This window comes from Paenibacillus sp. JT22N12, from assembly GCF_056269365.1.
In genome coordinates this window covers 1-115,343 of the sequence record NZ_JBWDNU010000014.1, presented here as the reverse complement: position 1 = coordinate 115,343, position 115,343 = coordinate 1, and the positions used below count along the sequence as shown (strand labels likewise).

The 115,343-nt window shown below is 51.8% G+C and carries 96 protein-coding genes, 1 tRNA gene and 2 pseudogenes (1 of these 99 running past the window's edge); 17 read left to right on the top strand and 82 right to left on the bottom strand.

The annotated features are described in order from the left end of the window. Positions 1-564, bottom strand: partial view of a response regulator transcription factor gene (locus AC0YOA_RS32125; protein WP_475790074.1) — the 5' portion only. The gene continues 84 nt to the left of window position 1, outside the view; only the first 564 of its 648 coding nucleotides appear in the window; the start codon lies at positions 562-564; its stop codon lies off the left edge, out of view. Between the two features lie 232 nt (positions 565-796). On the opposite strand from AC0YOA_RS32125, the gene AC0YOA_RS32120 reads away from it, so the two are divergent. Continuing rightward, positions 797-3,157, top strand: coding sequence for a glycoside hydrolase (locus AC0YOA_RS32120; protein ID WP_475790073.1), 2,361 nt, complete (start codon positions 797-799; stop codon positions 3,155-3,157). A 345-nt stretch (positions 3,158-3,502) separates the two neighbouring features. Here AC0YOA_RS32120 and AC0YOA_RS32115 read toward each other — a convergent pair whose 3' ends face one another. Next, on the bottom strand, positions 3,503-4,276 hold the full coding sequence (locus AC0YOA_RS32115) for a DUF3891 family protein (RefSeq protein WP_475790072.1): 774 nt from the start codon (positions 4,274-4,276) through the stop codon (positions 3,503-3,505). Positions 4,277-4,466: 190 nt separating this feature from the next. Here AC0YOA_RS32115 and AC0YOA_RS32110 point away from each other — a divergent pair, with 190 nt between their 5' ends. Then, on the top strand, positions 4,467-4,673 hold the full coding sequence (locus AC0YOA_RS32110; protein WP_475764951.1) for a YrzA family protein: 207 nt from the start codon (positions 4,467-4,469) through the stop codon (positions 4,671-4,673). 62 nt (positions 4,674-4,735) lie between these two features. Here AC0YOA_RS32110 and AC0YOA_RS32105 read toward each other — a convergent pair whose 3' ends face one another. Further along, positions 4,736-5,761: a dienelactone hydrolase family protein gene (locus tag AC0YOA_RS32105; protein ID WP_475790071.1), complete on the bottom strand. Its 1,026-nt coding sequence runs from the start codon at positions 5,759-5,761 to the stop codon at positions 4,736-4,738. A gap of 306 nt (positions 5,762-6,067) precedes the next feature. Here AC0YOA_RS32105 and AC0YOA_RS32100 point away from each other — a divergent pair, with 306 nt between their 5' ends. Beyond that, positions 6,068-6,292 carry a hypothetical protein gene (locus tag AC0YOA_RS32100; protein ID WP_475790070.1) on the top strand — a complete coding sequence of 75 codons (225 nt, stop codon included), beginning with the start codon at positions 6,068-6,070 and terminating at the stop codon, positions 6,290-6,292. Positions 6,293-6,643: 351 nt separating this feature from the next. Here the strand turns inward: AC0YOA_RS32100 and AC0YOA_RS32095 are convergent. The 3 genes and pseudogenes from AC0YOA_RS32095 to AC0YOA_RS32085 all read right to left on the bottom strand — a co-directional run. After that, positions 6,644-6,919, bottom strand: a pseudogene (locus AC0YOA_RS32095) (helix-turn-helix transcriptional regulator); the annotation flags it as partial. A 109-nt stretch (positions 6,920-7,028) separates the two neighbouring features. Further along, the gene (locus tag AC0YOA_RS32090) at positions 7,029-8,105 is read right to left on the bottom strand and encodes a Gfo/Idh/MocA family protein (protein WP_475790069.1); all 1,077 of its coding nucleotides are present in this window, start codon (positions 8,103-8,105) and stop codon (positions 7,029-7,031) included. A 207-nt stretch (positions 8,106-8,312) separates the two neighbouring features. Continuing rightward, a complete protein-coding gene (locus AC0YOA_RS32085) occupies positions 8,313-9,323 on the bottom strand; it encodes an AI-2E family transporter (protein WP_475790068.1) in 1,011 nt (336 codons plus the stop codon). Between the two features lie 432 nt (positions 9,324-9,755). Between AC0YOA_RS32085 and AC0YOA_RS32080 the strand changes: the two genes are divergently transcribed. Both AC0YOA_RS32080 and AC0YOA_RS32075 read left to right on the top strand, forming a co-directional pair. After that, the gene (locus AC0YOA_RS32080; protein WP_475790067.1) at positions 9,756-10,694 is read left to right on the top strand and encodes a macrolide 2'-phosphotransferase; all 939 of its coding nucleotides are present in this window, start codon (positions 9,756-9,758) and stop codon (positions 10,692-10,694) included. Between the two features lie 41 nt (positions 10,695-10,735). Next, positions 10,736-11,563, top strand: a complete 828-nt coding sequence (locus AC0YOA_RS32075; RefSeq protein WP_475790066.1) for a helix-turn-helix transcriptional regulator — start codon at positions 10,736-10,738, stop codon at positions 11,561-11,563. Between the two features lie 68 nt (positions 11,564-11,631). On the opposite strand, the gene AC0YOA_RS32070 is transcribed toward AC0YOA_RS32075, so the two are convergent. The 16 genes from AC0YOA_RS32070 to AC0YOA_RS31995 form a co-directional block, all read right to left on the bottom strand. Continuing rightward, on the bottom strand, positions 11,632-14,481 hold the full coding sequence (locus AC0YOA_RS32070; protein ID WP_475790065.1) for an AAA family ATPase: 2,850 nt from the start codon (positions 14,479-14,481) through the stop codon (positions 11,632-11,634). After that, positions 14,471-15,049, bottom strand: coding sequence for an ABC-three component system middle component 1 (locus AC0YOA_RS32065; RefSeq protein ID WP_475790064.1), 579 nt, complete (start codon positions 15,047-15,049; stop codon positions 14,471-14,473). Before AC0YOA_RS32065 ends, AC0YOA_RS32070 begins: the two co-directional genes overlap by 11 nt. Positions 15,050-15,053: 4 nt before the next feature. Next, positions 15,054-16,670, bottom strand: a complete 1,617-nt coding sequence (locus AC0YOA_RS32060; RefSeq protein ID WP_475790063.1) for an ABC-three component system protein — start codon at positions 16,668-16,670, stop codon at positions 15,054-15,056. A gap of 211 nt (positions 16,671-16,881) precedes the next feature. Then, a complete protein-coding gene (locus AC0YOA_RS32055) occupies positions 16,882-17,586 on the bottom strand; it encodes a phytanoyl-CoA dioxygenase family protein (protein ID WP_475790062.1) in 705 nt (234 codons plus the stop codon). A 139-nt stretch (positions 17,587-17,725) separates the two neighbouring features. Next, complete coding sequence (locus AC0YOA_RS32050) at positions 17,726-18,634, bottom strand: Gfo/Idh/MocA family protein (protein ID WP_475790061.1); 909 nt, start codon at positions 18,632-18,634, stop codon at positions 17,726-17,728. A gap of 10 nt (positions 18,635-18,644) precedes the next feature. After that, the gene (locus AC0YOA_RS32045; protein WP_475790060.1) at positions 18,645-19,721 is read right to left on the bottom strand and encodes a Gfo/Idh/MocA family protein; all 1,077 of its coding nucleotides are present in this window, start codon (positions 19,719-19,721) and stop codon (positions 18,645-18,647) included. Positions 19,722-19,741: 20 nt separating this feature from the next. Next, the gene (locus tag AC0YOA_RS32040; protein ID WP_475790059.1) at positions 19,742-20,746 is read right to left on the bottom strand and encodes a phytanoyl-CoA dioxygenase family protein; all 1,005 of its coding nucleotides are present in this window, start codon (positions 20,744-20,746) and stop codon (positions 19,742-19,744) included. A gap of 47 nt (positions 20,747-20,793) precedes the next feature. Continuing rightward, the gene (locus AC0YOA_RS32035) at positions 20,794-23,475 is read right to left on the bottom strand and encodes a right-handed parallel beta-helix repeat-containing protein (protein ID WP_475790058.1); all 2,682 of its coding nucleotides are present in this window, start codon (positions 23,473-23,475) and stop codon (positions 20,794-20,796) included. After that, on the bottom strand, positions 23,456-25,810 hold the full coding sequence (locus AC0YOA_RS32030; protein WP_475790057.1) for a hypothetical protein: 2,355 nt from the start codon (positions 25,808-25,810) through the stop codon (positions 23,456-23,458). Before AC0YOA_RS32030 ends, AC0YOA_RS32035 begins: the two co-directional genes overlap by 20 nt. 94 nt (positions 25,811-25,904) lie before the next feature. Further along, positions 25,905-27,518 (bottom strand): type 2 periplasmic-binding domain-containing protein, encoded by a 1,614-nt coding sequence (locus AC0YOA_RS32025; protein WP_475790056.1) that lies wholly within the window; start codon positions 27,516-27,518, stop codon positions 25,905-25,907. 89 nt (positions 27,519-27,607) lie between these two features. Further along, entirely contained in the window at positions 27,608-28,471 is an 864-nt protein-coding gene (locus AC0YOA_RS32020; RefSeq protein WP_475790055.1) for a carbohydrate ABC transporter permease, read from the bottom strand. A gap of 31 nt (positions 28,472-28,502) precedes the next feature. Continuing rightward, positions 28,503-29,426: an ABC transporter permease gene (locus AC0YOA_RS32015; RefSeq protein WP_475764918.1), complete on the bottom strand. Its 924-nt coding sequence runs from the start codon at positions 29,424-29,426 to the stop codon at positions 28,503-28,505. A 200-nt stretch (positions 29,427-29,626) separates the two neighbouring features. Continuing rightward, positions 29,627-31,843: an AraC family transcriptional regulator gene (locus AC0YOA_RS32010; protein ID WP_475790116.1), complete on the bottom strand. Its 2,217-nt coding sequence runs from the start codon at positions 31,841-31,843 to the stop codon at positions 29,627-29,629. A 115-nt stretch (positions 31,844-31,958) separates the two neighbouring features. After that, on the bottom strand, positions 31,959-32,861 hold the full coding sequence (locus AC0YOA_RS32005; protein WP_475790054.1) for an aldo/keto reductase: 903 nt from the start codon (positions 32,859-32,861) through the stop codon (positions 31,959-31,961). A 35-nt stretch (positions 32,862-32,896) separates the two neighbouring features. Further along, positions 32,897-34,678 (bottom strand): hypothetical protein, encoded by a 1,782-nt coding sequence (locus AC0YOA_RS32000; RefSeq protein ID WP_475790053.1) that lies wholly within the window; start codon positions 34,676-34,678, stop codon positions 32,897-32,899. A 95-nt stretch (positions 34,679-34,773) separates the two neighbouring features. Then, the gene (locus AC0YOA_RS31995; RefSeq protein ID WP_475790052.1) at positions 34,774-35,460 is read right to left on the bottom strand and encodes a phytanoyl-CoA dioxygenase family protein; all 687 of its coding nucleotides are present in this window, start codon (positions 35,458-35,460) and stop codon (positions 34,774-34,776) included. A gap of 118 nt (positions 35,461-35,578) precedes the next feature. Here AC0YOA_RS31995 and AC0YOA_RS31990 point away from each other — a divergent pair, with 118 nt between their 5' ends. Next, positions 35,579-36,487, top strand: a complete 909-nt coding sequence (locus AC0YOA_RS31990) for a helix-turn-helix domain-containing protein (RefSeq protein ID WP_475790051.1) — start codon at positions 35,579-35,581, stop codon at positions 36,485-36,487. Positions 36,488-36,522: 35 nt separating this feature from the next. On the opposite strand, the gene AC0YOA_RS31985 is transcribed toward AC0YOA_RS31990, so the two are convergent. From AC0YOA_RS31985 to AC0YOA_RS31970, 4 genes are all read right to left on the bottom strand, one after another. Next, positions 36,523-37,566, bottom strand: a complete 1,044-nt coding sequence (locus tag AC0YOA_RS31985) for a hypothetical protein (RefSeq protein WP_475790050.1) — start codon at positions 37,564-37,566, stop codon at positions 36,523-36,525. A 22-nt stretch (positions 37,567-37,588) separates the two neighbouring features. Beyond that, positions 37,589-37,927 (bottom strand): AAA family ATPase, encoded by a 339-nt coding sequence (locus AC0YOA_RS31980; protein ID WP_475790049.1) that lies wholly within the window; start codon positions 37,925-37,927, stop codon positions 37,589-37,591. A gap of 136 nt (positions 37,928-38,063) precedes the next feature. Next, positions 38,064-38,840, bottom strand: a complete 777-nt coding sequence (locus AC0YOA_RS31975) for a spermidine synthase (protein WP_475790048.1) — start codon at positions 38,838-38,840, stop codon at positions 38,064-38,066. A 37-nt stretch (positions 38,841-38,877) separates the two neighbouring features. Further along, positions 38,878-39,639, bottom strand: a complete 762-nt coding sequence (locus tag AC0YOA_RS31970) for a MerR family transcriptional regulator (protein WP_475790047.1) — start codon at positions 39,637-39,639, stop codon at positions 38,878-38,880. Positions 39,640-39,784: 145 nt separating this feature from the next. On the opposite strand from AC0YOA_RS31970, the gene AC0YOA_RS31965 reads away from it, so the two are divergent. The 3 genes from AC0YOA_RS31965 to AC0YOA_RS31955 all read left to right on the top strand — a co-directional run bounded on the left by AC0YOA_RS31965 (position 39,785) and on the right by AC0YOA_RS31955 (position 42,436). Beyond that, positions 39,785-40,993: an MFS transporter gene (locus tag AC0YOA_RS31965; RefSeq protein WP_475790046.1), complete on the top strand. Its 1,209-nt coding sequence runs from the start codon at positions 39,785-39,787 to the stop codon at positions 40,991-40,993. Between the two features lie 270 nt (positions 40,994-41,263). Continuing rightward, positions 41,264-41,818, top strand: a complete 555-nt coding sequence (locus tag AC0YOA_RS31960; protein WP_210037454.1) for an NADPH-dependent FMN reductase — start codon at positions 41,264-41,266, stop codon at positions 41,816-41,818. Between the two features lie 153 nt (positions 41,819-41,971). Next, positions 41,972-42,436, top strand: coding sequence for a MarR family winged helix-turn-helix transcriptional regulator (locus AC0YOA_RS31955; protein ID WP_475790045.1), 465 nt, complete (start codon positions 41,972-41,974; stop codon positions 42,434-42,436). Between the two features lie 36 nt (positions 42,437-42,472). On the opposite strand, the gene AC0YOA_RS31950 is transcribed toward AC0YOA_RS31955, so the two are convergent. From AC0YOA_RS31950 to AC0YOA_RS31910, 9 genes are all read right to left on the bottom strand, one after another. Further along, entirely contained in the window at positions 42,473-43,501 is a 1,029-nt protein-coding gene (locus tag AC0YOA_RS31950; protein ID WP_475790044.1) for an NAD-dependent epimerase/dehydratase family protein, read from the bottom strand. A 13-nt stretch (positions 43,502-43,514) separates the two neighbouring features. Further along, positions 43,515-44,144 carry an NAD(P)-dependent oxidoreductase gene (locus AC0YOA_RS31945; protein ID WP_475790043.1) on the bottom strand — a complete coding sequence of 210 codons (630 nt, stop codon included), beginning with the start codon at positions 44,142-44,144 and terminating at the stop codon, positions 43,515-43,517. A gap of 101 nt (positions 44,145-44,245) precedes the next feature. Further along, entirely contained in the window at positions 44,246-44,839 is a 594-nt protein-coding gene (locus tag AC0YOA_RS31940) for a TetR/AcrR family transcriptional regulator (RefSeq protein ID WP_475790042.1), read from the bottom strand. A gap of 74 nt (positions 44,840-44,913) precedes the next feature. Further along, the gene (locus AC0YOA_RS31935; protein ID WP_475790041.1) at positions 44,914-45,363 is read right to left on the bottom strand and encodes a VOC family protein; all 450 of its coding nucleotides are present in this window, start codon (positions 45,361-45,363) and stop codon (positions 44,914-44,916) included. A gap of 274 nt (positions 45,364-45,637) precedes the next feature. Next, complete coding sequence (locus AC0YOA_RS31930) at positions 45,638-46,636, bottom strand: oxidoreductase (RefSeq protein WP_475790040.1); 999 nt, start codon at positions 46,634-46,636, stop codon at positions 45,638-45,640. 134 nt (positions 46,637-46,770) lie between these two features. After that, positions 46,771-47,241, bottom strand: a complete 471-nt coding sequence (locus tag AC0YOA_RS31925; RefSeq protein WP_475790039.1) for a CcdC protein domain-containing protein — start codon at positions 47,239-47,241, stop codon at positions 46,771-46,773. A 145-nt stretch (positions 47,242-47,386) separates the two neighbouring features. After that, positions 47,387-48,127 carry an SDR family oxidoreductase gene (locus tag AC0YOA_RS31920; protein ID WP_475790038.1) on the bottom strand — a complete coding sequence of 247 codons (741 nt, stop codon included), beginning with the start codon at positions 48,125-48,127 and terminating at the stop codon, positions 47,387-47,389. Continuing rightward, the gene (locus AC0YOA_RS31915) at positions 48,120-48,380 is read right to left on the bottom strand and encodes an Atu4866 domain-containing protein (protein ID WP_475764874.1); all 261 of its coding nucleotides are present in this window, start codon (positions 48,378-48,380) and stop codon (positions 48,120-48,122) included. Before AC0YOA_RS31915 ends, AC0YOA_RS31920 begins: the two co-directional genes overlap by 8 nt. 234 nt (positions 48,381-48,614) lie before the next feature. Next, a complete protein-coding gene (locus AC0YOA_RS31910; RefSeq protein WP_475790037.1) occupies positions 48,615-48,842 on the bottom strand; it encodes a hypothetical protein in 228 nt (75 codons plus the stop codon). A gap of 313 nt (positions 48,843-49,155) precedes the next feature. On the opposite strand from AC0YOA_RS31910, the gene AC0YOA_RS31905 reads away from it, so the two are divergent. Together AC0YOA_RS31905 and AC0YOA_RS31900 are read left to right on the top strand one after the other, a co-directional pair. After that, positions 49,156-49,845, top strand: coding sequence for a response regulator transcription factor (locus AC0YOA_RS31905; protein WP_475790036.1), 690 nt, complete (start codon positions 49,156-49,158; stop codon positions 49,843-49,845). Continuing rightward, positions 49,826-51,325, top strand: coding sequence for a HAMP domain-containing sensor histidine kinase (locus tag AC0YOA_RS31900; RefSeq protein WP_475790035.1), 1,500 nt, complete (start codon positions 49,826-49,828; stop codon positions 51,323-51,325). Before AC0YOA_RS31905 ends, AC0YOA_RS31900 begins: the two co-directional genes overlap by 20 nt. Before the next feature lie 47 nt (positions 51,326-51,372). On the opposite strand, the gene AC0YOA_RS31895 is transcribed toward AC0YOA_RS31900, so the two are convergent. From AC0YOA_RS31895 to AC0YOA_RS31865, 7 genes are all read right to left on the bottom strand, one after another. After that, positions 51,373-51,744 (bottom strand): MerR family transcriptional regulator, encoded by a 372-nt coding sequence (locus AC0YOA_RS31895; protein WP_475790034.1) that lies wholly within the window; start codon positions 51,742-51,744, stop codon positions 51,373-51,375. 45 nt (positions 51,745-51,789) lie between these two features. Continuing rightward, on the bottom strand, positions 51,790-52,608 hold the full coding sequence (locus AC0YOA_RS31890) for an SDR family oxidoreductase (protein WP_475790033.1): 819 nt from the start codon (positions 52,606-52,608) through the stop codon (positions 51,790-51,792). A gap of 186 nt (positions 52,609-52,794) precedes the next feature. Continuing rightward, the gene (locus AC0YOA_RS31885) at positions 52,795-53,733 is read right to left on the bottom strand and encodes an SDR family oxidoreductase (RefSeq protein ID WP_475790032.1); all 939 of its coding nucleotides are present in this window, start codon (positions 53,731-53,733) and stop codon (positions 52,795-52,797) included. A gap of 123 nt (positions 53,734-53,856) precedes the next feature. Beyond that, entirely contained in the window at positions 53,857-55,746 is a 1,890-nt protein-coding gene (locus tag AC0YOA_RS31880; RefSeq protein ID WP_475790031.1) for a hypothetical protein, read from the bottom strand. After that, positions 55,731-56,516: an ABC transporter ATP-binding protein gene (locus AC0YOA_RS31875; RefSeq protein ID WP_475790030.1), complete on the bottom strand. Its 786-nt coding sequence runs from the start codon at positions 56,514-56,516 to the stop codon at positions 55,731-55,733. The genes AC0YOA_RS31880 and AC0YOA_RS31875 overlap by 16 nt, the downstream gene beginning before the upstream one ends. A 339-nt stretch (positions 56,517-56,855) precedes the next feature. Continuing rightward, positions 56,856-57,710: an NAD-dependent epimerase/dehydratase family protein gene (locus AC0YOA_RS31870; protein WP_475790029.1), complete on the bottom strand. Its 855-nt coding sequence runs from the start codon at positions 57,708-57,710 to the stop codon at positions 56,856-56,858. A 191-nt stretch (positions 57,711-57,901) separates the two neighbouring features. After that, on the bottom strand, positions 57,902-58,630 hold the full coding sequence (locus tag AC0YOA_RS31865; RefSeq protein WP_475790028.1) for a MerR family transcriptional regulator: 729 nt from the start codon (positions 58,628-58,630) through the stop codon (positions 57,902-57,904). A gap of 128 nt (positions 58,631-58,758) precedes the next feature. Here AC0YOA_RS31865 and AC0YOA_RS31860 point away from each other — a divergent pair, with 128 nt between their 5' ends. Together AC0YOA_RS31860 and AC0YOA_RS31855 are read left to right on the top strand one after the other, a co-directional pair. Then, a complete protein-coding gene (locus AC0YOA_RS31860) occupies positions 58,759-59,628 on the top strand; it encodes an Hsp33 family molecular chaperone HslO (RefSeq protein ID WP_475790027.1) in 870 nt (289 codons plus the stop codon). A 60-nt stretch (positions 59,629-59,688) separates the two neighbouring features. Further along, a complete protein-coding gene (locus AC0YOA_RS31855; protein WP_475790026.1) occupies positions 59,689-62,754 on the top strand; it encodes an ATP-binding protein in 3,066 nt (1,021 codons plus the stop codon). A 105-nt stretch (positions 62,755-62,859) separates the two neighbouring features. Here AC0YOA_RS31855 and AC0YOA_RS31850 read toward each other — a convergent pair whose 3' ends face one another. Further along, the gene (locus AC0YOA_RS31850) at positions 62,860-63,282 is read right to left on the bottom strand and encodes a MarR family winged helix-turn-helix transcriptional regulator (protein ID WP_210037438.1); all 423 of its coding nucleotides are present in this window, start codon (positions 63,280-63,282) and stop codon (positions 62,860-62,862) included. Between the two features lie 294 nt (positions 63,283-63,576). Here AC0YOA_RS31850 and AC0YOA_RS31845 point away from each other — a divergent pair, with 294 nt between their 5' ends. Next, positions 63,577-67,830: a sulfite reductase subunit alpha gene (locus AC0YOA_RS31845; RefSeq protein WP_475790025.1), complete on the top strand. Its 4,254-nt coding sequence runs from the start codon at positions 63,577-63,579 to the stop codon at positions 67,828-67,830. 166 nt (positions 67,831-67,996) lie between these two features. Here AC0YOA_RS31845 and AC0YOA_RS31840 read toward each other — a convergent pair whose 3' ends face one another. The 13 genes and pseudogenes from AC0YOA_RS31840 to nrdR all read right to left on the bottom strand — a co-directional run bounded on the left by AC0YOA_RS31840 (position 67,997) and on the right by nrdR (position 82,715). After that, positions 67,997-68,587, bottom strand: coding sequence for a TetR/AcrR family transcriptional regulator (locus AC0YOA_RS31840; RefSeq protein WP_475790024.1), 591 nt, complete (start codon positions 68,585-68,587; stop codon positions 67,997-67,999). Continuing rightward, positions 68,584-68,817, bottom strand: coding sequence for a hypothetical protein (locus AC0YOA_RS31835; protein WP_475790023.1), 234 nt, complete (start codon positions 68,815-68,817; stop codon positions 68,584-68,586). The genes AC0YOA_RS31840 and AC0YOA_RS31835 overlap by 4 nt, the downstream gene beginning before the upstream one ends. Positions 68,818-68,874: 57 nt before the next feature. After that, complete coding sequence (locus AC0YOA_RS31830) at positions 68,875-68,997, bottom strand: hypothetical protein (RefSeq protein WP_475790022.1); 123 nt, start codon at positions 68,995-68,997, stop codon at positions 68,875-68,877. Beyond that, positions 68,990-69,448 (bottom strand): VOC family protein, encoded by a 459-nt coding sequence (locus tag AC0YOA_RS31825; protein WP_475790021.1) that lies wholly within the window; start codon positions 69,446-69,448, stop codon positions 68,990-68,992. The genes AC0YOA_RS31830 and AC0YOA_RS31825 overlap by 8 nt, the downstream gene beginning before the upstream one ends. Positions 69,449-69,747: 299 nt before the next feature. Continuing rightward, positions 69,748-70,563: an ABC transporter permease gene (locus AC0YOA_RS31820; RefSeq protein WP_475790020.1), complete on the bottom strand. Its 816-nt coding sequence runs from the start codon at positions 70,561-70,563 to the stop codon at positions 69,748-69,750. Positions 70,564-70,565: 2 nt separating this feature from the next. Further along, on the bottom strand, positions 70,566-71,591 hold the full coding sequence (locus tag AC0YOA_RS31815) for an ATP-binding cassette domain-containing protein (RefSeq protein ID WP_475790019.1): 1,026 nt from the start codon (positions 71,589-71,591) through the stop codon (positions 70,566-70,568). A 358-nt stretch (positions 71,592-71,949) separates the two neighbouring features. Then, on the bottom strand, positions 71,950-72,876 hold the full coding sequence (locus AC0YOA_RS31810; protein WP_475790018.1) for an NAD(P)-dependent alcohol dehydrogenase: 927 nt from the start codon (positions 72,874-72,876) through the stop codon (positions 71,950-71,952). A gap of 109 nt (positions 72,877-72,985) precedes the next feature. Continuing rightward, on the bottom strand, positions 72,986-75,655 hold the full coding sequence (locus AC0YOA_RS31805; RefSeq protein WP_475790115.1) for a winged helix-turn-helix domain-containing protein: 2,670 nt from the start codon (positions 75,653-75,655) through the stop codon (positions 72,986-72,988). 573 nt (positions 75,656-76,228) lie between these two features. Continuing rightward, complete coding sequence (locus tag AC0YOA_RS31800; RefSeq protein ID WP_475790017.1) at positions 76,229-79,507, bottom strand: endo-1,4-beta-xylanase; 3,279 nt, start codon at positions 79,505-79,507, stop codon at positions 76,229-76,231. A 136-nt stretch (positions 79,508-79,643) separates the two neighbouring features. Further along, positions 79,644-80,027, bottom strand: a complete 384-nt coding sequence (locus AC0YOA_RS31795) for a hypothetical protein (RefSeq protein WP_475790016.1) — start codon at positions 80,025-80,027, stop codon at positions 79,644-79,646. A 150-nt stretch (positions 80,028-80,177) separates the two neighbouring features. Then, a pseudogene (locus AC0YOA_RS31790) lies at positions 80,178-80,546 on the bottom strand (sugar ABC transporter permease); the annotation flags it as partial. Positions 80,547-82,123: 1,577 nt separating this feature from the next. Continuing rightward, positions 82,124-82,196 (bottom strand) — tRNA-Ala (locus tag AC0YOA_RS31785). Positions 82,197-82,244: 48 nt separating this feature from the next. Beyond that, a complete protein-coding gene (gene nrdR / locus AC0YOA_RS31780) occupies positions 82,245-82,715 on the bottom strand; it encodes a transcriptional regulator NrdR (RefSeq protein ID WP_210037426.1) in 471 nt (156 codons plus the stop codon). Positions 82,716-82,823: 108 nt separating this feature from the next. Here nrdR and AC0YOA_RS31775 point away from each other — a divergent pair, with 108 nt between their 5' ends. Continuing rightward, entirely contained in the window at positions 82,824-83,042 is a 219-nt protein-coding gene (locus tag AC0YOA_RS31775) for an alpha/beta-type small acid-soluble spore protein (protein ID WP_210037425.1), read from the top strand. 67 nt (positions 83,043-83,109) lie between these two features. Here the strand turns inward: AC0YOA_RS31775 and AC0YOA_RS31770 are convergent, their stop codons facing one another. From AC0YOA_RS31770 to AC0YOA_RS31720, 11 genes are all read right to left on the bottom strand, one after another. After that, complete coding sequence (locus AC0YOA_RS31770; protein WP_475790015.1) at positions 83,110-83,688, bottom strand: lytic transglycosylase domain-containing protein; 579 nt, start codon at positions 83,686-83,688, stop codon at positions 83,110-83,112. Further along, positions 83,688-84,284: a dephospho-CoA kinase gene (coaE, locus tag AC0YOA_RS31765; RefSeq protein ID WP_475790014.1), complete on the bottom strand. Its 597-nt coding sequence runs from the start codon at positions 84,282-84,284 to the stop codon at positions 83,688-83,690. The genes AC0YOA_RS31770 and coaE overlap by 1 nt, the downstream gene beginning before the upstream one ends. 23 nt (positions 84,285-84,307) lie before the next feature. Then, the gene (gene ytaF / locus AC0YOA_RS31760; protein WP_475790013.1) at positions 84,308-85,000 is read right to left on the bottom strand and encodes a sporulation membrane protein YtaF; all 693 of its coding nucleotides are present in this window, start codon (positions 84,998-85,000) and stop codon (positions 84,308-84,310) included. A gap of 136 nt (positions 85,001-85,136) precedes the next feature. Beyond that, complete coding sequence (gene mutM, locus AC0YOA_RS31755; protein WP_475790012.1) at positions 85,137-86,000, bottom strand: DNA-formamidopyrimidine glycosylase; 864 nt, start codon at positions 85,998-86,000, stop codon at positions 85,137-85,139. A gap of 102 nt (positions 86,001-86,102) precedes the next feature. Beyond that, positions 86,103-88,754: a DNA polymerase I gene (gene polA / locus AC0YOA_RS31750; RefSeq protein ID WP_475790011.1), complete on the bottom strand. Its 2,652-nt coding sequence runs from the start codon at positions 88,752-88,754 to the stop codon at positions 86,103-86,105. A gap of 273 nt (positions 88,755-89,027) precedes the next feature. Further along, complete coding sequence (locus tag AC0YOA_RS31745) at positions 89,028-90,149, bottom strand: EAL domain-containing protein (RefSeq protein ID WP_475790010.1); 1,122 nt, start codon at positions 90,147-90,149, stop codon at positions 89,028-89,030. A gap of 77 nt (positions 90,150-90,226) precedes the next feature. Beyond that, positions 90,227-91,735 (bottom strand): GGDEF domain-containing protein, encoded by a 1,509-nt coding sequence (locus tag AC0YOA_RS31740; protein ID WP_475790009.1) that lies wholly within the window; start codon positions 91,733-91,735, stop codon positions 90,227-90,229. Positions 91,736-91,931: 196 nt separating this feature from the next. Then, on the bottom strand, positions 91,932-92,696 hold the full coding sequence (gene pstB, locus AC0YOA_RS31735) for a phosphate ABC transporter ATP-binding protein PstB (RefSeq protein ID WP_475790008.1): 765 nt from the start codon (positions 92,694-92,696) through the stop codon (positions 91,932-91,934). 31 nt (positions 92,697-92,727) lie between these two features. Then, entirely contained in the window at positions 92,728-93,615 is an 888-nt protein-coding gene (gene pstA / locus AC0YOA_RS31730) for a phosphate ABC transporter permease PstA (protein ID WP_210037417.1), read from the bottom strand. Beyond that, positions 93,612-94,472, bottom strand: coding sequence for a phosphate ABC transporter permease subunit PstC (gene pstC / locus AC0YOA_RS31725; protein ID WP_475769376.1), 861 nt, complete (start codon positions 94,470-94,472; stop codon positions 93,612-93,614). Before pstC (AC0YOA_RS31725) ends, pstA (AC0YOA_RS31730) begins: the two co-directional genes overlap by 4 nt. Positions 94,473-94,682: 210 nt before the next feature. After that, the gene (locus tag AC0YOA_RS31720) at positions 94,683-95,672 is read right to left on the bottom strand and encodes a phosphate ABC transporter substrate-binding protein (RefSeq protein WP_475790007.1); all 990 of its coding nucleotides are present in this window, start codon (positions 95,670-95,672) and stop codon (positions 94,683-94,685) included. Positions 95,673-95,856: 184 nt separating this feature from the next. Between AC0YOA_RS31720 and AC0YOA_RS31715 the strand changes: the two genes are divergently transcribed. Continuing rightward, positions 95,857-96,750, top strand: coding sequence for a LysR family transcriptional regulator (locus AC0YOA_RS31715; protein ID WP_475790006.1), 894 nt, complete (start codon positions 95,857-95,859; stop codon positions 96,748-96,750). A 108-nt stretch (positions 96,751-96,858) separates the two neighbouring features. On the opposite strand, the gene phoU is transcribed toward AC0YOA_RS31715, so the two are convergent. From phoU to fucU, 14 genes are all read right to left on the bottom strand, one after another. Further along, entirely contained in the window at positions 96,859-97,518 is a 660-nt protein-coding gene (gene phoU / locus AC0YOA_RS31710; RefSeq protein ID WP_475769375.1) for a phosphate signaling complex protein PhoU, read from the bottom strand. 24 nt (positions 97,519-97,542) lie between these two features. Further along, positions 97,543-98,298: a phosphate ABC transporter ATP-binding protein PstB gene (gene pstB, locus AC0YOA_RS31705; protein WP_379112820.1), complete on the bottom strand. Its 756-nt coding sequence runs from the start codon at positions 98,296-98,298 to the stop codon at positions 97,543-97,545. A 102-nt stretch (positions 98,299-98,400) separates the two neighbouring features. Then, positions 98,401-99,534 (bottom strand): methyl-accepting chemotaxis protein, encoded by a 1,134-nt coding sequence (locus tag AC0YOA_RS31700; RefSeq protein ID WP_475790005.1) that lies wholly within the window; start codon positions 99,532-99,534, stop codon positions 98,401-98,403. 329 nt (positions 99,535-99,863) lie between these two features. Continuing rightward, entirely contained in the window at positions 99,864-100,760 is an 897-nt protein-coding gene (gene pstA / locus AC0YOA_RS31695) for a phosphate ABC transporter permease PstA (RefSeq protein ID WP_210037411.1), read from the bottom strand. Then, complete coding sequence (pstC, locus tag AC0YOA_RS31690; RefSeq protein ID WP_475790004.1) at positions 100,760-101,719, bottom strand: phosphate ABC transporter permease subunit PstC; 960 nt, start codon at positions 101,717-101,719, stop codon at positions 100,760-100,762. Before pstC (AC0YOA_RS31690) ends, pstA (AC0YOA_RS31695) begins: the two co-directional genes overlap by 1 nt. Before the next feature lie 102 nt (positions 101,720-101,821). Then, positions 101,822-102,688 carry a phosphate ABC transporter substrate-binding protein gene (locus tag AC0YOA_RS31685; protein ID WP_210037409.1) on the bottom strand — a complete coding sequence of 289 codons (867 nt, stop codon included), beginning with the start codon at positions 102,686-102,688 and terminating at the stop codon, positions 101,822-101,824. A 40-nt stretch (positions 102,689-102,728) separates the two neighbouring features. Beyond that, on the bottom strand, positions 102,729-104,123 hold the full coding sequence (locus AC0YOA_RS31680; protein ID WP_475790003.1) for a stalk domain-containing protein: 1,395 nt from the start codon (positions 104,121-104,123) through the stop codon (positions 102,729-102,731). A gap of 818 nt (positions 104,124-104,941) precedes the next feature. Further along, on the bottom strand, positions 104,942-106,117 hold the full coding sequence (locus AC0YOA_RS31675; protein ID WP_475790002.1) for a GNAT family N-acetyltransferase: 1,176 nt from the start codon (positions 106,115-106,117) through the stop codon (positions 104,942-104,944). A gap of 310 nt (positions 106,118-106,427) precedes the next feature. Beyond that, on the bottom strand, positions 106,428-107,441 hold the full coding sequence (locus AC0YOA_RS31670) for a zinc-binding alcohol dehydrogenase family protein (protein ID WP_475790001.1): 1,014 nt from the start codon (positions 107,439-107,441) through the stop codon (positions 106,428-106,430). 61 nt (positions 107,442-107,502) lie between these two features. Further along, on the bottom strand, positions 107,503-108,447 hold the full coding sequence (locus AC0YOA_RS31665; RefSeq protein WP_475790000.1) for an aldo/keto reductase: 945 nt from the start codon (positions 108,445-108,447) through the stop codon (positions 107,503-107,505). A gap of 24 nt (positions 108,448-108,471) precedes the next feature. Then, the gene (locus tag AC0YOA_RS31660) at positions 108,472-109,983 is read right to left on the bottom strand and encodes a UxaA family hydrolase (protein ID WP_475789999.1); all 1,512 of its coding nucleotides are present in this window, start codon (positions 109,981-109,983) and stop codon (positions 108,472-108,474) included. Continuing rightward, positions 109,980-111,503 carry a tagaturonate reductase gene (locus AC0YOA_RS31655; protein WP_475789998.1) on the bottom strand — a complete coding sequence of 508 codons (1,524 nt, stop codon included), beginning with the start codon at positions 111,501-111,503 and terminating at the stop codon, positions 109,980-109,982. Before AC0YOA_RS31655 ends, AC0YOA_RS31660 begins: the two co-directional genes overlap by 4 nt. Before the next feature lie 123 nt (positions 111,504-111,626). Next, positions 111,627-112,463, bottom strand: coding sequence for an amidohydrolase family protein (locus AC0YOA_RS31650; RefSeq protein ID WP_475789997.1), 837 nt, complete (start codon positions 112,461-112,463; stop codon positions 111,627-111,629). After that, positions 112,450-112,890: an L-fucose mutarotase gene (gene fucU / locus AC0YOA_RS31645; RefSeq protein ID WP_475769374.1), complete on the bottom strand. Its 441-nt coding sequence runs from the start codon at positions 112,888-112,890 to the stop codon at positions 112,450-112,452. The genes AC0YOA_RS31650 and fucU overlap by 14 nt, the downstream gene beginning before the upstream one ends. A gap of 147 nt (positions 112,891-113,037) precedes the next feature. On the opposite strand from fucU, the gene AC0YOA_RS31640 reads away from it, so the two are divergent. Beyond that, positions 113,038-113,904, top strand: coding sequence for an AraC family transcriptional regulator (locus tag AC0YOA_RS31640; RefSeq protein ID WP_210037399.1), 867 nt, complete (start codon positions 113,038-113,040; stop codon positions 113,902-113,904). 108 nt (positions 113,905-114,012) lie between these two features. On the opposite strand, the gene AC0YOA_RS31635 is transcribed toward AC0YOA_RS31640, so the two are convergent. Next, positions 114,013-114,912, bottom strand: a complete 900-nt coding sequence (locus AC0YOA_RS31635; RefSeq protein WP_475789996.1) for a fumarylacetoacetate hydrolase family protein — start codon at positions 114,910-114,912, stop codon at positions 114,013-114,015. Positions 114,913-115,343 lie beyond the last annotated feature (431 nt).

Here is a 115,343-nt window from a genome sequence, read left to right as displayed (position 1 = left end):
GATATGGGTATCCACCGTGCGTTCTTCGCCGAAATAATCGAATCCCCACACTTGATCGAGCAGCATTTTGCGGGTCACAATCTGCCCCTTGTTGACAACCAGATATCTCATCAATTGAAATTCCCTCGAGGTAGCCAGCACATCGTGCCCGCCGCGATAAATCTTCTGTCCCTCCATATCAATGGTCAAATCGCCGAGCATAATCTTGTCAGTCAGCTGCAGCAGCTTGCGCGCGCGAATGAGCAGGATGCGCGGATCGAACGGTTTGCGCATATAATCGTCAGCCCCCGACTGCAGGGCGGCAAACTCATCTTCCTGATCGCCCTTGGCCGTCAGCAGCAGCACCTTCGTCCGGCCCGTCTTCTTGATTTCCCGGCAGACCTCGACACCGCTCCGCTTCGGCATCATCCAATCCAGAACCGCCAAATCCACCCCGTTGTTATAGAACAGATCCAATGCCTCCTCTCCGTCCTGCGCAAGAAGCGTATTGAACCCTTCTTTATGAAAATAAGCCTTTAATATTTGCAGCATAAGCGGTTCATCGTCAGCAAGCAGCAGCTTCATGCCCGCACCTCCTTCCTCCTGTGCCGCTGTATGGCAAAGGCAGCAGCAAGCCTCCCCACTATAAACTCCGTATGTTACACCAGTATGACAGAAGCGTCTGTCTCCGGACAAGCTGTCTCCTTACCGCTCCCGCTTCAGGTCAGGAGGACTTTTTTTGCCGGCATGCACTTTCCTGTAACAAAACTCTCTTACACTGACTCTGGCTGCAACGACAACAATTGGAGGAGATAACATGAAACAACGATTAGCTTTGATTTTGGCGGCAGGCATGCTGATGTCTGCCGCAACCGGATGCGGCAGCGGCGCTGACGCCCCCGCCTTACCCCACCCATCAGTGAAGAAGGAGGTTCCGGTTCTGCAGACGAACGGGGTCGTGAAGGTGAAGCCGGCGGAAAGCCATTTTGATTTCGAAGTGGATCCGGAGACCTTTGCCCTTGCGATTATCAAGGACGGCGTACGGCAGCAGGCATCGCAGCCGCTGCCCAAGGAAAAGGTAAGCGGTCTGGTCAAAAGCAAGGATTCGATCCAGTGGACTTACCCGGGCAAACTCAAGGTCAGCATCGCCAGGAAAGGCGATTATTTGGACATCCGTCTGAACAGTATCGGCGCTGCCCAATTTCAATGGCCGGCCGTCAAGGCGGACAGCTATATGCTTCCCATTGGGGAAGGGAAAAAAATCCCGGCGAACGATGCGAATTGGAAAACCTTCCTGAACGGCCAGGCCTACACCTGGAGCGAATCGTTCTCGATGGACTTCTTCGCTCTGAATGCCGCGCCGTTCTCCATGGTCTATGTCGTGACGAACAAGTTCAATAACGAGGTCCATTTTGACACATCCCCGTCCGTGCAATTTCAATTTACGCATCAATTCCCTGCTATAAATCCAGACAAAAGCTATGGCTTCCGTCTGTACGTGACCGGCAGCGAACCGCAGGAGGTCGTGCGCCCTTACAAGGATTACGTCAAAGAGAAGGGAGACTTCGTCACGCTGGAGGAAAAGGCCGGAGACAATCCAAACATCCGCAAGCTGTACGGAGCCCCCCAGATTTATCTGTGGAGCGGGTCCATTCTCACCGACGCCGACGTGAATTGGCCGAAGCTCCGCGCCCTGCTGCCAGGGCCGCTCGGTTCGTGGCTGGTTCGGCTGCTCGCAGGAACAGCCGACGGCAGCGGCGAGTACGAGGAAGTGCTGAAGCAGGTTCCCAAGCAGGATTATTTGGACAAGTACCAGAAAAGAATCGTGCTGGACGCACTGAACCAGGGAATGAGGATGAAAGGGTTCTACTCCCCTTCCGTGTTCCCGAACCCCGGTGAGGAGGCTGAGAAGCTCCTCGCTCAGGGACCCGGCAAGCTAAGCGAGGAAAAGCTGTATGATTTGAACAAGCTGCTGCTCAAAAGCGTGCTCAAGAACACTGCTGCCGATTTGTCTGAATGGGGCCAGTCGGACTCGACGAATCTGCTCAAGGATATGCACAGCTCCGGCATCGAGAACGCCTGGATCGGCTTATCCAATTGGGCCGACGGATTGATGAATCCCCAACTGGTGAGCGAAGCGGATCAGCTGGGCTATCTCATCGCTCCATATGATTCCTATCATTCCATTCAACAGAACGCGGATCCCTCCTGGAATACTGCTTCCTTCGCAGATTCTTCACTTTATGAGAACGCGACGATCACGCGCAAGGACGGGACAAAGGTTGCCGGATTTCTGCAGCGGGGGCGCAAGCTGAACCCTACCCTCGCGATGCCCAGCGTGAAGCAGCGCGCGGAAGGCATTTTGCAGGACGGAATCGACTTTAATTCCTGGTTCGTGGATTGCGACGCGACAGGAGAAATTTATGATGATTACTCGCCTGCTCATGTAACGACACAGCAGCAGGATCTGAACGCCCGGCTTGAACGGCTCGGCTATTTTGCCAAGGACCGCAAAATGGTGGTCGGCTCGGAAGGCGGCAACGACTATGCCAGCAGCGTAATCGCTTTCGCCCAAGGAATCGAGAGCCCGGTCATCGCCTGGGGCGATCCCGATATGCGCGACAATGAGGACAGCGAATATTATGTCGGCGGCTATTATTCTGCGGACGGCATACCCGACCGCTACGGCAAACCCGTGCCCATCAAACCGCTGTACGAGAAGGTCTATTCCGATCCGGCTTATACACTTCCCTTATATAAGCTGGTATATAACGACTCCATCATTACGACCAATCATTGGGAGTGGGGCAGTTACAAGATCAAAGGCGAAGAGGCGGACCGGATGCTTTACGGGCTGCTGTACAACGCGCCTCCCTTATATCATATGAATCGTCAGACATGGGAACAGTACAAGGCAAGCGTCGTCGATTACCTGAAGGTCTGGTCCCCGTTCAATCGCCAGGCCGTAACCAGGGAAATGAGCGGATTCTCCATTCTGACTGACGACCGGCTGGTGCAAAGCGCGCAGTACGGGGACAATCTGAAGGTTATTGTCAATTTCTCCACTCATGACGTTACATTGGACAAGGAAGTCGTCAAAGCGAAATCGGCCGTTATTTATGAGGGCAAGCAGCGTCTGGAATTCAACGCCGCTGCCAATATCAAGCTCATATCTTAATTCCCATGGTTTCGGACCGCGCGCAGCACCCAGCCCCCCTGTGGCGCTGGGCGACGGCTGCCGGCCGCATGCCCGGCCATGTCCCCGCCATGACTCAGCTGCCTGATAAGGCATCCCCTGCAGGCATAGAAGCGCCGCTGTGGACGGGGATGACTTTACCGGTAATCCAAAAAGGCTTCCGCATTCGTATCTGCGGAAGCCTTTTTCAGTATGCGTCTGCTCATGGCACATCAATTCTCTGCCTTTTTCATTCTTTCATTCAGCCCACCCGCAAGATCCGCCACCCTTTATTGGATGCTCGCCGCTGCGGGCGAAGAAAGCCTGTTCCATAGAAGCTTAAAAAAATCATGCCTTGGATGGCCCCATAAAAGTCACATTCAATACCTGCTGGGCTGCTTTGCGGTGGGCCTCAATAAGTCCTTCAGCCTGTATATCCAGTTTGCTGACTTCCTTGTAAGGAAGCGCCGCCGCAACATCCCGCCGAAACGGGAACAGGGACAGCTCAATTACATTTTTGTTTTGCCAATGGACCTGGATCTTTCGCTCGCTGCCCGGTTCAGCCGAATAATGAACACCGCTGCCAAACCATTCATATTCCTGCGCCGGTGTCCCCGGCTCCTCCATACACAAAAATAACGAAAGCTCGTCACACACCAGCATGATGCCCAGGTGGTGCTGAACCTTTGCATCCAAGGCGGATTCAATGCCGAGCAGCTCAAGCAGCTGCTTTTGCCTGATATATTCTTCGTTCAGATACCCTTGCGTCTCCTCATCCCTGATTCTTTCGAACAAGGTCGTATACAGAAGGCTGCACAGCAGAGCCGAATACGGGTTCTTGGCCGCAACCTCAGCGATTCCTTTCTTGTAAAATGCGAACCGCGGCTTAAGCGGAAAGTCGCGGAAGGAATACGGGCAGCGCCTCGCGTCATTCCAGAAGGGCGAGAAATCCAGATCGATCCAGCCCCGGTCATGCTGATAAGCCGCATAGATAAGATCCTCTTTCCTTTCCGGATCATGCAACCATTCATTATTCCACTCCGAGGCAAGAACTCCGGATATTTGTGCATGATCATGCTGGTTAATCATCACGAATGCATTCGCTTTCTCATAGACGATCATATCGGCAGCCCCTTTACATCCGTCAGATTTGTTATTCTTATTATAGGCATGAGCGGGGCAAAAAAGCATCATGAGAGCGCTTTATTTTCTATTGACCATCTCCCGTCCAGCCTCCATACCGCCGCATTGTTAAAGCGGTGCGTCTGTATTACAATGATGGGACGTATACAGAAGGAGGAGCTGCTTCATCATGGAATTTTCGCTTGAACGCATTGAGAACAAGATTGAATTTTTTGAGGCTTATGATTTGAAAACGCTGGAGATCAGAATCAATGATCAGATTGAGAACAATAAGGCTTTGCTGCTTGACGTGTTCTCTCTCAGCCACCAGGCGGTATTCAATCCTCTTGCCAATAAAATGCTTTACAGTGCCGTCGTCCACTTCAAAGCCAAGTAGAGCTTGCCCGGCGAAGGCCATAAAAGACAGCGACCATGCTCCCTTTTGCCTGCAGAGGGAGCTTACTCGCCTGTCAGACTGCGTCTCAGCCAGTCAAACGAAACGCGGCCGCTGACTTGGTGAGCCCCCGGAAACAAATCATAAGCCAACCGGTTCTCCGCCCCCTGCTGACGATAGATCTCCTGGAGCTCCCGGACCGCCCGCTTGAAGCCGTGCGCCGGAAAGATGGGATCGTTCTGGCCCGATTCAAGAAACAAGGGGCGCGGGGCCAGCAGGCCCATCAGCTCCGGAAGCTCCCCATGGGTGAGTATCCCGGGCGTAAAATTGCAGATACAGTGATGTACGGCCATAATGCTTTCCTGGAACGTATTCGGGAAGCCGATCAGCACTGAGGCTCTCAGGCGCTCATCCAGAGCCGCCGCAGCGAAGGCGATCAGGGATCCCCCGGAGAAGCCGGCGATGCCGATACTAGCCTTATCCACATCCTCACGCCCCGCAAAATAGTCCAGCGCCCCCAGCGTTTCATGAACGCGCAGCCCTGTCAGGGTCTTGCCCAGCATTAGCAGCTGCGTAGACATCCTGTAGCAGGAGCTCGGTGCGCCGGGATCTGCCGCCAGATCAGCCTGCATACGGCGCTCGCCGAAGCCGATCACATCCGGGGCGATGACAATCATTCCTTTGCCGGCCAGCTGTACGGCAAAATGATGATAGCCGTCCGGCGGGCCGTTGTCTGCTGTCCCGTCCTCGTTTAGACCGCAAATCTGCCTGCTGCCATAACCGTGTCCATGCAGCGCGATAACGCCCGGAAGCTTCCCGGAGGAGCCTTTGGGTACAAGAACATAAGCGCCGAAGGAAAGCCCCGGCACAACTGTCAGCTCCACCCTCTGACGGATATATCCGCCGCAGTCAACCTCTTCCAGCAGAACCGGATTCAAGGACGCAGCGCGTTCGAATTCGCCCAGTGATTCCTGAAGTGAGCGAATAAGCCGCTCCTTATGCTGCCCGCTGGTCTCCCCAAGAGCTTCCTCCCGGCGCCGATCAGTTGCCCGCTCATATAACTCCTTCAAATACCCATCGCCTGTCCACATTTGCATATCCCCGCTTTCATCATCATGATTTTCAGGATTTTCTGCATGGATTTCGTTCAGTCACAAGATGCGAAGCTCTTTATTACCTTTCTCCATGGTCTGCTTCAATCCCTGTTTCGAGACGGCCCAGACTATCGCCTGTTCATCTTTAAGTGAATGCCCGCCGCTCACCGAAGCCGAAAAACAGGTAATTCACCCGTTTAATAATAGATGTATTTAGCAGGAGCATACGTTATAATATAAGAATTAGCATCTGATGCCCGCAGTTGACTTTGAAAGACAAGACTTGGGATTGGAGATGAAGGTATGACGATTGGTAAAATTGCACGCAGTCTCTCCGTCGGAATTATCTTTGCTATCTTGGGTATTGCATTGCTGCCGTTTCTGCTTGTTTACAATTGGGCCGAAATGTTCGGTCTGATCGATCTGGACTCATCCCCGCTCATGCTGTTTATGGCGAAATGGCTCGGTAATTCCCCGAAAAAAGCATCCGTCCCCGCGGATCAAACCGAACCATCGGATCATTTATAGAACCTGAAACAACGCAGCCCGGGAACGGGCTGCGTTGTTTTTATGTATTCGGCTGCCACGGGAGAGCAAGAGCCGTTCATCACGTCCATGTATAGTTTTCAGCATTTCCAGTAAACATAAAAAAGACCGTCCGTAGACGGTCTCTTTACCCATGGCGCTTTTTTAAAAATTGATCCGCATCCCGCGCCTTCAACAGTAACGATTAATTGATGCTGCTGAATTGGGTAAGGGATACGTTCAACATGTGATTATGAATGTTGACGCACCTCCTTCCTTTGTGATTAGAGTTTAACACTGGTTCAAGCCAATTTCCAGCTTTTTTTTCTTCCAGTTCAGATAAATTTTAATCATTCACGAGGATTCGCGGAATTCGATTGGCGTCCTGCCGGTTGTTTTCTTGAATACCTGGGTAAAATATTTTGGATCCTGGTAGCCGACCAGAGGTGCCACCTGATACACCAGCACATCAGTATGAAGCAAAATATATTTGGCTTTCTCCATCCGGCATTGGGTCAGATATTCGAGGAAGGTATACCCGGAGATCTGCTTGAACAGCGCAAAAAAATGACTCGTGCTCAAATCCGCATACTCCGAAACCTCTTCAATGCCCAAATCTTTATGATAATGGCTTTCATCCAGTTTATCCCAGGTATCGTTTAACATGGCAAGATCATTCATGACATGATGGAAAGTCATAGATGTATTCCGGTCATTTGGCAAATAGGGATGGAGCCGTCTAGCTTTGTGCCCAGCACTGGGTTTCAGTCGTAACCGCTTCTCCTGATTTGACCGCCTTTTTTATCATAAGTCCCAGATAGTGATCCTGACAGGCTTCTGCCAGACTGTAGAAATCCGGTCCGCCATCCACATATTCCGCCATACGCGCCAGACAGGCCGCAACCGCAATCTCATCATCCGACAGGCGTCCGGGAATGAATTCATTCCGGTAGACGTAGGTGTCTCCGCATAGAACAGCCTTCAGATGATGGCCCTCCAGATCCCCGCCATGACCCGCGTGCACCCTTCTTAGCTCCGTATGTACGGGAGTACGGTAATCCTGGAGATAACGGACATCCGTATTGTTGATTTCCCCGTGATCTCCGCGAACAAGCACCTGCCGGGAGCGGATCCATGAGAAGTAGAGGTCGCCGGTAAAATCATAGACGCCCAGTTTTTCGCCGAAATCCAATGTTGCGATCGTTTGCTCGGAATCCACCAGACGGTAGGATTCAGGTCCTCCCGCCCGGCCGCGTCCCTCCACAATCGGGGAAGTAAACGACTGTCCGCGGATGACGGCATTCTCGAAGCCGATATCCAGAAATCTCCTTATCAGCACAAGTCCATGGTAATCATGAGCGACCGCTACTTCCGCAAGCGAAACCTTGCCAAGCTTACCCGAACGGACAACCTCCAATCTTGCCGCGTGGTCAGGCTGGTAGGGATACTGCTCCGCAATCTGGATTTTGGCTTTTCCTCCTACTGCCTGATACAAGGAGACAAGATCCTCAAACCTGTCAGCCGGGGGCGTTTCGCATAGAGCCGGAACTCCCGCGGCTGCAAGCTCGAGCATGATTTCAGGGGCGATCGTGCGGGGAACGCTTACAACAACAAATGCCGGGGGCGTCCGTCTGAGCATATCCTGGATGGTGCGGAAGGTCGGGACCTGCCACTGCCGCTCCAATTCCCGGCCTTTCTCTTCGCTGCGGACAACAATTCCTGCAACCTGGAAGCGCTCCGGCAGCTCTGCCGCAATCCGCAGAAAAAACTCCGCACGCCAGCCGCCGCCGATTATACCGAATGGGGTTATACTCATAGAAACCTCCCGTTTATATTCAAGATGCTTACGTTTGCAAGAAAGGCAGGATTCAAGTTCGTCTATGAATCGGATTGCCTTTCTTATCCTATCCTATCATAGCACAGGAAGATGTGATGGTACGCGCAACTTCTGCCCCTCCGGTCAGAAAAAAAAAGAACCCTTGATTGCTCAAGGGCTCTTGATGTCCAGCAGCTGCAGCAGTTCTCAACCCGATTTCTCCGTTTTCCCCACATCCAGCACATCCAGCAGAAACATGAAGATCGGAATCCCGATAATCAATCCCCATATGCCCATGTAATGCTGGGAAAAAATAAGAATGATAAACGTATAGAACATAGGCAGCTTTGTCTTGTGGGCGTACAATCTGGGATTCAGAAAATACGTTTCCAGCGAGTGGATAATCAAAATCAGCAGAATGGCCCACAGCACCAGCGAAAATCCGCCGATCTGATAGCCGATGATGCCGATGGGAATGAAAGAAATAATGACTCCTGCCACGGGAATCAGGCTCAGCAGGAATACCATGACCGTCAACGCGAACAAATACGGGAATCCCAAAATCCATAGACCGATGATGGTCAGAACCGTATTGAACAAAGCGATCAGCAGCTGCACTTCGATAACCTTGCCGAAAGAAGAAACGAATTTCGTACCGAAGTAATCAAACTCTCTGTAGATCCAGCCTATTTTGCTGTTCTCCAATTTCATCGTAAACTGAACAACCTTGTTTTTTTGCAGCAGATAGAAGAAACTGAGCAGGATGACGAACAAAATAATCTCCAGCCATTTTCCCAGCTTCATTATGTAATCCACTGCACTGCCCAGATATTTCTGATAGTCCACCTTCTCAAGCGCACTGTTTAATTGCTGGACCACCTCATCATTTTGCGAACTGCTCAGGAACTTGGAAATGTTGTTGATCATGTCCACGACCTGACTTACGATTTTGGGCGCATAGTTGAATATCCCGTACACCAGAGAAGATACCAGCAGCACATAAAGCGCCACGTTCACAACTATAGGGGAAACAGGGAAAAGGCGGTTGAGCTTCCTCGTTACGATGCCCTCCAATCTCCCCATAACGAATGTTACCAGGAAGAGCAGAAGCAGCAGGTTAAGCATGTGGCGGAGACTGTACAGCAGCAGCAGGGCCAGCAGAAGAAACACAATTCTCCTGGCAGAAGGCTGGGCAAAAAATTTGCGCAATGATTCCATTAGCTTCCCTCGTTTAATTTGATCTAATTTCACCCAACATTATACGGAAAATCAGTCGAAGCGTTTCATTTGTTTAGACAAAAAAAGCAACTTTTTATGCTACAAGAAACAGCGTATCCGACTTTGGAAGAAGATTCAAGTGGAACAAAGAGAAAGCGTTTCAAAACTGCTCTTTAGGGCCCTGCCTCTCCCCTTTTGTAAACATTTATGTTAACCCCCTGATTGAATCCGCAACAATCAAATGTTATATTCGGGAGGGGCACGGCGCCCACACTGAAATTTAATGGAGGAGTCCTCATATGTGCATCCATTACATGCGGATCAGGTAAGCTTGGCATTCTATCACAGGCTCAACCATTTTTTTAAAGACGAATGGCTTGAGTTTTTTTGTGTATGGTTCGTAGTTTCCTAATACAAATGAATGAGGTGTATATGGATATGATAGACAATCCCAATATCAACGATTTACTTGATCAGGCAAGCCGCTGCGGACTTCAGCTGGACCCTGCGAGTGCGAAGATCAACGAAGCAGGACTCGATTTCCAGGCTATGTTTGCCAATACGGCGGATGGAGTGCCCTGGGTCATACGCAGGCCAAGACGGCTTGATGTCATAGATTCCGCGGATTATGAGAGCAAGGTGCTGCATCTGATCCGCAATAAGCTTCCGGTACAGGTGCCGGATTGGAAAGTGCACACAGCGGACCTGATCGCATACCCCATGCTGGAGGGAGTTCCCGCTGCGAGCATCAATGCCCAGACCAAAAGCTACGATTGGGTTATCAACCCGCAATCCCTCTCTGCTGTTTTCGTCCAATCCCTGGCCGCGGCAATGGCAGCCCTGCACAGGATCAACCATGACGAAGCGGCAAGCGCAGGCATCCGTGTCCTGCAGCCTGACGAAGCACGCCGGACCCTTTCAATCAGAATGGACAGAGTCAAAGCCAATTTTGGCGTTTCCCACGCCTTATGGCAGCGTTGGCAAGCTTGGATGGCAGACGACTCGTTCTGGCCGGAGCATTCGTCGCTGGTCCATGGCGACCTGCACCCCGGGCATATCCTCATTAACCCGGATGAAAAAGTAACCGGACTGCTGGATTGGACCGAGGCGGAGGTTGCGGACCCTGCCGCTGATTTCGCCATTTACTGCGCATGCTTCGGCGAGCCGGCCCTGGAGGATCTTATTGAGCATTACCGGACCGCCGGCGGCCGGGTATGGCCAAGAATGCAGGAGCACATTGTCGAGACGCTGGCGGCCTATCCTGTTCTTATCGCGCTTTTTGCCTTGAAGTCGGGACTGCCAGATTATATGGAGATGGCGCGCGGCTCTCTCGGCGTGGATGAGAACGGAGAAGATCTCCCCGCACAGTAAACAATGATTAAGAAGCATTCGCAGCCCGGGAGTGGATAGCCTTGTATGATTCCAATATTCAGCTCGTCAACGGATATACGATCGAGGAGCGTCTGGCGCAGTACACCGAGCATGAATGGCATATGCACGATGCGCTGGAAATCAGCATTCCACTGGACGATGCCATGAAATATCCGCTTGGCAATGATATGTACAACGCCGTTCCCGGAGACGTATTCCTGCTCCGGCCGTTCGAGCCGCACTGGAATCTGATTCAGGAGGAAGGCAAGCCTGGACGCTGGATTATGCTGCTTTTCTCACCATCGATTGTCGGCCCTATGCCCGGCGGCTACAGCCTGCTCACTCCTTTCTACACCAAGGATGTCTCGCCTCTTATCCCTGCTGCTTCTCCATATGCCCAGTCTGTCTGCCGGCTCGTCATGGAGGCCATGGAAGAGCGGCGCAGGGCGCTGCCGGGATGGGAGCTTCAGCATTACGGCCTGCTGGTGCAGATTCTTGTGCACGTCCACCGATATTTCCGGGAGCAGATGGCTGAAAACACCGTGGATGCGGCAGCATTCTCCGGTATTATCGAAGCCGTTGAGTATATGATGGAGCATTGGTCCGAGGAGATCAATATGGATGAGCTGATCGGGCGCTCACAGCTGAAGAAAACCTGGTTTTATACCAAATTCAAGGAGGTTACCGGCCTTACGCCGCTGGCCTTTACCGTCAGGCTCCGTCTGCAGAATGCCAGCCGGCAGCTGCGGGGCACGAATGAATCCATTACCGATATTGCCCTGACCTGCGGCTTCGGCTCTTCCAGCTATTTCAATAAAGTGTTCCGGGATTTCCGGGGGATGACACCCGGCGAATACAGGAAGCAGTAAGCTTATATCTTTTTAAAATCGTGGGCCCATGCGCAATTGCGCATGGGCCTCTCATAGATCTGGACCTGTTACTGTTCCGGTTTGGCAAGGAGCAGGATTGTCTTCTTGGGACTTGCTTCAAAGAACCTTTGGCTGACAAGCGGTCCCTTTTCAGAATACGACTCATACTCGATTACACCGACATTTAACATACGGAATTTCTTTCGCATCAGCTGGTAGAAGGTAGCATCATGTGTGGATATAATGAACTGTTTTTTTGTCTTTGATTGCGGATCGGCAAGCATCCGTATAAGGTCGATTAAGGCAGCGACATTCAGATCATCCATGCTCTGGACGGGATCATCCATCGCTATGAATTCCAGAGGAGACCATTGCTGCCTTAATGCCATTGCCAGGAAGAAGGAAATTGCTGTGGCATTAACCTGGGCTGCGCTAAAAATATAAGCTGGATTGGCCTGTTTGCGCAATTCCGGTATGTCATCTGTCATGACAGTAAGAAACAGACGATTGTTGTTATATTTTTTATCCGTATCGTAATCCATTTCCGTAAATAAAGGATGTGAATTGACCCGGACAAAAATCGACCTCATCGTATCGAACATTTGATCCATGACTTTTTCATTCAAATCATTGACTGCTTCCGGCACTTTCTGCATGGCTTCGTGTGCTATTTCAATATAGCTGTTCCATCTATTCATTTCTTCGACAGTGTCCGATATCTCTTGCTGCTTGCCTTTCATCTGACCTTCCAGGGCTTGAAGCCTGCTGACAGAGGTATCGGTACGATAGGCTTCTTGTATTTGCAGAATCTTCGCTTCCCTCTCATTCAAACGGGATATTCTCTGTTCCTGCTCCTGCGCCATGAACTCCATTTGCTCCTGCAGAGCTTCAAAATTCGGCTCCTGGCCTTCCTCCATATCCAGTCCGGCATCCTTCAGCCTATTCTTGAAAAGAACCTGTTCATCTTGAAGCTTCGCCAATAAAGCTTCACATTCCGCCAACTTTCCAGGCAGTGCTTCCAATTCCATTCCAGGTAATTGGGAGAGCTTTTCTTCAATGGCCGCATTCAGGGTCTGATATATTTTATCCAATTCCTCCTGAACGGTCGGGTTCCCCGTTTCCAAGCCAAATTCACGCAGACGATTTCGAAATTCTTCATAGGACTGATCCATGATGTCCATTTCTTTCTGGTACAAATCTATTTGCTTAAGCGTTCTCAAATTAAACTGTCTGTTCTTTAACAGTTGTTCATCTTTTTGTTCAAGAAAATGTTCGGCTGCGCCCAAGGATAGTTGGAAATCGTTCTTAGCGATCATAAGAAAAGCTTCCTTGGCCTTAAGTTCATCATGAGCCTTTGACACTTCTTCTTCAGTCGCGGCCAATCCGGGATGAATGTCATTTCTCTTCTTTTCCACGTACGACAGCAAGTGTTCCGCATCGACACTTTGGGTTCCGCATGCAGGACACTCATATGTGTCTGGACGAATAGATGCATATTCAAAAACATGTTGCAGTAATTGCCTGTATTGTTCCTCCCGCATTTCGAGCTGGTGAGCGGTGTTTTGACATCGTTGATAATGATCATGCGCATCTTGAACCATTTGGGCTTGCTCGGCTCGAACATGATGTGAATCTTCAACCTGTCTCATGACGTCAAGAAAAGAAGTCCTGAGCTCTGAATCTAAATGATTGACTTCCCTTAGAAATGAAAGCTGCAAGGAAGAGTAGCGTTCGTCTTGTTCTCTGGCATCCTCAAGCGCCTTTCGAAAATGATCCCGCGCCAGCTCTAATTGTTCTGACTCTTTTTTCTCTTCTTCCACTTTCCTTGAAAGCTTCTGCATGAGCAAAATTATATTTTGTTTGGTTTCCTCTGAATTCTGGAATCTCTCGAGCTCATTGACAAGTCGAGCCAACCGTTTGAGTGTTCTGTCCATTCCTCGTAATATCTCCAAATTCGCCGTTTTCCTGGAGACATTCCTGTAATCAGGTTCGTTTTTCTTCCAGGAAAGCAAAGCCGCTTCTGCCAACTCCAGGTTTCTTTTTTCTTTTTGCCTTATACGCTCCCGTTCAACTTCCGATGAGCCTAGATGGCGGACCAGCTGCTTCATGATTTCCGGGAAGCGGGTACCATCATCCAGCTTCCAATCACAGCCATATTCATGGGCATAATGACTCAACATGGCCGATACATTTTTTCTTGTGCCCGACCCTTCATCCAACCGGATTTCTTCCCTGAGACGATTGTATTCCTGCTCCATGATCCCAAGCTGTTGATCTATTGCGGCTTTTCGGCCTTTGGCCTCTGTATGACGCTGTTCAAGCCTTTTTTTCGTCTCATGAAACAATTGCCTATAGCGCTGAAACTGATCGGTTCCAAAGAGAGCTGATACGGAATCATAGCGCTCATTTTCTTTCATCCCCCGCAAAATGCCGTTCATTCTTTCCTGACACAGCAAATGAGTTAAAAATAATGACTTGTTCAAATCCACATGTTTCTGCCAATCCTCGTTGATCAACAGGGAGTGCAGCTGGTTCTCAGCCTGATTATCAGCAATCTGGATACCATTAATAAAGATTTGCAGTTTACTGGACATACTGTCCGTTTTTGAACCGGATTCGGCTGTTCCCGTTCGGGTAATTTGAATATGCCGGTTTTCCCGGTCCCTAAGTTCGATTGTGACGGATGGTTTGGTCTCGCCGGAGAAGTGGTTTCCGATAAATCGATATTGTTTACGTTCTGTATCATCCTCAAATCTGTAAATTCTTCCTGTCAATCCCCATTCCATAGCATCAAAAAACGAGGTTTTTCCGAAGCCGTTAGGACCATAGAGCACAATTACATCCGCGCTTGGAAAGATGAATGTCCGCTTTTCCTGAACTCCCCTGAATGCTTCCATGGTAAGGGCTTCAATTCTCATGATTCATCCCCTCCGCTTGGCCTCGTGAAAATAAGGAAAGCATGTCTTCCACACTCTTCGCTCCTTTTGTAAAAAATAATTCTCCCAGTTGGTTCCTCGCTCCTTCACTTAAGCGATCCTTCAGTTCCTTAAGGAACTGCCCGTCGTTAAACAGCAGCCCATTGCCCGTATTGTCCTTGCCGGAAGGCAGCTCAAACCGCAGCGGAAGCTTCTCGCTCAACTTGCTCATATCCGAACGGGTGAGAACGATCTTGCGAAAATAAAACCGGTTATTCTCAATCAGCCTCTTCAGCTCGCTGCTGATCTTATCCTGATTAACGAAAATAATCAGATACATGTCCCAGCGCAAATCGTCCAGCTCAAGCGGCAGCCGATTTTGAATATTATGCGCCAGCTGATGCGCCGCCCGCTCCCAATGCTGTTCCATCTCCATTTCGTTCGGGTAGGAGGCTACCGCCATTAATTGCAGGGATGAAAAAAACAAAGCCTTGATATGACGCACTTCCAGTTCTTGAAGCCTCGTAAAACCGGGATGCTCTTCCAGAAAGCTGAAAAGTTGCTGTTCCATTCTCTTAGATCACCTTCCTTAGCCGCTCGCAGATCTCCGTAAAAGAGGTTTCATTTCTTGCCTGACGGATACATGACGCGCAGCTTATGCTCACTTCTTTGGCAAGGTAATTTGGCTCAAGTCCCTGGAATACGGAAAGATTCTCTGTTCGTCCGAATTGCACCAGGATTTTACTGAAGTCGGCTTTCCTGCCTTTGCAATGCTCGCATATATTTTCCTCGTTTTGAGGAATCATCGATTCCGCATTGACATTCTCCAGAATGAAGCGATGGGGAAAAATATCGCTTTGGCCCGGATGCATGAGAAACTGGCGGAAAGCCCCGTTGTACAGCTTGGACAAGAACCCGATTATGATCTCCGGCATCGTTTCTTTGTGCACCGAGTAGAGGAGGCGAACCCAGTAATGATCGTCGATCCGCAAATTAGGGAGTTGAAACAGATCATCAGGAGCGATGAAGTTCCAATTGGGATAGACCACATTAATTAAAGTCAGCAGCTCCCATAATTCCTGCAGACCCGAACCTTCCGTCTTCCTGTTTTGCGTCGAATAGCGGTAATGCGTCATGAATTTCTCAAGCCCAGTCTCATTCATGCCCTTAAGCTTCTGCAGCACCTGATCCATCGAATGGAGAAGCTGATCCTGCGCATCCCTGGAGAATCGCTCAATAAACTGAACTCTCAAGGTTTGACCGCATTGCTCGAACTGCCTGATCAACTGACGGGAATTGTCCGGTTGGACCGGGGCAGCAGCTGCATGGGAATCCGGCCGCACCGGTCTAACAGTTGAATCGCTTACATAAAACTGCCGCGGCTCGATCGTGCTGCTCACATCGAGAATCAAATCTTTCAACAACTCATAATTGGTGGAGTGGATTCCTGCAGACAGATCCAGCACCGTTCCATGATCGCCCGGGAGAGTCCTCATTTCGTTATAGGTGTGCGCTCTTCCCGTGTGCGGCACAGCGCTTTCCTTGACTACAAACGGATCCTTGTCTCCATAGCAGTAGTTAAACATCATTTGCTGCCGCAATGGATCCTGATGCTCCGAATAGGCACGGATCATGTCATCCAGAAATCCGCAGTTCGGCTCCAGCTGGACGATTTGATTATGCTTGTGCACGGGTTTAATCAGCTTGTGAAAATCCGCCATGCTCGAACCGTTAAAGGGTGTCGCATAGCTTATGTACCCGCCGATTCGATCTACGTTTTTGTGATTTTCAAACTCGTTCAGGATATACCTCATGCCAACCAGCCCTCCCATGCTGTGACCGGCGATAACAATCTTCTGATAGGACTTGAATCTGCCTGTGCTCAATTTGGTCTTGAGGTGCTGTGCCAGGTCTCCGACAGCAATCACATTGTTTTTCCGGACCGTAAAGTTTCTTCCCATTATGCTGTATGTTCCCGTGATTCCGAATAACCCGCTTATCAAATGCGCCGTTTCGTACTTGACAATACCGACATCTGCTTCTTCCAAACCTGGATCAGCAAGAAGCTGATTTCTCCAGTCACACCCCGGCATGACCCAGGTATCCGGAGCACCTAATCCATGGATGAGAAGAACCAATACACGCCCTTGTTTATTTGCATTTCTGCAGAACAATTCTATATTTAAAGACATCCGGCATGCCTCCATTCTATACCTCTCTATTCTACTTTAACTATCAGATATTTCCAATAGAGGGAGCCGGCCCACAGGCATTAAAAAGCCGCCATTTGATTAAATGGCGACTGTTAGTGATTATTATCGGAGCCCCATTGTCAATGCCAGGCGCAAAAAGAGGCTGACCCGCGTCCAATGACGCCAGATCAGCCTCTTTTTTCCACTGTCTTTATTTGCGGTATCCCGACAATAGCTCCCGATCCTCGAGCAGCTTGCCCGTTTGCGCGTAGCGGCAGGTCGCCGATGCCACCTGAAAGGCATAAGCCCGTCGTGGCTTGTCGGTGTGGTTCTGTTTGCTGTGATGCAGGGTTTCCCTATGGAAAAAAACCGCATCTCCAGGCAGCATGGGCTTGCAGGGCATGCCGTTCTCCGGATCTGCCGCTCGCCTGTGCGCGCCTTCCGCATTCAGATTCGGCTGCCGCCCCTTCAGATGGGAGCCAGGCGCAAGCCACAAACCGGCATTTTCCTGCGTAATGGAATCAAGTGCGATGAACCCGTTAAACATATGACCCAAAATATGTGTGTATTGGTTGTCCTGATGCCACTCCAGCCCGCTGCCATGCGGTGCGACGACCGCGTACATGCCCATCCATAACCTGACTTGATCCCCTACAATTCTTTCGAATATGCGGACTATATCAGGTTCGGTCAGAAATTCCGTTGTTCGCGGATATTCGCCCTGCTCCTTTGCAATATTCGTAATGCCTTTACTCTTCCATTGCCCGTCGCCTTTGGCATTGGCGAACTCCGCATTCTCCGCATTGATCGCATCCACAGTTTCCTGCGTGATAAAGCCGGGCGCATAGAAGTAGCCCTCGCGGTAGAACTGCTCGACCATTTCTTCTGTAAGCGTAAAATTCGTTACGTTGGACATCCGATATTCAACTCCCGCTGCTTGGAATATCTTTATTTTACAAAGACCCGACTTCCTTTTCTTTCGATCGCGGCATCGGATAATAGCAATTTTGTTCACTATTCCGATACCTGCAAGTACGAAACTGATGCAGGAACGGTTACAGCTTCACGGGCCGCCCTGTCTCCGCGCTCTCGTTGGACGCTTCGATAAACCGGATCAGCTCCAGCGATTCTTCAATCGAGATGGGCGCGACGCCCGTCTGAAACATCTCCATTACCCGCTCCAGCAGGCTGGCATAATACGGTTTGGGATGTGCGCTCACATCCGCATAGTGAATACAATTCTCGCGGTGAATTGTCGCACCGAAGCGGTAATTCCCCTTCCGGTTGCCGCGCACCGTCCCGATTCTGCCATCCTGCCATATCCCCACGGCAAGATCATAGTCGGCGTTGGAGCGTGTGTTCACCTCCACACATCCCGGTCCCATCGCGGCATAGAGCATTTCGACGGAATGTATCCCGTACGTGAACAACCCCGGCATAACCTCTTCAAGCGGCGTCGGACCGAAGCAGTCCACCCCGATAATCGGGCCGTCGGCTTCTTTTGCCACCTCAAGCGCTTCAGTCAGGCCTGCCGCATAACGCAGCGAGGAGCAGCTCATCAGCGGCACATTATGCTGCCTGGCCAACCGGACGATCTCTTTGGCGTCAGCCACTGTCGTGGCAAAAGGCTTGTCGACAAATACCGGCTTGCCATAAGGGGCGATACGCCGGAAAAGCTCTAGATGCGCCCGCCCGTCGACCGACTCCAGCAGAATCCCATCAGACCGCTCGGCAACCGCCTCCGGCGAATCGACGATAGCCACTCCGAATTGATCGCGCAGCTGATTCGTATACCCGTCCACGCGGGAGAAGCTGGAATGCATATCGGCGGAGCCGCCGGGATAACCGGCAATCACCTTGCCGCCCGGGACATGCCAGGGATGATCCTTATGATTGAGCAGCTCCGAAAATACAATGACGTGGGAGGTGTCCAGACTGATCATGCCAAGCTTGATTTCACTCATAGGAGGCTCCTTATCTTAGATCCAGTTTGGATAACGGATTTTGTCTGTGGCATTCTTCGATGACGGCGATCTGCTGCTTGACCTGCCGCGGCGTAATATCCAGCGGCTCTCCTTTCGTAAGGGCCGCATGCAGGTTCCCGTAAAAAGTCCGGCATACATAGCCTAAAATGTCCTTTTGTCCCTCCGGCAGCTCCCACTGCTCCTCTATCCACGGCAAGGTTTCCGACCCGTATGCCGGAGAGCCGTCCGCATGCTTCAGTGGTGTTCGGATCAGCTGCTGCGCGGGCGCCTGCCCGGGCCTGAAATACTTCCAGTTCAGCTTCGTACCCGTGCCGCTGATCCCGCCATACTGCGCTTGAATGCGATAGGTTGCGGTGGGATAGGCGTCACAGGAGGTGATTTCCAAATCCAGCAGCGGATGGTCCTTCTTGTGCATAATCAGCTTCACGTAATCCTCGGCATCCCCGAACGTATTAACCCGGTCCATAAAGCAGGTGATCTCCGGCATCGTCTCCGTCCCGAACAGCTGAAGCGCCTGATCGAGCGGATGCGGACCCGTGTTCAGCAAATTGCCGCCATTATTGGCCTGCAGCGTCTGCCAATCCCACCTCCGCGCAAATCCGTTAAATGAAATACTCACCTGCACGATACGCCCGAGCACGCCGGAGCGGATGACCTCCATAATCTGCTGGAAGGCCGGCGAATAGCGGGATTGCTGGAAAATGGTCAAAAGCCTGCCAGCCTCTTCTGAGGCCGCGATTAAAGCATCCACTTCCTCCCCGGTTCTCGCAAGCGGTTTCTCGCACAACACGTGAAAGCCGTTCGCCAGACATTCCATCGTGATCGGGACATGCAGGTGACTGGGCGAAGCATTGACGATCAGATCCAGATCCTTGCGCTCGAACAACTGCTTGTAATCCTCGTAAGCCTCACAGCCGAATTCCGCTTCTGCCCGCTTGCGGTAGGATGCCTCGTAATCCGAAACGGCGGCAATCCGGAACAGCTCCGGCAGACCTTTTAATGTTTTGGCATGTATGTCGTGCCCGCTTCTTCCCTGCCCGATAATGCCTACTTTTAACGGTTCCATGGAGCGCATCCCACCATCCTTTAGCATTCTGCATTCGTCATTTCATTGGTGAACATCATTTTGAATTCCTGCGGCGTCATTTTTCTGGACGACTCCGGGGAGTAGTGAAACTGGAGAGCCCGTCTGCGCTTGCTTGAGAAGTTAGGTGGCGTTCCATGATGGAGAAGTCCCGCAAAAAAGAGCGCCCCGCCCGGCTTCAGCGTCACGGCGACATCGCGTTCAACAGCAACGTTCGTATCGCACAGCTGCCAATCCCGAATCGCATAATGGGGAACGGGCCCATCCATATGGGAGCGCGGAATGACGTGCATGCAGCCATTGTCAAGGCCCGCTTCATCCAGGGCAATCCAGACTCCGCATACCATTTTATTCTGGGACAGATTGCCGTAGGCCATATCCTGATGCCATGGCTTCTCGCCGCCCGCCTCCGAGGAAGGCGGCTTCAGAATCGCCTGATCCTCCAGAAATTGCGCCTTCTCCCCGAATATCCGCTCCAGAATGCTCTGAACATCCTTATGAAAGCAAGCTTCATGGAGAGCAGGCGCATGATCGATAAATTTATGCAGCTTGCGCATCGCCCGGTCCCGGTCATCGGGAGTGAGCAGTTCACTCTCCTTCTTCATAAATTGCAGACGGGGTCCGACAATCCGCCCCTGGATAATATCCGTGATTGCCTCATTGGCCGCCGCAACCTCGGCCCCGGTCAGCAGCTGATCCACAACCAGATATCCCAGCTCCCAAAACTGCTTGATCCGGTAATCGTTCACATCCTCTGCCGTTGCCGCACGGTCAGACGCGATGTGATCGTACCTGTACATCAAATGCGCCACATCGGCCGGGGCATCCACCTCTTTCTCGTCATAAGTGTATGTGGGATGGCCGCCGTCCTGAGGCCAAACGACAACCCGCTTGCTGATGTCCGGCCGTTCCTCGGGGATAGGGAATTTATACCACTGGTTGTTGTCAGCCAATACAACCATCTGCTCCTCTGTAAAGCTGTGAACCATGCCTTTGATCGTCGCCATTACAGTCACCCTTTCTTTTGTCTTTACTGTTCAAATCATATAGAAGCTTATGATTCTTCAGGATCAGGCCGCCACATTCCGATATCGTCCAGATAGACGAAGTACCGGCTTTTATTCTCGAACGAAACCACCACTTCGGTTTCATCCGGCTTCGTCGTGAACGGAAGCTTCACCATCTTCGCTTCCCAATTCAGGCGGAATACGCCGCGTTCGATGATAGGACTTTGGGAGCCCTGGACAGCCATTGTTGCACCGCCGCCGAAGAAATTGTTATGGCCCAGCTTGAAGCCGCTTAGCAGCAGACGTCCCGGACCTTTGATTTTGAAATAGACATCATGTATGCCTGCCCGGATCGGAATAGGCGTGGAAAAGTAGCGCCATACATCGTCATAGTCCATTTCCTGGGAAATAGCGGCTATCCGCTCTCCCTCCAGACTGTCCAGATAAACTTCTACCGTCACCGAATCGAAGATTTTGGTCATACCGAGTGCAATATGATCATATTTGCCCGGACTTCCGAAGTCCACTGCCGCATATTTCAGCCAATCTCCCTCAGTCAGTTGGCCGATATAACGCAAATCGCGATAGACGGCATAACCGCCATCAAGCCTTTTATCAAGCGCGCCGTTCTTATGAATGTCATCAAATTGTTCCGCACTGCGGTATTCGCCGTCTATCTTGATTCCTGCCCATAATTCGTAGGCCGCGCCAGGTGCGACTCCCGTAATTCTCTGCTCGATCCGGTCGCCCGGGCCCAGCATGGCCCCATATTTGTTGCTGCGTACAATCGAAGGATAACCATCCCGGCTGAAATCCCATGCGCATTCATAAACGATCTTCGGCGTCCCCGCCGCTGCCTCCCATGGCTCCCAGGCGCCAGACTCAAAGCCCCCATTGCCGATTGCGCTCTTGCTGTTAAGCTCCGAATAGACAAGCTCCGCTTCAATGACCCTGTCAAAATCATATCCTGCCGTCCAATAAGGCTCGCTTGATTCGTAGGCGCCAAGATCCGGCTCCTTGCCGCCGGGAGACGCAACGCCGGCAATTCTCATCCCGGCCGACAGGGCTGGCGAATCTGCCCGCAGACGGAAATCGCCATGGTCGGCATCCTCAAACCCGCCATCCGCCCCGAGAAGATTGTGGGAAACCAGGCAATCCTCGCCCCACTTGACAATCTTGCCGTCCGAGAAAATATTGTTGATCATCTGCGTGCCGTACATATCATCCAGCAGAAATACAGCCGAGTCCGCATCCCCGCTGCGCAGGAACGTATTGTTGTAAATAAGCGTGCGCTGCAAAGGCCGGTTGAGATGAAGCCCATGATGCGGGATATTCCACACCACATTGCGGTAAAGGTTCACTCCGCTGGTCCAGGCATCCATGTAGAAGCCAAAGCTCAGATGGGGCGACTTGTTATCGTGCAGCCAATTATGATGAATATCCGTATTGTCAAAATCATGGTTAAACAAATAGATAATGCCGGAATCCTTCGTCAGACAATTGGCATGCGATATATCGCAATATTCAATTACGGATCGCGAGAAAACCCCGGAAATACAAGTCCGGGCCGATCTTGTGACTGTACAGTGGCTGATCAGATGCTGCGAGCCTGCTGCCCATATCAGACTGGCATAGGAAGCCTCCAGGTTGCCGTCATGGATGTGGCAGTTGACGACACGGTTCCGCTGTCCGGATAAATTGATGCCGATTCCTTCGAAGTAGCCGATATCACTTCCCGAGATGATATTGTCGCAGCCTCCCAGCTCGATTCCTTTTGTCCGTCCGTAGATGGATTGGCGGCTGCTGAAGCAGCGGTCAATGGCATGAATCCGCACATTATCGATGCTGCAATAAGATGCATTCTCCGTTGTGATGGACGCGGCGCGAATCTCGAAGCCCTTGATTTGGACATAGGAACACCCGCGCAGGTCAAACGCGTATTCGCGCCGCTTGGCCTCAACCTCGCGGTCTGTCGGGTCCCCGCCATCCGGCAGCCGTACCGTCAGCCGCCCCTTGACCGGGTCGATATACCAGCCTTCGCTTACGGCAAGCGTCCGGGGTGAGCGGGTGAGGAAATAAATATCCCCCGGAGTCGTCCGGTAATGAGCAGCCGAGCTTATCCAGCCATCGAAATACAATGTGCCCTCGCAGAAATCCGTAACGGCCGCAGTGGAAATAAAATAACCGGCACCGTTGACGCAGGCCACAACGGCCCCGGTCCAATGACCGTCGGCAAAGGCAAGCAAATCCTCATCATATATCGTGTACGTGGGCACTTCATTGGTGCATGAGTCTACCACCGCGTATTGAGTCCGGTCCAGACGGTCGGTAATTCGCGGCCACATGGCCTCATGGCTGAGCTCGCCGTCAATGAATACAATATTGCCGCTGTCTCCCTGCAGACTCCAATCCATTGCCGCCTCATATACGCCCGCGTTTGCGGTTGCGTCTTCCTGCCGCGCGGTCCAGCCGACAACGGGATCACAGCCGCTGATTACGACCCGTTCTCCCGGCTGCGCCTCATAACGGATAGGTGCGCCCTCGCGCCCCGAAGCTGCAGGAACAACGGTCTCGCGGTAAGTTCCCCCGCGCACGATGCAGCGGTCTCCCGCCGTCATCTCCGCAGCGGCGCGACCGATCGTCCGCCATGGACGCTGTGGATCCAGCCCGTCGCTTTCATTGCTACCGTTCACCGCAACATAATAAACATTACCGCTGATTGCCGTCATGTTCTTCCTCCTCATCTATACCTTCCTGATTTGCTCCGCTGCGCTCCAGCCTGAACCGGACGCTCAGCGTCCCCTGCATACCTTCCCGGCAGAAGGCAATCCTTGTCTGCACCGGACCAAGCCGCATATTGCCGCAGAGCATTTCCTTGCGCTGCTCAAGCAAAGCCTGATAGTCGGCGCCCAGCAGCGGCAGCGAATCGATTCTCGCCGTACAGCCTTCCGGTACCGTGATACGCGTTATGCCGCGCTTGCCTCGCAGTATCACCATTCCGTCCCTAACCTCCGCCGGCAGCGGCGTGGACCAATAGAATTCAACCCCTGTCCCGCGAATCAGCTCATAGCTGTCGGTGATCGTCCACTCGTCCGGAGCCGGCGAATCCCATATCCGGACCCAGGAGCGGTAATACTCCTCCCAGCCCGGAGAAACATTCATCTCCGCATGAAAAGAGGCTGCATCGCCCTGGCCCTTTGGTTTGATATCGGTCATGATCGGGTTCTGCGGCCGCGAACGCTCCTCCATTCCTACCGGCACCAGCATATTATGGCGTCCGCAATGCTTGAGCACTTCCGCCATAGGATGGCTGTAATCGCAGGTGCCCATCTCCATCGCCACCGTCTCCCCGGCATACTCCAGCACGAAATGCCCTTTGTCCTCATGGGTGTGGCTGGCCCCCGCCTGGTTGCCCACAATCAGCATTTTGACCGGCTCGCCCTCATGCCATCTGACCGAAGAGATCAGCCCCAGGTCCGGCAGCGAAATGAAGGGCGCAAGCTTAGGCGCTTCCTGCGGAATGGAAGATTCCAGCAGATAGGACGGCAGCGTATCCGGAATCCCTCCCGCTGTCTGCAGCGACTTGCGGAATATACGGACCCATTGGCTGTCTGGCATCATTGCAGCCAGATAAGCCACCGATTCCTGATTGATATACATCGCATCGCAGATCAGAATCATGAGCAGATCATCGCTCGTCGAGGCGAGCGCTTCCACAAAAGCGGCCGTCCGCTGCAGGGATTCAGGCAGTACCTGCCTGTAATCGATTCCCCGGTGACGCCCGTAATAATACAGGGAAATTGCGCATTGGCGCGCTGTCCAGGTGAAGTACATCGGCCCTTCGAGGAAGCCGCCATCCGGAAGGATGGTATGCTCCATGCTTTCAATCAAGTCGTTCAGGGCAAGCTCCGTATACGGCCTGGTCCGCGGCATGGCCTGCTCCAATACGGCATAGCCGAGCATGCGTCCCGGGGAGAACCAGGCCATTTGATTGCAATGAAAAATATATTCATGCCTCCAGGTGATATAATTGGCGTTCCCATGTCCGTCTTCTGCGATCCTGCGGAGGATCATTTCCCTGCCGTAGTCCGTAAACATCTCGCCAGCCATATCGAGTATCGCCGATGTCTCAAGCATGCATAACGACTGGACAAACGAGCGGTGCTCGAAGGAGCTGCCGGGGAAAAAGCAAATAAAGCCGCTGTCCCACCGCGTGCACATGGCCAGTGAAATCGCGTACCTTGCGGCCAGGCGAAGCAGCGCCTTGTCCTTCGTCAGCAGCGCAGCCGCAGCTGCATTGGGACCATGCGTCAGCAGATGCTTCCCGTAATCCCGGTCCCGGCAGTAACGGGTATCGTTCCAGAAATTGACGTACTCGCCGATCATCCGCTCCGGAACAAGCTGACGCGCATCTTCGGCCAGCTGCAGAAACGGGCTGGTTCCGTGTTCCGCCAGCCAATCTGCATGCTTGAGCCGCAGCTGCTCCAACTCCCCGCCGCTCACGACCAGGCCATAGAGCGGGTTAAAGGCCGGCTCGAAGCTCTCCGGCTGCAAATAGTCCTCCCACTGATCGTCGAACCGCTTCCACTGCCGGTCATACCGTTCTACCAGCCCGGAATGCTGCAGTCCGATCCAGTTGAACCATCCGACACCCTGTCCCTCGCTCTGCGGCCAGAGTTCCAAGGTAATGGACCGCACCAGCGATGCGCCTTCAAGAGGAACATAACATTCCCGCTTCAGCATCCCGAAGGGTTCCGATTCATACGTCAGCATTCCTTTATCCGTGTCCGCCTTCATCCTCAGCAGCGCGCCTTCCGGAGCAACCAGCGATATCATCAAATGATCGTAGTCTGCGCAATCGACCTGGAAATCGCGGGTCATTCTTACGGCAGGACCCTGCTCGGGCTTGACGGTCCATTCCACCTGCGCCAGCGCCCACCGCTGATGGACCTTCAGCCCGTGCTCCTTGCCTGGCTCGATCCGCCACTTCGCAAGACCGCTGAGCTTCGGATCGGTGAACAGCTCGAATATCGACTCTGCCATATTGATCGGCGTATTCCTCATTTTCCGTACCTCCATTCAAGCCGCATATGGACATGAAGCAAGACTGCCCTGCAGCCGACAGGACGTCGCTTGCAGGACAGCCGTGTCAGCTTGCCTATTTCTTCGTGCTTGCGTAGACCTCGTTTGCTTCTGCTGTCGCTTGCTCCAAGCCGGCTTTGTTCATTTCCGATATGAACGTATCGAAGCCCTTATCCGTGTCCGCCTCGCCGAGAATAAATTTCAACTCATATTCCTTCGCCATCTTTTGAAGCGCATCCTTGTTGGCATCCCAGGAAGGCAGCGTCTTCATCTGCATGGCATCCGTGATCGGCGTAATGCCTTTATCGTTAACCTGCGTACGGAAGGCTACCTTCTCGGCCGGATAATCGATTTTCAGCATAAGCGGATTGTTTCCCTTAATCGGGCTGAAGAAGTTGATGCCAAGCGCCGATGTCGCCTGAATAGGATCCGTAAATTCTGGCCTTGGCACTACGCCGCCGCCTTCGGCGATGTCATAATTGACGCCTTCTTCACCGTATGAGGTCATGAGATAGGCTTCTTCATCCGTTGCCAGCGTCTCCACCATTTTCAGAATGGCTTCCACCTTCTTGGGGTCCTTGGCGGCATCGGCTCCAATTGCGAATGGAACCTGCTTGAAGCCCTGCGCGATCCCCATCATTTTGCCAGCCTCGCCTACGACCGGCTTGCCGACGATCATGTCCATACCGGCCTTTGCCGCATCCTGACCGACTTGGCCGGAGCTGTGATAATGGTACCAGAGGGCCTGATCCATCATGCCTGCCTTGCCGCCGACGAATTTGGCGCGGTACGTATTCCAGTCATCGGTAACAAATTCCGGATCGATCAAGCCGGCTTTATACCATTTGTTCAGCAGCTTGAACGCCGCACGCGCCTGCTCGGTCACAAGACCGTACTGCACGCTGCCGTCAGCCTGGAGCACCCAGCCGGAGGGCGTGATGCCAAACGATGCGAATACGGTATTGAAGATCTGGTTGCTTCCCAAGGTATCCTTCCCCCGGGCTGTCAGGCCGTACGTATCCTTCTTGCCATTGCCGTCGGGATCGTCGTTGCGGAATTTGGTGAGCACGTCCTCCAGCTCTGCGATGGTTTTCGGCGGCTCGCTGTACCCGATCTTGGTCAGCCAGGCCTTGTTAAAGGCTGGAACGAACGGCGAATCGCCTTCGGCATAGATTTTGGGGATACCGTAATTCTTGCCGTCCACGACCGGAACGTCCCAGTCCGTCGGATCCGCGTCGTCAATCATTTGAGAATATTTAGGCGCGAATTCGCGGATCTTCTCGACCGGAATTTCGCCGACGATGCCTTGTTTCACCCAGCCTTTGAAATTATCCATTCTGGAATCCAGGTTGCCGAAGAAGTCCGGCTTCGTATTGGCGGCAAGCTTGATATTGAGCTGCTGCTCCCAGTTCGAGCGGTCAATCCCGATCGGATCGATTTTCATGTTGAACCGCTCCTCCACATACTTCTGGGCCATCGTATCCTTGCCCGGAATGTATGAGGCGATCCATGAGATCTCAATGGGCTTTTCCGCCTCCGCCTCCGACTCCGCCGCAGCGGGTGCGGGCGCGTCAGTTCCGGGCTCCGCAGCTGCAGCCGGACTGTTGTTATTCTCTTTACTGCTGCAGCCCGCCAGCACGATCATAAGCAGCAATGCAAAAGCAATGGCCTTGAAAGCTTTACCCTTCATATTGATAATCCTCCCTTTTATTGAACTGCATTTTATATCAAGGAGCGCTGGTCCGCCCGCTTAATAACGCCGCTGTCCATTCCAATTCTTCAGCCTTTGACCGATCCGATCAAAATGCCTTTGGTAAAGTACTTTTGCAGGAAAGGGTATACCAGCAAAATAGGCAATGTCGTAAATACGAGCACGGCGGCCTTGAGCGATTCCGCCGGAGGCGCGCTTAAACTCATCAGCGCCGATGTCAGCATGCTCTCATCCTGGCTGATGATCAGCCGCCTCAGGTAGATCTGCAGCACAATCTGGCTCTGATCCTGCAAATAGAGCAAGGCGTCGAACCAGGCGTTCCAATGGTACACCGCGCAGAACAGGGTCATCGTGGCGATTATCGGAAGCGACACCGGGAGCACAATCCCGATAAATATGCGGATATCATTGGCGCCGTCGATCCTGGCCGACTCCTCGATCTCTTCTGATAATTCCATAAAGAAATTGCGGATAATGATCAGCCAGAATGTATTGATCAGGCAGGGGAGGATAAGCGCCCAGCGGGATTCGATCAGACCCAGGTTCTGAACGAGCAGATAAGAAGGCAGCAGACCGCCGCTGAAGAACATCGTCACCACAATGAACATCGTATAAAATTTACGGTGCGGCAGTCCTCTTTTGGACAAGGCATAGGCGGCTGCAGACATAACGGACACCATCAGAATCGTGCCGACAACCGTCCGGAAGACAGAGTTGCCAAGAGCCGTCCAGATTTCTTCGGTTTTGAACAACTCTCTATAGGCTGAGACGGCAAAATTTTTCGGAATGAGGCTGACTCCGAGCCTTGGCGCGTCGGCGCTCAGCGACAGGGTGAGCTGGTACAGGAACGGGTACAGCATCGTTATACAAAGGAGCGATAGTCCGAGCACCAGGAAGGTCTGGAATATTTTCTCGGGAACCGTCATTTTCATGCTCTCCGCGCCTCCTCTTGGCAGGTTGGATTCATACCAGCCCCTCCTGTCCGGAACGCTTCACGATATAATTCGTGGTCAATACAAGCGCGAATGCGATGACGTTCTTGAACAGGCCGACTGCGGTAGCGAAGCTGAACTGCATCTGCTCCAGACCGATCCGGTATACATACGTATCCAGAATATCCGCTACGCTGTATGTGGCCGGGGTATACATGTTGAGCACCTGATCGAAGCCGGCGTCGAGGACCTGGCCGATGCGCAGAATGAACATAATCGAGATGACCGGCACAAGCGAAGGCAGCGTAATATAGAGCATCTGCTTGAATCTGCCGGCGCCATCCACGACGGCCGCTTCATACATCTGCGGATTGATGCCGGCCAGCGCCGCCAGGTAGATAATGGCGCCCCAGCCGATTTCCTTCCAGATGGCCGACATAACCAGCGTGAACCGGAAGTATTCCGCTTTGCCGACAAAATAAATGGGCTCCACGCCGAACCAGCCGATAATCATGTTCACAATGCCGCTGGAAGGAGACAGGACCGTGAACATAAACCCGGCCACGACAACCCATGAGAGAAAATGAGGCAGATATGAAAGCGTTTGCGAAACCCTTTTAAAAATTTCCCCGCGCACCTCGTTCAGCAGCAATGCCAGTACAATGGGAGCCGGAAATCCGAAGATCAGATGATAAAAGCTGAGTATGATCGTATTGCGGATAATCTGGTAGAAATCCTGGGAGCCCTCGATCATCTCCCGAAAATATTTGAGACCGACCCAGGGACTGCCCATAATGCCCTTGTTGATAATAAAATCCTTGAAGGCGAGCTGAATGCCGTAAAGCGGGCCGTACGCAAAGATCACATACCAGATCAGGGCCGGGGCCAGAAGCAGGAACATATATTTATAACGTTTATATGACTTCCAGGTTCTCCGCCAATACGTTAGCTGCATGGATGCACCATCCTTTCCCGTCTGATGAGTGTTGTCGCTTGAGACTAATGCTGCTTCAGGATGGCGCCAAAGTCTATTTCAATTCCCTCCAAATCATTGCATTTTTATCTTATTGGCTCTCCAATTGCAGATTCTTATAATCAAACAGCCGCATCCCGGGGCCACTACGGATGTGAGCCCGGGATGCGGCAGGCACTGGATCATTCCGCCACGCTCTCCCGCAGCTTTCCGGAGCCGCGGTATTGAAGCGGGGTAATGCCGAACCTGGCCTTGAACCTCGTGCAGAAATATTGGGAATTGCGGAAGCCGACGGACGCGGCTATATCCGCCACGGTCAGCTGCCGGTCCGCAACAAGGAGGGAGGCCGCCTGCTCCAGACGAATCCGGTTCAAATATTCGGTAAAGGATTCGCCCGAAATGGATCCGAACAGGGTCGACACATAATTGGCCGAGAGGTTCACCCTCCCTGCCACTTCATCAAGCGACAGATCCTCCGCCATATGCTGGGCGATAAAGGATTTCAAGTAAGCGATTTTCTCATGATGGGCGTCATTGCGGCTTTCATTGATATGCTGCGCGATGCTTGCCGCTTGCTGCTTGAGCACCGCCATCGTTTCGTCCAGCGTGCGCTGCTTGATCTTCTCGTTAATGCCGAACACCGGGAACAAGTCCTGCAGCTTTTGTTCAATGACGATCTGCGAGATGACCGTCGTGATCCGCAAATGGATCAGTTCCACCATCTCGACGCTCAGAGGCTCCGACTTCAGGGTGAATGTCATCTCGTCGATCCAGCGCTCCACTTCGCCGGCCTTTCCCGCCTGCACCCTGTTTTGCAGCATATCGTATTCGACCTGAGGCAGCAGCAGCAGCTCCCGGCATCCCGAAATCTCCTCATACCGGATGATCGCGTCCCTGCCCCGGATGTAGGAATATTTGTAAGCTTCCACCGCTTCCAGATAAGAATGATGGATCGCTTCGACAGAATGGACGACGTTTCCGATGCCGGCTCCGAAAGGGATAGACCCGAGAGAGGATCGCATCGCTTCAAGCGTGTCCGCCACAACTTGCGAGGATTGGGAGCCATCATAGATGAATACAAGAAGAGCCATCTCCGTCGCGCTCAAGGTGACAAGCTCTGCGGACAATCCCGATTGATCCGCGATAATCCGGGCCAGAATCCCGCAGCCCTCCGGCTCGGTTGTCATATAAGCCACGGTATATCTGCACTCCAGGGGCATGGCCGGGAACTCCCCGAAGCCCGCTGCCGTTTGCTGCCCGGTAATAAGACCTGTAATCTGTTTCGTTCTTACCTGATCCTTCATCTGGAGCATGCTCAAATCGATGAACATCAGCATATGGTCGATAGCCGCGTATTCATGTCCGGCAGCTGCCGGCGGCGGTCCCGTGTAGAGATTGCGGATGGAATAGAGCAGCTTCTTGAGCGGCATATAGAAATGCCGCGACATGAGAAAGGAAATGATGAAGCCGCCGAGCAGCGCCATGATGCAGGCTGTCCATACCTGGCGTTTCATCTTGCTTGCGGACAGCTGGAACGATTCATTCGGTCTCACAATGACATAGTTCCAGCGGTTCATGGCATCGTTCCGGTGAAGGACGGAGATCACACTGCTGCCGTGGCGGGTGAAGGTGCCGGCGGCTGACTGGCTGTTCGCGGAACCCGCCATCGCATGCTGTACCGCGGCAATCTCATCCGGAGGGGCATTTTCTCCTCCGATGATCATCTGCCCGTTCTCGTCGAACATATAGACATGGGACTCGGGATAATTCAGCGCATCGCGCACCATCGTGCTTAAGTGATCCAGGCTGATATCCAGATACAGAAATCCCGCGGCCTTGGCGGGCGGCGATTGATAGGGCAGCGGAAACACATAGGTCATCACCTGATGGCCCGGTGAATCCGGCTTCTCGCGTTTGAACCACTGATTGGGAACGATGTCGTCTAGCTGCCGGATAAAGGCCGCGTCCAGCGAGTTGTCGGGGGTCTGATAGTAGCGGTTGTTGTCCATAGCATATTCGCCCTCGCGCATATATACTGTAACCCCGTCAAGCCCCGGCGTCATATCCTGGATTAAGCCAAGATCCGTAATGAAGCGGACGATTCGCGAGACATTGCCCTCAGCCCGGTGCTCGAGCAGGTACTTGATCTCCTCGTTGCTGTCCTTATTGAAGGTCATTAGCACCTTGTTGAAGAAAGCGTCTTCATAAAACCGGAAGAAATTATTTTCCACCAGCTCCTTCACATTCAACAATTCATACCCGGCGTCCTTGGATACCTCGCTCGTTACAATTTCGCCCGCATTGGTCAATAAATACCCGCCCGTAATGCCGATCAGCACAACGGCAAGAAGCGTGTAGGAAAGGACCAGCCGGAAGTAATAGCTGCTTCTCCATTTCATGATCACCGAAGAACTCACCTACCCTTCGTCAATAGAAACGGCCAACGCCGTCCTCTGGCGGCACAACATGCTTCTTCTCTCCGGACTTATAGATAAGCTACTATGAACTTAGAACTTACACCATTGCTTCACCCTTGAATAAGGATAAAACCTGCTCCAGCAGTTCAGGCGCAAGCCCCTTGCCATCGCAATACGACGCGTTTCTCGCCAGTTCCAAGGCGCTTGTGGTTCCTGTCAATGTCACCGCGATATCGGGACAGCCGAGACTGAAGCGCATCGCCGGCTCGATCAGCCCGCCCGCTCCCGGCTGACGCAGGAAAGCGAGCTCCGCCTTGCGGCGCTCTCCTTCCTGAAGCTTGGCTTGATAATTAGCCATGAACGGCGCCGGGCTGTCCGCAAGAACCCCCATTGCCAAGGGACTGCCGTGAATCACGCCAACCCCATGTCCGCGTGTGTGGGGGAACAGGATATCGGAAGCCGTGTGATCGATGAGCGTATATTTGCCAAAGGTCTGCACCGTATCAACAAGCCCTTCCTGCACGAAGGGCAGCAGCATCGCAACCTGCCCGGCATTCACGCCAACCGCGCGGACCTTGCCCTGTTCCTGAAGCTTGCGGAAGGCGGGAAGCGTATCGCTCATGGCTGTTTCCTCCCCGCATGTTTCCAGCTCATGCAGCTGGATCAGATCAATAAAGTCCGTCTGCAGCCGGTCAAGACTCTCCTCCACGGAGCGGATCGTATTCTCGTAGGAGTAGGAATCTCCGCGCATCACCGCCTTGGTCGCCAGAATGACACGGTCGCGGCGGCCGCGAAGCGCAAGACCCAGCCTGCGCTCGCTCTCCCCGCGCCCGTACAAGGGGGCCGTATCGAAGAAATTAATGCCAAGATCGAGGGCGGCATGAACCACCTTCTCAACCTCCCGGTCATTCGTTTCACCGAAATCCCCGCCAAGCGGCGCGCCGCCAAGCCCCAGCTTGGAAACCTTCCATCCCGTTCTGCCGAGCTGTGTATACTCCATTCTTGTGTTCCCCCTTTGCCGCCCTCGTCAGGCATTCATTCATATTCCGCAAATCGTGTTGTCCATGAGCATTCGTCTCCGGCTTTAAGCGGTCCTGATACGACCAGCGACAGATTCGCGGATACGCCGGACACAGACAGCAAGGAGCGTGACAGTGACAGATTATTGGTGTTCGAATAGACCGCTTCAGGTGTACGGATGATATTGTCGCAGGCATCGCATGATATGTCATACATTGCATCCCCATAGGACAGCTTCCAGCCATGTCCGGTCCGGGCTTGGAGTCTCGTGCCGCTGCGGCCATCCGTAAGCAGCAGCGGCAGAATATGCTCACAGCTGACAAAATCCTTGTTCACTTTCAATTGATACGTCCATTCGATCCCCGAGCCAATCAGCGAAATCGTCTTGCGGCAGACAAGATGTTCGTTTTGCGCTGTCATCGCAATACCGTTATCCAGCCACTGCACCTCCGGATTCGATGTCATATCGGGGAAGCAATGATTACCCGCAGCGTCGCGCAGCAGGAACCCTTCCCAGGCTCCCAAATCATATCCCTGCTGATAAAGTCCGGCCGCCAAACCGTTCACATTCAGCTTCGGTTCGGCAAGAGGGGGCTTGCTCCCGTTTATGCGGTAGTGAAAACCGCAGAGAGCCGGGCTGTACTTGCCCAGATGCATGCGCAGGCTGACGGCGAAGAAATCATCATGGCTGCGGATGAAGGCATATCCGCTCCGCAAATCCATGTATTGATTGTTTGCGGGCAGGGGGCTGCGCTCATTGGCCCGCTCCATCTGCAGGTTCCGGCTGATGATCCGTTCTGCAACCGAGATGCCTGTCATGCCCAGGATGCCGTAACAATTCACCAGCGTGTACCACTCATAGCCGGTACGCAGCTCATGAGGCAGATAGTTGGGAGTAATGCTGTATGTGCCGTCAGCTTTCTTATAGGGGAGCCAGGACTGAAAGGCCCGCGTAAACAACCCCTCGTCGCCCATCCCCGCGTAAGCCTGATAGGTTACGAACGAGCCCCAGGTAAACATTTGATGGCGGCTGCGCTCCATCATTGCATAAGTACCATCAAAAGAGGTAGCGTGATTGAGCCACTGCTGCCCTTTCTCAATCAGAATTTCCAGCCGCGTCCGAATCTCCTGATGCGCAGGCGGCCATTCCTCAACGGCCGCCAGAACACCGGTCAGAATAAACATAATAAAGGCGGAATAGGAAATCGGCATCCCGTCATGCTCGCGGAACGTCTCCTGATCGTGATAATCGAAGGAATCGTTCAGAAACCCTTCATGCTCCCGCTCTTCGATCAGCGCCATTAATTGCTCGATGAACGCTTCATTGGCAGGGCGATACCCCAGCATCTCCAGGAACAGCTCGTTGCCCAGCTGCAGGGCAGCGCAGTTGAGATTAATCGTGCCGCAATCCTGCGGCTCGCCATGCAGAAAATCCTCCGCAAATTCCCCCTTGTGACGATTGCGGACCTCTTCAGGCAGCATAAGGAGCGCCATCATGCCAAAATGGTAGATAAACAGGCGGGTGAACGGGGCCGCGTTAAGATCCTTCAGGCGCACGGTCGAGCGCCGGATTAAACGAAGCGCCGTATCTGTAATTTCCTTATCACCGCTGAAGCTTGCTCCGCCCGCGAATATAACCGCCGCCGTGCCTGCCGTATAGTTCTCGCTGTATATCGTATCCCAGCGGTCCTCGATAGCACCCGTTTCCCCATCGATCCAGCCGGATATCGTCTTCATGTAGTCGAGCAGTACGGTTTGCATCTGGTGATGCGTGCTTTGCCGTTCCGTTGTGAACATGGACTATTGGCTCCTTCGTCAACCATTTTAAGCACATATTTCTTCTTACACGTCAGGTGCTATTCATCGGCAATAAATTCTTGCCCTCCACAGGATCAGATGGGAAAGGCAGCTTTGGCCCACTCGTAGGACGGATCTTCCTGCGTTCCGTCTTTATACGTCGAAATCAAGGCCACCCGGTCTTTGCCGGACTGATTCGGGTAGGAGGCGTGGAAGAGCAGATCATGGAACACAATAGCGGTTCCCCGCGAGGCAGGCAAATCCACAATTTGCGACTGGTCAATATCCTCTTCCTTCAATCGGCTGGAGAAGCCGTTGCCGTCATTGTCTCCTTCGCCATGATGAAGCGCCCCTTTCAGATGGGAGCCCGGCAAAATCTTCAGGCAGCCGTTCTCGCGTGCCGCATCATCCAGTGCGATCCAGACGGAATACTTGTGGCTGCCTTCCCAGTAAGGATAATCCTGATGCCATGGTGATCCGAAATCGACCTTTGAATCCTTGAATACCACTTTATCGCTGAGGAAGATGACCTGCTCCCCGATAATTTTCTTGAGGACCGCGGCCAATTCAGGCTTTGCCGCCGCTTGCCTGAATAAGGCGCTGGCCGCCGACATGCCTACGTATACGCCATGCTTAACCGCCTCCGCTCCTTTCTCCTTCTTGACTTCCTCCAGCACTCGGGCCGCTTCCAGCTTAAGCTTCCGCACTTCCTCTGTCGAAAACAGGTCCTCAATCACGACATAACCCTTCTCCGCGAATTGTTGTTCCATATTGCCGCTCATCGGTTCATTCCACCTTATTTATCATGTTAAATGAGATGTTAGCACAAATAAGCTGTGATATATTTGGTAGAGATCGATGATAAGTTATCCTTTTCCGACATTGGAGGCGAATGTCCTTATGTTCCGGCATCCCAAACCGCGATACCTCGAATTAACGGAAATACGGCCAAATGTGCACTGGGCGCAGATTCAGCATGTCCCCCGCAGCAGCGGGCAGCTGCGGACCATTTACGATTTCGAGCTGATGTATGTCTTCCAGGGCGAGCTGCAGATCCATTTTGATGATGAGAGCAGCCGGATTCCCGCCGGGGCGGGCGATTTGCTTCTGCTGCCTTCGTCCATCCGGCATCGGATTGAGATCCTTACGGAGATGGACACGCGGCTGCTGGGGATTCATTTTGATTTCTTCAATGAGCACTCTGCCCTGGCCGAGCAGGATATTGTCGTTCAGGAGGATAAGGTGGTTCTGGAGCGGTTTTGTTCCTTGCCTGTGAACGGGGAGGATCTGCCGGCTTTCGGCCTGCATTACGAGGGAATTCCATTTGAAATGGTGGAATGGATGGAGCGGATTGTGCAGGATCATGCGAGAGGAAGAGGGAATCCGGGCTATGAATTGGCGTGCAGGGGACTGATGCTGCTGATTTTTACCCAATTGTTAAGTCTTCCTGCGAAGTCCAGCCGCCCGAGCCTGCAGTCCCAATACTATGAAGCGGTGCAGAACCTTGCTGCGGACATGGAGCACAGCCCTGGCGGGACCTGGCCAAACGGGGCGATGGCGGAGCGCTTTAATGTGAGCGAGGATCATTTTATCCGTCTGTTCAAGGATATTATCGGGATGAGCCCCCATAAATACCTGCAGTTTGTCAGGCACCGGGAAGCGAAAAGAATGCTGCGTGAAACCGACATGAAGATCGAGCTGATCGGCCGTCAGCTCGGTTATGACGATCTTCATAATTTCAGCAAAATGTTTAAAAAATGGCAAGGCGTCTCCCCCAGAGCTTACCGCAAGCTCAGCATTATGCATTAAGGACAGGAGGCCGGAGACAGAATTTCTGCCGTTGTTTACTCAGCTGCGATGTCCGGATTCGCCGATATAATGGCCTCGGCGGTCTCCCAGACTCTGGGCAGAAACCGTTTAACGTCAGATGCGCGGCGGGTCAGGTCACCGGTGGAGTGAATGCCAAGGTCAGCGATCATGGCAAGAAAGGCCGGAGCATGCGCATGCTGCAGGTCCCATGGAGCGTCTGCGGCGAGAATTTTGTGGCAGCGAGCGAAGGTCGCAGCGATCCAGAAGACTGCTTCCCGGTGATTGCCCGCCCGTACGAGCTCGCGGCTTCCGTCGATCGCAATCGGCCTCGCCGCGGCCGTGATGTCGGTGCTGAAGAAGAAAGGAGTCTTGGCCGCAGCCGCCGCGGCGTCGAAGGTCCGGGCCAGCTCCGATATATGATGTTCAATGCGCCCGGGAGTCAAGCGGGCGCAGCCGAGCAGCTCCAGCAGCTCGTCGTACAGTCCGGAATGGCCGTATTCCTCCAGCACACCGCGGGCGGCGAGATAGCGGAGCCGGACGGTCGGATTGCGAAGCGCGGCTACGAGCAGAACATGCGTGGTTATGCCGGTCGGAAACAGCCACGATGTGACCTGATCATGCAGCGGCGCGGCGGTGTCGAATGAATTCAGCCCATTCTCGATTTTCTCCCGTGCGTTCACGCACCGGCGGAGAACCCATTTCCGCCCGGCAAATTGGCGCGATACCTGAATTTGCAGACTGCGCAGGTACCCGGTAGGATCCGCAATGATGGTATCCGCTCGGAAGCTGCCTGCCAGATGATAGGACGACAGCACATCCTCGACCGAATTGAACAGGCTCAAGGACAGATACGTGGCCTCCACCAGCGTGCCGCGGTAGATGAATTTCCCGAGCTTGAGCGGAGGCTCGTCCCCGGCGACGACGATCACAACGTCAACGTCGGAAGCGGGCGGCAGCTCGGCTTCATCAGGCAGTCCCACCGTCGATCCGCTGTAATACGCCCCCCTGAATCCGGCCTCGCGGCTGGCCTCCTGCAAGATCCATTCCGCCGCTGCTGCCCGTGCATCTCCTACTCTCATATATTCATCCTCCTCCACTTTGTCAAGTCCATTCCGAAACCGTGAAAACGCCGTCAACAATCTGAACGCTGTACAGCTGATCGAAGCCTTCATCGAAATCCGGTTTTTGCAATTTACGAAGTGTGCTCCTCAGGCCCAGCAATGGAACCTTTCCCTGGCTGCGTTTATCATTTCTCGCCATTGATTCCTCCAGGTTCGGTTCAAAATAATAGCCTGTAACCTTGAACTGCTGACTGCGGGCAGCATCCATGTATTTCTGCCGGTCCGCTTTCGTTGGATTCGTGTTATCAATAACAAACGGCTGCTTGGCATTAATTGACGCATCGACAAAAATATGTTCTCTGTGTCTGGTTTTAAGCATATCCAGATTGATTCTTACATGTGTATCATAAAATTTTTCTTTGTAGAAAGTGGACTTCCCTGATGCCTGGATCCCTATGAAAATGACACATTCCAAATCAATCGCCTCTCTCTATCATATTTTTAGGCGCTCCGAATCAGAAGTCCCGCTTCTTGTCCCTTATGATATGTCCCGGCTCCAGTTCAATTTCCCGAAATCCTGCCATGGCCTCCGCCTGGAATTCAACAGCTCTGCCGCTTCCCATAATGATAATATTCCCGATATCGGCCGCTTCCTCCCCCGGCAGAAGGAAAGCTTTTGTGCAGGCGTATACTTCCCGGACCGTCGTGTGAATGGCATTGATTACAGTGTCATTCCTGGGTTTTCCCATAAGGTTCAACATAATGGAGCCTCTAGGGCCAAGCTTTTCAAGGGTCATACCGAAAAATTCCACGGTTGTCAGATGAGGCGGAGTTCCCCTGCTGGTAAAGGCGTCCAAAATAATATAATCCAGCCTTCCAGGCTCTTCATCCGCCAGCAGCTCCCGACCGTCTCCAATGGTTACATTCTCCATGCGGTAATCAAAAAACTCCCTGCTCAGCTCGACCACCCTTCCGTCAATTTCCGCCACCTTGAACCGCTTGTCCGGGTAATGGCTGGCAATGGTGCCAACTCCGTGGCCGATGACAAACACATCCTCGAACGACGGATAATTATACTCCATCAGATGGATCATGGCCCGTGGATATTCCAGCACGATCCGCTTCGGATCCTTCAAGTCGATTGCCCCCTGCACGGCATGGTCCGAAAACTGCAGGAAGCGGTATCTCCCTGTCTTCCCATACAGCTGTGCCGCCTCGTAAACGCCGATCTCCTGATGCCTGCTGATCTCCCTGGCTAGCTGACGCAAATGCCCGATCTCCTTCACTATCATCTATTAATCATTTCCCGGATATCCCCTATTGCTTCCATTACCCGCCTGCTGTGTCCTCTGCCGCGAATGCTTCTGCCGCTGCGGCAAGAAAATAGGCCAGGCCGGTCTGCTGATCCTCAAGCATGCGAAGATGAAAGTCGTCAGAGAGGAAGAAGCGTGTTTGCGCAGCAAAATCATGAGCGGATATTTGATGGCCGTGCTGATTCATAAAATGGATATGGCTGCGGATAACATCCCGCATTTTCGCATCATTATGCTTCAAGCCTGCTCTCAATGCATCTGCCATATGCATCATAAATGCTGCCGCCTCCGATGCCTGCTCATTCATCTTCTGTACATCGGCTTCGGCAACCTCCAGAGCGTCGACCGAATAGGTCTTCTTCAAATAATCATTTTGTCCGCGCAGCGCTTCATTCCACTCCTCCATGGTTTCAAAGCCCTTGAACAAATCCCGTTTATTCATGTTCTCCCCTTTCTCTGTGTGCTCCATGGATAATTTCAAGGTTTCTATAATGTTTTCCAGCCTTTGCTTGCGGGCAAGCAGCAGCTCCTCCTGCTGCGACAAGATGGACAGCCGTTCCTGCTCTCCTTGAAGCAGCTCCCTAATTGTCTCCAGAGGGAAATCCAGCTCCCGGTAGAACAAAATATGCTGCAGGCGTTCAAGCTCCTTCGTTCCGTACAGCCGGTATCCCGCTTCCGTGATCTCGTGCGGAATAAGGAGACCTATCTTGTGATAGTGGTGAAGCGTCTTGATCGTGACCATGGATAATGACGATACCTCTTTTACCGTATAGAGCATCTGGCTCACTTCCTTTCAATTTCCACTCTAAAGCCTTCCCTAAGAGGAGAGTCAAGTCCGGGCAGCGACCATAAATAATTTGACTCTCCCCTTGCAGGAGGGCCTAAGCTTACGTCCGAGATGATATCAAGGAGGAAGCATAGCCATGTCAAATTCCATTCACCTGCTTCGCAACAAATTTGTACGCGTCATTCTGATTTCCAATCTCTTCTCACAATTCGGAATCTGGATCAGAAATATGGCGGTCCTCTTATACGTCATGGAAAGCTCGAATGGGGATGCGCTGGCCGTTTCGATGATTGCTGTCGCCGAGTACGCGCCGATCTTTATTTTCTCATTCATTGGCGGTGTATTCGCGGACCGGTGGCGTCCCAAAAGAACGGTCGTCTGGTGCGAAGGCTTAAGCGCTTTATCGGTATTGATTGTTTTCTTCCTGATACAATCCGGATCATGGACGGCCGTGTTTTTCGCTGCCCTGATTTCCTCGATTCTATCACAGTTTGCGCAGCCATCCGGCATGAAGCTGTTCAAGAACCATGTAAAGGATGAAGAAGCGCCAATTTGCATGTCACTGCTTCAGATGCTTTTTTCAGTTTTTATGATCATAGGTCCGATTCTTGGAACGCTTGTCTACCAGCAGACAGGAATTGGTGTCTCGATTCTGCTAACCAGTGTCTCTTTTCTCATATCCGCATTTGTCATGCTGTTTATTCCGGCAGATCCGGCAGTTCCCTCGGATCAGTCCGCTGAACCGGCCTCCCTGCTTCGTGAGATGGCGGACGGCATTCGTTATGTCATCTTCAACAGGGAGCTTTTGCGCCTTAGTCTATGCTTCACGCTTGTCGGACTCGGTGTAGGGCTGATATCGCCTTTAAGTATTTTCCTCGTCACCGATCGTCTGGGGTTGCCGGCGCATGACCTGCCATGGATCACCATTCCTTACGGACTGGGGGAAATGCTCGGAGGAGTCCTAGCGTTTGCTGTGGCTGCCCGAATTGCTCCGCAGCGTCTTCTTCTGATGGGATTGCTTGTCAACGGATTGGGCATCCTGCTAATCGGATTATCTTCTGTACTTTGGATTACGATGGCCGCGCAGTTCATTATAGCGCTTCTGCAGCCGGCTATATTTATTGGCAACAATACGTTAGTCATGAATCATACCGAGCAAGCGTTTATCGGCCGGGTTACCGGAATCCGGACACCGCTTATGACCGGTTCCATGCTTCTTATGATGAGTGCTTCCGGTGTTCTGAAGGATGCATGGTCCCTTGCCATCGTGTATGAATTGGCCGGTCTATGTTTTCTTGCGGGTCTCTTATTCATCGTACCCATCCATCGCAGCCGCAGTCAATAACCGCTTCATATCCGGGCTTGCTTCGACAGTCAAATCTTCACGCCCATATTTCGATTGACAATAAAGTATCCTAATGTTAGGATTAAAAAGTCCTATAAATATTATATATATGATTATTTTATATAGGATTGGGAGGGAGTGAAGTCCAGAAAGCTTTCATCACAAGCATCATAATAAAACGTAGCTGATTAGTCCAAACTAGTCTAAGATTACGCATCTATACACGATGGTCTTCGATTTCAAAAAAAAGAATTCATGGAGGAGTTTACGATGTTAAAAATAGCGATTATACTTGGAAGCACACGTCCGGGCCGCAATGGTGAAGCTGTAGCACGCTGGGTAACCGATATTGCAAAGAAACGCAGCGACGCTTCATTCGAGCTTGTGGATATTGCGGATTTCAATTTGCCATTGCTCGATGAGCCGGTACCGCCGTCCATGGGACAATACAGCAAACCGCATACGATCGCCTGGTCTGAGAAAATTGCTTCCTTCGACGGCTTTGTATTCGTAACACCCGAGTACAACCATGCAACCTCCGGCGCGCTCAAGAATGCCATTGATTTTCTCTTTAAAGAGTGGAATCATAAAGCGGCAGGCTTCGTGGGCTATGGCGGCAGCGGCGGCGCGCGCGCAATCGAGAATCTGAGGCTGATTGTAGGCGAGCTTCATATCGCCGATGTACGCGCTCAGGTCGGACTTTCCCTGATCACCGATTTCGAGAATTATAGTGTTTTCAAACCAGCCCCTCACCAGGAGTCTGCGGTTAACACGATGCTTGACCAGGTTATCGCCTGGAGCGGCGCGTTGAAAACATTGCGTTAATACGAATTACAATGTTGCATGCTCGTATCAGCAGCAAGCCGGGTCAGTTCTCTTCTGATCCAGCTTGCTTTTGCTATGGATAGAGCAGCTGTTTCGTCGCAGATAACGGACCTCCAAATTTGGAGGTCCTGATTTATAAAAGGAGGCAAGGCAATGTTACAGCCAGATGAGCAAAACGAGCTTGACCTGAGACTGTTCCGGATATGGATGAAAGCTTCCAGAGCCGTCTTTGACAATGTACGAAACGATATTGAGGATCATGGCATTAGTCAGGAGCATTTCATGATTCTGGAGCTGCTCTACAGCAAAGGTCCCCATCCCATTCAAAAAATCAGCGAAATTTTCTCCATTCCCAGCGGAAGCATCACCTATGTCGTCGATAAACTGGAACAAAAAGGGTATGTCAGACGCGAGCCAAGTCCAACCGACCGCAGAGGCTCCAATGTGACTCTTACACAACAAGGTCAAGCTCTGCTCGGCGGCATCTTTCCGAAGCATGCTGAAGTGATTTCCAATAATCTATCATTTATCAGCAAAGAAGATAAGCTGAAACTCATAGATTTGTTAAAAGCCATTGGACTGGGCGCGGAAGCCCTCGCAAACAATACCAAACCCTGAATTATTCTATATGGATCGAACTGGCGAAGCAAAAGCTTACTTGCTTCTTGGCTCGATGATGCCGCTCGCAATAAGATTATCCATCGTATCCCGGACCATCTGAAGCAAATGGGTGTGCTTGTATTTGTAAACATTCGGATATTTCGTTTTCATGACGGTATTCACCCTCAATTTTGAATAAATGGATGCGACATCGGCACTGAAGAACTTCATTATCCATAACAGAAAATGCGGCGCCACTCTTGATGTTACCTTGTAACCTTGCTGGGAATAGTTATCCCTTATGAGCTCGGCGAGATCGAAATATTTCCCTCTTGCCGCCATGCTCAAATGACGATGGCCATTCGTACCGGGATCATTCATAATCGCAATATGCATGCGGGCGCAGTCGCGCACATCGACATAATAGACCGTCATATCCGGGATCATCGGCATTTTGCCTTCCGCAATGTTTTTCACCGTCTCACTGCTGAAGCGCGCCCACGGCACAAGCGATGGCCCCAGAATCATGCTCGGATTAATAGTGGACAGCGCCACCTGCTTCGGATTTCGTGTTTGATCCCGGGCGATGTCCCATGCAATTCTCTCCGCCCGCGTCTTGCTGCGGAAATAATCGCCGGGCCCATTCGCGTCCGTCCAGTCATCCTCATTGAACGTTGTCTTGGAGGAAGGGTGACCATAAGCCACTGCCGCTTCCGAACTCGTAACCACGACTTTTTTCACCGTATCGGAGCCAAGCGCGGCATTCATCAGGAATTCCGTGCCTTTGGTAGCCCCGCCGATTCGATCGGTCTCCGTCTTCACCGCCTGCGGGCTTGCGACGTGGAATACCCACTTCACCCCATTCACCGCTTGATCCCAACCTTTTTCCTTCCTCAGATCGGCTTCGACAAATTCAATGCCGGGCAGCAGCTCGCTCATCTTCTCCAATTGCTCACGATTATTAAGGCTTCGAACGGTTCCTCTGACCCGGTAGCCCTCCTCAATCAGATAATGCCCAATCCAGGATGCCAGATATCCGCTGATTCCCGTTACCAAACAAAGATCGCCTTTTTGCATATTCATGATTCATTTCCTCCTAATAGATGATTGTAGATTTGTTGTTAAATGCATGACTGTCCAGCTGATCAAGCATAAAATCCGCCACATCCGCGCGGGAGACTCTGCCAAGCATCGGAGCACGCGCCGTATCCACCCGGTAACGTCCCGTCCTTGGCCCATCGGTAAGCGTCGGCGGCTCCACGATCGTCCAGTTGAGCTCGCTTTGCCGGATACGGCTGTCCTGCTTCCGTTTATCCATGGACTCCCGGCGGAAAAGCAGGAAAGACAGCCACACAACGAGTTTGGTCCCAAACCTCATCTGCATCCGGCTGTCGCGGCTGATGCCGAACCCCGTCACCGCAATGATCCGCGAAACGCCGGCCTTGCGCATCGCGAGGAGGATATGCCCGGTTCCTTCGGAACAGATATCAGAAGGACTGCCGCCGCTTGCTCCTATTGCGCAGAACACCACGTCCTGCCCGACAACCGCTTGCTCCACCTCATCCGCGTTCAGCACATCGCCTTCCACAATGCGAAGGTTATTATGCGTATGCGGGATTCGGCCCGCCTTTCGCACAAATGCCGTAACCTCATGTCCCTGCTTCAGCGCTTGTTCGATGAGCTGCCGGCCTGTGAGTCCGCTTGCTCCAAAAATGATTACTTTCATTCCGCGCGTCCTCCGAAAATATATTTTATTCTTAAATGAACGTCTATTTATAATAGTTTAAATAAAAAAGTGTTCATTTATTTATATGAAAAAAATTTTGTCTACGTCTTTATTGCATCCCAGCTCATTTGAATGGCTGTTTGGAGGCTTCTCTCATCGAATAGAAATTCACCCTTGATCTGAGCCTTGGCGAGCTGAGCGATGGGCATCACAGAATATATGATAAGCAAATTAACATCCTCTTGTTTGAATAGCTTTTGGCTCTTCCCTGTTTCAAACATTCTGAATACCGGCTCGTACAGCGAACTGGTTTCTTCCAGACACCAATTCTGCAGCAGCGGGGAGTTGGTTACCTGCTCCATAAACATAAAATTATCGCCTTGGTTCAGAATGAACTTTACAAAGTTCCGGGCAAAAAAATCAAACTGTTCTCTTACAGGAGCCGCTTCATCCATCCCATGAAACAATTTTTCACTCATCATCTTTTTGGCCTTCAAATAGGTTTTCCCCAGCATATCCTCCTTATTCTCAAAATAAATGTAAATGGTTGCGGCCGATACATTGGCCTTCTTGGCAATCTTGGAAATGGATGTTTCGGCAAAGCCGATTTCATTCACAAGCTGAATGGTGGCATCGTAAATCGCTTCTATTTTGTTGTCATCTCTTTGTCTCATGAAGCAATAATAAACGATCATTTATCTAAAGTCAACCACAAAATTATACCTTGTTCCCGGGTATAATTTTATGGCAAACTGGCTCTTCAACATGCCTAGCCGTTGTAGGCTTGTTCTAGAAGAGCAATATCAATCTTATCCATTTGAAGCATCGCCTTCATGGTTCTTCCCGATTTTTCAGCATCCTCGCTGTGCAGCATTTCACCCAAGGCAGAAGGTATGATCTGCCAGGACAGCCCGTATTTGTCCCTCAGCCAGCCGCATCTTTCTTTGGATCCGCCTTCGGACAGCTTCTTCCACAACTCGTCGACTTCCTGCTGCGTCTCACAATTCACGAATAACGAAATGGCAGGCGTGAAGGTGAAATGAGGACCGCCGTTCAATGCCATAAATTCTTGTCCTTCCAGCTGGAAGGTTCCTGACATGACCGAACCCTGGTTGCGGTGAAGACTCAAAATTTCTGAATTTTTAAAGATAGACGTATAGAAGTTGATTGCCTCTTCCGCCTGATCGTTGAACCACAGGAAAGTAGTGATTTTTTGCATAAACCTTCAGCTCCTTTTTCATCCTATTGGAATAGTGTGGATCATTCTCTCCAAACGAATAGTAGCATAAAATCGGAACTGCAGTTTCTTCTGGATTGCTGTTTCTGCAGGATTTCTTCACATGCGCTGCATATCCGGAAATATTCATGTCCGCTCTGGCATGCTCATTATGCGCTGACCCTGCCGCCTCGGGTTGTTCGGGAACCTCACAAAAACAGGCCCGGGATTGCCCCAGGCCTGCTCCAACCTATCCTATAGCTCAATCTCTAACCGCTCAGATGCTGAATTTCACGTCTGCAAGCTCTTCGCTTAGCGACCAGAGCCGCTTCGCATCATCGGGATCGACTGCCCATGGCCGAACCCCTGTGCCCTTTATACTATCGGCCGGGACAGCTTCAGCGATATCGCTATCCTCACAGTAGACACCGCCCATTCCATCCAGCTGACCGCTCGTTGCGCACCAGACGCTCGTCGCCGCTCCCTGCTGAACGTTCTTCATTTGATCGGCTTTCCCGCCGCCAACCGGCTTCCCATTCTCGTCCTTCACCATCTGAGGAGCATTTTCTTCCGCCGTCAGGCTGCGCCCTATATCAGTCGGAATTAGACCGGGATGAACGGAGAAGGCGCGGACTCCATGAGATCTTCCACGCTTGTCCAGCTCCAGCGCGAATAATATATTGGCTGATTTGGACTGGGCATAAGCCTTCCATTTGTCATATTCCCTGCGCTCAAAATTCGGATCGTCAAAGTCGATCCCGCCCAGCCGGTGGGCCCGCGAGGAGAGCGCAACGACCCTGGCCCCTTCGGACTTGCTCAAGGCAGGCCAAAGCCTTGCCGTCAGCTGGAAATGCCCAAGATGATTCGTCGCGAATTGGGATTCATATCCACGGGCATCTCTTGTAAGCGGGTTTGCCATGATGCCTGCGCTGTTCACCAGGATGTCGAGCGCTCTTCCCGAAGCGAGGAACCGTTCCGCGAAGCTGTCGATCGAAGCCGGATCCATAAGATCCATCGTTTCCATTTCCAGCCTCGGGATGCCTGCAAGTGCTTGCTGCGCTTTCTCCGGTGTCCGCACGGGCACGATAACCGCCGCTCCGGCCTCCGCCAGAACTAGCGAGGTTTCAAGTCCGATACCGGAATAACCGCCTGTCACTATGGCAACTTTGCCTGTCAGATCGCGTCTGCCGATGACTTCCCTGGCTGTTGATTGAGGACCGAAGCCCGAGGGAATCGGCTGTTGTGCTGTATCTTTAATACCTGTAAATGACGTCATCCTGCTCCACCGGCCTTTGATTGTTTATTCATTCCGAAACCCATTTGAATTAGAATATCCATCATTGTCGGAATGTAAAACAATCTTACACCTTAAAGTTGACTTTAAGGCAAGAGCCTTTTCTATAATAAGGATCAGACATGTGCCCGGCTGTTCACGACACGCTGGAGTTTAGCGAAGATAGCGATTCTCCAAACCGCGATATAGCTTAATGTGGCTACATTAAGAATAAATTCAAGCGTTGTTGAATCAATACCTGTTATCATTCCCATCAGTGCAAAGCGGAGCGCAAAGACCACTATCAGGATGACAAATACAGCACTGCTGCGCTGAAAATAAATTCCGTCTGACCGGATTTCAAAATTTGTCGCGATAACAAGCGGTACGGCAATAACGAGCCCGGCCACCAGCGCAAGAATAATTTGATCCTCCCGCGCATGCAGGTCCGGATCGAGCAATTGAAACAAGCAGGTGGCGATATAAATAATCGGCAGCAGCAGCGTGATTCCCGATTGTCGGATCGGGTTCTTCATGCCCCGGGACAGACCGGAAACGATCAGAATAAAAATCAATACAGAAATCACCATAGACGCGGGCGCACTCATGCTATCATACACTCCCTTTAATCGGCTTCTAAATCAAAGTATCCCCGATTCGAGAGTGATTCAATAGTGAAAATAATCTTGAGCCCTGGATGACTTACTTTATTTCAAACGTCTGAAGTCGATAATCCCGTGCAATAACCCGCAGCTAATTGGAGCTTGCGGTCGGCCTTACAATGATCTCGTTCACATCCACGTCCTCCGGCTGCTCCATCGCAAATAGTATTGTCCGGGCGACAGCAGCCGCTGAAATTGAAATACGCCGATACTCCTTCATCTGTTGCCGTGCTTCCTCATCGGAGATATGATCCGCAAGCTCCGATTCCGTTACTCCCGGCGAAACAAGCGTCACCCGGATACCGTTTCCGGCCTCCTGGCGCAGCCCGTCGGTAATTGCCCGGACCGCGTATTTCGTGGCACTATAAACAGCAGCGGTCGGAACTACCCCGTACGCTCCTATGGAAGCGACATTGATAAATTGGCCGAATCCCTGTTTCTGCATAATGGGAAGGCCTGCCGCTATGCCATGAAGCACGCCGCGGATATTCACATCGATCATGCGGTCCCATTCGTCAACTTTCAGCGCTTCCAGCTTCGAGAGAGGCATAACCCCGGCATTGTTCACAATAACATCCACATGGCCGTATTTATCTTTGGCAAAACCGATAAAAGCCTCCATTTGCTCCCTGCTTGTAACGTCCAATGCCTGGTACTCGGCTGAGCCGCCTACAGCACGAATAGCTTTTACGGCAGCCTCCAACCGGTCGAGACGTCTTGCCCCCAATACGACATGTGCCCCATTCGCAGCCAGAAGCCGTGCGGCTGCTTCTCCAATTCCGCTGCTTGCTCCTGTAATAGCCACAACTTTTTTTGAAATATTTTTATACATTTTTTTCCTCCCGGTAAAAAATCATTCCTCCGTGATAGAGAACATCGTCCCGAAACTCGCCATCCGCAGTAAATCCGGTATCGTCCACATAATCAATGCGGTTGCCTTTAACGCTATAGCTTCCCGTATAGGCGCTTTTCCGGTTGCCGCGGGCTTCATCGTAACGGCCGTCAGGCAGAAGCTCCTGCCGGATATGGCCATCCTTGGTGACCCACATGCCGACGTACGGATGAGTAGTTGAATGTTGATTCATTTCGTATTCTCCCTTCCTGACTTCAATTGCTTGGTCTCTTCCACATTATGAAACGATTCCGATTGAAGGAGATAGTCCATTCATCGCAAATGATTGCCTGATCCTCCAGGCCGTTGTCTGAATTAAAAACAAAATAACCCTCCGAATATCGGAAGGTGGGGAATAGCCTAAAGGGTGAACGCCTGTCCTGTTATTGCTCAACCGTATGCCGCAGCAGAATTTCATTATCCAGCTTCAAATTGCCTGTCCAGATAAATTTGCCTTTACTGAATTCCTCCCTGAGATTGGTGTAGGATTTTTATTGTCCACCCCTGCCTCTTTCTCGGAATAAGTCGACACCTGCGGCCAGCTTGTATTGTCGAAATCAACGGCATACCAATCAGCCGGAACGGCAAAATGAGCAGAGCCCTGGGTAAAGCTGGCAGCCGGAACGGATCCATCAACAGACTTGTCCGGCTGCAAGGCGGCGGCCGGCTCCGTACCGGATGACTGATCCCCGGCGCTCCTGTTTTCGGCGGAAACAACCCGACGTGAATAACCCAATTGCGATCAATAGAAACCTGATTTTCATTTCGCATTCCCCTCTTCCCGTCACGGTTCAATATAAGCCTGAAATACGTCAAGATGAAGTCAAGGCTCTGACATTCACCTGACATGTTCAACGCTTATAATGAAACACATGACAATCTTCGAAGTATGGATATTCCGTGCACCGGACTGTATAATTTTTTCTGAAGCGGAATCATTTTGCGCATCAGACATCGGGGGATATAGAGTGGGAACCATTATGATCGTTGAAGACGAGGATCCGATTTCCCGGGTGCTCGCGGCATATATTCGCAAGGCCGGTTTTGACTGTGCAATCTTCAAGGACGGCCTCCAGGCGATGGAGACCTTCGATACCGTTCAGCCTGAGCTCGTGCTTCTTGACGTTATGCTGCCAGGCATGGACGGCTGGGAAGTGCTGAACGGCATCCGCCGCAAAGGCCCCTGTCCCGTCATCATGTTGACCGCAAGAGGAGAGGTAACAGACCGTATTCACGGCTTGAACGAAGGAGCCGATGATTATATGACCAAGCCTTTCGAGCCGGAAGAGGTTGTCGCCAGAATTCATGCTGTGCTGAGGCGTCCTCCGAGGTCGCTGGTCAGCTCGGAACAGGTTGTGATCGGGAGCCTGAGGATCGATTTTAAATCCCGCAGCGTTTATTTGAACGGCGCGAGCCTGTCGATTACGCCCCGCGACCTGTCTCTTCTGTTATTTCTGGCGGAGCATCCGAACCAGATCTTTTACCGGGAGCAGCTGATTGAGAAAGTCTGGGGAATCGACTATGATGGCAGCGACCGGGCAGTGGATTTGGCGATCAAACGGCTGCGGAAAGCGCTGCTGCACTGGCCGGCGGAAGAAGGAGAACTTAGAACAATGCGAGGAACGGGGTATCAGCTTTATGCGAACGGGCTCAAATAAACGGAGCACACTGCTCAGTCACTGGACTTTCCGCTACGTGCTTACTTTATTCGTGGGCCTGGTTACGATCGGATTCGCATCCGTCCTGTGGATCCGGCATGATACCATGAAGGAGCGAATGAATTCTCTCAAAGCCTTCACTGAAATTGCGGCTCAATATATTGCGGACGGGGAAGGAGAAATCGTCATTCCAGGCGGCTTCTACGAATGGATCGATAAAACGCAGCGCCGTTATAAAATCCCGGGGCAATTTGGATTAACCGTATTCGATCGCAGCGGAGCCTCTTTATTTTACAAAGACGGACCTTCGCAGGATTCGGAAGCCGGCAATCCCCCGCCTCCTGCCGATTCGCTTCCAGCCTCCGTACCTCCGTCAGAATCAGAGACCGGTCCCTCGGTAGCCGACCCCGTATTTCCCTCCGCCCCCCCTCTTGCCGATGAGATCCGCGTAGAGAAAACAGGAAATATGTATGGCATTTCCGCTCCTGTCACTTATGGAGATTCCATTATCGGAACTGTGGCCATTTCTTATTCCTACCGGGAACTCGCCAAGGTGAATCAAAACTATGGCCTGATTATTTCCCTGCTTTTATGTTCAGGCGTATTAGGCTGGATCATGATCTATTTGCTGTCGCGAAAATTAAGAAAACCGATCCTTCAGCTTGCCGCAGCGCTTAAAAAAATGGAAGCCGGAGACTACCAGCTGAGTGTTCCGGAACATATAAAAGAAAAGGAGATTCATGATTTCTTTGTCTCCTTTCAGGCGATGGCGGCACGTCTGGGAAAGTTGGAGGAGCTGCGGACTGAGCTGCTTGCCGGAGTGACTCATGAGCTGAAAACGCCAGTCGCCTCGATTCACGGTCTGATTCACGCTGTCCGGGACCATGTCGTAACCTCTGACGAAGCGGAAGAATTTCTGGATATTTCACTGGAACAAACCCAGCGGCTGCAGCATATGGTATCCGACCTGCTCGACTTCAACTCCTTTGCTTCCGGTAAAATCAGCGTTCAAACCGATTCGATCGATTTGGGGAAATTACTGGGAGAGATCGTCTATCAATGGAGTCTTCTCTATCAGGACAGCCGTCTCGAGATTTCAGCCGATATACCTGAACGTACATTCATGGCAGTCGGAGATGCCAGCCGCATTCAACAAATTCTTGTGAATTTGATGAATAACAGCAGACAGGCAATGAAGGATGAAGGAAGGATTGCCGTGTCGCTTACCGGGCATACGGATCAGGACTTTGAAATTCTCGTTCAGGATAATGGCCCCGGCATTCCAGAGGACGAACAGGCCAATATATTCGAAAGATACTTCAGGGGCGAACGCAAGAAGCATTCCGTCGGCGGCCTCGGTCTGGGTCTCACGTACAGCCGAATGCTCGCTGTCGCCATGAACGGCCAGCTTGCTTTGAAGCGCAGCACGCCGGAAGGCGCAACCTTCCAGCTCCTGCTGCCAAAACAGAACCCGGCTTAATCTGCAAATAATAGTGGCATAACCGCTTTTCTGCCATCAACCACTCCCTACATCCGGTGCTCCCTGGCATAATCCACATACCAGTCCATCTTGTTTTCCACCATGGTTTTATAGGTCGTTAATTGCACGATTTGGGACTGAATCCGTTCTTTTTGCCTATCCAGCATCTTCATTCGCTCGGCAATGGTTTCATTGCCCTGCAGCACCAGCTGCACAAAACCTTTGAGCTCGGCAATGGTCATGCCGGTTTCCCGCAGACAGCATACAAATTTAAGCCAATCGATATCTTTTTGTTCATAAATTCGCGTACCGCCGTCATTGCGATTAATCATCGGAAGAATGCCTTCATTTTCATAGTATCTCAGCGTGTGGATGGACAATCCTATCTGTTCGGCTGCATCGCCAATCGTAAAACCCATCGAATCACCTTCCTTCAATGCCTGTCCTTCCATTACACCGCTGCTTCAAGCAAACATCCGGGAAATTTGCTGGATGACTGCCTGATCGCCTGATTCTCTTTTCAGCTTGATCAGCGCCTTGGCGTCCTCGCCTGCAGCGTATCTCAATTGATTGGATTGGTCGGTTGCCGCTTCATAAATGACCTCGGCCACTAAATCAGGAGAAGACTGCCGCGCAGGATTCTCCCCCATTTGTGCCCGTACTGCCCGGTAAGTATCCGCAAATTCCAGATAATCGATCAGCGAATCATCAAAAAAGAAATCCATCGATCTGCCGCCAAAATCCGTTTTGATGGAGCCGGGTTCGATTAGTTTGACACGGATGTTCTGTGATGCCAATTCATAGTACAGCGATTCAGTAAAGCCTTCTACAGCAAATTTAGCAGCATGGTAAAGCGTCATGGTGGGCATAGCCAAGATTCCGCCTATGGAAGAGACATTGATGATCAAGCCCTGCTTATTGGCTCTGAAGTGCGGAAGCACCGCTTTTGTCATATTCATGAGCCCAAATACATTTACATCGAATTGCCTTTGGATTTGCTCGTCCGAAGCGGCTTCAATGATTCCTGATGAGCCATATCCCGCATTATTTAATAATACATCGATTTTACCGAAACGTTCAATTCCTCTGGCTGCTGCTTCTGCCATCGTGCTCCGCTGCTCGACATCAATTCTTGTCACCATTATATGATCAGCGCGGGTTAATTCGGTTTCCTTCTCAGGTACTCTCATGGCCGCAATAACGTTCCATCCCTTGTCCGCAAAATGCCTGGCTGCTGCTTTACCTATCCCTGATGATGCTCCTGTGATTAATATAGTGTTCACTTTAAATTCCTCCTTGTATGCATGTTTGTCTGTCATATTGTGATCTTACCGCTTAGAGCGCGCTCTAGATCAAGCATAAAAAAATGGTTGGGCAGATTATTGTCTCTGTCCCAACCATTTTGATCGAACCCATCCGACCCGGCAGCTATTGTTAACCATATTCATCTTGATTCCAGCCCCCATGCTTCAGGTAACGACCGAGCCGCCATTCACAAAATATATCTGTCCCGATATGTAGGAGGAATCATCTGAAGCCAGCAAAACATATACAGGCGCCAATTCAAACGGCTGCCCCGGTCTTCTCAGCGGAACATCCGTTCCAAAGGTTTTTACCTCTTCTGCCGTAAAAGCTGACGGGATCAGCGGTGTCCAGGTTGGTCCGGGCGCGATCGCGTTGACCCGAATCCCTTGACCCGCAAGCGAAAGAGCTAACGAACGCGTAAAGGATACGATGGCTCCTTTCGTAGCTGTGTAATCAATCATATGGCCCGAGCCTGAGAAGGCGGTATCCGAGGTCGTATTGATGATTGTGCTTCCTGCATGAAGATGAGGCAGCGCCGCTTTGGTCATTTCGAAAAAAGAAATAATATTGGTTTGGAACACATTCATCAGCTGCTCTCTCGATATATCCAAGATGCTTGCCTGATGAATCTGCACGCCGTGATTGTTCACAAGAATGTCCAGCCGTCCGTAAGCCTGGATCGTGGCCTCCACCGCGTAGCGGCTGGATTCTTCCTTTCTTAGATCTGCGGCAATGAGCAGACATTGGCGGCCGAGCTTGTTGATCATTTGTTTCGTTTCAGCCGCATCCTGGTGCTCATCGAGGTAGACAATCGCCAGATCCGCCCCTTCCTTGGCGAAAGCTATGGCGGCGGCCCGTCCGATTCCGCTGTCCCCGCCAGTAATAATCGCAATCTTATTATTCAGCCTGCCGCTGCCTGTATAGGAAGGATTCTCGGAAATCGGCCGCGGAGTCATCAGGTACTCAAAACCCGGACGCCTGTTTTGATGCTGCGGAGGAAAAACGACAGGAACATCGGTGCACTGCTGTTCCCAGCCTATATATGGATATACGGGATAAGTAATCGTAATTCTCCTCTCTTGTACTGCAATTTTATAACTCACTATATTCAGCTGGAATTATAAAATGCCTAAGCCGCAACTATGCTGCCATGTATATCTGCGGTCACTCGGACCGGAAGCAGGCTGCGCAGCCGGTCCTCAAGTTTGGTGTTTTATGATTTACCTTCAACCATTTTCCATCGTCCGGGAATCAACTGCAGACAACTTCCTTCTCTGTGAGAAATAGATATACACGGCATTGCCAAAAGCGATTAGCCCCACGCCAATCATGAGCACAATGACCGGCCATTGCCACAATCCGGGAAGATAGAGGGCGAGGAACCAGAGGGGATCGCCGCCGCCGGAAAGCTTGATGCCAAGCGGAACAAGACCTTGCGGGAACAAAGCGAGCAGACCGAAGAACACGCAGAAATAAAAGACGGTTTTGACGCCCGCGGACATGCATCTTGTGACGGCGTAAAAATCAGGTTTGACGGAATCCGCCGCCGCCGCTTGGACAGGCTCATGCCCTCTGAGCATCAGATTAAGGAGCTCCGGTCCTCGGGTTTCCAGCCTTTTGCTGGCCAGACGGCCAAACCACCAGTAGTAGAAGCTTCCGGTCAGAAGCGCAGCCGGAACCCCCGACCATTGAACCCAATCCATATCCAGATAGGTTCCCCATACCGCCAGTCCAAAAGCGGGAGCGATCAGGACCAGGGTTATAAGCATCAGCGACATGAATTGCCACCAGCCTATAGGATGGTCGAACATATCGTCGCCGCGCTTGTGTGCGTCTGTCATCGGTTCGAGGCGGTGGACCGAATTCAGCACAACAAGTCCGGCTCCGGCACCCAAAGCTGCAATAATAAGCGGAAGCGCAAGCGGCACAGCCCAGTAATATCCGCTGATAAAAATCATGGCGAAGGTGATAATCAGAGCCGGAGGCGCAATAATCAACAGCCACGCCAGCTGGCGTCCCCGAATATCATACCGCTCGGCCTGTGAGGTAACGAGCGTCATCCACAGAGCGCTCCCGTCCGACCCGTACAAATTGGCAGTGGTGCCTGCCGCCGTGATGACGAAGATTGCCCCGGTCCATGGCAGTAAAAATAAATTGCCGGCAGATACAGGATATAGACATAAGAAAATGCTATAGAATAAGGCGAAGTATACAAATCCGGATCGTGTATAATCCCTTCCCCACGCTATGAGTTCTTTGCGGGCTACCGTTCCCGTCCGGTTGGCGAAAAAGCCGTATGGGGAATCAGGCTTGCTGGATAAGCGATTCCGCTGCGGCTTAGTCGTTAACCGTTTCACCAACAAGATCGCCCATAAGGAACGAAGCAGCAGAATGACAAGAACCATTCCTGCCAGATAGGCGGTGGAGAATGCCCATTGTCCGCTCCGCGCGGCCTCAACTGCTGCTGTTCCCCAGCTTGAAGGGAGGACATTCAGGAGAGTTGAAAGCCGCGCAGGGAGTTCAAGCGTCATTATATTATAATCCGCGTCCAGCAGCATCCACCCCGAGATGAAGAAGGCCATGATAGCTCCTGTTATCATCGCTCCCAATGCAGAGCTGAGCTGGGACCTGGTGAGCTTTCGCATGACGCTCGTCACAACACGGGACAAGGCAACGGCAAGAATCAGCTGCAGTATGACCGCCGGTATGGCAACAACCGCCGGCATCACGCCAAGGCCAGCAGCATAAATAACCAGAGGAATGAAAGCAAGCAAACTGATGACCGCCGGAACCCCGATGAATGACGCGCCGAGAAGTCCCGTTGCAAGCTGATTCGGAGTAACCGGCAAAAACCTGAAGTTCTCCGGTATGAGCGTCTTGTCTTCCCCGCTGAATAAAATCGGTCCGAGTGCCCAGCCCAGCGTCCATATACCGAAAATGATCATGAGCCTGTCACTGGCAAGGCGCGGCGAGACTTGATCAGGCAGTCCCAGAGCAAACGTAAGGATGACGCAGGTCAAGCCGAACAGGATGCCCCAACCCAGCCGGACCAGGCTCGGGCCTCTGAGGCTGCCCCGCAGAACAGCCAGCTTCATCCGCATCATGACAATAACCACGACAACCCCTCCTTGCCACCGGCTTGCCCTTCGACGAGCTCGACGAATCGATCCTCCAGATTTTGGCCTGCTTGCACGTCCTTCATCGGACCCGCAGCCTTCACATTGCCTTTGCTGATGACAGCCAACGAGTCGCACATCTGTTCCACAGTAGCCATCACATGGCTGGAAAATACGACAGAACCGCCATGCTCCACGAAGCGGCGGAGAATGTTCTTGATCGTTGCCGCCGAGACGGGATCCACAGCCTCGAACGGCTCATCGAGCACCAGCAGCTTGGGGCCGTGAAGCAGAGCGGTCGCGAGGGCAATCTTCTTGCGCATGCCGGTTGAATAGTCGCCTACGAATGTTTCCCGCGCATCCAGAAGGTCCAGTACGGATAGAAGCTCCAGGGAGCGAAAGTCTACCGTCTGTTCATCCAGCTTGCGCAGCAGGCCCATATACTTCAGAAGCTCCAGGCCGGTCAGCCGCTCCGGCATCGACATCCCGTCAGGGAGTACGCCGATCAGCTCCTTGGCAAGTGCCGGGGTACGCCATATATCCATCCCGAATATTCGCGCCGTACCCGCATCCGGGCGAAGCAATCCGGTCGCCATCGATAACGTGGTCGTCTTGCCGGCCCCGTTTGGTCCAACCAGTCCGAAAAACGATCCTGCCGGTATCGTCAAGTCGATATGGTCGACTGCCACCTTCGAGCCAAAAGCTTTATAAATGCCCTGCAGCTCAAGCGCCGGCGTTCCATCCTTTGGTGTATTGCGTACCGTTGTCATTTAACTCTCCCCTTTATGGGCTATTTTTTATCATTAGCTACATTGGTTAGTTACTTATGTAACTAACTATATATCCTAAAAAAATAACTGTCAATACTTTCTATGACAAATCGGGCTGCCTTTTTATCTGTTTCATGAATTGCAGTATGTGCTCAGGACCGGATTATTTCCGAACCCTATTATGGTTACCGCGTGGGTACTTAATTTGGTTTGTAAACACAAAAAAACGGCATTTCTGCCGTTTGTGTTCAGGGGGAAATCTATGGCTTCCGCCAAAATTGCAAAGCCGCCTGGCGCATTATGGATGGATAACGAAGCCTGTTTAACTGCGTTGCCCGTTCATCCCAAGGCATGGCGGAAACCGTCCCGCCACGAAGCATACCGCGGCTTCCAGCCATGCTGAAGCGCCTTGCCGTTCAACGCTCCTCTTTCCCATGCGGCTGCGCTTGCCGGATCAACGGCTGGTGCCGGAGAGCCCAGAGCATCCGCATAGACCGGCAGCCATTCGGTACCGGCAGCCGGTTCATTATCGGTAATGTTGAAGGCGCCGGAAGGCCATTGCAGCGCGAGAAGTGCAGCCTGCGCAGCGTCATCCGCATGGACGAAGGAGCTGACGCCTACCGTCGCAGCCACTTCCTGTTGACGAACCTGCTGCGCAATAATGCCGTCCGGGGCATACCAGGTTCCGGCTCCATATAACAGTCCATAACGAAGAATGACGTGCTCCGGCATTTCGGCAGCCGCGCTTTCCAATGCGTGGATGCCATCGATCGTCGATTTCCTTGGCAAAGGGGCTTCCAGATCCAGCGGCGTGTCTTCGCCAGCAGGTCCATTGCCAGGTGAATATGCCCAGGAGATACTCTGCACAATCATTTTGCGCGCTCCCGCTTCTAGTGAAGCGTCCACAAGATTACGCGTACCCTCCCTGCGGATCCGGGCATTTTCAGCGAAATTTCTGCCGCTCAGCGCCGTAAGCTGATGAATCACCGTATCCGGCCTGGCATCGCGGATAGCGGAGAATACGCCATCCCGGTCATAGATGTCCAGAATTACGGGCTGCACCCCTTTATCCTTTAGCTCTGCCGCATATTCCGTATTGCGCGTTAAGCCAACCACCTCATGTCCCGCTTTGAGGAGCAGCGGGATAAGCGCTCGTCCGATTACGCCGCTCGCGCCTGCAACAATAATTTTCATCCGGCATCGACCTCCATCCTGTTTATATTGTCAGCTATGAATTCAAGATTACGGTACAAACAATCATATTTCAATCTGAAATCAGATAAACTGTACCGGTACAATAAGTCATTTGAACCCAGCCTGTCGGGCGGGCATCGATTTGCCGTCAGAAAACAACCGAGTTATTATTTCTTAAATGTCCTGCTGTTTCAAATTAAAGATAAAGCCTGCTTAATATACTCGTAAAGCTTACCATCCATTCCGTACTGTATGGCCTCTTCCGGATTCTCCGTATAATACCGTTCAGCCGATTGTATAAATTTACCGTCTGCAGGAGTAAATGAGTCCATTTTTTGCTTCCAGCGTTTGGCTAATTCAACTGCTAATGGATCATTCGGCAGCTTGCCCATTTCGATTAATTTCCGGAACTCGGCAACAAGCCGCTGCCCTTCGGCAATATTCTTTTCCAGCTCGTTCGCCCTCGCCGATTTGAACCGGTTTCTCATATCTGCTGCTTGCCCCGGCATAAAATGCGGACTTTGCAAGATCTTCATCATTTGCATAACCATCATAAACCTCTCGCTCGATACCGGCTGCCCTGAATGAAGCAGGTCAGAAATCTCCTGTACGCGGTCACGCAGCCTTACCACTGTGTTTATCTGCTCGTCTAATCGGGAACGCTGCAGATTCAATATTACGATTGGATCGTAATCATGGTTATTGATCAAGATTTTGATTTCCTCAAGCGAGAGTCCCAGCTGCTTCAGCGAGATGATCTGATGCAGCTTGGCAACATCAATATCTGTATATAAGCGGTGCCCCGCTTCAGTAACCCGGGAGGGCGAGAACAAGCCGATCTGATCATAGTGATGCAGCGTCCGAACGGTTACACCCGTTCGTTTGGACAGTTCCCCTATCTTCCAGCTCCGATGCTCCATTGCAATCCCTCCAATATCTCCAACTCATTAACATTGTTTATAAACGGCCCTTGAATCTGACGTAACGTTAGGAATTATACTAAGCAGTGACAAAGTAAATCAACCTGCAGGAGAAGGAGAGAATTTCGATGAAAATGGATAATTATTTAATAAAAACATTGGCCTTTAATAAACAGGCTTTGATTCTGTTTGTTGAGAATACCGGTTTGATCCAAGTGGCTTGCAATCAATCAAATCACAATAAACTCCTGAAAACCGCGCTTGGCAGAACTATATCCGCAACAAGCCTGCTATCCGGAATCTTAAAGGAAGGCCAAAGGATTAGTCTAAAAGTGAAAACCAGCAATCGCCATTATGGTATTTTTGCAGATGCAGATTCTTCTGGAAATGTACGTGGATATTTGAGTGATGAATTAATAAATGCTCCTGCGGAATATTTTAATCAATTATCAATCGAGCAATTAATCGGCAGCAACGGATGTATTCAAATCACAAAGGATATAGGAATGAATCATATATTTACAGGGATTACAGACATGCCTTATGCCAATATTGTGGATGATATTTCTCATTATTTCAAACAAAGCGAGCAGACTCCTTCTTTCTTCTCGTTAACGGTCATGTTTAATGATAAGAATGAGATCGTACTAAGCAGAGGGGTTATGGCCCAATTGCTTCCAGGTGCGCCTGCTCATCTTTTTCACCAGATCAGAAATGTCATTTCCGATCATCAATGCTGGTTTACAGCTTCAGAAAACAGTATAGCTTTTACCGGTTTTCCACATATGCTGTTTGATGATCTTGAAATTATAAGCATTGAACCCCTACAGTTGTTGTGTGAATGCTCCAAAGAATTTTTTTATCCCATGCTGTATGCCTTGGGCCAGGAAGAATTGAAAAATACCTGTGAAAACAACCAATCCATCGAGCTGGTATGCAATATGTGCGGAAAAAAGCACAGCTTCCAACCCGTTGAGATAGCAAAGCTTATCAGTTAGGCGAAGTGCAATTAACATATGCAGGAAAATCGCTATTTTTGTCGAACTATACGCTTTACGATGATGAATACTAAAAAAGTTCTGCTCATAACCGGTTTGTTTCTGCTGATTCTTATAAGCATACGTCTGGTCTGGTCCGTCGTGTATACCCCGCCGCCGCATCCCGGGGCTGTCCAGGGCCGTCTGGATTTGCGGGGATGGGATATTGCAGCGAATCGCCCCCTGACACTGGACGGACAATGGGAATTTTACCCCAATGAATGGATTTATAACGAGGCTTCCGGCATGAAAACAAGTCTTCCGGACAGCTCCTATATCTCCGTACCCGGCAGCTGGGGAACACTCGCATCACCGAATAACGAATCAACCTTCGGCTTTGGCTCCTACCGTCTGCGCATCCTGATTGATCCGGACAAGGATGAGATCTACGGCCTGAGAATGAATGACATTTCATCGGCATCGGAGCTGTTCGTGAACGGACGATCACTGGCCAAGTCCGGACAACCGGCAGGTCAAGCCCAGCAGTACACCGCACAGAATGTCCCCTATAATGCGTCTTTTATGACAGGCTCGGATGAGATCGAAATCGTCATCCAGGCTGCCAATTTTCACAATCCGTACTCTGGGGGGATCAATACCTCTATTAAGTTCGGAACTCAAGCTGCGGTGAGCAAAGAAACGGATTTCTCCATCGGCATGCAATTGTCTGTTTGTCTGATTTTTCTGCTTCATGCCGTTTATACCTGCATTCTGTATTTTTTTGGTGTCCGCCAAAAAGCATTGTTTTATTTCAACTTGATGCTTCTGTGCGGCATTATAAGCATCTTGATCGTAGACGATAAAATCATTCTCACCTGGCTGCCGATCAACTTCGAATGGGCAACAAAGCTCAATAATTGGTCCTATCTTGGCGTTGCGGTGTTTTTGCTTCAATATGCCAGGGAGCTTGTCGCTCCGCAGGCGAAAATAAAGTTTTTCCAATGGTACGCCTGGTTCTCCGCGGCTTTCTCGGTTTTCATTCTGTTTGCTCCAGCGGCTCTATTGCTTCAATTGGATATGCTCAACGTCGGAACTGTGATCATTCCATTCCTGAGCGTTCCGTTCCTTGCCTGGCGTGCGGTCCAGAGAGGTGAACCTGACGCCATTTATTTATTTCTCGGGATGGTCGGCTATATGAACAATATTCTATGGAGCTTTGCCAAAGTTGTGGGATGGATGAGTTTCGGCTATTATCCGGTGGACATGGTTGTCTCTATCATCGTCTTCTGTGCATATTGGTTCAGAAGCTATTTGCGAAGCTCTGCCCAGACTGCCCGGCTCGCCGTCGAGCTGCAGAAAGCCGACAAGCAGAAGGATGACTTTCTGGTCAATACCTCGCATGAACTGCGGAATCCGCTTCACGGCATCCTGACCATCGCCCAGACCATCGTAGATAATGAAGACCAGGACCGCGCGGGCAGCAAAGAGAATATGAAGCTGCTGATATCGGTCGGCAAACGCATGTCATTTCTGCTGAATGACCTGCTTGATTTTACACGTCTGAAAGAGAACAGTATCCGGCTGCAGCCGGCTGCTCTTCCCGTTCAGACTATCGCTTCCGGCGTTATGGACATGATCCGTTTTATGGTCGAGGGCAAGCGTCTTCGTTTGATCAATGACATTCCCGATGCATTCCCTCTTGTCGCCGCCGATGAGAACCGTCTGATTCAAATTTTATTTAATTTATTGCATAACGCGGTGAAGTTCACGGATGAAGGAAGCATTACAATCTCTTCCCGCGAGAAGGACGGGTTCGCCTATATCCATATCACCGATACCGGCAGTGGAATGGATCATGACACGAGCTTGAGAATATTCCAGCCCTACGAGCAAGGACCATTCGGAAGCGCCGGCCCGACAAGCGGAATCGGGCTTGGTCTCAGCATCTGCAAGCAGCTCGTGGAGCTGCATGGGGGAGTTCTAAGCGTCGTTTCCGCACCGGAGCGAGGCTCGACTTTCACCTTCTCCCTGCCCTTATATGAGATGGCTGCATACGGATCAAGCGAGACTGTGATGCCCGCATATACAGAAACAGCCGCTGCGCTGCCTGCCGTTGGGGACGGGGACGGCAAGCCAGAACCGGCACTCAGCGCCGATCGGCCTTCCATACTCGCCGTTGACGACGATCCGACCAATTTGAACATTCTCGTCGGCGCCCTTTCCCTGTATGAATACGATATCCTAACCGCTACAAGCGGCCAGGAAGCGTTGACGCTTCTGAATTCAAGAGATTGGGATTTAGTTATCGCGGATGTCATGATGCCGCGGATGTCCGGTTACGAGCTGTGCGCTGCGATCCGCAAACGCTTCTCTTCAGCCGAGCTTCCCGTTCTGCTTCTAACGGCGCGTGCGCGCGTGGAGGATATCGAAGCAGGCTTTCAATCCGGCGCTAACGATTATGTGACGAAACCGGTAGATACCATGGAGTTAAGATCGCGCGTGAAGGCTTTAACCACACTCAGGAAATCCGTCAGCGACAAAATGCGGATGGAAGCTGCATGGCTGCAAGCGCAAATTCAGCCTCATTTTCTGTTCAATACGCTTAATTCGGTTGCCTCCCTCAGCGAATTCGATACGCCGCGGATGCGCAAGCTGCTCGAAGCATTCAGCCATTTTCTGCGGACCAGCTTCGCATACAGAAATGTGGAGAAGGTTGTTCCTCTTGAGTATGAGCTTGAGCTCGTCCGCTCTTATCTCTATATCGAGAAGGAGCGCTTCGGGGAGAGGCTCCGGGTTGCCTGGGAGCTGGATGAGGCTCAGGATTTGATGATTCCTCCTTTATCTCTCCAGCCGCTTGTCGAAAATGCCGTCCGGCATGGACTTATGCGCCGCAAATCGGGTGGTGAAATTCGAATTCGCGTCAAGCTGGACGGGCAGTTCGCAGAAATCTCGATCATGGACAACGGAGTGGGAATGGATGAAGAAACCCGTCAGCGAATAATTGCGCAAACGAATGTTCCGAGCGGCGGAATCGGCCTGCCGAATACCCACCGCCGATTAAAGCAGATCTATGGAAAGGGCTTGCGTATCACAAGCGAACCCGATCGCGGTACGACCATCAGCTTTATCATACCGGTGAAGCAATAACTTGGCGGATTACCGGAAATCGAGAAGAGGAGCGGCAATGAGAGCCGCTCCTCCTTTTGTTTTTTGCGCGCTTATTCATCCTGTACCCGTTACCAGCCAGGCGATTCAATCCGATGATTCCGGACGGGCCTCGTCATTTTGAAACTCAAGCAGCCCCGCTCTCTTCAACTCATCTCTATGGATTTCCGACAATTCCTCCAGGAGTCCCATTCCATGTTCCGTCAAACGGATAAATATGCTGCGTTTATCCTGCTGGTTCGGGAAACGCTGCACATATCCTAATTCCTCGCAGCGCTGGATGAGCTCCAGACAAGCGTGTGGAGTGATTTGCAGGCGCTCCGCCAGCTCCCTCGGAGTGGCATATTCTCTCTCGGGAAACCCCATTATGGACAGCATAAGCTGATGATATTGAGGGGTGAGTCCCTTGCTTCGCGCCGCTTCCTCGCTGAAACGAATGAATTTGCGGATTCGATACCGGAATAATGCCAGCTGCTCATATACATGTTTAGGCAATCGCTTCTTGTTCATGGCCGGCCCCTATCTGACAGAATACCTATAGTTTATAGCATTCCTTGATCACGGACAATCAACCGGCTTCTGAATTTACGGACTCCGGATATTATGAATGTCATATAAGTTTACTTTAAGTAAATATAACGGACACAATTCAAACAATACCAGCTTAACATGTTATGTATTGTGACATTAAATCCTTGACTTAGATCGTAGTGCGATATATATTTAAGCTTATTCAGATATCATCTGTTTCGAACGATACCAATCCAATATGCGTGCCAAGCACGCCAACGCTGGTGAACCTTAATGACAACAAAACAAGTGAAAAGCGTCTGCCCCTACTGCGGTGTCGGCTGCGGCATTGTGCTCGAGGTAGCTGATAACCGTGTCGTCAAAGTTAAAGGCGACAAGGATCATCCGGCTAATTTCGGCCGGCTCTGCACAAAAGGCAGTACCTGCGCCCAGGCTATCACGGAATCGGGACGTATGGAATATGCCTATCGGCGTCCGGGCCGGGTGGCCGAACCTGACCAAATCGGTATTGACGATGCCATTAGAGAGACGGCATCCAGGCTGCGGGCCATCCTCGATGAACACGGCCCCAATGCACTGTCCTTTTATGTTTCTGGCCAAATGTCCCTGGAATCGCAGTATCTCATCAATAAGCTGGCCAAGGGCTTCGTGCGCACGAATAATATCGAGTCGAATTCACGCTTATGTATGGCAAGTGCGGGCAGCGGCTATAAGCTGTCACTCGGAGCGGATGGTCCGCCCGGCTCTTATCAGGATATGGATCATGCCGATCTGTTCTTCGTCATTGGCGCCAATATGGCCGACTGCCATCCCATTCTGTTCCTGCGGATGATGGACCGGGTCAAGGCCGGAGCCAAGCTGATCGTCGTCGATCCGCGCCGCAATGCAACTGCGGACAAAGCATCCCTATATATGCCGGTCAAACCGGGAACCGATCTGGCCCTGCTTAATGGCTTGCTGCATTTAATTGTCAAGAACGGACATACGGACCCTGCCTTCATTGCCGAATTCACCTCCGGCTGGGACAGCATGCCAGGCTTCCTGGAGGATTACCCTCCTGAGAAGGTATCAGCGATAACAGGGATTCCCGAAGCTGATATCCGCCAGGCCGCCCGCTGGATCGGCGAATCGCCCGAATGGATAAGCTGCTGGACGATGGGTCTTAATCAAAGCACGCATGGCACGTGGCATACGAACGCCATATGCAATCTGCACCTGGCGACCGGAGCCATCTGCCGCACCGGCAGCGGGCCCTTCTCGCTCACCGGTCAACCGAATGCGATGGGCGGCAGGGAAATGGGCTATATGGGGCCAGGCTTGCCCGGGCAGCGTTCCGTGCTTGTCGAGGCCGAGCGGCATTTTATGGAGGATATGTGGGGTTTACCGCGCGGAACGATCCGAACGGAAGTTGGGACCGGGACCGTATCCATGTTCCAAAGCATGCAGGCTGGGGATATCAAAGCATGCTGGATTATTTGCACGAACCCGGTTGCCACCGTTCCCAACCGGAAGAACGTCATCGCGGCTTTGCAGACTGCCGAGCTTGTCATTACGCAGGATGCTTTTCTGGATACTGAGACCAATCGATACGCGGATATTATGCTTCCCGGCGCTTTGTGGTCGGAGGGTGAAGGCGTTATGATCAACTCGGAGCGCAATTTGACCTTGATGCAGAAGGCGGTGAATCCGCCTGGAGAAGCGCTGCCGGACTGGCAGATCATCGCCCGGGTCGCTTGTGAGATGGGGTACTCCTCCGCCTTCTCCTACGCTTCCTCGGAGGAGGTCTACGCGGAAATTCAGCAGATGTGGAATCCCAAGACCGGCTATGACATTCGCGGCGCTTCCGTTGAACGGCTGCGCCAAGCTCCCCTGCAGTGGCCAATCGCTCCGGCTGGCGCCGATGGCCGCAATCCCATCCGTTACTTGAATAATGGAATCAGCCAGACGCTGAAAGAGAATAAAGACAACAGCCGCCCGCGGATTGTTTTCCCGACAGAGCATGGAAAAGGCATTTTCTTGGCAAGACCCTATTTGCCTCCGGCAGAGATGCCTGACAGTGAATATCCCTTTGTGCTCAATACGGGACGGCTGCAGCATCAATGGCATACCATGACCAAGACCGGGAAGATCGCAACGCTCAATAAGCTGAACCCGGGTCCTTTTATCGAAATTCATCCGGAAGATGCGGAGCTCATGGGCATAAACAGCGGGGACCGTGTTGAGATTCAATCACGACGGGGGTTGGCCATTCTGCCGGCAGCCGTTACTGACAGGGTGCGTCCGGGAAATTGTTTTGCCCCTTTTCATTGGAATGATCTTTTTGGCGGCCATCTTGCCATCAACGACGTCACTAATGATGCCATTGATCCGATATCCTATCAGCCTGAATTTAAATATTGCGCAGTATCGCTTGTCCGCGCTGCCGTCCAACCACCTGGTGAACCCTCCGTTTCTCCCGGTCGTGAAGCCCCAAGCCGCGCAGCTGCAAACGAAGCGAATATTCAACCGGATATTCAGAAGGAGGAAGTTTATATGGCCAAAGTCGATACGCTCGCCAGTATCCTCGGCATTGATTCATCTGCTTCTGTCATACTCGACAATCATGAAAAAATGTATCTCGCCGGATTCATGACGAGTCTGCGGACTGACGAATCGAGAACGGCTTCGGGTATCCCTGTCCTGCCTCCGACAGCTCCGCTTGACCAAAGCAAACGCTTCTGGCTGGACGGCATGCTGGCAGGCATGTTCTCCCGCACTTATCTTCCGGAAACGGAAATCACTCCTTCCGCTTCGATGGTGGCAACTTTAGAACGGCCCGCGGCACCTGCTGCAGAGAAGGCAACGCCGCTTGTCACCCTGGTCTGGGCATCGCAAACAGGCAATGCGGAGGAGGCGGCCAATGATGCAGCCAAGAAGCTGCAGGCTGCCTGTCATGATATTCGTCTTGTTAATATGAATGCTTACTCAATCGCAGATTTGTCAGCAGAGCGTATTGTTTTGTTCGTTGCGAGCACATTCGGGGCAGGCGATCCGCCGGATAACGGAGAGAGCTTCTGGAAGGCGCTCCGGGCGGACAACGCACCCCGTTTGTCCCAACTGCGCTTTGCGGTACTTGCGCTCGGCGATTCCAATTATGATTCATTTTGCGGATTCGGACGCAATCTTGATTCCCGTGTCGAGCAGCTCGGAGCCCAGCGGATGACGAGTCTCGTCGAATGCGACACCGATTATCAGGAACGGGCGGAATTATGGATCAATGCGGTAGTGGGCACGCTGAACCAATATGCGTCCCGAGAAATCGAATCCGGTTTCTCAGCCAATCGGGAACTGTCTCCGGTCAGCGTCAATCTGCCGCAGCAGCAAGCCATTGAAACGGCGTCTGCGGTAGAGACCGTCATTCCAGGAAGCTATGACCGCAGCCATCCTCTTCATACACGTTTGATTGCCAATCGCCTGCTGAATCAAGAGGATTCCGAGAAAGAGACACGCCATTTTATTTTTGATCTGGCCAATACCGGACTTCATTATGAAGCCGGCGATGCTCTGGGTGTCTGGCCAACCAACTGTCCGGATACCGTCGATGAGATTTTGCATGCGGTAGAGCTTCAGCCTACCGATATCGTCACGCTAAAAGACCATGGTGAAATTACCGTAGCTGAAGCGCTGCTCCGGCATTTCGAGATTGCCCGTATAACCCCAACCATTCTTCAGTTCGTCCAGGAGCAGTCACATAGTGACCAGCTCGAAACTCTTCTGAAGCACGAGAATAAATCCCGGCTGAAGGAATGGCTGCGGGGCCGTCATCTGGTCGATCTATTGCAGGAATTTCCGGTGACTGCCAGCGCGGACGAACTCGTCCGAATACTCAAGCCGCTGCAGCCCCGGTTTTATTCCATATCCTCCAGCCCGATGGCAAATCCTGACGAGGTTCATATCACCGTTTCAACCGTACGTTATCCATTCAACGGGAAAACCCGGAAGGGTGTCTGCTCTTCCTTCCTCGCGGACCGTGCGGCGCTTGCTGCCGAAGTTCCTATTTTCATTCAAAAAACCGCTCATTTCCGTCTGCCGGTCAGTCCGGATACGCCAATCATTATGGTCGGTCCGGGCACTGGAGTCGGACCGTTTCGCGGATTCCTTCAGGAGCGTCAGGCCACCCGGGCCAAAGGAAAGAACTGGCTCCTGTTCGGCGAGCAGCGGGCAGACCAGGACTTTTATTTCCAAGAGGAATTGGAAGCTATGCAGAGGGATGGCATTCTGACCCGTCTGGACACCGCATTCTCCCGCGATCAGCCCGAGAAAATCTATGTCCAGCATCGCCTGATCGAGCATGGAAGTGAAGTATGGGCATGGCTCCGGGAAGGCGCCCACTTCTATATCTGCGGCGACGCCAGCAGCATGGCCAAAGAGGTCGATTCCGCGCTGAAGCAGATTATCCGGCAGCATGGAGGAATGAACGACGCCGAAGCGGAAGCCTACGTGAAGGAAATGCTGCATTCCAAAAGATACGCCAGGGATGTTTACTAGAAGGATCGAAATCAGACAAGAGGGAATCGGGCATAAAACGCCTGATTCCCTTTTTCTTCGTTCATATAATCAGGATTCCAGACTGCCGTCGGAATCTGACAGCAAGGGAAATCCACAAACTATTCCGAACCACATTCATAATGAAAATTCATGGTCCTTACCAGGATTATCGGATACCTTCTAGCAGCAAGCGCAGCGTCTGCAGACAGTCCTCCATCGCTTTGGCAGCATCCTCGGCATCCGGTATTTGCGCCAGCCAGAGCGCCGCTTCGTTCAGTGCGCCTGACAGCAAATGCGTGGCTGCATCCAGCCGGATATGCTTCAGATATCCTTGCTGCCGCATCAGCTCGAGTTGTCCGGACAGCAGCCGCATAGACTGCTGCTCATCCAGCAGCCGCCATTCCTCCCAACCCAGCACCGCCGGACCATCTATGAGCATGATCCGCCTGTTTTCCGGTTCAGTCGCCACAGTCACAAATGCCCGGCAGCCCAGATACAGCTGCTCCCACAAATCATCGCTAAGCGAGGCCTCCTCCTCCAGCCGCTGCGCCACTTCTCGCTGAACAAGCTCCAGCACCACCCGGAACAAGCCTTTTTTACTGCCAAAATGATGATACACGGCGCCACGGGTGACCTCGGCGTCTTTGGCAATTTCCTCCAAAGAACTCTCAGCGTAGCCATGCCTGGTAAAGTGATGGCGTGCAACTTCCTGCAGCTTATGGATCGTCTCATCCGTATCTTTTTTATTTCTCCTCATACGCTTTCTCCCGTCTCCTGCACAAGCTCCTGCGCCCTGCGATCACCATGCTCAAGCAGTGTACGCAGCCCTTTGCGAAAAATCCATTTTCTGTGCTTGCTGCCCTCCGATGCCCGCTGCTTCAACCACAACAAAACAGCCTCTTGCTTGACCAAACACAGATCGGTATGAGCGGTTAAGTATGGACGAATGGCGTATTCAGAAGTATGACGCTTCGTTATATAGCGCATCCAGTGAAAGCTCTGCATCCTGCAAGCCATACTTTTCTACATAGAAGGCAACCGGCATCAGAAAGTAGCCGTTTGTGAACATTCCTTCCTCCGTTTCATTCTCAGCCCGGCATTCAAATCCACCAGTCTTCTTGCCAGCCTTTCGTCAAAATAATGCTTCAGAGCCGTCGGCTCATTCATTCTCGCCCCTTGCCTCCTCCTGCTTCCGCACGGTTTCCGAATAGTTGGCGCTCTCTTCCACGGAAGGTGGAATCACTTCAATCACATCGATCAAGACACCGCCGGGATCAGACAATATAAAATGCCGCTGCCCGAATTCCTCATCCCGGATATCCTGCTTCAACGTGAGCTTCGCGTCAATGACCAACCGCCTGTACTCTCCATCCACATCGTCGACTTCCATGTTCAGAATCACACCCCCAGCTCTCTTGCGATATTGGGCGGGAATCGTCGGATGTGCGGCATCGAGCAGCGCCAGCTCATACGATCCTTGCTGGCTTCCCCCAGTCCGCAAGCTCACATACCAGTCAGACTCATAAACAACTTCATAACCAAAATACTGTCGATAAAATTCCGCGCTGTCCGCTATCTTATTCGTCATGATTACCGGATAGAAACTGTTGATTTTCAAATCGGCTCCCCCTTGTATTAAGGTTAGATTGGTATAGCAGGATATTAACATACATACAGCATGTATGTAAATAAAAAGAGTTATAACTTCTCCGTAAAATGGAGATGATCCTTGTCCTTAGGGGTTCAGCAAAAGGAGGTTTATTCCTTTCTCCCCCAGGCAATCCGTAAAATAAAAAAACGCAGCCCTTATCAGGCTGCCTTGAATGTCATAAATGAGTGAAGTTCAGGGGAATCGGATCGAGCCCCTGACTCCATCGCTGCCAGCAAGACGCTCTCCAATCGAGTCTGGTCCTGCTATTATGTCCGACGCATGTATGCACGAACTGTAATGGGTGCAAAGATCGCCACAATGACAGCGGCGCCGATGAGGGAGATGCCAAGATCCCAACCTATAGTTCCCGTGTTAGCAAGATTCCGGACGGCTGTGACCAGATGCGAGATCGGATTGATGTTAACAAACCACTGAAGCCAGTCGGGCATGGTCTTGACGGGCACGAAAGCGTTGGATAGGAAGGTGAGCGGAAACAGCACAATCATCGATATCCCCTGTACGCTCGAGGCAGTGCGCGCAATCACGCCGAAGAAGGCGAAGATCCAGCTGATTGCCCAGGAGCAGATAATGACGAGAACCGCGGCGAGGGCGACGTGTTCCAGACCACCTTCGGGCCGATAACCCATAATATATCCCATAGTAAAGGTGAGTACAGTCGCAATGGTATATCGGACGGTGTCTGCGAGCAGAGCTCCCGCAAGCGGAGCAATACGCGCGATAGGCAAGGACTTGAAACGGTCAAACACGCCTTTATCCATATCCTCGCGCAGCTGGACGCCGGTAACGATTGAAGTAGTGATTACGGTCTGCACCAGGATACCGGGAATGATGACTGGCAAATAGCTCTGTATATCACCGGAGATGGCCCCGCCAAAGATGTAGGTAAACATCAGGGTAAAGATGATTGGCTGAAGCGTAACGTCGAACAACTGCTCGGGGGTTCGGCGGATCTTCAGCAGACCTCTATAGGCCATTGTCAACGAGTTGCGTACCGTCTGGTTGAAGCTTGTGTGGTTTTTCAGTTGTGGATTAGCACCCGGCTTGATTGATGCGCTTCTCATGCTCATGCCTCCTTCGCTTCATTCAAATTATTGGACACTGACGACGTGTCCTCCTTCACCCCATGGCCGGTAATGGTCAGAAACACCTCATCGAGTGTCGGTTTCTGCACACTCATCTCATCCAAGCGAATCCCCGCCGCGCGAAGAGCAATTAGCAGATCGGTGACACGGTCGGCGTCCGCCATCGGTGCAGTAATTCTTGCGGCTTCCGACGACACAATAGACTTGACCTTGAGCACCTGTTCTACGGTCTGGCGGGCTTTCTCGATGTCCTGTGGATTTTGAACTCTCAATTGCAGCGACGAGGTACCGATTGACGCTTTCAGCTCATCCACAGTTCCTTCGGCGACGACACGGCCACGGTCGATAACCGCTACCCGGTCTGCCAATTGATCTGCCTCATCGAGGTATTGTGTTGTCAGCAGCACGGTTGATCCCGTCCTCACCAGCCGGCGGATCGTATCCCACATCTGTGCACGTGTGCGCGGGTCCAGCCCGGTAGTCGGTTCGTCCAGGAAGATGAGCGGCGGCTGTGCAATAAGGCTCGCCGCCAAATCCAGCCGGCGGCGCATGCCCCCGGAGAAATTTTTCAGCGGACGGCTCGCGGCCTCTGTCAAACCAAATTCCTCAAGCAGCTCCGCTGCTTTTTGCCGTGCCTCTGCGCGCCCTAGCCCGAGCAGCCGGGAGAAGATGATCAGGTTCTCGGTAGCGCTAAGCGACTCATCCACCGATGCGTATTGACCGGTTACTCCGATCAATTGACGGACAATCTGCGACTCCTTCACCACATCGTACCCGAAGATTCTGGCTGAACCGGCGTCCGGTCGAAGCAAGGTCGCCAGCATACTGATTGTGGTTGTCTTGCCTGCCCCATTCGGGCCGAGTACGCCATAGATCGTACCGGCGCGCACGTTCAAATCCACACCATCCACCGCTCGATTGCTTCCAAAAGTTTTTACGAGCCCACCCGCTTCGACAGCCCAATCACCATTGTTTGGCGCTAATTCCTTTCTGTATACATGCTTCAAAGCAATTCCTCCCATATAACTGATTATTATCATTGGAATCGTAACTCAAATTTATGAACTGAATATTAACAATGAAGTCCATACTTGAAAGCAAAGCAAAAAACCACTTCGCAATGAAGTGGTTCCATTATGCCCAATCAACAGTTGCCTGCAGCTCGGAAGGTTAGGCCTTGTAACCGAGTATTTTGGCCGGACGGAATGCCCTTCTTATTCATTTTTCCTTCGCAATCCAGCTTATGGATGAGGGCAAACATTTGCCAATGGCGACCTGGTGGACGTATATCCATGAAGCATAGCCAAGGGGCCGTCGCTCTCATTCCAGAATTGATGGACCTCACCGTGAATTATGGTCCTTTGGTCAAGCTCTATTATCGTGATTAACCGTGATGACTACATTTCCCTTCTTATGCCCTTTTTCTACATATCGGTGAGCCTCGGGAATTTGTTCCAGCGGGTAACGTCTGTCTATGACCGCTCTTATTTCCCCTGTCTCCACAAGCTCTTTGAGAAAAATTAATTCTTCCTTACTGGTCTTTACGATCCCCTGCCCATCAACTGTCACGTATATCCCGTTTGGGGTCAATACTTTCCTGCAGTGGGATTTCGAGCTTTTGCCAACTGCATCAAAGACGATATCATAACGCTCTCCCGTTTCTGTAAAGTCCTCTTTGGTGTAATCCATGACCTTATCGGCCCCAAGCGATTTCACCAATTCTATATTTGCAGCGCTGCATACCCCGGTAACTTCCGTTCCAAAATATTTGGCGAGCTGCACCGCAGAAGTCCCTACCGCTCCGGAAGCCCCGTAGATCAGAACCTTTTGGCCGCTTCCGATATTTCCTTTTCTCAGAAAATACAAGGCTGTAGTTCCCCCAAAAGGCACAGCCGCGGCTTCCTCATACGTCGCATTCTCCGGTTTTAAGGCAACCACTCCGTCATCGGGCAGACATGTGTACTGGGCATGAGCGCCAAAACGCATCCCGTTTAATGCATAAACCTGGTCGCCTTTCTTAAATCGTTTTACATTTTTCCCTATTGCTTCAATCTCCCCGGCCAGCTCTACACCCAAAATAGGTTTTCTTGGCTTTCTGAAGCCCAAAAATATCCGCATTGGAATCCAGAGCAAGATCGGACTGTTGAAGCCCCGCACTCTGCAGTCCCCCGACGTTACGGTTGTCGCATGAACTTTTATCAGTATTTCATTGTCCCTGGGAGCAGACTTTTCTACCTCTGTAAGCTTCAAAACATCCGGCGATCCGTACTTTGTGCATACAATTGCTTTCATGGGCTTCCTCCAAACCTCAATCTGCAATCAGTATAGCTGCAGCACGGTAACGCCATATAGATACTAAAGTATGGTTTTAGTCATTATTGCAAGCTGTTAAATTGTTCTGTCACAACAGACCCAGCTTGCGGGCACATGCTACAGCTTCGGTACGCCGTTTTACCTGCAGTTTGTCAAAGATAATCCGGTTATGGCCTTTAACGGTTGTCAATGCGATGAAAAGGCGATCGCTAATCTCGCGGTTCGAGAGTCCTTGAGCGATGAGCTGCAGTACTTCCAGCTCCCGCCTGCTCAGCGGCTCGATAAGAGGCTTGGCAGGCGAGGCCTGGGGCTGATCGTATTTGACTTCACTGATCAGATCCTCCGCTTCAAATTCTGCCAGCAGCTTACCCAGATAATCAAGCATAATTTTATGAGCCGACGCATCGCGCAGCAGCCTGTACATCGGCATACCTTCATCGACAAAGGTACGGATGAAGCCTCCAGGCTCAGCCATCGCCAGGGCGTCTGCAAGCAGCCGAACAGCCGCCGATTTCAGGCCATGGGCATGCATAGCGGCCGCTTGCACAACCATGGCCTTGAGCCGTTCATCCACCAATCCCTTTGCTTCCGCCTGCTCACACAATGACTCCAACACCGCCAATGCAGAGGACGCGTCTCCTTGTGCAAGGTGTACCCGAGCCAGGCTAATGCGATGCTCTTGCTTCTGCGCCAGGTGAGCAGCCGCGTCCAGATTGTCCTGATGAAGCAGCACCAACACCTGTGCTGCAGCAATATGGGGCAGCTGGTTCACGAAATTTTGCTGACGGGCGTAATGATCAGCCTTAGCCAAAATAGCCGCCGCGCCGCTCACCTCTCCCCGCGCAAGCTTCAGCCTTGCAAGAAACACCTCACCTGCAACGACTCTGTCCGTATGCTCGAACTGCTTCGCCAGTTGAATGCTGCGTTGTCCGTGCTGCATCGCAGCACCCAGGTCGTTCCATTCATAAAAAATCCGGGCTAGGCCCAGGTGCGCCTCGCAAGCAGCCGGAAGCGGCGGATCACCTGCCATCTCCAGAACCCGCCGATAGGTATCAGCTGCCGCATAAAGCCGGTTATCTGTTTCTTCTATGTTCCCCAATCCGAGTGCAGCCATAATGGCAATCATAACATGCCCGATCTGTTGACTGTTCGATACTGCTTCGGCATAGGCCCTGCTGGCAGCGGCGCGATCCCCCTGGAGCTGGTGAGCATATCCCAGCGCCCAGACGGTCGCCGTGCGGACAGGCAAATTATCCGGATGCAAATATTCCAGCGCACGGTGAGACTCGGCCATGATGATTTCTGCCTGATGCCTGCTGACAGCCAGCGCAGCGCGGATGGCGGCAATATGTCCGATAATATCCCGGATTTTATCGTCTTGCTCCGTATCCTGCAGGGCTTTCTCAGCAGCTTGCAGTTTCTGTTCCACGCCCGTCATTTGACCTGCCATCAGCAATGCCGAAGCATACATCACCCACAACGAGGGCCTTGTGTCGAGTTCCTCATTTGGCATTGATTCCAGCCAATTTCTTACAGGGGCCACAGCTCCGCGAAAGAGCAAGGGTATCTCCCCTCCTTCCACCAGCCGAGCGGCACGCTTAATATCTTTGGCAGCTGCAGCATGGTGAAGCGCTTCGATCGGAAGGCTATTGTCTTCATACCATACGCTGGCACGTCTATGTAATTCAGCTGCGCCCCCACCATCCCCTATGTTCGAGGCGAAGCTCTGTTGCAGCCGTTTCCGCAGCAAATCAGCAAAGAGATGGTGGTAGCGGTACCAGAGCCGCTCGTTGTCCAACGGGACGATGAACAGGTTGGCGCGTTCGAGAAATTCCAGGATGTCCTGCCCGGATGCAGTGGGAACGATGTTTTCATCCACTCCCCCGCGAAGAACGGCATCGCATAGAGGGCCGCACAACCGGTCGAGAATGGATGTGCGCAGCAAAAAAGTCTGAATGCTTACGGATCGGTGCTGCAGCACCTCTTCAACCAGATAGTCCAGGACAAAATGGTGGCCGCCGGTGAAAGAATCAATGAAGCCCGCGGGATCTTGATGCCCCTGTAAGGAAATCGCAGCTAATTGCAGGCCGGCAATCCAGCCCTCTGTGATTGATTCAAGCTTCGCGATATTTTCCGCTGAAAGGTTTAGGCCCATCACCTGTCCCAGAAATTCGGCCGATTCGGAGGAGGTAAAGCGCAAGTCCGCTGCCCGCACTTCAGTCACTTGATCCCTGACACGCAGCCGCGCCAGGGGTAAAGACGGATCCTCTCGGGTGGCGATAACCAGATGCATATTCGGCGGCATGCGATCGAGAAGAAAAGCGATGGCATCGTGAACCGGTCGGGCATCAATAATGTGGAAGTCGTCAAGGATGAGAACGAAACGGTCCGGAATGGCGGTAATTTCATTGAGCAGGGCTGTTATAATCGATTGGATTGGCGGCTGAGGGGATCGGAGCAAACCAAGCACGCCTTCTCCCATATTTGGTGCAATCGTCTGCAAGGCAGCGGTAAAGTATGCCAGAAAGCAAGCAGGATCGTTATCTCCCTCATCCAGCGATAGCCAGGCAGCCGGCTGCGGGCAACCGGAGAGCCATTCGCTGACAAGTGTAGTTTTACCACAACCGGCGGAAGCCGAGATGAGAGTCAGCTTGCGCAGCATCCCCTCATTCAGACGCCCGACCAGGCGGGGGCGGAGAACAAGCTTGGATCGGGGCGGAGGGATATATAGTTTAGTGGACAGAATGGGTATCGTCATCATAACCACCGTTCCTCGCCGTCAATTGCGGCGCTTTGATACGTCATCGTATTATGTTCGACTGTTTAAGTGTATTTCCTTTTTGTGTTTTTTAAGGCATGGCTATGAGCTGCAAATCCTGTGTCAAAAAAGAGAAAACCACATCCAATGGACGCGGTTTTGAATTACTTATTAATGGAGCCTATGTGATGCAGCGTGCCTCTGCATCCCGATCAAGGGATGTATGAATCCTGATTATAGGCTGACGAAGCTTAATCTTCGGGGACTTCTAGCGGTAGATTCAGACGCCGCGCTCCTCCACTAGAAGCTTTTCCTCATTGCAAGCTCATCCGTCTCATTATGCCTTCTTGTGATTTCTGTTCGTCAGACCGAGGGTTTGCCTCCGGCTTCCTTCAGATTCGGCCTCGCGGCCGACACCCTTGCCTTTAGCGAACAGTTCCTACTGCCAAGCCTGTAGCGGACTTGCACCGCCTAGTTATTGCCCATGCCGGGCGCACTATCAGAAAAAGGAGAGAGGCAGCTATCTGCCTCTCTCCTTTTTCGTAAGCTGTTCACGGGTAACTCGTTAGGACATTACCAATCAAAAATCATGCGGGCCAGCATAGCCAGATCGAGAATATCGATTCGGTTGTCGCGGTTCAAGTCGAAGTCTTTCACTTGATCCCATCCTGCATCTGTTGAAGTGGTGCCATATGCCTTAGCCATAATCGCCAAGTCGCCGATGCTGATCTGGCCGTCGCTGTTGAGATCGTTCGGAATCTTCACGAACACGGAAGACTGGAAGGCCAGTAAAGCGGCGTTCAACTGCGTGGCAGCCGCATCGATCTGAGCCTGGGTGGCTTCCGAGTTATTCGCTACGACCGCCGCTGCATCGATGGCAGTCTGCAGCGTTGCTTTGGAGCCTGCTGGATATTGTCCGAGCAGTTTGCCTTCCACTGCTTGATCATGCGCGCTTTGCGCCTCGGCAATTAGCGCGTTCAGCGCCGCCTTGTCAATGACATCGATTTGAACGGTGTGTACCGTGCCGGCTTGGACCGTTTCCGTGCCTGCGCTATCTGCCGTCACCAATCGGGTGACCTCAACGTTGGTCAGGCCGGCTGGTGCATTTTCTTTAGCCCGGAACGACAATTTGATCAGATCCGCATTCGGATTGGTTTGTCCGGCGCCAAGATGAACGCCCAGAATACGGAGTGTTCCGGCAGGTTCTGTCTTGTAATCGACGACGACGAATTTCGCTCCGTCTGTCGAGACTGGCGGTGCGGCCAGTTCCAGCTTATCGGCATCGTACGTGATCGTCACATCTTGAGCCAGCACGTTGCCCTGCACATGGCTCAAACCGTAGACAAGGTCGAAGGAACTGCCGGCCGGTACATGATCTGCGCCGGTTAACGTTACAGGTACTTTAGATTCACCGATAGAATAGATTCCAAGATCGCCAAGGTCAATTTCATAGCCGTCCTGGAGTTTCTCGTATTCGCCTTCAAAGAAATCATCTAGGTATGAATGTCCAAGAATGAATCTGTTCGGATTCATGGCGCCATAGTAGCCGGCATTGGCATTGCTCTGACTGTCAAACAGCACATAGCTCCCCTGCCATCCTGAACCGGATACGCCCCAGCTGATGATGTGATCGATGTACGGGGCGAACTTGGTGAACAGTTTGTACATCAGCGCGTACTGATAACCAAGGGCGTCAGACTGTCTGACATTGAGCACTGCGGGAGCGATCGCACCGCCGCCGGGGGCACTGGTCGGCATCTTAAGGTCAAATTCTGAGAAGGCAATACCGGAAAGCAGGCCCTGGTCAACGAGAGAGGCATAGAGGGCCATGGCATATTGGTTATCGCTTGCAAGGGTCTCTTTTACCGAATCGTGTCCCTGGATACCAATGTCTTCAATAAGGGGTCTTCCGTCATACAGCGGATCGGAAAGCCATGCGGTGTTCAGTTCGCGAATCATGTTGTATACAGTCCTCGCTTTGGTGCGGACAGAAAGGTCGTAATCGTTGTAGGTCAGTTTCGGAGGACTCTCAACGATATAGGCGTCAATGCTGCCGTCGGCATCGTGTCCGCCGAGCTTCATGTACTCGGGAAGGTCAGCGTAGTTGGCTTTGTAAGCCGCCGCCATCTGGGCGTTGGGAGCCGCGATGTGCGCGTATTTGAAGAGCAGGTAAATGTAATGTTCTCTGATGTCGCCGTCAATTTGATCATCCGACATTGCAACAAGCCAGTTGGTGTGTTTGAGGCTCGTTTTCCAACTGTTCGCTTTCGTCGGGATGATTTCGCTGTGGCGGCTTTCGTGGACCTCTTCGTTGAGTACATCCCATGAATTGAAGGGGATTACTCCGCGGGATACGCTTGAGCCATACTTCGTATCTGTGGTCAGGAAGTGCCGCATCACATACATTGTGTGGTTAAACTGCACTCTTCTGGCCATTTCTTTGTCTACCGGAACCGTGGTTGTAACGCCGTTGCCCAATCCGTAGAAATTGACTGTGCCGTTATATCCGGAGGTAAGGTTCGCGGGAGTAATCTGTCTCATCCATGCAGGGGCCTGGTTGTACCATGCCAAAACATGGCCGTGAGACTTGTACTGTCCTGGAGTTCCGGAATCCCTGATCGCCTGATAAGAGCTGGTCGGGAAACTGTATTCAGCTGTGCCAGGGGTGGTGGTTGCGCCGCTCAGGGGCGCGCCAGTAACGCTTTTCAGCCAGTTCGGGCCGCGGGGATGCGTAGCATCGGCCTTGAGATTGTTGCCGTTGACAAAGATTTCATAGTGCCGGGCTCTGGTTCCGGTTACTGATTCGGTTCCAATCGTGCCGACCATGAACAGGTCATTTTCCCTGCTGTAAACACTCTTTAGAGGCGCTACGGCACTCTGGTTTTCCGTGTTGACTACGTTGGGAAGCGCAATGCCGTTGGGATCGGGTTCGGTAATTTTGATGTTGGCGACAAGAAGCATGCCGGTTTCTGCGGGACGGCCGGTCTCGCCATGGAGCTCAAGAATGAAGTTCGAGGAATTGCCTGTTGAGGCGTTAATGCTGTGGTGAGCCATCAACCAGGATTCACCGTTGTAGCTGCCAACCCAGTCGGGGTTAAGGTTGTTGTACTCGTAATCCCTGAGGTAGCTATCGAGGTCAGAGTTGGTATTTCTGATTCTCCACCTCATGAATTTGCCCTGCGCGCTCTTGGGATAGTACACATCAAACTCAATAGTTGCGCCAGCGGGGACATTTACAGCGGGGGACAACGGAGATACAATGCTTATTCCGCCGAACGTGCTTTCTCCGTTATGGACGTAATTGATCTGGAGCACATCAGCTTTGCCTTCGGAATCTGCAAAAGGATACGGAATCATTTTGTATGTGCCACCAGCAAAGTCGGCGGGGACACGGTTGTCAAGCGGGGTTCTTGAGGTCCAGACATTGGTGGGCGCAGTAATTTCTACAGGTATTTTACCAGGACCCGGATCAAGACGGAAATAGGGATCTGAACCGTCCGCTTTGATCTTTCCAGTGAAATTCACTATTGCGTCTTCAAGGCTGGCTATGGCTTCGCCGGCGGGAGTGAGCGCATTGCGCGCGAACTCAAGCGCGTTATCAAGATCTTCGAGTTCGTCGGCGTACACCCAGGGGAAAGCTTTGTTCACATCGGATCCGTCGTCAGTGTGGCTAATCTGGAGCGGGAATTCCTCGTTGCCGGCTTTTAAAGCTTCGGCTTGTGCAATGAGGTCGTTCAGTTCAAGTGTCAGTTCGCCTTCGGCCGCAGCGGGCGGTACGGGAGCAAACGCGAATAAGGAGAGCAGCATGATGACTAAGAGGATGCGGGAGATTAAGAGTTTTTCACCTTTCATCTTAGTTTTGCTCCTTTTCTTAAGGCGACCTCTAAAATCTCGTTTTAGAGTCGCCCAATTTTAGATTTCGGAATTTTTTACAACTTCACCGATAAAAATGTTGTTTTGGTTGAAGATTTTGCGGTTTTTTGATGAATTAACCATCAATCGTGAAACATTTATAGACCGGATCGGAAGCGTTCGCCGCAATATTCAGCGCATTGTCGTCGTTGCTGACATATTTTAAACATGCAATAGTCAAAGTAGTTGAACAGCAGATTCTTGGCCGCATCATTATCCAGCGTCTTCGGAACGTATCTACGTATTGGAACGTCTGGCCATCGGTACCGTTCAGCAGTCTGACGATATTTTCAGGATTGGCCATCCAATCCAAGTATTTTACGATTTCCTCCGCGCGCTGGCTCGTTTTCGGCACAATGATGTAAATTTCATTTGGTGTGTACGCAGGTTTTGGAGTTTTGCCGCGGGCATCCTGGAATAGATCGATCAAAGTTAATTTCCCGCTCCGATTGTTCTTCATGAATTCCCGCGATATAGCCCATATACACCGGCTCATTCGTGTTTGTCGTAGCAGCGCCGACCTGGCCGTTCACCATGTTCTTCTGGAACTGATTCGTATCTTTGCCGATGCTGAGCGGGAAGTCCTTATCGATTAATCCTTCGTTGAATTAAGGAAGATGTTTACGCTTCCGGTATTGGTGGCCAGGAGCTGGATGGCCATACCGCCGATCACAACCCACGAGATGAAGTGGGGCAAATAAATCATGGTCTGGGCGGTCTTCTTGAACCACTTGACTCTAAGCTCGTTCAACAGCAGCGCCAAAACGATAGGAACCGGAAATCCGACGATCAGATCGAGCAAATTCAATACAAAAGTATTTCGAAGCGTATCAGGGAAAGCGTCCATTCGAAATATTTCGCGAAAGGCATCCCACCCGATCCAGGGGCTTTCCCATACCCCTTTGAAAACGTTGTAATCCTTGAATGCGACAATGACCCCAAGCATTGGAACGTATTTGAAAGTAATGAAATAGACCATCGGCAACAGAACGAGCAAGTACAATTACCAGTTGTTCGTTACGGTTCCGAAGCGGTTGCCGCGCCTAAAGCGAACCGTCTGGGTCGTCTTCGTCGTGAGCTGTAATGCATCCCTCCTAATCGTTGGTTTGTTTAATTAGATGGCTGCGATCTCTGACACCGATAGCTTAACATCACCAGACCAGTAAAAAAACTAACAATAATCTGGTGGTTAACATGAAATATTTTCGCGGTTATTCGAGTCAATTAACATATTTCCTGGGCTTAACATATTTCCTGGGCTTAACACTTGCTCCCTGTAGCGCAAAAAAGCCTTAGCATTCAGCGGATTCTAAGGCGTTAAGCAGAGAATATTCAGCAAATGGAGCCGTCTGGGACTTACAAGCTCCCGTAAAGGTTCCGATATTATCCCGGCGGCAGATCGAACATTTTCTTGAAGGCGCGATGAAATGAAATGACGTGCGTATAACCAACCTGCTCGGCGATATACTGAACTGGCACATCCATGCGCTTCGCAAGCTCGAACGGATCTTAAGAAGGATAATCTATAAACTTGTCTCCGAGCTCTTCCTTAAACAAGCAAGCTTCTTATACCTTTAGGACTTATACCGAATAGATCGCTGACTTGATTTAATGACAGGTTGGGTCGTTATAATGCTGATCGATGTAGGACTTGATCTGAAATTTTACTTGTTCCTTGACGCCCTGGCCGGGTTACCGCAACCTGTGCACCTAAACTAACTGCCTTGGCAAATTCCTTCTCTAATGTTTCAACTTTATATCCGATGATCCACTCGTTTGCTAGTTTTTTTCTGTCCCATTCCTCCAAGATGACATCAATTTGCTCTCCTTTGTTCCAATCTCAATTCTAGCCCGATTCCCATCACTCATGCGCTTCATTTCCCAATCAAACACTTGCTGATAAAATTGACTTACTTGGATCATTTCCTAGCCTCACTTCATCCCCTTCCTGCTTTCCTATCCCCGTAAAAGCCCCAGTTTGCACCCAAACAGAAAACACAGTACCTTGTGGATCCTGTAACGTCGCCATCCGTTTGTTCACATGGTTCATTAAGTATTTTCCCTGCCGAAAACGCAAAAAACGCGCACACTCATTCATTAGAGTGTGCGCGTTTGCGCTTAAAATTATGGTGGAGCCTAGGGGGATGTATGAATCTTTGATTATATGACTGACGAAGTGATCTCGAAGGAGACTTCTAGCAAGTAGATTCAGACGCCGTACTCCTCCGCTTTTGCTCCGTCCGTGCGGGCGAACCATTTGGGGTTCATTTCCCCCTAGGCAATCCATACAAAAAAACGCCACCACGTTATGTGGTGACGTTCTTTTTGTATGGAGCCTAGGGGGATGCAGCGTGCCTCTGCATCCCGATCAAGGGATGTATGAATCCTGATTATAGGCTGACGAAGCTTATTCTTCGGGGACTTCTAGCGGTAGATTCAGACGCCGTGCTCCTCCGCATACGCTCCGTCCGCGCGGGCGAACCATTAGGGGTTCATCTCCCCTAGGCAATCCATACAAAAAACGCCACCACTTCATGTGGTGACGTTCTCTTTGTATGGAGCCTAGGGGGATCGAACCCCTGACCTCATCGCTGCCAGCGATGCGCTCTCCCAGCTGAGCTAAGGCCCCGTGAATCATGGCGACAAGTAAGATCATAGCACAGGAAAGTTGTACCTGTCAATCGTTTTTCTTGCTGCCATTGGAGAGCAAACTGTTTAGCTCCTTCATGAACATGTCGATATCTTTGAACTGCCGATATACCGAGGCGAAACGCACATAAGCTACCTCGTCCACGGGATACAGCTGCATCATCACCAGTTCGCCGATTTCGCGGCTTTGGACTTCGGCCTGCGCTGTCGTACGCAGCTCTTTCTCGGCCTCGGATACAATCACTTCAAGCTTCTCAACCGGCACGGGACGCTTCTCGCAGGCCCGGATAAGACCGCGCAAAATCTTGTCGCGGTTGAACTCTTCTCGGCTGCCGTCTTTTTTGACGACAATCAGCGGGGTTTCTTCAATCATCTCGAACGTTGTGAATCTTCGGGTGCATTTCTCGCATTCGCGGCGGCGGCGGATCGACTTGTTGTCGTTCGCAGGTCTGGAATCCAATACTTTGGTTCCCGCGTAATCGCAATACGGACATTTCATCGGATTTGTTGACCCCCATCTTTGAAAAAGAATTTCCATACGTTTCCTGTAATGAAACTCGTGCAATCGCACATAATACTTGTACCAACCGCAAGGAGGTGAAAGACAATGAGTTCAAACCGCAGCAGCAACCAACTGGTTGTACCACAAGCCAATGCAGCGCTCGACCAAATGAAATATGAAGTCGCGCAAGAGCTGGGTATTACGATCCCACAAGACGGTTACTATGGTAACATGGCTACGCGTGACGCTGGCTCCCTTGGGGGTTACATCACTCGTAAACTGGTACAAATCGCCGAGCAATCCATCGCAGGTCAGTTTAAATAAGGTTCACAGGATTTATAATGGAAGCTTTGGCAGCCGCCCTCAGGGGCGGATTGCCAAGGCTTCCTTATTATTTTGCCGCAAATTCAGGGTAAAGCTTCTTGTATTTATTATAATAATAAATGACGCGCTGTACATAGTGGCGGGTTTCCCCATATGGAAGCTTGTCCACCGTCTCCAGCTTGCCATCCCATGTTCCCTCCGACATCCATCGGTTTACTGTCCCCGGTCCCGCATTGTAAGCCGCAACAACGGCATACGTGTTGCCCTTGAACTGCTGCAGAAGCGAGTTCAGATACCAGGAGCCAATTTCAATGCTGATGTCAGCGCGGCTGGCAATTGCATCTTGGGTAACATTGGAGAATTTCCCCTTTTCCACAATCCAGTTGGCCGTATCCGGCATCAGCTGCATCATACCTATGGCACCTTTCTTCGATACCTTATTATTGCTGAAATTCGTCTCCACCCTTATAATAGCAGCCACCAGATGCGGGTCCAGCCCATAGTTGACAGAACTGATCTTAATGTCGGATTGGTAATGGATCGGATACATCCAGCGGTTCATCCAGTCGGATTTCAGATACAGCAGTACCAGCACCGCAATAATCAGAAGCAGCAGTACACGTTTTCTAAATATCTTCCTCACCATCACGAAAGTCCTTGCTCACGCCAAAATTGTTCAATTTGCGCCTCTGTGTTTTCAAGAGAACCGCTATTGTCTATTACGAAATCCGCAAGCTTCCTCTTCTCTTCTATATCCATCTGCAGCCCAATGCGCTGCTCCGCTTGCTCAGCTGTCATGGAGTTGCGTGCCATCAGCCTCTCCATCTGCAGGCGGCGCGGTATATATACGACAATGATTCCCCTGTACAGGGAAGCTTGTCCCGTCTCATACAAAAGCGGAATATCGGCTACAATCAGTCCGCCTGGGTTCTCCAGCTCAAAGGCATTCATTCGCGACCACATGGTCGCCCGGATCGCCGGATGCAGAATACCCTCAAGCTCGTCCAGCTTCTCTCGATTGCCGAAGACGATCTTCCCAAGCTCTCCCCTGTTCATCGTTCCATCCGCATTCAATACGGCCTGCCCGAATACAGCCGTAATTTGCGCCAGCGCGGGCTCGCCGGGAAGCACAACTTCCCGGGCAACCTGGTCGGCATCGACAATTTTCGCTCCCCGTGCGGACAGCATGGCGGATACCGTGCTTTTGCCGCAAGCGATACCGCCTGTTAATCCAACTATCATACCTTCACCTCATAATGCCCCTTTTATAACAACCGCAAAATCCCCATCATAATCAGCATAATCCCCGGTAATACCGATAGTGCGCGCATTCCCCGCCAAGCTGCAAAACGAAACCCCAGCCGCATCCCGGCAAGCAGGAACAGTCCGCTGGTGGTTGAAATGATAAATGCCGTCAACAACGGCGACAAGCCGACCATGGCTGCGCCAAGTCCCGCTCCGAAGCTGTCGATCGAGAGGGCGAAGCCGAGCAGCACAGCCTCTGACGCCGAAATAATACCGGAGCGGTCCACATCCGCAATTTGCGGCGTCCGCAAAATTTGAATCACGATCCCCAGGCGCTTCCATTCCAGCAGCAGCACAGGCACAGCCGGCGTAAGTCCATTCATTTCCGCTGCCGAATTGGGTGGTTCAGGCTCTTCCGGAACGCTTTCCTTGGCTTCCTTGCGTCTTCTCCATAATTGAAACAGAGCCCAGCAGCCGATGACCATCAACAAACTTGCGCCGATCCACTTGGCCGTCAGCGGCGACAGATGGCCGGTCAGCATGGAGCCGATCTGCATGGACAGCCAGACAACAAAACCCGAACAGAGAGAAATGATGACAATGGATACGACCGGTATCCGAATCCGTCGTAATCCGTACGTTACACCAACGCCGAAACCGTCCAGACTGACGGCAAAAGCAAGCAGCAATAATGAAACGACATGTGCCAGCAACCGATGTCCCTCCCATAACGGCGACTGCTTTAAGCTTGCCCCTGACCGCCAAACCATCGGCTTGGAAGCAGGTAAGCTGTGCATTCGCCCATTAACATGAACGGTACATCATATGCGGTTTCTCCCCAGTCGTGCCTTATTTGCGCGAAAGCTTGCCCGCTTTGGACAGCCTGGGTACAGGCTGGCAGCTCGTACAGATATGGGTGCCTCTGCCCCCTACCACAAGCTTCTCGATAAACTGTCCGCAGCGGCTGCAGGGTTCATTCTTCCGGCCGTATACGAGCAGCTCATGCTGAAACATTCCCATCTCGCCTTGTCCGTTCACATAAGACTTGATGGAGGAGCCGCCCGCTTCGACAGCCCGCCCCAAGGTGGCGATGATCGCTTGATGCAAGCGCGCCCATTCAGCAGGTTTGATGGAATCCGCTGTCCGCTCGGGATGAATACCCGCCGTGAACAGCGCCTCATCTACATATATATTGCCAAGCCCCACGACATATTCCTGGTTCAGCAGCAGCGGCTTTATTTTGGTCGTCCGTTTAGCCAGTTTCTTCTTGAAAGCCTGCAGCGTAAAAGCATCATCAAGCGGCTCCATGCCGAGTTTGTTAAGCGGCGGCAGCGTGAGCTCCTCGCCCCAATCAAACAGATGCATCGTACCGAACTGGCGGACATCCTTATAACGCAGCTCCGTATCGTCGCTAAAATGAAAGACCACATGCGTATGCGGCTCGGATGGCTCCTTACGATCATAGACACCATAGCGCCCTTCCATACGCAGATGGGAAACAAGCACCAGGCCATCAAGCATAATCCGCAGAAATTTCCCTCTGCGTTCGACCGACTGGATCGTCCGGCCAACAAGCAGGGCTGCAAATTCATCCGGCGCTTTGGGCCGCTGTATAATCCGCGGCAGCGAAACAGTCACCCGCTCTATCCGCTTTCCCGCCACAAGCTGGTTCAGTGTCCGCCGAACGGTTTCCACCTCCGGCAATTCCGGCATTTCCTTCACCTCCGACACAACCGTTAGGCATAAGCAGCACAGAAATCTATGCCCGAAGCCCTGGTTAATATTCTAGTATAACTGATTTTGACCCAAACCGCCTTATTTCGCTTCGTACCAATTCACTCCGTAATTGACGTCGGCCTTGAGAGGCACATCCAGCTCCAGTGCGCTTTCCATAACTTCCGGCACAAGCGTCTTCATCAGCTCGAGTTCATCCTCCGGCACCTCAAACACCAGCTCATCATGCACCTGCAGCAGCATGCGGCTGCGAAGCTTGCGCTCTTGCAGCTTCTCGTCCATCCGCACCATAGCAAGCTTGATAATATCAGCTGCCGTGCCTTGAATCGGCGTATTCATCGCCGTTCTCTCCGCGAAGGAGCGCAGGTTGAAGTTGGAGGCTTTGATATCCGGCAAGTATCTGCGGCGCTCCAGAAGCGTTGTCACATACCCGTCCTGACGGGCTTGTACCACAATATTGTCCATATAGCCCCGCACACCGGGGAAGGCTTCAAAATACTGTTCAATAAACCGGGCCGCATCCTTGCGTGTAATATTCAGGTTATTGGACAGCCCAAAATCGCTGATCCCGTACACAATGCCAAAATTAACCGCTTTCGCCTGACGGCGCATGTTGCTGTCCACCTCTTCGGCGCGCACGCCGAACACATCCATCGCGGTCTTGGTATGGATGTCCATATCCTCGATAAAGGCTTCCTTGAGCTTCTCATCATTGGAGATATGCGCGAGCACGCGCAGCTCGATCTGCGAGTAATCCGCTGCCAGAATGGTCCAGCCCGGCTCCGACGGAACAAACGCTTTGCGGATGCGGCGTCCTTCCTCCAGCCGGATCGGTATGTTCTGCAGGTTCGGAAATTGGCTCGACAAGCGGCCCGTTGCGGCAATCGTCTGCCGGTAATACGTATGCACCATGCTGCTGTCGCGGCGGATTTCCTTCAGCAGTCCTTCAATATAGGTGGACTGCAGCTTCGCCAGCGTCCGGTACTGCAGGATGAGCGGTATAATCCCGTGGTACGGCTCCAGCTTCTCCAGAACATCGGCATCGGTGGAATAGCCGGTCTTCGTCTTTTTCATTGCCGGAAGGCCGAGCTTCTCGAACAAAACTTCGCCCAGCTGTTTCGGTGAACCGATATTGAATTCCATTCCCGCGTGCATATAGATATCGCTTTTACAGCGGGCGATTCCCTGCTCCAGTTCCGTGCCCAGTTCCTCCAGCGTGCCCGCATTGACCCGGATGCCCTGCTTCTCCATCCCTGCAAGGACAATGGCGAGCGGCTGCTCCAGCTCATAATACAGCTTGCTCATGGCGCCTTCCTCCAGCGCCTTCTGCTGCAACGGCACAAGCCTGCGGACCGCATCCGCCTTGGCCGCCAAATGACGGGCCAATATCTCCCGCTCGGGAATGCGGAACTTGGCTCCCTTGCCATAGACCGACTCATCCGACTGAATGGCGGGAAGCTCATAGCGCTGCATTAAATAAACGAGCGTCTGGTTAGACTCCGTCGGATCCAGCAGATACGCGGCAAGCAGCACGTCAAAATCCGTACCGCAAAGGTCAATGCCATGCCAATGCAGCGTCAGATCCGCTTTGTGCAGATCGTAGCCGAATTTCCTTGCTTCCGGATTTCCCAGCCATTGACGCACGGGTTCGCCCGCCTCAGCCAGCATCTCTTCCGAGGTGAGCACCAGAACCCGCTCCTCAACCGGGATCGCCAGCCCAAGCAGCAGTGCATGATGCGGATTATCGCCCACTGCCTCGATATATACATTCTCCGCTCCGGCCAGCAGTCCGCTCAGCTCAGATGGGCTCAGTTCATTCAAGGCCACGATATCGTAATTCGCCTCCGCAGCCACAGCGCTATCCGACCCAAGCTCCGGCAGATCGAGCCGCTCCATGAGGGACCTGAATTCAAGCTTGCGGAAGGCATCCGCCAGCTGCGCCTTGTCATAGCCGTTATAGGCCTCCACACCCTCCGCATTGTCCAGGGGAACCTCGCGGAATATGGTGGCCAGCTTCTTGCTCATTCGCGCATCCTCTTGATGCGCCGCGACCTTCTCCTTCATTTTACCCTTGAGCTCGCCGGCATGCGCCAGCACTTCCTCTACGGTGCCATACTCATGGAGCATCTTGAGCGCCGTCTTCTCTCCCACGCCAGGAATTCCGGGAATATTATCCGAGGCGTCGCCCATCAGCCCTTTAAGATCGATAATTTGCAGCGGCGTCAGGCCGTATTTATCCTTAATTTCCTGCGGATTATACCGCTCGACCTCGCTGACGCCCTTACGCGTCAGGGCAATCGTCACATAGTCGGAAGCCAGCTGCAGCATGTCCTTGTCCCCGGAGACAATCAGGGTCTCGACCTTCTGCTCATCCGCCATCCGCGTCAAGGTGCCGATAATGTCATCGGCTTCATATCCAGGCAGCTCAAATTGGGCAATTCCGAAGGAACGCAGCAGATCCTTGAGCACCGGAAACTGCTCGGACAGCTCCGGCGGCGTCTTGGCCCGTCCGCCTTTATATTCCTCATATCCCTCATGGCGGAAAGTTACCTTCCCCGCATCGAAAGCAACAAGCATATGCGTTGGCTTCTCTTCCTCCAGCAGCCTCAGCAGCATGGTGGTGAAGCCGTACACCGCATTCGTATTAAGCCCTGCTGAATTCGTTAACGGAGGCATGGCATAAAACGCCCGAAAGACAATGCTATTTCCATCAATCAATATCCATTTATCCATACGAAAGGCACACCTCACCTTGGTTTTCCTATGATCTATCATAGCATAAAGCGGGCAAGCTTTCCCATCAAGTCTATGCTCAAACACGAACATTCCACATATTACAGTTTCCCTTGCTCCCCCAGGCAAATCCGCAGTCTGAAAATATGAAAAAACAGCCGCACAATCGGGCTGTTTCCAATTTTTTATATTACCCGCAACAATCAGGGTAATTTAGGTATCCGCTTCCATAATTGTGGACGCCGCGCACGCGTTAAACCGTTGATATTATCGCTAACCGATAGCTGGCTGCGGCCTGCCGAGCAGATAACCTTGCGCATAATCCACGCCCATATCACGCATATGCTGCAGTTCTTCCTGCTCCTCAATCCCCTCGGCAACAATGGAAATGCCCATCTTGGCGGCAAATTCAGTGAAGGTATGCACGATTTGCTCCTTCATGGCGTTCAGATGGATGCCATGAATAAGCGAGCGGTCGATTTTTATAAAATCAGGCTGCAGCTCCACGATCGACTGCAGCGAGGAATATCCCGCCCCCGCATCGTCAATGGCGATTTGATAGCCCTGGTTGCGGTAATGATCGAACATTTTCTTGGCCGCCCCAAAATCCTCGAAGGAGCTGCGCTCGGTAATTTCAAATACTACATTATGGGGCGACAAGCCGAAGCGCTCAAGCAGATACAGGGTTTGTCCGGGAGTGAATGAAGGGTCGTTCATAATTTGCGCCGTCATGTTAATAAACAGCTTTTGACCGCTGGCCAGCCCTGCGCTGCCTTCGATAGCCCGCTCGCGGGCCAGCCTGTCCAATCCATAAATCATTCCCTCCTCTGCCGCATAAGCAAATAACTGCTGGGGTCCTTCAAACCAACGCTTGTCGGGAAAACGGGAGAGCGCTTCATAACCGTACACATCCCCACTGCGCAGAGAATAGATGGGCTGATACACCGGAAAGATGTCACGGCTGTGGAGGAGCTGTTCGAATGCGCGACGCTGAAGACTCCGCTCGGTAGCCGAAGCCCGCTGTCCGTGCACAATCGCCTGCTTGATCCCTTCATACCATTGATCCCCCTGCTCATCCTGCTTGCCCATAATGGAAACACCGGCGTGCAGCTTCAGCTCCTGAACATCGCCATCGAATGAGCGATCCATGAAGCGCCTGCCCCACTCCCGCTTGAACCTGCTCCCGAGCTCCAGCAGCTGCTCCTCCAGCAATTCCTCGCGCGCTTCCGGAAGGGGCAGCCATATGTATAAATCATCGCGCATCCAGACGGAGCTGATCGCAAGCAGATTGGTCCTGTTATGCTGAGCGATGGCATGCTCGGCAAAAGCTCTCCAGCTGCTGTCGATGACCTGCCGGATATCAGAACGATCCTTTGCCTTGCCATGCCATGCCAAGTATATTATTCCTGTCGCTGCACTTTCTTCGGGACGTAAACTGTCTGGTGCTTCAAAGCTGTTAAGTTGTCTCACGTCTACAATCGTTCCTCTCCCGGTTGCTTTTCAATAACTTCCCCTGAGATATAAGCGCTGCCTTTAATCGCCTTCGCCTGTTTTTTGAGTCGTGCTGCGGCTTGTGAAACAATCCCCGGCGTAATGGGGCAGTCTGCATCCCAGAGGAGCAGTGATAACGACAGGCTGACGCCTTCTTGCTCCACCTTGTTGCCGCTCCGGTCGATCACCATCGATACGTCGGAGCCGCCGTAATGGAATTTGACGCCTCCGTCGAACCGCTTCAGAATCTGTATGCACAGCTTCTCCGGCTGCGGATGATCCGAGAGCACGATAAAATCATCACCGCCGATATGACCGACGAAGTCGCCCTTTCCGCCGTTCTCCCGGCCCGGTATTTCCTGCAGCACTTCAGCAAGGAACCGGATGAGCTCATCGCCCTGACTGAAGCCGAAGCAGTCATTGAACCATTTGAAATAGTCCAGATCGGCATAGATCATGCAGAAAGGCTTGCCCGCATCAATGCGTCTTTTGATCTCCCGCTGGATGGCTCCATTGCCGGGCAGCCCGGTGAGCGGGTTCGCAGTCCGTGCTTCCTCGGTGCGCAAATTCGTCATGCACTCCAAAATGGACTGGATGGATGCCGCGCCAAGCAGCTTGCCGTCCCGCGTGATGGTCACCACATCATACAGCCGGGAGATATCCCGGCCCATGGCCATCTGAGCGACCTGTTCCACAGGCAGGTCGGCATCCACAACAAGCGCATCGTCGTCCATCATCTTCTCGATGGAACGGTTCCAATACAGAGGAAGACCAAACTGTCCTGCCAGCATCTGATGCATTTTCTCTTTCATCACAAGTCCAACAGGCCGTTCCTGATTGACGACAATCGCACCCTGAAGATGCTGATTTTCCTCAAACATCCGGGCTACCTCCGATACCCGCGCGCTTGTGCGGAAGGTCGGGATTGTTTTGGCCAGGGCGCCAATGGAGTAGGACATATCGCCGTCATTATAGTCCAGACCATTCTCAACGCGCGGATACGGCCTAGCTTCCGCTTCCTGATAAGGCACCTCGCGAGCAGCTGCGCTTTCGTCCCGCAGCCGGTACCGCATAACCGAGACAAGAGCTTCTTTAATGGCATGGTAGACCATCGCCTCTGCAGAGCGCCCGAGGCCCGATGGCAGTACCGAAGCGCTGCCGATGGCCATACGCTGCTGGCCCCTGCCCACCGGGGCTGCGGAAACCACTTTCATCATCTGCTGACGAAGGGTATTGACCGCATTCTCCAGAAGCAGATCGAGCCTCTCATCCGACTTGTTGCGCTGAAAAAAGAAGAAGAAATCGCTCTCCATCCGGTAACGCCAGATCAGGCGCTTCTGCTCCGTCACCCACGTCTGGAGCGCTTCAAGCACTGCTGCTCCGCTCACCGGCAGGTGCATGATAATAACTCCGATTCCTCCATGATGCCAGCGCTCCGTAATACGGTGAATCATCGTGCGGTCCAACAGACCATATCCGATATCGTCCACAAGTATCCCTCTTTGGTTGGAACATTTTGACTGCTCTAATAGTTCAATTGTACCAGTCGTTTGTGAAATAAATATAGCCGCTTTGTTAACGTTATGTAAAAAAAGCAAAATAACCGGCTCTCATCCTCTGAGCTCCGGTTATGCGTGTGAAATTCAAGTCTATGGTTGAATAGCACGGTTATTCCCCAGCAACTTTTTAGCCAAAGCGCCCGGAGATGTAATCGTCCGTCTGCTTCTCAGCAGGATTGGTGAATATTTTATGAGTCTCATCGAATTCAACCACTTTGCCCATATAGAAAAAAGCGGTTTTGTCCGATACGCGCGCGGCCTGATGCATATTATGGGTCACGATCACAATACAGTAATCGCGTTTGAGCTCGGCGATCAGCTCCTCGACTTTGGATGTGGACACCGGATCAAGTGCCGAAGCAGGCTCATCCATCAGAATCACCTTCGGTTTGACCGCAATCGACCTGGCAATGCACAGCCGCTGCTGCTGTCCGCCGGACAGGGCCAGCGCGGATTGGTGAAGACGGTCCTTCGTTTCCTCCCACAGCGCCGACTTGCGCAGGCACTCCTCCACAATTTCATCCAGCACTTTCTTGTTCTTGATGCCGTGGTACCGGGGACCAAACGCAATATTCTCATAAATGGATTTGTGGAACGGATTCGGACGCTGCCACACCATGCCGATACGCTGGCGCAGCAGCACCACATCGACACCAGTGTCATTGATATTGATTCCGTCCAGCCATATCTCACCCGTGGTACGGACACCGCCAATGGTATCGTTCATCCGGTTGAGGCTGCGCAGGAAGGTGGACTTCCCGCATCCCGACGGACCGATCAGAGCCGTAACCTCGCGTGCCTCAAAATCCAGCGACACACCCTTGATCGCTTCCTTCTCTCCATAAAATACACTCAGCTGCTTGGCTGACAATTCTTTTTCCTTGACATTCATGGAAAATGCCTCCCCTCTCCTATGCTGGTTTCTATTTGGTGGCCGTGAATTTACGATGCAGTCTTCTTCCGAACCATCTGGCCGCAAAGTTAAACAGCAGGACCATGATCAGCAGCACAGCTGATGCGCCGGCGGCAATTTCACCCGCATCCGGAGCAAGGCCTTCGCTGTTGATTTTCCAAATATGAACGGCCAAGGTTTCGGCCGGCCGGAACGGATTGAGCGGGGAGAACGGGCTGAGCGGATTCCAATTGGTGAAATCCAGCCTTGGCGAGCTCATTCCTGCGGTAAACAGCAGCGCGGCTGCTTCACCGAATACACGGCCAGAAGCCAGAATTGTACCGGTTACGATCGTCGGCATGGCGATTGGCATCATTACCGAGGTAATCGTCTTCCAGCGGGAAAGGCCAAGAGCCAGACTCGCTTCCTTCTGCTCACGCGGCACGCCTCGCAGCGATTGCTCCGTGATCCGCACCATGAGCGGCAGATTGAATACCGTCAGAGCAAGCGCACCGGAGAATAAGGAGAAGCCAAAGCCGAACAGGTTGACAATGACCAGCAGGCCGAATAATCCGATGACAATGGACGGGAAAGAGGACAGAACCTCAACCACAAGACGGATGGAATCCGTCAGACGGCCCGGCTTGGAATATTCGCTCATGTAGATTCCGGCGCCGATGCCAAGCGGAATCGTAATAATTAAAGTCAGTACCAGCAGGAATATCGAGTTGAACAGCTGCGGCCCGATTCCTCCGCCCGCCTTGATCGTCTGCGGCTCTGATGTCAGAAAATGAAAGCTGATATGTCCAAGGCCACGGATAATAATGTAGCCGAGAAGCCCTGCGAGAATAAGGACAATTAATGCGGATACGATATAGATAACGGCTGTAGCAATCTTGTCTGCGACTTTGGCGCTCATTGTTTATTTCTCCTTTCCAGGAAACGAACCACGAATACGAACACAAACGTCATGGCGAGCAGGATCAGAGCAAGCGACCATAGCGCGTTGTTATGCGCGGATCCGGTAACTGTATTGCCCATGCTCAAGGTGATGACGCTGGTTAAGGTAGACGCTGACTCGAATAAGGAATGGGGGATATGCGGCGCATTTCCGATAACCATCTGAACAGCCAGCGCTTCACCGAACGCACGGGACATGCCGAGCACAACGCCGGTCAGAAGCGAAGGCAATGTGGTTGGAATGACAATGCGGTAGATCGTCTGCCAGCGTGTAGCTCCCAGTGCATAGGAGCCTTCTTTCAGACCAAACGGCAGGCCTGCCAGCGCATCCGTTGCAATTGTTGTGATCGTTGGCAGAATCATAATCGACAGCACGATGGAGCCTGCGGCAATCCCGATCCCCTGTCCAGGGAAAACCGAGCGCAGGAAAGGCACAACAATGCTGAGTCCTACAAAACCGTAAACGACAGACGGGATGCCTGCAAGCAGCTCGATGACGGGCTGAAGCACGCGGCGGCCGGCGCCAGGCAGGATTTGGGTCATAAATATGGCTGCACAGCATCCGAGCGGAGCGGCAATGCAAGCTGCCAGAAGCGAGGTGCTGAATGAGCCGAATATGAACGGCAATGCGCCAAACGACGGGATATCACCCTCTGGAGACCATTTCAATCCCGTCAGCAGTTCACCTACGTTTACGCCGCTCACAAAAAACGTGCTCAATCCGCGGGAAGCTACAAAATAAACGATCGCTACTATTGTGACGATAAGTACAATGATGCAGAGGGTCGTATAAACCTTGCCGACCCATTCTTCCATTATGTGCGGTTTGATTTGTTTATGATTCGATCGTTGTTGAACAGGTTGCCCGCCCGCGGCCTGCCGCTCCATAGTACCTCTCCTTAATGGCCAAGAAGAGGCGGATGTCTCCACCTCTTTGACTGTTTATTGATTATTTTTTTAAAAGTAGTATTTCCTGCAAATGAAGAAGCATGCTGCGCAAGCCAGAGGTAGGCGCAGCGTATTTCATTACTTCGTTACAGTGCCGGCAACGTCGCGTTTAACCTGCATTTTGCTGATCGGCGTGTAGCCAAGCTCAACTACGTCATTGTCTTGAACTTCCGGGCTCAGCATGTAATCCAGGAATGCTTTGGCAGCTTCATTAGGCTCGCCTTTGGTGTACATGTGCTCATATGCCCATACTGGATAGTCGCCTGTTACTACATTTTCTTCTTTTGGCTCTACGCCTTCGTATTTCAGGGTTTTGATGGTATCGTCGATGTATGAGAAAGCCAGGTATCCGATAGCGCCTGAAGTATCTGTAACCAGTTTCTTAACTGTACCGGAAGCATCCTCTTGAATGGAGCCCGGAAGGTCTTCCGATTTCATGCCCAGTGCGTATTTCTCGAAAGTAGCGCGTGTACCGGAGCTGGATGGACGGTTAACGATTGTGATGGCTTCATCTTGGCCGCCAACATCTTTCCAGTTTTTCACTTTACCTGTGAAAATATCAACCAATTGTTGTTTGGTCAGATTGTCGACAGTTACGCTTTTGTTGACAACAGTCGCCATAGCAACAACCGCTACTTGGTGATCAACAAGCTCTTTGGCTTTGTCTGCGTCAGCATCGACAAATTTCTCTTCTGCGAAAATATCCGAGTTGCCGATATCCGCTTGTCCGGCTTGAACTTGCGTAAGACCAGTACCGCTGCCTCCGCCTTGTACTTGAACGGTAATGCCGCTGTATTTTTCATCATCCATAAATTTTTTCGATACTTGGTCGACAAGCGGTTGAAGCGCGGATGAACCAGTTGCCAGAATCGATCCGGTAATTGGCGTTTCTGCTGCTGCATTGCCACCTGCGTTTGTTGCTGTGTTTCCGGTGGTATTTCCACCTGCCTCTGTATTGGTTCCAGCATTTGCAGCATTGCCGGTGTTGGTTTCGTTGTTTTTAGCCCCACAAGCTGCCAGACTGATTGATAACAAGACCACCGTTACAAGTAACCCTAACTTTTTCATCTCTTTGGTTTTCTCCTTCCGTTTCGCACGGTTATTTGATTTACAAACTCATTATAGGTCGCTGGTGTTAATCTGATATTTTCTAAGTGTTAACGCTATGCTAAAAATGAATAGAATTATTGTATAATGTTGAGGTATATTATATATTTAATCTATAAATTTAAAATGAAGGGGCTTCATCGTCATGAGTATATTAAGGATGAAGATTATTGTGCTGCTGGACAGGCTTAAAAAAGTCACTGCGGTTGCCGATGAGCTGGATCTCAAACAGCCGACAGTAAGCTTTCATATGAAGAAGATGGAGGAAGAATGGGGAATTCCGCTGTTCGAGATGAAGACCGGCAAGGTGCTGCTGACAGAAGCCGGCAAGACGCTTCATCACTACGCGCAGCAAATTGATCATATCTACGGGGAGGCTCAGGCGCGGCTGCAAACACTCCGCCAGACGGGCAAAAACCAGTTTATTATCGGCTGCACGGATCTTGCCGCTTCCCTCGTGCTCCAATCAGGCGGTTTCCGGCTCTCTCAGGTGCCCGGCGACCTGCTGCTGTCCATCAGAACCGGAGGAGAGAGTGAGCTTCATGACCTGCTGGAAGACGGAAGCGTGGACCTGGTATTAAGCGGTCAATGGGTCGAGAACGCAAGCTTGTCGTGCGAGCCCGTAGCCGAAGACGAGCTGGCCCTGATGATCCCGCGCGATCATCCATTAACGCGCTATTCCGGGCCGGGCTCATACCGGCTGAGCGGTCATCCATTCACCCTGATGGAGGAACCTTCATTAATGAAGATTGTAAGGCTGTGGGAAAAAGACGAACAGGTTACACTGCAAATCGAACAGCTGACCGATCGCGTCGATTTCGCTCTGGAAGCGGTCCGCTCCGGAGGCTGCCTGTGCATCCTGCCTTCAAGGGTCAACCGGCAGGCGCAGAGCGGCGTTCCATTCATAAGACTTCCGGGCAAGCTGCCTTCCTGGAAGCTGTATGCCGCGTGGCGCACTGATTTTCCCCGTCCGCAGCTAATGCCATATTTGATCGATAAACTGCGCATGAGCATGTCTCTACCCGAAGCGGATGTGTAGAGCTTGCTTCTTCATATTAAAAAAAGACTATCCTGTCAGGTCAAATGACCTTTGGATAGCCTTTATATCTTCTGGGTGTCCACGTTAAAGCCGTCGAAGGATGCGGAATTAAGAGTTCAGGTCCGGACGCGATCCGGTAACCAGATAAACCACGCATTCTCCTATGTTCGTCGCATGATCCGCAAAACGCTCGATGTAGCGTCCGACAAAGCTGAGCAGGTTCGCTTGCGAGATGGTTTTCGGATTTTCCATCATGATGGTGAACAGCTCGCGAATAATTTGGGAATATAAAGCATCCACCAGATCGTCGTCTTTGGCCATTTTATAAGCCAAATCTGTATTTTCCTGTATAAAAGCCTGAATCGATTCCCGCGTCATCATCTGCACGATTTCCGCCATGCGGGGCAAATCGATCAGAGGCTTAATCAGAACCTGACCTTCCAGACGCACAACCGCTTTCGCGACATCGACGGACAGATCGCCCATCCGCTCCAGGTCGCTGGCGATTTTGAAGGCAACGAGAATTCGTCTCAGATCCTTGGCCACGGGCTGCTGCGTAGCGATCAGCTTGGCGCCGAGCTCGGATATTTTATCCTCGATCTTATTCAATTCCTTATCCTCGGCAATCAGACGCTTGGCTTCCGTAACGTCCACATTCTCCAGCGCCTGCATGGAATCGCCGATTGCCTTTTCCACACGTTTACCCATTTCAACGATATGCGATTTTAGTTCATCAAGTCCTAAATCAAATTCTTTTCTTTGGGTCATCATAATGGCATGCTCTCCTTTATCTTAGCCGAACCGTCCGCTTATATAATCTTCCGTTCTTTGATCGCGAGGATTGGAGAACAGCTTCTCCGTATCCGAGAATTCCACTACCTCGCCATTCAAAAAGAAAACGGTCTGATTCGAAACACGAGCCGCCTGATGCATGTTGTGCGTGACCATTACAATGGTGTATCTGTCTTTAAGCTCCTGGGCCAGCTCTTCAATTTTCAGGGTAGAGATGGGGTCAAGGGCAGATGTCGCCTCATCCATGAGCAGAATGTCGGGATTAACCGCAAGCGCTCTTGCAATGCACAGCCGCTGCTGCTGTCCGCCGGACAGACTCAGCGCCGAACGCTTCAGATAGTCCTTCACTTCTTCCCAAAGGACTGCCGAACGAAGGCTTGTCTCGACGATTTCGTCCAGCTTCTGTTTATTGCGGATGCCGTGCAGGCGCGGTCCGTAAGCCACATTGTCATAAATCGACTTGGGAAACGGATTGGGCTGCTGGAACACCATACCGACTTTTTTGCGAAGCGTCTCGACATCAACTTCATTGGAATAGATGTCAGCGCCGCCAACCGAGATGCGGCCTTCAATGCGTGTTCCCGCAATCATGTCGTTCATCCGGTTTAACGTGCGCAGAAGCGTAGACTTCCCGCAGCCGGAAGGCCCGATGAAAGCAGTGATGGCCTTCTCCGGGATGTCCATCGATACATCTTTGAGCGCATGGAAGGTTCCGTAATACAAATTCAATTTTTGAATATCGATTAATGCTTGCATGGCGGACTCCTCCGTGTCGTGGACACACGTCCACATCAATAGTAGTATTGTATAGGCAATTTGTTAAAGTTGTTTGATGGTTTTGTTAACGCCATATTAAATTTATTGTCCCAGCTGCATTTCGTTCTTGAGCTGCTGCATTTCCCGGATGACGCTTTCGGACTGGTTGTAAGCCTGATTGGACAACGTTCCTATGTCCTTGGCGCTCCTGCTGTTGTTCGCCGCTGCTTGAAACAGCTGGTCAAATACTTCAAAAGCTGCCTCCACATTGGACTGGCTCGACAAGGCATTTGCCCGCCCCGCTCCAACCAGCTCCACCGATTGCTTCACAGATTCCAGAATCGACCGGATCAGCGAATTGATTTGATCCGCGGATTGCTTGGTCTGCGTCGCCAGCTGGCGGACTTCATTGGCAACCACAGCAAACCCTCTTCCATGCTCGCCCGCACGCGCCGCTTCGATCGTGGCGTTCACGGCAAGCAAATTGCATTGGTCGGCAAGATCCCGGATAAGCTTGGACACCGAACTGATCGAGCTTGCACGCTCCTGAAGCTCGCCAATCTGGCCTTCCTGCCTGGTCGTGTTGTCATTCAGGCTGCGGAAGGCAGCCGTTACTTTGTCCAGCTCTTTCTTGCCCTTCAAGGTCAGGTCCACCATGGTCTCGGACATTTTCTCCCCCTGCTCCGAGGCACTCAGCACACGAACAACCGATTGGTCAATCTCCTTGATCATGGATTCTGCTCCATGAATGGTACGAATTTGCGATTCGATGCTCAGCCGCTGCATCAAACGGGATAGATGGAGCAGATCGGCAACGGACAAAATGCCTGTCAGTTGCTCCTGATCCGTAACAATAACACAGTCGTATAAGGTTTTCTCGTCCCGTCCAAGCGCAAGGTCCAGCAGCTTCTGGGGCGAGGTATGTATGTCTATGATGAGTGGATGGGCATCCATGAGCTTCACAATGGAGCGGTTGTAATATAATTCTCTGCCGAATCGGTGGGTCTGTATGACGGTTAAATTCCGTTTCATCACTAGTCCCCTTGGCTTGCGGGCATCGTCGCATACAATCACGCAGTCGCAATCCGGCTGCGAACCAAACTGCTGAATGACCTCCTGACAGGTATGAGAGGCATATACAACCGGAGCTGTTCTAATGAATTCCAGCCATTCCTGATTCTGCTGGCCGGTCACAACTGACGGTTCTTCCAAAGCTTCCATGTATGTCGTTGACATCACGTGCTCCTCCTCATGAATCATTCTATAGCTATACTATAGGAAGAAAGGATTATCGTTGATGCATTGAAATGTAAAGTCTATGTCAAATAACGACGGTTTTATCCCGATTTTTGTCGAATAAAGCAAGAAATTGAAGTTATTGTATGACTTTAGACCTATTAACTGGTGACAAGCACAGATGGCCTTCTTCAGAACCAAGCTGGTATTTTCCAAATACATACGGAAATAAGCCGCCCTGCAGGACAGCTTTTCCGTTTTGCAGTATGCATTTCATACGATAAGCTTGCCTTCAAGATACGTTTTGTTTCTAAAAAACAACCTGGGAGCTATCGCATTTTGCGGGAATTTATCCATAGCGGAACACGGAAGAACAAATTGATCAGCAGCACGACAAATACAAGCACCGCAGCCGCCTTCTCCGCAATTTCCGTCGCATCCGGTACAATTGCCTCCGACTGGACATACCACAAATGCACGGCAAGTGTTTCACCGGGAGAAAATAAACTGAAATCCCACATTTCGCCTGAAGTCGAGACACCTGCTGTCAGAATGATTACCGCGCTTTCTCCAAATGCTCTGCCAGCCACCAGACAAATCCCGGTGATAATGCCGTTCAGCGCAACAGGCACTAGAACACGGCGGATTGTCTGCAGATGCGTGCCGCCAAGGGCGAAGGATGCCGTCTTCATTTCCTGCGGAACCGCTCTGATCGCTTCCTCGGTAACACGGGTCAGAACAGGCAAATTCAGAAAAGCCAGGCTGACCGCTCCGCCGATTATCGTCAGACCGATTTGAAAAGCTTCTACGAAAACCGCGATCCCGAACAAACCGAATATAATAGAAGGAACAGATGCCAGACCTTCTACGCAAATACGGACAAAGGCGATAAATTTATTATCCGGGGCGAATTCCGAAAGATAAATACCGGCTGCCATCCCCAGCGGAATGGAGATAATCAGCGAAATGATCAGAACATAGAAGGAATTGAACAAGGTCGGACCGATTCCCCCGCCTTCGTCGATCTCACTGGGAAGGCCAACGAGAAAGCCCCAATCCAGTTTGGGCATGCCCTTCTGTAGAATGAGGAACAACAGGCCCAGAATAAACAGGACGGTGACGATCCCTACGCACCATACGACCAGCGTAAAAATGCGGTTGTTGATGTGATTCATGCTTTTACGCGAAGCGAATGGATTGCCTGCTGGCTTGATTTCCGGTTTCATTATGACTTCGCTCCTTTACGCTGAATGACACGAACGAGAATGATCATAATCAGCGAAATGATAAGAAGCAGAAAACCCATCATATATAGCGCATAGTTCCAGGTAGAATCGAACGGCACATTAGAGATCTGCATGACGATATTGCTGGTGAGGACGGCTGTCGGCTTGAACAAGGCGTTAGCCAGTTGAGACGTGTTTCCGATAACCATCACGACAGCCATCGTCTCGCCGATCGCCCGCGCCATTCCCAGAATGACCGCGTACATAATCCCGCTTTTTGCTGCAGGCAGCACAACCTTGAAGATTGTTTGGAAACGGGTTGCTCCCAGCGCGTAGGAAGCATCGCGGAATTTCTTGGGTACGGACACGATGGAATCATCGGTAATCCGGCTGATGGTCGGGAGCACCATAATCGTCAGCACGATGGCAGCGGCGAGCAATCCGTCTCCCAGGCTGGTGCCTGTCACGCTGCGAAGTATAGGGATAAGTATCGTTAAACCCAGAAAGCCGTATACGACAGAGGGAATGCCGACGAGCAGATCCATAATGGGGCGCAGACCGGTTTTCAGCCAGGTTGGCGTCAATTCCGCAAGGAAGATCGCAATAATAACCGAGATCGGAACGGAGATCAGCATTGTCAGAAAGGTTAATGCAAGCGTCCCGAAGATGAAAATGAACGCTCCGTACTGCTCATTCTCCGGCACCCATTCCGAGGAGAAGAAGAAGGTAAGCGGCGACACGGTTTGAAAAGTCAGAATGCCGGTTCGTCCCATGAAGAACAGGATTGTAAAGAGGATCAGGCAAACGAAGATTGCGCATGCGATGCAAATGAGTTTGAAGGTTTTGTTGTAAAACGATAGCCTGGTCTTGCGGTCGAATGCGCCGGCAGAACTGGATTTGAGACTTTTTCCCAAATCGGCGCCGGTGAAAGCCTGGCTGGAAGAAGGCGCTTCAAGCATATCAGGGTCATCCTTTCGTCATTTTTCATGAAGAGAAGCCAGCCTCGCCGCAAGTAGCGCCGGATGCTGGCTTCTTTTCGCCGTTCTATCCCGATTGTACGTTTATTTTACGTTTTTCATTGCTGCGAGCGGAATGAATTTAAGCTTTTTCAGAGAACCGTTTTGGAACGTTTTGCTTTGTACATAATCGATGAATGCTTTAGTAGCGCCTGTCGGTTGGCCTTTAGTCATGTAGTAGCCGTAGCCCCACACTTTGTAAGAACCATTAATGACGTTTGCTTCTGTTGGTGCAGTACCGTTGATTTTAACAGCCGTCATTTTGCTTGTTACATAAACAAGGTCGATGTAGCCGATTGCGCCCGGTGTTGTTTCGATGGCCGTTTTCATATCGCCGCTTGATTTTACTTCTTTGTAGTTGTCGCCTTTAGTCATGAAATCAGTACCGTTCAGCGCTTTAATCTGGAAGTTAACGCGAGTTCCCGATCCGAATGCACGGTTGACGACGACGATTTTGGAATCAGCACCGCCAACGTCTTTCCAGTTCGTTACTTTACCCGAGAAGATATCCTGCAGTTGTTTTGTTGTCAGATCAGGTACTTTCACGCCGCTGTTCGTAACAGCCGCGAAAGGAATAACGGCAACCTTGTTCGGTACTTGGCCATCGAATTTCTTGAAGCCCGGTACGTCTGTGGAAGCATCCCAGTCAACAGCGCCGATATCAGCAATGCCTTTGCGGACCGATTGCGGGCCTGTTACGGAACCGGCAGCGGAAGCCGCGATTTTTACCTTTGGATTCAATTTCTTGAATTCATTCGCTGCTTGAAGCGTAAGGGGAAGAAGGGCTGATGAACCGTTAATAACAATTTTGCCGCTAAGTTTGCTGGCTGCGCTTGCTACGGATACCGAACCAAAGGCTACTGTCAGGGCAATCGCGGTAAACGCGATATTTTTGAACAATTTCGTTTTCATATTAAATGCAATCTCCTCTCGGGCACAGGGCCCGTATTCATTATTGGGTTACTTTCTTCCATTGACCGTTTTGATTTACCGACACTTGACCATCCGCAACTACAGCTACCGGAGTACCGGATGCAGCCAGCAGATCCGTTACGCTGCTTGGAATCGTGTAAAGCTCTGTTTTCGCACCCGTTGCAGTATCGATTTCATAAACAAGCTCACTGTCGTTGTTATCTACAACGGCATAGATTTTGCTGCCCGCCATGACGGCTTGGAGAACATCCTTGTCATCAACCAGCTTGGCCGCTGTTTTATCCTTGGCGATGGAAACCAATGAAGACGGTTTGCCTTCTTCAATGCTTACATAGAAAGCCTTGCTGCCGTCTGCTGCAGTACCGACAAAGATTTTATCATCTGCCGCTGTCGTCAGGCCCACTGGCTTGCTGTCTTTAACCGAAGAATCGTAGGTGAAGATTTGCGGCTCCGTACCCGTCATATCAATGGCTACGTCATCCTCTTCGACCGGCTTGTTGGCATCAGCTGTAACAGCGCCGGGCTTCGTAACGGTGTAATAGAATTGTTTGCCATCCGCGGATACATTCAGGTTGGCTTTGTAATCCACCTTGTCGTCCAGGAGATTCGTAATCGCGCCGTCTGCAAGATTCAATTTGGAGATGATACTGCCCTTGTCCCCTTGCAGGAAATAGATAGCCGAGCTGTCGGCTGCCCAGACCAGTTCAGGCTTGATCGATTGGTCGGAAGAAACCACGCTTGCTTGTTTGGTGCTTAGATCAACCGTGTAAACTTCTCCGGTTTCAAGCGTATAAGCCGCTTTTTGTCCGTTTGGAGCTACAACCAGATCAGAAGCGTCCGTCGATTTCAACAATTCCGTGTAGGCGCCAGTTGCCGCGTCCACGATATAATCTGTTCTGCCGTCGTCAGTGATTTGCGAAGCCAGGAGACGGTTGGAGTCGATCCAAACCGTACGGCTGATATCACTCACCAAGTGAATGGTGTTGATCGATACTTGTCCAGCGCTGTCAACTGTCGTTTCCGCGCCAAATGCGCTTGCGAAATCCTCAAGCGTGATGTAGTAGGAGTTGTTGATGTTCTCGATTGCGTTCTGCAGCTGGATTACGGATCCGTCCACTGAAACATCTTTTGAAGAACCGCTCAGCGTAGCCATATGCTCACTGTAAATGGCGGTGATTCCTCTTCCGTTCTCTTCAAAATAAATGCCTGCTGCCGTACCAAGATCACGCAGGGATAATAACGTCTGGCCATTCAGCGTAACCGAACGTACGTTTACTGAATTATCATTGATGGAAATCAGGGATTGCTGAGTAGCCACGATTTGTTGAGCTTGGGCTGCCGAAACGACACCGACTGCGGAGGTGGAAACAGCTGCTGCAATTGCAGTAATAACAAGCGTTTTTTTCATTGACATTTGGGCTCGTATCACCTTTCTGGATCACGTTTTTTTTGTATGTTGTCTAATTTTTAAAATTGCCGACCACCCCAGCCTCCATCGCTCGCCGGGTTTCTCATCCTCCCAGAACACTATTCTTATGTACAAACTGATTATAAAGTCCCATTGTAAAGTGATTATCAAGCTAACATGAAGATATTGTTAAAATGTGGCATGTTTTCTGAATATTTCATCTAATTGTGATGCAGCTGCTTATGGCGTTTCGTGTCGCAAACGCTGTTTGGCCGCATACGCCTAGTAAGCTTTTATACGGCGTGTCCGATATTCTTATTACGTCGGCTGTTCACTCGCCCTGGGCCTCTGGCCCCTCAACCAAAGGAGGTGAGCCTGGAAGAACCTTGCTGCCTATTTGTTTAGGTTGCAATGAAGCTCTGCCAGTCTAGTGAGGAAGTTCTGCCGCTCAAGTGAGGAATATCCAGCTTCCAGCACCCTAAACCTCGATTTTTCCCGCTCTTAGCCGGAAGAACCTTGCTGCGCCACCATAGATAGACGTGAAACTTTATCAACCTCTTTAAGACAAGGAGAGGGGCTGTCTCCGTCCTTGCAGCTAAGCTAATTTATTCCTTCAAAATTAGTTGCAATAGTATGATGGAATGATATACTTTGTTATATTTTCAAACAAAACAGCCTCCTGTCAAAACAGGAAGCTGCATGATTAATCGCCATCTCATGAAACAATATTTAGTCGAAAAATTTCGTGCTCGTCCGGATGTCCTGTTATAACCGGTTGGATATTGTCTCGACAATTTCGGTGACATGTTTACGTCCCGCACGTATCAGAAAAAATCCATTAAATAGGTTTGGCGCGGTTGAATAATGGCTGCAAGCTGCCTCGCCGCTTCCTGTGAACCGGTGAGCCTCCCGTGCCGATGCAGCTCAGCGGGGCTGCGGTAGCCCATCATCAAGGCTGACCATGTGCTAATATCGCATGCCAGGTCGGCAGCGGCGCCCTCATCGGAGGAGAGCCGCTCCATCGCCCCGCTGCCTTCCGCGGATACCGACAGGCTCCATAGCCCTTCGTTCCAGGGGGCGTGCTGATCCTTCAACTGCAGCGTCAACGTTGTATTGCCGCCCGACGCTCCAAATGCGTACTGCTTCACAAAGGCAGCCGTATCGACAATGCGCGCCATAAAATACGGAACGATTTCCTGTCCGATCCTCGGATTGGACAGCAGGAAGGGCAGCGCATCATCCATCGGCGCGTTCAGAACCGCCTTTTCCACCATGGAATCGTGACTGGCGAGATAGGTCCAAAGTGCCTGACGGGCCTGTTCATTCTCATAAACCATTTCATGAATGGTCAGCACGCGCTCTCCGATCTCGTAAAGCAGATAGCCTGCCGCTTCACCATCCGCACGGTAATAGACCGCAGTATACCCTTTCTTGCGGCTGAGTACAGAGTCCTTCCACCACTGTTCGCTGCGCTGCAAGGTTCCGTTATAACGGGACGCATAAGCCTCGTACAAACGGGATAGCAGCGGGATATCCGCGTCCTCCAGACTCACTCTTCCCTCCACCTGAACACGCTGTGGAAAAAGCGCAGTCTCAATGGTGTATTTTTTATAATCGGTATACGTCTCCCAGCCATATTTCCTGTAGAAGCCAAATGAGAAAGGAGCCAGACAGGAGATACTCCTCCCCTTCTCTCTCATCTGAAGAAGCGCATGCCGGATAAGTAAAGCGACATTCCCGCGCCGCCTGTGCTCCGGCCACGAGGAAACGCCAGCGATGCCGCCCATCTCGAACACCCTGCCCTGTATGTACAATTGCAAGGGTATCACTGTCAGCTGCGCCTCCAGCTTGTCATGGTCAAAAATCCCCCAAACCTGCTCAGGCTTGAACCGGCTGCGCCGTTCCTCCCGCTGCTCGGCAGTGACGGAATATTGAAAGGCATACTGTGATAAATCCACGCTGGCATCAAAATCGTCAAACGTCAAATTTCTGAGTTCCATTGGATTGTCTTCCACCTCGATTTTTTTAAAAATCAATTTACCCCTCATTATATAGGGGGCTTTAACCTTCTTCCACTTCGATAGCCGTTCCTCCTGCCTCACCAAAAGAAAAATTACACTTTCACGCCGCGGATAGCAGGATCTGATATGACGATGGCCGGGCTGCTTGATCTTCAAAGCGGATATTCTCTGACGGGAAAAGGAGCCCAGCTTCTCGTCCTGCAAATGTAACATATAAAAATTCCTGCAGCCAGCCGCATATAGGCGGTAAACTGCAGGAATCTCCATTCGAATCAGTACCCGTATTTCATTAAAGCTCAACCAGGGCTTTGATTACTCTGCTTTCAGGCTTCAGCCAGGTCTGGAAATGCTCCAGCATCTGGTCGAAAGGCGCCCGGTGCGTGATATACCGTTCCACATCAACTGCACCGCTCCGAACCGCAGCCAGCACGGTATCAAAATCCTCAGGCGTCGCATTGCGGCTTCCCATCAACGTCATTTCACGTTTATGGAACTCGGGATCGTTAAACGCTATATCCGCCCGTACCAAACCGACAAAGATAAGCTTGCCGCCATGCGCCACATATCCGAAGGCATCGGTCATCGAACGGACATTGCCCGTAGCATCGAACACCACCGTTGGAAATTCGCCGCCCGTGATTTCAGCCAGCTTCTCGAGCGGCTGCTCCAGCGCATTGATCGTATACTCGGCCCCGGCCCAGCTGCGGCAGAAATCGAGCCGGTCGTTATGCACATCCATCGCGATCACTCTTGCTCCCCGGTCCCGGGCAAAAGCCATCACGCCAAGTCCGATCGGACCGGCGCCGATCACAAGGGTGAATTCACCGCTCTTCAGCTCGGACCGCCTCACGGCATGGGCGCCAATAGCAAGCGGTTCCACAACCGCCGATTGATCGAGCGTAAGTCCTTCCGTGCGGATCAGATGCGTCGTCGGTACTGAAATCAGCTCACGCATTCCCCCGTCGCGATGAACGCCAAGCACCTGCATGCTCATGCAGCAATTCATTTTTCCGCCCCGGCAGGCAATACAGCTTCCGCAAGCCAGATAAGGAATGATGGCAACCTGATCGCCTGCCTTCAGTCCATTGGCATTATCGCCCACCTGCTCCACAACGCCGGACAATTCATGTCCCAGAATACGCGGGTATTCGAAAAAGGGCTGATTGCCCCTGTAAGCATGCATATCTGTGCCGCAAATGCCGATTCTCCGGATCCGGACCAGCGCCTCACCCGGTACAAACGCTGGAGCTTCCGTTTCCGTCATGTACAGGCTGTCCGGCCGCTCGCAAATAATGGTTTTCATTGTAGTATGCACCTCTCTCTTATTGCCATCCATCAACTAGGGCAACGCCGCTATCTGACCATCAGACTTTAATGGAACGGTTATATTCCGGCCTGCCGCTTGGCCAGGTCTTGCCTTGAATCGGGGAGAGAATCTCCAGCACCGCCTGCAAAACCGCAGGATCGGGCTTCTCCTCCGCCCAGCGGACATTGTTCGTGATGTTGACAGGATTAGCCGAGCTGATCAGCGTCGTCGGAATACGCTCCTCGCTGACAGAGAATTGAACGGCAAGCTTGGCAATATCGACGCCCTGCTCCTGACAATAAAGCGCTGCCTGCCGGCAGACATCCTTCATTTCCCGGCTGGCCAGATGCCAATCCGGTACCCCTCTGCTGCTGAGCAGTCCCATTGAGAGCGGTGACGCATTGACCACACCGACCGAGTGCTGCTCCAGATAGGGGAGCTGGCCAAGCAGCGTCGTATCATTCAGCGAATAGTGGCAGTACGAGAGAATGACATCCACCACCGCCCGGTCGATCGTCATCGGGAAGATATCCAGCGGCAGACCGGAAATCCCCGCATAACGGATTTTTCCCTGCTCCTTCAACCGGTTAAGCTCGGGAATGCCTTCCTCCACAATAATATCAAGCGACTCGAACTCCATATCATGCAGGAACAGCATATCCACATAATCCGTGTTCAGCCGCTGCAGGCTCTCTTCCAGGCTTTCACGGATCCGCTTCGCTGAGAAATCGAAGGTATCGACGCCATAGCGTCCCGCTTTGGTGGAGAGCAGAAAACGGTCGCGCGGCAGCTGCCTGATCGCTTTTCCAAGGACGGTTTCCGCCTTGGTCAGCCCATAATAAGGGGAAACGTCAATATAGTTGATGCCGGCATCGACGGCCGCATGCACCGTACGAATACCTTCCTCTTCATTAATATCGCGAAATACGGAGCCCAGCGAGGAGGCACCAAAGCTGAGAATCGAGACATCAAGACCTGTTGAGCCAAGTTTCCGGTACTGCATCCTGTTCAAGCCCCCCATGAATTCCTATAGAATAACGCCGTCCTTGAAAATCGCGATTTCCCGGTAGCCGTTGCGTTCGTTCCGCGTTTGCTGGTCGCCGGATGCCACCTGCAGCAAGTAATCAAGCAGCTCGCCCGATAAGCCCTCCATATTCTTGCCTTCCAGGAGCTGCCCCGCATTAAAATCAATCCAGTTGCGCTTATGCGCGGCGAGCTCGGAATTGGTGGAGATTTTGACCGTTGGCACAGGACCGCCGAACGGCGTTCCCCGTCCTGTCGTGAACAGGACGATATGCGCACCTCCGGCCGACAGAGCCGTAACGGACACCAGATCATTACCCGGCGCCTCCAGCAGATTCAGACCATGCGATGTGATCCGTTTGCCATAAGGCACTACGTCCATAACCGTTGCGTGTCCGCCCTTCTGCGTACAGCCCAGCGATTTCTCCTCCAGCGTCGAGATCCCGCCAGCCTTGTTGCCCGGCGACGGATTCTCATAAATATCCTGGCCGTGATTGATAAAATATTGCTTGAAATCGTTGACCAGATCTACGATTTTATGAAATACGCCTTCATCGCTGGCACGGTTCATAAGGATCGTCTCCGCGCCGAACATCTCCGGCACCTCCGTAAGAATGGCCGTTCCGCCCTGGGCGATCACGCGGTCGGAGAGCGCGCCTACAAGCGGATTGGCCGTAATGCCGGAGAGGCCGTCGGAGCCGCCGCATTTGAGCCCGATTTTCAGCTTGGATACCGGAACCGTCTGCCGCTCGAATTTGGATGCATACTCGACAAGCTCGCCGATCAGCTCCATTCCCGTCTCCAGCTCATCCGATACATCCTGGGAACGCATAAATTTGACCCGGTTCGGATCGTATTCGCCGAGCACTTCTTTGAACAGATCAATCTGATTGTTCTCACAGCCCAGACCAACTACGAGAACGCCGCCGGCGTTGCCGTGATTAGCCAGGGAAGCAAGCAGCTGCTGGGTATATTTGAGATCGTCACCCAGCTGCGAGCAGCCGTAAGGATGGGCGAAATGAAACACGCCATCGATGCGCTCACCGTGCTCGGCCGAGGCCATTTTTGCAAGAACCTCGCAAGTCTTGTTGATGCAGCCGACCGTATTCAAAATCCAGATTTCATTGCGGATTCCGACCTCGCCGTTATCCCGCACATATCCCTGGAATGTCAGCTCCCCGGGACCGGGCGGCTCATTCTCACTCGCTGCTGCCGTTGCTGCCGGTGAATAAACATACTCCAGCTTCCCCCGCAGACCCGTCTCCAAATTATGCGTATGAACCCAATGCCCCGCCTCGATGGCTTCCTTCGCTTTGCCGATGGAATAACCGAATTTGAGCACATCGTCCCCCTGGGAAACGGGTTTTACGAGCAGCTTATGCCCTTTGGGTACAGGATCCAGAACGGTGACAGCCGCTCCTCCGCTTTCACCCGCCTGCACCGTTTCCCCCGGCTGCAGATCGCGCAGCGCAATCATGACATGATCGCTTGGGCTCAGTTTGATATAGTCACTCATGCGGATTCCTCCTTCATTTCATTCAATTGACCGACAATCGCATCCGTCAGTCCCGGTATTTCATTTAACGGTATATTCCACAGCAGGGCGGATCCCAGCAGTTCCTCCACCAGCTGCTTGCGGTCGAGCGATCCCGTCTCATAACGGCCCCACGCATCAGCCAGAAGTTCCAGAGCCGCGCGGTCATCGCGGACCGTATATGATGAACCGTCAAAGCGTCTGCCCACGAACTGCTCCTCCACCAGCTGCACCTTATACAATCGAAGCAGATGAGCCAGCGCCTTCACAATGCGCTTAGGCAGCTTCCCGTCATGAGCGGAAATATAGCCCTCAAGCGAAGGCAGCAGCCTTGCCCGGAACTTGCTGATGCTGTTCATGGCAATATCAAGCAGCCTGTGGCGGTTATATGGATTCTCGAACCGCTCGAACACATCTGCCGCGTAGGCCATCGTCACCGAAGGCTCCATCTCGGAAGCCAGTGAAGGAATAATCTCCAGCTTAACGGCATCCCGTACAAACGCACCCAGCTCCGCATCCTCAAGCGCAGGCCTGACCTCTGAAATACCGTGCAGCAGAGAGATCGGCGTCATCAGCGTATGCGCTCCGTTCAGAATGCGCACCTTGCGCAGCTGGTAGGGCTTCAAGTCATCGGTCCAGATCACGCCAAGACCGGATGCCTGCAGGGGAAGCTTGCTCTCCAGCTCCGCCTCGCCTTCAATCGCCCACAAATAATAGGGCTCTGCAGAGCTGAGCAGCTTATCCTCATACCCAAGCCGCTCACGCCACTGCTCGGCTTCTTCGCCTGGATACCCGGTGACAATCCGATCGACCAGGGAATTGAGGAACCTGTTATGCTCGCTAACCCAGGTGACGAACGGCTCCGGGAGCTCCCAGTCGGCGCTGTGCTGCAGGACGCAGCGTTTCAGTTCGTCCCCGTTGCCTTCAATAAGCTCGCAGGGCAGCAGCAAGAGGCCTTTATCGGGGTCTCCGTTAAAAGCAACGAAACGGCGGTAGAGCAAAGCGGTAACCTTCGCCGGATAAGATACGGCAGGCTTATCCAGCGAGCTTTCCGTAAATTGATAGGTTAATCCCGCTTCAGTTGTATTGGACACCAGCACCTCAAGCTCCGGCTGCTCAGCCAATGCGAGGAAAGCCTCCCACTGGGTATAGGGGTCGATAAATTCACCGAAAACGGCGATTCTCTCAACCCGTTCAACCGGAGCGCCTTGTTCGATCCCCCGGACAACAAGCGTGTAGAGCCCATCCTGCTCCGCAAGCTGATCAAGCTTCGGCTTCCCCGATGGACGCGGCTGCGAGACTGCGATGGCTCCGTCATAGTTGCCCTGCTTGCGCATTTCATGCACCATCCAATCGATGAAGCCGCGCAGAAAATTACCTTCACCAATCTGAACAATGCGCACTGGGCTTTGCTTCATGGCATCGAATCCTGCTCTCTCCCCGGCGCCAAGCGCGCTTCTGTCCAGCGCCTTGACCTCACTGCCCTGTCTGGTTCCTGTCATAAACGAAAGCCTCCTTCACTAAGTTCAGAAATGCAACGCATTGCTTTGAGCTTTTATTCTAGTTGGTCCGATGAAAAACCGGCTGTACAATGCGGAAGCGGAATTCACCTGTCATTTTATGATTTAGAGCCTATAAAATGCTGCGGCATTGCCCCCATACAGCGCTTCAAGCTCAGCTTCTGTCAGCGAATCCGGCAGCACCTTGCCCAGCAGCTGATGAACCTGCGTATAACTGCCGGCAAGCAGGCACACAGGCCAGTCGCTGCCGTACATAATCCGGTCTGTACCGAAAATATCGACGATATGGGCGACGTAAGCCGTGAAATCCTCCGGCTTCCAGGCCTCATGATCCGCTTCCGTCACAAGTCCGGAGAGCTTGCAATAGATCTTGGGATAGCTTGCGATCTCGCGCATTTGGGTGGCCCATGGCTCGAAGATGCCTGCTTTGATTTGTGGCTTGGCCAGATGATCGACCACGACGCGGAGCTCAGGCACATTCCTAAGCAGCTCAAGGACAACCGGAAGCTGGTGCCACATCGCAACCAGATCGACCGGCAGGTCCATCTTCGCAATATCGCGCAGCGCTTCAATCACATTCGGACGAAGAATTTCGATTGGCTCCGGCATGTCCTGAATCATCAGCCTGAAGCCGAGAAACTTGGGATGACAGCGGAAAGACCCCAGAACAGCTGCCCAGTCCGGATCGTTCAGGTCCAGCCAGCCGACAACACCGGCGATTGATTCATGCTGCTCGCTCAGCTCCAGCATATAATACGTCTCTTCATGATGGGTCGCCGCCTGAACCAGAATAGTCCGGTCCATTCCGGCAGCTTCCAGCTCCGGCTCGAGGTCTGACGGCGAGTAATTCCGATAGAGAATCGGTGAGCTTTTTTCCGTCAGCCAGCCGTAATCGATCCGCTCCAGATTCCAGTAATGCTGATGGGCATCAATTCTGGTCATCTGTGATAACACCTTTCTTGAGGATCAAATTAGCGTACAGTGCGCTTTCGCCTGTGGCGATAACCGCATAAGCCTGCTTGGCCCGCTCATAGAAAGCGAAGCGCTCTACTTCCTCGAAAGGATTGTCTACATTCACATGAGGCGCGATTATTTCGTGATACCGCTTCCAAATTGGCGTCTCCACGGTATCGCCAGGCACGACCTGCATGAGCGCTGCCGGACGCTCGACATAAGCATCAAGCGGGAACAGCTTCATAATCGCTTCCAGCAGCTCGGGAATGGAATGTCCATCGCAGCGGACCAGGCGCCGGGCATGGCTTGCAGCGGGAAAATTTCCGTCCGCCAGTATAATTTCATCGGAGTGTCCCATCTCCATTAATATTTTCAATAATTCCGGTGAAATCAGCTTTGAAATCCCTTTTAGCATCACGATTCTCCTGCCTTTTCTATCAACTTTTTTGTTTGCTCATCTTATCATAACATCAATAATTTGAATTAAAATTGCCTAAACAGATACAAACATATCTTTTTTTGATATACTGGCGTTAATTCGACACTGAAGGAGAGGTTTTCCTTGAAACCGATTGTCAAACCTTTTCCCGATGACCATCCATTCCCGCTAAGCATCGTCTATAAGGATACGAAGCCGCCTCAGAACGAGCTTCCCGATCATATCCACGAATGGCATGAGATCGTTTATGTTTACAGCGGCAAAGGCACGATTTTCATCAATCATACCTTTTACGAAATGTCCCAGGGGGACTTGTTTCTGATTCCGGGGAACACCATTCACCGGGCTTTCCCTGACAAAGCGGAGCCTGTCACCTCGACTGCGCTCTTCTTCAACTCTTCCATTCTTCCGACGGAAACCTATGGGGAGACCTTCTCGTTCCATCAGCTGTTCCGGCCTTCGGGCGGTATCAGCTACAAGCTGGCGCTGCCCCCGTCCGCAGCCGCGAATTTCAGCGCCATGATCGACGAATTGAAGCTGGAATCCGAACGGCGGGAGCACGGTTACCGGCATCTCATCGCTGCCAGGCTGCAGCTGGCGCTGCTCGGAATCAGCCGCCTGATGCCTGCCCTACATCAGCCATCCTCCAATGAACAGCTTGCGGCCAGACCGGAATGGTTCGCCGATGCGCTTGCGCATATCGACCGCGATGTGGCCGGCTCCTCCAATCTGACCGAGCTTGCCGCGCTGTACTCGGTATCGCCGGAGCATTTCAGCCGCTTGTTCAAGCAGCTGATCGGCATGACCTTCAAAACCTATATCAATACCAAGAAAATGGTTCATGCCAAAGAACTGCTGGTCGCAACCGACCTTAAAGTCGCCGCCATCGCCCTCGAGTGCGGCTTCGACAGCCTGCCCCATTTTCACCGGATGTTCAAACGATTGACAGGCTCTGCTCCTGCCGAATACCGTCAGGCCGCTTCAAGATGATAGCTTCACTGAGATCAAACAAGGGAAAGCAGCCGCCCCTCACGGGCAGCTGCTTTCCCTTGTTTGTTGTATCCGTATGCGCTTGCCTTTTGCTTCGTTTAGTAAAGCTTAAACCGTCTCTTCGACAAAACGGTTGGTCAGCGCTCCGAGCTTTTCGACTTCAATCGTCACCACATCGCCAGGCTTCAGATACACCTGTTTTTCCTCCGGATATCCCATTACGACGCCTGCAGGAGTTCCTGTCAGAATAATGTCCCCGGGCACCAGAGTCATATGCTGCGATACATAGCTGACAATTTCATCGCAGTGGAAAATCATATCCGAGGTGTTGGATGACTGCCGCACTTCCCCGTTCACCGTGGTTTTGATATTCAGGTTGTTGGGATCGCCGATTTCATCCGCGGTTACCAGATAAGGACCAAGCGGGCTGAAATCGTCGCAGCTCTTGCCGAGCAGCCATTGCTGGGTGCGCAGCTGCAGGTCGCGTGCAGACAGGTCATTGACATTGCAGTACCCGAATACATGGCTGAGCGCATCTTCCTTCGAGACATATTTCGCTTTCTTCCCGATCACGATGACCAGCTCGGCTTCATAATCCAGCTTTTGCGTGACTTTCGGAACGGCGATGTCCCGCCCATGACCGGTCAGCGTGTTGTTGAATTTATTGAACAGGATTGGAAATTCAGGAATTTTGGCGTTGGTTTCTTCCGCATGCTTGCGGTAGTTCAAGCCGATGCAAATGATTTTGTTCGGCTCGGTCACGCAAGGACCCCACTCGATATCATCCTCCTTGAGCAGATAGGAAGCATCGGCTGCCGGCAGCTCGCTTATGTATTTTTGCAGCGCTGCGACCGCCTGATCTCCTCCTTCGATAACCTGCATAACGTTCGTCGGTGTGTCTGCGGCTGCGGGAACTTGCTTAAAGGCCTGCTCCACATCGATAATACCGGCATCCGTCTTAACACCAAGCGTGCTGCGTCCATTGTTTGCAATCGTCACTAGCTTCATTGTCTCTCAACCTCTTTCATTATAGTATAAGTTCCTTTGAATACGATTTCATGATCATACAGGTTCAAAAGGTCAACGATTCAGCACCGAGAAGGTTGGGTGAGTCTGAAGAAGGAGGAGCGCAGTGTAGGCTGAACCTACATGAGCACCGCACTTCGAAGGCGAACGCAAGATTCGATGTCGACTATGCTCCCCGAGTCTGCTTCGTGATCAATCGGGGGCTTTTTGAACTTCCCCTTAGAATCAAGGTTCAAAAAGTCAACGATTCAGCATCGAGAAGATTGGGTGAGCCTGAAGAAGGAGGAGCGCAGTGTAGGCCAAACCTACATGAGCACCGCACTTCGAAGGCGAACGCAAGATTCGATGTCGACTATGCTCCCCGAGTCTGCTTCGTGATCAATCGGGGGCTTTTTTTGAACTTCCTCTTAAGC

Coding starts and splice junctions, on each gene's coding strand:
- AC0YOA_RS31655 (WP_475789998.1), bottom strand. CDS start 111,503: ATGACAGGAACCAGACAGGGCAGTGAGGTCAAGGCGCTGGACAGAAGC.
- AC0YOA_RS31955 (WP_475790045.1), top strand. CDS start 41,972: ATGTTACAGCCAGATGAGCAAAACGAGCTTGACCTGAGACTGTTCCGG.
- AC0YOA_RS31915 (WP_475764874.1), bottom strand. CDS start 48,380: ATGAATCAACATTCAACTACTCATCCGTACGTCGGCATGTGGGTCACC.
- AC0YOA_RS31945 (WP_475790043.1), bottom strand. CDS start 44,144: ATGAAAGTAATCATTTTTGGAGCAAGCGGACTCACAGGCCGGCAGCTC.
- AC0YOA_RS32040 (WP_475790059.1), bottom strand. CDS start 20,746: ATGGCGACGATCAAAGGCATGGTTCACAGCTTTACAGAGGAGCAGATG.
- AC0YOA_RS31800 (WP_475790017.1), bottom strand. CDS start 79,507: ATGAAAGGTGAAAAACTCTTAATCTCCCGCATCCTCTTAGTCATCATG.
- AC0YOA_RS31845 (WP_475790025.1), top strand. CDS start 63,577: ATGACAACAAAACAAGTGAAAAGCGTCTGCCCCTACTGCGGTGTCGGC.
- nrdR (WP_210037426.1), bottom strand. CDS start 82,715: ATGAAATGTCCGTATTGCGATTACGCGGGAACCAAAGTATTGGATTCC.
- AC0YOA_RS32020 (WP_475790055.1), bottom strand. CDS start 28,471: ATGAAAATGACGGTTCCCGAGAAAATATTCCAGACCTTCCTGGTGCTC.
- AC0YOA_RS31970 (WP_475790047.1), bottom strand. CDS start 39,639: ATGCTCTATACGGTAAAAGAGGTATCGTCATTATCCATGGTCACGATC.
- AC0YOA_RS31635 (WP_475789996.1), bottom strand. CDS start 114,912: ATGAAGCTAGTGACGATTGCAAACAATGGACGCAGCACGCTTGGTGTT.
- AC0YOA_RS32060 (WP_475790063.1), bottom strand. CDS start 16,670: ATGTCTTTAAATATAGAATTGTTCTGCAGAAATGCAAATAAACAAGGG.
- AC0YOA_RS32080 (WP_475790067.1), top strand. CDS start 9,756: ATGGATATGATAGACAATCCCAATATCAACGATTTACTTGATCAGGCA.
- AC0YOA_RS31840 (WP_475790024.1), bottom strand. CDS start 68,587: ATGAGGAGAAATAAAAAAGATACGGATGAGACGATCCATAAGCTGCAG.
- AC0YOA_RS31920 (WP_475790038.1), bottom strand. CDS start 48,127: ATGTATAAAAATATTTCAAAAAAAGTTGTGGCTATTACAGGAGCAAGC.
- AC0YOA_RS32030 (WP_475790057.1), bottom strand. CDS start 25,810: ATGAGGAATACGCCGATCAATATGGCAGAGTCGATATTCGAGCTGTTC.
- AC0YOA_RS31720 (WP_475790007.1), bottom strand. CDS start 95,672: ATGAAAAAGTTAGGGTTACTTGTAACGGTGGTCTTGTTATCAATCAGT.
- AC0YOA_RS31930 (WP_475790040.1), bottom strand. CDS start 46,636: ATGACGTCATTTACAGGTATTAAAGATACAGCACAACAGCCGATTCCC.
- AC0YOA_RS31700 (WP_475790005.1), bottom strand. CDS start 99,534: ATGTCAACGACATACATGGAAGCTTTGGAAGAACCGTCAGTTGTGACC.
- AC0YOA_RS32070 (WP_475790065.1), bottom strand. CDS start 14,481: ATGAGAATTGAAGCCCTTACCATGGAAGCATTCAGGGGAGTTCAGGAA.
- coaE (WP_475790014.1), bottom strand. CDS start 84,284: ATGATAGTTGGATTAACAGGCGGTATCGCTTGCGGCAAAAGCACGGTA.
- AC0YOA_RS32010 (WP_475790116.1), bottom strand. CDS start 31,843: ATGAAATGGAGAAGCAGCTATTACTTCCGGCTGGTCCTTTCCTACACG.
- AC0YOA_RS31775 (WP_210037425.1), top strand. CDS start 82,824: ATGAGTTCAAACCGCAGCAGCAACCAACTGGTTGTACCACAAGCCAAT.
- AC0YOA_RS31795 (WP_475790016.1), bottom strand. CDS start 80,027: ATGAAGAACAATCGGAGCGGGAAATTAACTTTGATCGATCTATTCCAG.
- AC0YOA_RS32115 (WP_475790072.1), bottom strand. CDS start 4,276: ATGATCGTCTATGAGAAAGCGAATGCATTCGTGATGATTAACCAGCAT.
- AC0YOA_RS32055 (WP_475790062.1), bottom strand. CDS start 17,586: ATGTCCAACGTAACGAATTTTACGCTTACAGAAGAAATGGTCGAGCAG.
- AC0YOA_RS31940 (WP_475790042.1), bottom strand. CDS start 44,839: ATGATCGTTTATTATTGCTTCATGAGACAAAGAGATGACAACAAAATA.
- AC0YOA_RS31680 (WP_475790003.1), bottom strand. CDS start 104,123: ATGTCAATGAAAAAAACGCTTGTTATTACTGCAATTGCAGCAGCTGTT.
- AC0YOA_RS32105 (WP_475790071.1), bottom strand. CDS start 5,761: ATGTGGACAGGCGATGGGTATTTGAAGGAGTTATATGAGCGGGCAACT.
- AC0YOA_RS32050 (WP_475790061.1), bottom strand. CDS start 18,634: ATGAGTGAAATCAAGCTTGGCATGATCAGTCTGGACACCTCCCACGTC.
- AC0YOA_RS31810 (WP_475790018.1), bottom strand. CDS start 72,876: ATGAAAGCAATTGTATGCACAAAGTACGGATCGCCGGATGTTTTGAAG.
- AC0YOA_RS31995 (WP_475790052.1), bottom strand. CDS start 35,460: ATGAGCGGCAATATGGAACAACAATTCGCGGAGAAGGGTTATGTCGTG.
- pstC (WP_475769376.1), bottom strand. CDS start 94,472: ATGGAAGAATGGGTCGGCAAGGTTTATACGACCCTCTGCATCATTGTA.
- AC0YOA_RS32000 (WP_475790053.1), bottom strand. CDS start 34,678: ATGTTCACAACGGAACGGCAAAGCACGCATCACCAGATGCAAACCGTA.
- AC0YOA_RS31965 (WP_475790046.1), top strand. CDS start 39,785: ATGTCAAATTCCATTCACCTGCTTCGCAACAAATTTGTACGCGTCATT.
- AC0YOA_RS31980 (WP_475790049.1), bottom strand. CDS start 37,927: ATGCTTAAAACCAGACACAGAGAACATATTTTTGTCGATGCGTCAATT.
- AC0YOA_RS31820 (WP_475790020.1), bottom strand. CDS start 70,563: ATGAGAAGCGCATCAATCAAGCCGGGTGCTAATCCACAACTGAAAAAC.
- AC0YOA_RS31925 (WP_475790039.1), bottom strand. CDS start 47,241: ATGAGTGCGCCCGCGTCTATGGTGATTTCTGTATTGATTTTTATTCTG.
- AC0YOA_RS32035 (WP_475790058.1), bottom strand. CDS start 23,475: ATGACGGCAATCAGCGGTAATGTTTATTATGTTGCGGTGAACGGTAGC.
- AC0YOA_RS31660 (WP_475789999.1), bottom strand. CDS start 109,983: ATGAGTGACTATATCAAACTGAGCCCAAGCGATCATGTCATGATTGCG.
- pstC (WP_475790004.1), bottom strand. CDS start 101,719: ATGCTTGAAGCGCCTTCTTCCAGCCAGGCTTTCACCGGCGCCGATTTG.
- AC0YOA_RS32065 (WP_475790064.1), bottom strand. CDS start 15,049: ATGGAACAGCAACTTTTCAGCTTTCTGGAAGAGCATCCCGGTTTTACG.
- AC0YOA_RS31870 (WP_475790029.1), bottom strand. CDS start 57,710: ATGAAAATTATTGTTGCAGGCGCGAGCGGCGTAATCGGACGAGCGCTT.
- AC0YOA_RS31895 (WP_475790034.1), bottom strand. CDS start 51,744: ATGGGTTTTACGATTGGCGATGCAGCCGAACAGATAGGATTGTCCATC.
- AC0YOA_RS32025 (WP_475790056.1), bottom strand. CDS start 27,518: ATGAAGGGTAAAGCTTTCAAGGCCATTGCTTTTGCATTGCTGCTTATG.
- mutM (WP_475790012.1), bottom strand. CDS start 86,000: ATGCCGGAATTGCCGGAGGTGGAAACCGTTCGGCGGACACTGAACCAG.
- pstB (WP_379112820.1), bottom strand. CDS start 98,298: ATGCAAGCATTAATCGATATTCAAAAATTGAATTTGTATTACGGAACC.
- AC0YOA_RS32100 (WP_475790070.1), top strand. CDS start 6,068: ATGACGATTGGTAAAATTGCACGCAGTCTCTCCGTCGGAATTATCTTT.
- AC0YOA_RS32120 (WP_475790073.1), top strand. CDS start 797: ATGAAACAACGATTAGCTTTGATTTTGGCGGCAGGCATGCTGATGTCT.
- AC0YOA_RS31850 (WP_210037438.1), bottom strand. CDS start 63,282: ATGAACAAGAAGCGATTGCCTAAACATGTATATGAGCAGCTGGCATTA.
- AC0YOA_RS31875 (WP_475790030.1), bottom strand. CDS start 56,516: ATGACAACGGTACGCAATACACCAAAGGATGGAACGCCGGCGCTTGAG.
- AC0YOA_RS31900 (WP_475790035.1), top strand. CDS start 49,826: ATGCGAACGGGCTCAAATAAACGGAGCACACTGCTCAGTCACTGGACT.
- AC0YOA_RS31865 (WP_475790028.1), bottom strand. CDS start 58,630: ATGGAGCATCGGAGCTGGAAGATAGGGGAACTGTCCAAACGAACGGGT.
- AC0YOA_RS31685 (WP_210037409.1), bottom strand. CDS start 102,688: ATGAAAACGAAATTGTTCAAAAATATCGCGTTTACCGCGATTGCCCTG.
- AC0YOA_RS31855 (WP_475790026.1), top strand. CDS start 59,689: ATGATGAATACTAAAAAAGTTCTGCTCATAACCGGTTTGTTTCTGCTG.
- AC0YOA_RS31715 (WP_475790006.1), top strand. CDS start 95,857: ATGAGTATATTAAGGATGAAGATTATTGTGCTGCTGGACAGGCTTAAA.
- AC0YOA_RS31830 (WP_475790022.1), bottom strand. CDS start 68,997: ATGAATGAGCCGACGGCTCTGAAGCATTATTTTGACGAAAGGCTGGCA.
- AC0YOA_RS31985 (WP_475790050.1), bottom strand. CDS start 37,566: ATGAGAGTAGGAGATGCACGGGCAGCAGCGGCGGAATGGATCTTGCAG.
- AC0YOA_RS32045 (WP_475790060.1), bottom strand. CDS start 19,721: ATGGAACCGTTAAAAGTAGGCATTATCGGGCAGGGAAGAAGCGGGCAC.
- AC0YOA_RS32015 (WP_475764918.1), bottom strand. CDS start 29,426: ATGCAGCTAACGTATTGGCGGAGAACCTGGAAGTCATATAAACGTTAT.
- AC0YOA_RS31805 (WP_475790115.1), bottom strand. CDS start 75,655: ATGACGATACCCATTCTGTCCACTAAACTATATATCCCTCCGCCCCGA.
- AC0YOA_RS31960 (WP_210037454.1), top strand. CDS start 41,264: ATGTTAAAAATAGCGATTATACTTGGAAGCACACGTCCGGGCCGCAAT.
- pstA (WP_210037417.1), bottom strand. CDS start 93,615: ATGAGCGCCAAAGTCGCAGACAAGATTGCTACAGCCGTTATCTATATC.
- polA (WP_475790011.1), bottom strand. CDS start 88,754: ATGGATAAATGGATATTGATTGATGGAAATAGCATTGTCTTTCGGGCG.
- AC0YOA_RS31935 (WP_475790041.1), bottom strand. CDS start 45,363: ATGCAAAAAATCACTACTTTCCTGTGGTTCAACGATCAGGCGGAAGAG.
- phoU (WP_475769375.1), bottom strand. CDS start 97,518: ATGACCCAAAGAAAAGAATTTGATTTAGGACTTGATGAACTAAAATCG.
- AC0YOA_RS31770 (WP_475790015.1), bottom strand. CDS start 83,688: ATGGTGAGGAAGATATTTAGAAAACGTGTACTGCTGCTTCTGATTATT.
- AC0YOA_RS31975 (WP_475790048.1), bottom strand. CDS start 38,840: ATGATAGTGAAGGAGATCGGGCATTTGCGTCAGCTAGCCAGGGAGATC.
- AC0YOA_RS31650 (WP_475789997.1), bottom strand. CDS start 112,463: ATGACCAGAATTGATGCCCATCAGCATTACTGGAATCTGGAGCGGATC.
- pstA (WP_210037411.1), bottom strand. CDS start 100,760: ATGAAACCGGAAATCAAGCCAGCAGGCAATCCATTCGCTTCGCGTAAA.
- AC0YOA_RS32005 (WP_475790054.1), bottom strand. CDS start 32,861: ATGGAGTATACACAGCTCGGCAGAACGGGATGGAAGGTTTCCAAGCTG.
- AC0YOA_RS32110 (WP_475764951.1), top strand. CDS start 4,467: ATGGAATTTTCGCTTGAACGCATTGAGAACAAGATTGAATTTTTTGAG.
- AC0YOA_RS31860 (WP_475790027.1), top strand. CDS start 58,759: ATGAAAATGGATAATTATTTAATAAAAACATTGGCCTTTAATAAACAG.
- AC0YOA_RS31835 (WP_475790023.1), bottom strand. CDS start 68,817: ATGCGCTATATAACGAAGCGTCATACTTCTGAATACGCCATTCGTCCA.
- AC0YOA_RS31675 (WP_475790002.1), bottom strand. CDS start 106,117: ATGGAACTCAGAAATTTGACGTTTGACGATTTTGATGCCAGCGTGGAT.
- AC0YOA_RS31665 (WP_475790000.1), bottom strand. CDS start 108,447: ATGCAGTACCGGAAACTTGGCTCAACAGGTCTTGATGTCTCGATTCTC.
- AC0YOA_RS31990 (WP_475790051.1), top strand. CDS start 35,579: ATGTTCCGGCATCCCAAACCGCGATACCTCGAATTAACGGAAATACGG.
- AC0YOA_RS31950 (WP_475790044.1), bottom strand. CDS start 43,501: ATGAATATGCAAAAAGGCGATCTTTGTTTGGTAACGGGAATCAGCGGA.
- AC0YOA_RS32085 (WP_475790068.1), bottom strand. CDS start 9,323: ATGGAATCATTGCGCAAATTTTTTGCCCAGCCTTCTGCCAGGAGAATT.
- AC0YOA_RS31670 (WP_475790001.1), bottom strand. CDS start 107,441: ATGAAAACCATTATTTGCGAGCGGCCGGACAGCCTGTACATGACGGAA.
- pstB (WP_475790008.1), bottom strand. CDS start 92,696: ATGAATGTCAAGGAAAAAGAATTGTCAGCCAAGCAGCTGAGTGTATTT.
- AC0YOA_RS32090 (WP_475790069.1), bottom strand. CDS start 8,105: ATGAGTATAACCCCATTCGGTATAATCGGCGGCGGCTGGCGTGCGGAG.
- fucU (WP_475769374.1), bottom strand. CDS start 112,890: ATGCTAAAAGGGATTTCAAAGCTGATTTCACCGGAATTATTGAAAATA.